The sequence below is a fragment of the Nocardioides sp. genome (assembly GCF_035503875.1).
In the GTDB taxonomy this organism is placed as follows: domain Bacteria; phylum Actinomycetota; class Actinomycetes; order Propionibacteriales; family Nocardioidaceae; genus Nocardioides.
This window is the reverse complement of the sequence record NZ_DATJTA010000022.1, coordinates 1-114,964: the sequence shown is the minus strand read 5'-3', so window position 1 is coordinate 114,964 and position 114,964 is coordinate 1. Positions and strand designations below refer to the sequence as shown.

Sequence of the window (114,964 nt, the reverse complement as noted above, 5' to 3'; positions counted from 1 at the left end):
CCGGTGAGGTCACCGCGTCGTACGCCGGGGACGCCGACCGCGCCGCCTCGACCGGCTCGGTACGCCGTACCCTGCCGACCATCGAGGCGTCGGTCCGGGCGGCCCGCCCCGCAGTCCGCGGCTGGTACGACGGCCCGGTCGTCGTCGAGTTCTCCTGCGAGCCCGGGAGCGCCGCGCCGGTCACCTGCCCCGCGCCCGTCGCGGTGGGTGAGGGCCGGGCCCAGTCCGTCACCCGTGAGGTCACCGCGGCCGACGGCGGTCGCGCCACGGTCACCGTCGGCGACCTGTCGGTCGACGCCTCCCGGCCCGAGGTCGCGGTGCGCGGCGTGCGCGCCGGCGCCGTGGTCAAGGGCCGCCCCCGCGCGACCTGCCGGGCCGCCGACGCCGGGTCGGGGCTGGCCTCCTGCCGGGTGGTCCACCGCCGCGATGGTCGCGCCTGGGTCGCCGTCGCCACGGCGACCGACCGGGTCGGGCACACCGCGGTGACGCGGGTGCGCTACCGCCAGGCGCGGGTCTGGGTCCCCTTCCGTCCCGCGGGCGAGGTCGGCACCGTGACGCGCGGGGACCGGGTCTGGCTCGTCGTGCTGACCGGCGGTGCCCGCCCCGTGGTCACCGGTCCGCTCGGCCGGTCCGCCGACGTCGTCCGGGTCCGACGGGTCCGGGGGCTGACCCGCTGGCACGTCGCGGTCCGCTTCCCCGCGGACGCGGAGCGCGGGGCGTCGTACCGGGTCCGGGTGCGCGGCGGCGGCACCAGCGAGGTGGTGCGCTTCCGGGTCCGGTGACCGGGCGCGAGCCGTAGCGTCCGCTTCCGGCGATCCGTCGAGACGGCGGCGCCCCGGACGGCCGCACCACCGATAAACTCCGGCCGTCGGGGCGACCGGCCGGAGTTCCCGTGCGCCCCGGTGGGACCGTGCGTGCGGAGTGTCGAAAAGGGCCGTCGATCGTTGGTCCTGGAGGACGCCGCACGGGTCCGTCCGATGAGTGCCGAGAACCGGTTCGCGCCACTGCGACCGTGACTAAGGTGGGAACATGCTTGCGCCGAAGGCCCTCGTGGTGGAGGACGCCGAGGAGTTCGTGCGGCTGAACCGACGGATCCTGGAGCAGGAGGGGTTCGAGGTCCACGTCGCGACGTCCGGCGAGCGCGGGCTGCGGGTGGCCCGGGAGCAGGACTTCGAGCTGGTCCTCGTCGACGTGGCGCTGCCCGGCATGGACGGCTTCGACTTCTGTCGCGAGCTGCGCACCTTCAGCGACGCGTACGTCCTGATGGTCACCGGGCGCAGCGCCGAGGTCGAGAAGATCGTCGGGTTCCGCGTCGGCGCCGACGACTACGTCACCAAGCCCTACTCGCCGGTGGAGCTGTCCGCACGGATCGCCGCGATGCGACGCCGGCCCCGGCAGCCGAAGGCCGCCAACGGTGCCAATTTCGGTCGCCTCGAGCTCAACGCCGATGCTCGTGAGGTCACCGTCGACGGCGACCCGGTCGCGATGACCCGCATCGAGTTCGACCTGCTGCACGTCCTCAGCGGGGCGCCGAGACGGGTGTTCTCCCGCGTCCAGCTCCTGGAGACGGTCTGGGGCCACGCCCAGGGCGACGCCCACGTGGTCGACGTCCACATCGGGAACCTGCGGCGCAAGCTGCGCCAGGCGCTCGCGCAGGAGGACCCGATCCGGACGGTGCGCGGTGTCGGCTACAAGTTCGACCCCGGCACCTGAGGCCAGCTCTGCGAGGGTGATCGCCCCCTAGGGGGTGCGCGGGTCGCGGGCCAGCGCGCTGGCCAGCCAGCGACGCCACTCGCGGGCGGCCGAACGCGCCTCCCGGCGGACGTCCTCCACGGATCCGCGGCCGTGCTCGACCTGCTCGGCCGCGGTCGCCAGCGCGCCGGCGCCGAGCAGCAGCGCCCCCGACTTCAGGGTGTGCGCCGCCAGCCGCTGAGGCCCGTCGTCCGCGCCGGGAGCGGTGTCCAGCTCCCCCAGCCGGCCCGGCAGCAGGTCGAGGTAGCCCCGGACGATCTCGACGACCGCCTCGTGGTCCCCCAGCTCGTCCGCCAGGCGCTCGAGCACCGCGCGGTCGACAGCTTCCATGCTCCGAGCCTAAGAGGTGGGACCGACGCCGAGGCACCAAAGCCCTCAGAACTTGTTGGAAAACTGATCTTTACTTGTCAGTCCCTTGGGATACCTCCCTGACCCTGGGCCGATGCCGATCTGCCGCCGGTTCTCCGCGACACGGCCCCCGGGCTTCGCGGACGCGCCGACCTCGGGCAGGGTGTTCCCCGTGGCCTGGGGTGGGACGACGATCGACGCCGCCGGTGCGCCGGTGCGCTGCTCCCACCCGTCGAGGAGCTCCGAGCTCGGATGATGCGACTGATCCGCGAGGAAGGTCCTCGCGCCGTGGCCCTGGGCGTGCTCGGCCTGCTGATGCTCGGGGTGAGCGTCGCGGTCGCCGTCGACATGGTCCGGAGCTCGCGCGACATGGGGCAGCGCATCGAGCAGACCGAGGCGCTGCTGGACGCCGATCCCCGGGTGCTGGGGCAGGTCCAGCGTCAGCTGCTCCGGCTGGAGCTCCTGCTCCGCGAGGACCGGCGCGGCGACGACGGTGAGAGCCAGGACGCCAAGGAGATCCGGGTGATCACCCGGTCGGTGACCGACCTGGCCCACGAGGTCGCCCTGCCCGAGCAGCGCCCCCTCCTCGGCTCGGAGGTCCAGCTCGAGCTCGCGCGCGAGAACGAGCAGTCGTGGCTCGACCAGATCCGGCCCCAGGTCCGGGAGGCGCTCGGGACCGGTGCCCGGGCCCGCGACGTCCGGCTGGCCGCGATCCAGGGGATCGGCCGTCTCGAGGACTCCTACAACCAGCTCAGCGCGACCAGCGAGGTCGCCCGCCGGGAGCGGGTGGACGCGACCGACGAGACGACGGCCGAGATGCTCTGGGACATCCGCCGGATGCTGGTGCTGCTGAGCATCCTGTTCGTCGCGGGGACGACGTTCTCGGTCGTGGGCGCCGTGCTGCTCGTCCGGACCAACCGGCACCGGCTCGCCGCGCTGCGACACCTGGAGGACCTCAACGAGGAGCTCACCTTCTACTCGCGCGTCGTCCAGGCGACCGACAGTGCCCTCATGGCGACCGACGAGTCCGGGCACCTCACCTGGGTCAACGAGGCGTTCGAGCGCACCACGGGCTACCGCCTGGACGAGATCCGTGGGCGGCGTACGGCGGACTTCCTCAGCGGTGAGACGACCAGCCAGGAGGTGCTGCGCCAGATCGAGGAGGCGGGCGCCAAGGGCCTGCCGATCCGGGCCGAGCTGGCCCAGTACACCGCCACCGGCAAGGAGTTCTGGGTCTCCCTCGACCTGGCGCCCCTGCACAGCGACACCGGGGAGCTGGAGGGCTTCTTCGGTGTCCTCACCGACATCACCGAGCGGCACGAGGCCGAGGAGCTGCTCGACCAGGCCCGCAAGGCCGCCGAGGCCTCGGCCCAGGAGAAGGCCGGCTTCCTGGCGACGATGAGCCACGAGATCCGCACGCCGCTGAACGCCGTGCTCGGCCTCACCGACCTGCTGCTGCTCACCGAGCTCGACGACGAGCAGCGCGACTACACCGAGACCGCCCACCAGAGCGGCAACCACCTGCTCGCCCTGGTCAACGACGTCCTCGACTACTCGGCGCTCGAGGCGGGCCGCCTGGAGTACGCCGACGTGCCGTTCTCGATGGCGCAGCTGCTCGACGAGACGCTCACGATGTTCGTCGCCAACGCCGAGGCCAAGGGCATCGAGCTGCGGCTGCGCCAGTCCCCGGACGTGCCGGCCGCCCTGCTCGGCGACTCGATGCGGATGCGCCAGGTGCTGGTCAACGTCGTCGGCAACGCGATGAAGTTCACCGAGCAGGGCTCGGTGAGCGTCGACTGCGACCTCGTCGGGTCGCCGTGGGGGCACCGGGTGGAGATCGTGCTGCGGGTCAGCGACACCGGGATCGGCATCCCGCGCTGGCGGATCCCCGACCTGTTCCGCTCGTTCGTGCGCGGCGACGCCTCCAGCACCCGGCAGTACGGCGGCACGGGCCTGGGCCTGGCGATCTCGCGCCGCCTGGTCGAGGCGATGGGCGGCACCATCGACCTGGAGTCCGAGGTCGGCGTCGGCACCACCGTCACCATCCGGATGGTCTACGACCGGGTCGCCGAGCAGCCGCCGCCGGTGCCCCGTCCGGCCCAGGCGATCCTCGACCACTCCGAGCGACGGGTGCTGGTCGCGGAGGACGACGTCGTCAACCAGAAGGTCGTCGTCCGGATGCTCGGCCGCCTCGGGATCGAGCCGACCGTGGTCGAGAACGGCCGGGAGGCGGTCGAGGCGGTGCGCACCGGCGCGTTCGACACCGTGCTGATGGACGTCGAGATGCCGGTCATGGACGGTCTGCGCGCCGTCCGGCTGATCCGCGACACCGACCTGCAGGTGCAGCCGTGGATCGTGGCGCTCACCGCGAACGCGCTCTCCGGTGACCGGGACCGCTTCCTGTCCGCGGGGATGGACGACTACGTCAGCAAGCCGGTCACCCTCGACGCCCTCACCGCCGCGCTCGACCGGTCCCGGTCGGGGCACGCTCCCGACTGAGACGGGCGGGGTGTGGAATGGGGCCATGCCGCTGATCGAGTTCGAGGGCCGCCGCCCCACGGTCCACCCCGACGCCTGGGTCGCCCCCACCGCCACGCTGATCGGCGACGTGACCGTCGAGCAGGGCGCCAGCGTCTGGTACGGCGTGGTCCTGCGCGCCGACGTCTGCACCATCGTGATCCGCGAGGGCAGCAACATCCAGGACAACTCGGTGCTGCACGCCGGCCCCGGCGAGACCCTCGTGGTCGGCCCGAACGCCACCGTCGCCCACTCCTGCGTCGTGCACTGCAGCTCGGTCGGGGAGCAGGCGCTGATCGGCAACGGGTCGGTCCTGCTCGACGGAGCGAGCGTCGGCGACCGCACGCTGGTGGCGGCCGGCTCGCTGGTCACCCCCGGAGCCCAGATCCCCGGGGGCGTCGTCGCCGCGGGCTCGCCGGCCTCGGTGCGCAAGCCGATCGACGGCACCTCCTCGCAGATGTGGGTCGAGACGAACGCGGCCTACTACCGCGAGCTCGCCGACCGGCACCGCACGGGTGCCCGCTCGGTGGGCCTGGAGCAGGCGGGCGACGCGGGGGTTGAGCAAGGATGAGTCCATGACGTCCTGGTTCGCCTCGCCCGCAGACGCCGTCGACCGCCTGGCGGCGGTCGGCTACCTCGCCGACAGCGCCACGGCCACGACCGCCTTCCTGTCCGGGGCGCTGGAGAAGCCGCTGCTGGTGGAGGGTCCTGCCGGGGTCGGCAAGACCGAGCTCGCCAAGGCGATCGCCCGCGCGAGCGGCGCCGACCTGGTCCGGCTGCAGTGCTACGAGGGGCTCGACGAGGCCCGCGCGCTGTACGAGTGGAACTACAAGAAGCAGCTGCTGCGGATCCAGGCCTCGCAGGGCAGCGACCAGTCGTGGGACGAGACCCACGACGACATCTTCACCGACGAGTTCCTGCTCACCCGGCCGCTGCTGACCGCGATCCGCCGCGAGGAGCCGACGGTGCTGCTCATCGACGAGGTCGACAAGACCGACGTCGAGGTCGAGGGCCTGCTGCTCGAGGTGCTCTCGGACTTCCAGGTCACCATCCCCGAGCTCGGCACGGTCAGCGCCGTACGCCGCCCGTTCGTCCTGCTGACCTCCAACGCCACCCGCGAGCTGTCCGAGGCGGTCAAGCGCCGGTGCCTCTTCCTGCACCTGGACTACCCCGACGCCGAGCGCGAGCGCGAGATCGTCTCCTCCCAGGTGCCCGGCCTGGAGGACCGGCTCGCCGAGCAGCTCGTCGCCACGGTCGGGCGGCTGCGTGGACTGGAACTGAAGAAGGCGCCGTCGATCGCCGAGTCGGTCGACTGGGCGCGCACGCTGGTGGCGCTGGAGATCCGCGAGCTCGACGACAAGGCCGTCGACGACACGCTCGGGGTGGTGCTCAAGCACGCCTCCGACACCGAGCGCGCGATCCGCGAGCTGCGGCTGCGCAAGTGACCGGCTCCGGGCTCCTCGAGCGCCACATCGCCTTCCTCGAGGCGCTGCGGGCGGCCGGGCTGCCCGTCTCGCTCGCCGAGGACCTCGACGCGATCGCCGCGCTGCAGGCGCTCCCCTGGGACCAGCGCGCCACGCTCCGGGAGGGGTACGCCGCCACGCTGGTCAAGAAGCCGTCCTTCCGGCCGACCTTCGACACCCTCTTCGACGTCTACTTCCCCCGGATGATCGGCGACGGCGTCGCGCGGCTGGCGGATGCCGAGGACGGGCCGGACGCCGGGCCGGTGCTCGACAACGCCGGGGCGCTGGCCGCCTTCCGCGACGACCTCGTGGACGGGCTGGTCGAGGGCGACCAGCAGGCGCTGCTGGACCTCGCTGCGGAGATGGTCGCGCGGTTCGGCGCGATGCCGGGCCGGGGGCCGGGCCTGTCCTCGTGGTCGGCGTACACCGCGCTGCAGCGGGTCTCGCCGCAGGAGCTCGTCGACCGGATCGCCCAGGCGCTGGTCGGCGAGGGGCGGCTGGAGGACGCCCGGGTCGAGGCGCGCCGGCGCGTCGGCGCGCTCACCGGCCTCGTCGAGGCCGACGCGCGTCGCCGGATCGCGGAGGAGAAGGGTCCCGACCACGTCGCGAACGTCGCCGTCCGCCCGACCATCGACCGGCTCGACTTCCTGCAGGCGCGGCGTACCGACCTGGAGGAGATGCGTCGCGAGATCTACCCGCTCGCCCGCCGGCTGGCGACCCGGCTGACCCAGGAGCACCACGCGCGGCGCCGCGGACCGCTCGACTTCCGCCGGACCGTCCGTGCCTCCGTCTCCACCGGCGGCGTCCCGCTCACCACCCACCACAAGCCGAAGCGCCCGCACCGCACCGAGCTGGTGGTGCTCTGCGACGTCAGCGGCTCGGTCGCCAACTTCGCGCAGTTCACGCTGCTGCTGGTCTTCGCGCTGCGCGACCAGTTCCAGAAGGTGCGCGCCTTCACGTTCATCGACCACGTCCACGAGGTCACCCACCACTTCCGGCCGGGCGCCGACGTGGCCGAGGTGATGGCCGACCTGGCCGCGAGCACCTCGCACGCCGCGCTCTGGGGGCGCACCAACTACGGCCGCGCGTTCACCAAGTTCGCCGAGGAGCACGCCGACGCGCTCGGCCCGAAGTCGTCCCTGCTCGTGCTCGGCGACGCGCGCTCCAACTACAGCGACCTCCAGCTCGCGACGCTGAAGGAGCTGGTGGCCACGACCCGCCACGCCTGGTGGCTCAACCCCGAGCACCGCCGGCACTGGGACACCGGCGACTCCGCCGCCCGCGCCTACGGCCAGATCGTGCCGATGGCCGAGTGCCGCAACCTGACCCAGCTCGGGGAGTTCGTGCACGACATCCTGTGAGCGCCCGGGACGTCATTCGTCTCGGCTGCCGGGGCGACCACGTCGGATGACGTCGCGCCGGGCGTCAGGTCCGCGGGCCGCCGAACACCGGAGCGATCCGGTCCAGGGCCTCCTCGATGTCCGCACGCGGGCCGGCGAAGCTCATCCGCACGAAGCGGCTCCCGTCGCGGGTGTCGAAGTCGATGCCCGGGGCCATCGCGACGCCGGTCCGGGCGAGCAGGTCGCGGCTGAAGACCATCGAGTCGTCGGTCAGGTGGCCGATGTCGGCGTACACGTAGAACGCGCCGTCGGCCGGCGCGAGCCGGCTCACCCCGAGCCGGGCCAGGCCGTCGAGGAGCAGGCGGCGGTTGCCGGCGTACCGCTGCACGTGCCCGTCGAGCTCGGCGTACGACTCGTCGGCGAAGGCGGCGAGGCAGGCCCGCTGGGCGATCACCGGCGGGCAGATCGTGAAGTTGCCGGTGAGCACGTCGACCGCGCGCCGCAGCCGGTCGGGCACGAGCATCCAGCCGATCCGCCAGCCGGTCATCGAGAAGTACTTCGAGAACGACGAGAAGACGACCGCCTCGCGGCTGGTCTCCCACGCGCTGCGCGCCAGTGCCTCGTGGCCGTCGAGCGGGGCGTACTCGATGCCGTGGTAGATCTCGTCGCTGATCAGCTGGATCCCGTGCTCCTCGCAGTACGACGCCAGCGCGGCCAGCTCGCTCGGCAGCAGCATGGTGCCGGTGGGGTTGGCCGGGCTCGCGACGACGAGTCCGCGGATGTCCGGGCCGAGCGCCGCGACCTGCTCGACCGTCGGCTGGAAGCGGGTCTCCGGACCGGTCGCGATCTCGACCACCTCGCAGCCCAGCGCGGTCAGCACGTTGCGGTAGCAGGGGTAGCCGGGCCGGGCCATCGCGACCTTGTCGCCGACCTCGAAGGCGGCCAGGAAGGCCAGCAGGAAGCCGCCGCTGCTCCCGGTCGTCACGACCACCTGATCGGGGTCGACGGCGACGCCGTGCGTCCGCGCGTGGTGCCCCGCGATCGCCTCGCGCAGCTCCAGGATCCCCGCGGCGGGCGTGTAGCCCAGCGGGTCGCCGCTGCCCAGCAGCCGCACCGCCTCGGCGTTCACCGGCGCCGGTGCGCCGGTGCTGGGCTGGCCGGCCAGCAGGTTGAGCAGGTCGCCGTGGGTCCGCTGCCGCTCCGCGCTGGCCGCCAGCAGGTCCATGACGTGGAACGGCGGGACGTTGGCGCGGCTGGCGACGGCGAGACGGTCGGTCACCCGACCGACTGTAGGGGGACGGCCGTCGACGCTCGTCGGGGAGAACGTGAGGAGAACGCCGTGGCCGGATCCGGACAACTTTCGACACACCAACGAAACGTTTCATATGGTGGCCGTCACAGTGTGGTCAGCGTCGCTCGGGCGACGTGTGAAACGAAGGAAATGTGCCCGGGTGAAATCCCTCCGCAGATCGCTAGCCGCCGCTCTCTCGGCGACCCTCCTGACCGCCGGGCTGGCGGTCGCCGCCGCACCGGCGGCCCTCGCCGAACCAGGGGGCCAGGCCGCTGCGGCGGTCGGGTCGGAGCCACGCGGGCTCCGGGTCAACGGGCTGGCCGAGCCGGCCGACCTCGGCGACCTGACCCACCCGGACTTCTCCTGGCAGGTCGGTGCGGGTCTGCAGTCGGCGTACCAGATCGTGCTGGCCAGCAGTCCCGAGCTGGCCGAGGCCGGCACCGGGGACGTCTGGGACTCCGGGCAGGTCACCTCGGCCGAGCAGCTCAACATCGCGTACGGCGGCGCCGCGCCTCTCGACGCGAGCAAGCGGTACTTCTGGAAGGTCCGCACCTGGGACGGCGAGGTCGCGTCACCCTGGTCGGAGACCGCCTGGTTCGGCACGGCGCCCGGCGCCGACTGGGAGAACAGCAAGCCGATCTGGACCAGCGCCGCGATCCCCGGCGTGGACGCCACGCCGTGGCGCGACTACACGCTGAGCGCGCGGATCCTGATCACGCAGACCGCCCTCGGCCTCCGCTTCCGCGCCGACGGCAACAACTCCTACATGTGGCAGTTCCGGGGCGCTGACAACCGCCTGGTGCCCCACACCCAGCTCAACGGCCAGTTCGCCACGCTGGGCACCGCGGTGAACCTCCCCGCCGGGACCCTCGCGCTGAACACCTGGGCGAACATCCGCATCACGGTCGCCGGGTCGACGATCACCACCTTCATCAACGACCAGCAGGTCGACCAGCGCACCCACACCAACGCGGCGCTCACGGCCGGCACCGTCGGCGTCCGCACCGGCAACAGCGAGGCCGGCCAGGTCGACGACCTGAGCGTCGTCGAGGCCGGCACCGGCCGGGTGCTGGCCCAGAGCGACTTCTCCGGCGCCAACCCGTTCCCGTGCGGCACCGTCACCGGCGGTGCGCTGAACGTGCCGAACGCCGCGCTCTGCGCGATCCCGAACCCCGCCACGGCGTCTGCCCCCTGGGCCTTCCTGCGCACCGAGGTCGACCTCGAGGACAAGGAGATCGCCTGGGCGACCTTGTCGGCCACCGGCTCGGAGTTCCGCACCCACAGCCAGTACGTCTACAAGGCCTACCTCAACGGCGAGTTCGTCGGCCTCGGCCCGACCAACCGGATCCGCAACGAGGCCCGGTACGACGGCTTCGACGTCACACACCTGCTGCGTCGCGGCGAGACGAACTCGGTCGCCGCCCTGGCCTACGCGAACGCGTCCAGCCAGCGGTTCCAGGCGCAGCTGCACGTCGCCTACACCGACGGCAGCAAGCAGGTCGTCGGCACGGATGAGACCTGGAAGGCGATGAACGGCGCGCGGGCCTTCCCCGACGCCGGGTCGATCGGCACGAGCTTCTACAACGCCCCGCGCGAGAACCTCGACGCGCGCCAGTTCCCGTTCGGCTTCGAGAGCCCCGGCTTCGACGACGCCGCCTGGGCGGCGGCGGTCCCCAAGGCGGCGATCGCCGACCTGCAGCCCACCCCGACCGACAAGGTCGAGCAGCAGCTGCACGACCCGGTCAAGATCGTCGACAAGGGCAACGGCAACTACTTCGTCGACTTCGGCCGCACCTGGGTCGGCGGTGTCCAGTGGGACATCGGCCAGGGCGTCGAGGGCCAGCCGGTCGAGCTCCGATTCGGGGAGATCACCTCGGCCCCCGAGACCGTCCGCTACGCCCTCCACACCACCAACAACTTCCGCGACATCGTCACGCTGAAGGCCGGTCAGCAGCGGCTCGAGACCTGGGGCATGCGGGTCTTCCGCTACCTGGAGATCGTGGGCGCTCCCGAGCCGGTGACGACGGAGAACCTGAAGGCCCTGGCCCTGGTCTACCCGTTCGACCGGGAGACCGCGTCGTTCTCCTCCTCGGACGAGAACCTCAACCAGGTCTACCAGCTCTCGAAGAACACGATCGAGTCGCTGAACGTCAACTTCTACACCGACTCCTGGACCCGCGAGCGGATCAACTACGAGGCCGACGGCTACCTCCAGCAGCTCTCCACCCTCTACCTCATGGAGGACCTGTCGCTGGGTCGCTACTCCATGAACTACTTCGAGAACAACCGCACCTGGCCGACCGAGTGGCCGATCTACGTCGTGCTGTCGGTCTACGACGCCTGGCGCCAGACCGGCAACACCGAGCAGGTCGCGAGCTACTACGACAACCTGAAGGTGAAGCTGCGTCCGGACTGGCTCGAGGCCTCGACGGGTCTGGTCCGCAAGACCACCCGCGCCGACGGCTGCAACTCGCAGACCGACTGCGACATCGTCGACTGGCCGACCAGCCAGCGTGACGGCTACCAGTTCCGGCAGTACAACACCGTCGTCAACTCCCTGTACTACCGCGCCGCCCGCGACATGGCGGCGATGGCCGAGATCCTCGGCCGGGACGCCGACGCGACGGCGTACACCGAGCAGGCCGACCGCCTGCGGGAGCAGATCAACGCGCGCCTCTACGACGCGGAGAACGGTCGCTACGACGACGGCATGGGTCCGGACGGCGTGAAGACCGGGCACTACTCGGTCCACGCGAGCGCCTTCGCGCTCGCCTTCGGCGTCCCCGAGGACGACCAGGTCGCCCGGGTCGCCGAGTTCGTCGAGTCCCGCGGGATGGCCTGCAGCGTCTACTGCGCCGCCTTCCTGGTGAAGGGCCTGTACGACGGCGGCAACGGCCAGGCCGCGCTCGACGCGATGACCGACGAGGGCACCAGCAGCTGGATGAACATGATCCGGCTCGGCGCCGGCTCCACGATGGAGGCCTGGGACCCGTCCCAGAAGAGCAACCTGACGTTCTCGCACCCCTGGGCCGCGTCCCCGGCGTTCAACGTGCCGTCCGGTCTGTTCGGCATCCAGCCGCTCACCAACGGGTACGGCACGTTCCAGGTCAAGCCGCAGGCCGGTGACCTGGCCGAGGCCGAGATCAAGGTGCCGACCGTCCGTGGCCAGATCGCCGCGGCGTTCCAGCACGACGCCCGCGGTCGCATGGAGCTCGCGGTGACCGTGCCGGGCAACACCACCGCCACGGTGCAGGTGCCGCTGCCGGGCTCGGTGCGCCCGGAGTACGTCCCGAGCCACCCCGAGTCCGCCGAGTACGTCGGCCGCTCGGAGCTGCCGGGCGGCACCTACGCCACCTTCGAGGTCGGTCCCGGCGAGTGGACCTTCGGTCCCCGGGCCGCGGACGACCTGGGCGCCTTCCAGGACGTCCTCGACGAGCTGCTGAACCTGGGTGACCGGGTGGACGCACACCTCCTCGCGGGTGACCTCGAGGCCGGCGAGGCGACTGAGCTGGACGAGCGGATCGACGCGATCGAGACCCTGATCCGGTCGGCGTCGGCGGCGCACACCGCCGCCGACGGCGCCACCGCCCGCGCGGACCTCGGCGACGCGCTCGACGGGCTGCGCGACCTGCGCGGCTCGCTCGACGAGCTGGTCGGGTCCACCGCGGTCGTCGAGGACCTCGCGCCGCGTGCGGCCGAGATCGAGACGGCCATGGTCGACCTCGCCTACGAGATCCGCGGGCTCACCGTGGCCCTGACCGCGATCGAGGGCTCGGCGTCCCGGGGGCAGCAGCTCACCGGAACGGTGCGCCTGGCCAACGGCGGCGACGCCGCGGTCGGCCCGTTCACCGCGGGCTTCTCGGTCGCCGACTGGGCCGTCGACAGCGACGACACCACGCCGGCCGCGCTGGCGGCCGGGGCGACGTCCGACCTGACGTTCACCACCCGCGTGCCCGAGGGGCAGGGTTCCGGCCCGGTCCCGGCCGAGGTGACGCTGAGCTTCACCGAGGGCGGCACGACGTACCCGGTGGTGCTGACGCGGCCGTGGGTCACGGTCGACTCCGAGGTGAGCCTCAGCGACGTCGGCGCCACCCACCCGGTGGACGGCTCGCTCGAGGTCGCCGAGATCGTGGCGACGGTCGAGAACGACGGCGACGTCCCGGCGACCGGTCGGCTGCAGGCCGAGCTCCCGGACGGGTGGCGCCAGGCGGCGCCCGCCGTACGGACCGTCCCCGCGGGCGGCGAGCTCACCCAGCGGCTCCGGGTCTTCGTCCCGGTCGGCTATGTCGGTGGCGACGTCCACGACCTCCGGGTCGCGTTCGTCGCGGGCGACCAGAGGCTGGCCGGTGCGACCACCCCGCTGACGCTGTCCCTGGGCGTGCCCGAGGCGGCCTCGGTGGTCGACCACGTCGACTTCGGTGACAACGCCTCGGAGACCGCGCACGGGATCGAGGCCGCTCCCAACAGCGGCATCAGCGTCGAGGCGGGTCTGACCCGTCGCTACGCGCACTCGCACCACCCTGGTTCCTGGTTCTCCGCCGAGGTGGCGGCGACCCCGGGCGAGCCGCTCGTGCTGCAGGTCCGCGAGACCTTCAACACCGCGGTGACCAAGAAGTACAACGTGTACGTCGACGACGTGCTGGTCGACCACCGGATCCTGTCCGGCGGCGGTGCGGCGAAGATGTACCGCTTCCTGGTCGACGACCCGGAGGTCCTGGACCACGACGGCACGGTGCGGGTGAAGTTCGAGTACCCGCTCACCGACGTCACCGGGTTCTTCGACCCGTCGGTCGCCGACCTGTGGGTCACCTCGGGCGCCGACAAGACCGCTCCCGCGGTCACGGTCGGCCTGGAGCCGGTCACGCCGGGCGAGAACGGCTGGAGCCGGGGACCGGTCACCGCGACGGTCACGGCCGCCGACGACCGGGACGACGCCCCGGCCGTCGAGGTCGACAGCGGCGAGGGCTGGGCGGCGTACGACGCCCCGGTGGTCTTCACCGAGGACGGCGTGCACACGCTGCGGCACCGGGCCACGGACGCGGCGGGCAACGCCTCGGACGAGGGCTCGACCACGGTCCGCATCGACACGATCGCCCCGGTGACGACGCTGGCCGCGACCGCAGCCGGCCACGAGACCCGGCAGCTGACGATCGCGGCGTCCGACGCGGGCAGCGGGGTCGCGACGACCCGCTACCGCGTCGACGAGGGCGAGTGGCAGCAACTCGGCGAGACCGCTCCGGTGATCACCGGAGCCGGCGACCACGTCGTCGAGCTCGAGAGCACCGACGTCGCCGGCAACGTCGAGGAGGTCCGGTCCCAGACCGTCTCCATCGACGCCGAGTACGCCGGGGGCGAGCTCACGGCGAGCGTCTCCAACGCCGGCGACGACGACTGGCACGGCCGGGGCGCTGCCCTGGCGCTGTCGGCGACGGGTGAGCCGGACGCGATCGAGTACCGGCTGAACGGCGACGAGTGGAAGGTCTGGACCGAGGCGGTCGAGCTCCCGGCCGGCACGGTCGTGATCGACTACCGGGCCGTCGACCGCGGCGCCTACTCCGACGTCGAGTCCGTGACGGTGTACGTCGACCTCGGAGCGCCGACCAGCGCGCTGACCTGGCAGGGACGCACGTTCACCCTGACCGGCGACGACGAGGGCGGCTCGGAGCTGCGGGGCCTGGAGTACCGCGTCGACGAGGGCGAGTGGACGACGTACGTCGCCCCGGTCACCCTCGACGGCGCCGCGCACACCGTGACCCACCGGGCCACGGACCGCGCCGGGAACGTCGGCGAGGAGACCACGGCCACCCTCGACGCCGTCCCGACCGGCCCGGCCGCGGCACCGCAGTCGACGACCGCACCGGTGATCACCGGGACGACGCGGATCGGCCAGCGCCTGCGGACGACCACGGGTGCGTGGGACGTCGCCGGGGTGCGCACCTCGGTGCAGTGGACGCGCAACGGCGCACCGATCCGCGGCGCGACGGCCACGACGTACGTGCTGCCCCGGGCCGACCTCGGCGCCCGGATCGGCGTGCTCGTCACCGCCACCAAGGCGGGCCACGCCACCGGCACCGCCCAGGTGGTCCGGCCGCAGCGCGTCGCCAAGGCGACCTCGCGGCTCCGGGTCACCCGCCCGGCGCGGGTCCGTCGCGGCGCGGTCGTGCGCCTCACCGTCCGGGTGGCCGTCAGCGGCCTCACCGCCGACGGTCAGGTGCGGGTCCTGGACGGTCGGAAGCGGGTCGGCACCGCGCGCGTGAGCAAGGGCCGGGCCGTCGTCCGGTTCCGCGCCACCCGCCCGGGCACCCGGACCCTCCGCGTCCAGTACCTCGGCAACGGCTCGATCAAGGGCGCGACGGTGCGGACCAAGGTCCGCGTCCGCTGACCTCGCCACGCGCGTAGGAAGGACCAGCAGGGGTCCCCGGTCTCACGGACCGGGGACCCCTGCCCCGTCTCCCCGCCGAGCAGGCAGAACTTCCCCGCCGAGCAGGCAGAACTTCCCCGCCGAGTCGGCAGAAGTTGCGCGCCGAGTCGGCGCTCAGTGCCGGTTCGCGGCGTGCCGTCCGGCCCTTCGTCCGAAGAACGACCCCTCGCCGAGCTGGGTGCCGGAGCAGTAGCCCTTGCCGTCCTGGGCGAGGTTCGAGGCGCAGGCGCCCGCGGCGTACAGGCCGGGTACGACGGAGCCGTCGGGGCGCTGGACCTCGCCGTCGACGGTGACGCGCATGCCGCCGAGGGTGAAGCCGGCGTAGATCGCCTGACCCAGCCGCAGGTCGAAGACCGCCCACGGGCCGGTGGTCTGCGGGGAGAGCCACTCCGCGCCCTTGTGGAAGTCGGGGTCCTCGCCGCGGGCGGCGTACTCGTTGTAGCGCTCCATCGTCTTGGCGACCGAGCCCGCGGGCAGCGACAGCGCGTCCTCGAGCTCCTCGATCGTCTCGTAGCCGTCGATCAGCGGCACCAGCGGGAACTTGGGGTACTCGACGTGCTCGCTGTCGACGATGAGGTACGCCGTCGAGTCGGTCTGCTCCATGACGAACTGCGACGTGCGCGAGTGGTAGCTGTCCTCGGCCACGAACCGTTCGCCCTCGGCGTTCACCAGGATCCCGGTGATCAGCGCGGACGGCGGGTAGATCGGGGCGGTGATGAACGGCTCGTCCATGTGCTTGAGCTGCGCGCCGACCGACGCACCGAGCCGGATGCCCAGGCCGTCGTCGTACGTCGAGCCCAGCGTGAAGGGCTTCTCGGCCAGCCGCGGGGTGTGCTCGGCGACCATGTCGGGGTTCATCACGAAGCCGCCGGCGGCGATGATCACCGACGGGGTTCGGACGACGCCGTGCTCCTCGAAGGACCGCCACGCGACGCCGACCACGGCGCCCTCGTCGACGACGAGGTTGCTGGCGCCGGTCTCGTAGCGGACCTCGACACCCGCTTCCTCGATCCGGTCGCGGAGCAGGTCCATCACCATCCTGGTGCCCTCGGTGTCACCCGGCACCGGCACCTTGTGACCGCGCGGCGCGGGCCGGGCGGCGTCCTTGAACGGCCAGACCTTCTCGTTGCCGGTGTACATCAGCCCCTCGGTGCCGGGTTGGATCACCGCCTTCTCGGGGTAGTACGACCGCTCGAACTCGAAGCCGAGCGCCTCCAGCCAGTCGCAGTGCTCGACGGACCCCTCGCAGTACGCGCGGATCTTGTCGTGCTCGGGCTCCTTGGAGACCGCGACGAGGTACTTGTACATCTCCTCGACCGAGTCCTCCTGGCCGGTCGCGCGCTGCACGACCGTCCCGCCGCCGAGGTAGAAGTGCCCGCCGGACATGCTCGACGTGCCGCCGTGGACCGCGGCGCGCTCCAGGAGCAGCACCCGGGCGCCGGCCCGGGCGGCCTCCAGGGCGGCGCAGCCGCCGGCGATGCCGAAGCCCACCACGACCACGTCGTACGACGGCGAGTCGTCGGCCAGGGCCGAGGCGGGGAGGACGTCGGGAAGCGCGGTGCCCTTGCTCATGCGGCCAAAGGTAGAACAAGTTTCAGTTTCGTGCGATCCTCCCGGGATGGCGAGCCTCGCACTCATCGACGTCGACGGCACCGAGCACGACCTCCGCGCCGAGGGGCGGTACGTCGACGCGGCCGACCTGGCCGCCGCCACGGGCTGGGTCCACAAGCCGGTCGGCCTGTGCCGCGGCGACGTCTGCGTCCCGCTCCTCGGCCGGGTCGTGACCGGTCCCGGCGACGACTCCCGCATCGACCTGCGCGCCTGGGCGGAGGCGCTCGGGCTGCTCCTCGCGCACGACCCGGACGAGGGCGTCGCCGCGCTCGCGCCGTCGGCGGCCGCGCGGCACCAGCAGCTCGGCGACGGCCGGGCGCCGAGCCTCGCGCTGCGCGACGTCGACGGGAACCCGGTCTCGTTCGACGACCAGTCCGGCCACAAGCGGGTGCTGGTGACGTGGGCGAGCTGGTGCGGCTGCCGCCACGAGCTCGTCGCCTGGCAGCAGCTGCAGGACGAGCTGGCCGACACCGGCCTGCGGATCTTCTCCGTCGCGCTCGACGCCGATCCCGAGGACAGCCGCCCGTGGATCGAGGCGGCGTCCCCGTCGTACCCCGTCGCGGTGGACACGGCCCATGTGACCGCGGAGCGGTACGGCATCACCAACGTCCCGTCGGTCGTCTGGGTGGACGAGCAGGACCGGATCGTGAAGCCGCCGACGATCGCGCCCGGCGACGACCAGTTCGTGGACTACACCCAGATCCGCTCGGACCAGCACCACGAGCTGCTGCGGGCCTGGGCGCGCGACGGCGCCCTGCCGGCCAGTGCAGCGGGTGACCTGCCCGAGCGCACCGACGACGAGCAGCTGGCCCTCGCCGAGCGGCGGGTGGCGGCGTACCTCCAGCGACGGGGGCGTGTCGACGCCGCGAAGGCACATCTGGCGACCGCCCAGGAGCTCGCGCCCTGGGACTGGACCGTGCGACGGGGCGGGATCAAGATGACCGGCGGTGACCCCTTCCTCGGGGAGGAGTTCACCTCGTTCTGGGAGACCTGGGACGCGTCCGGGAGGCCCGGCTACACCCCGACGACCTGAGGGGCGGTCGGGGGCCTCGGCACCGATAGACTCAACCCTCACGTGCCGCCGACCCCCGAGGTGAGATGACGTTCGACGCCCACCAGCTGGACGTGTTCCTCCTGGTCGGTTCGGCCGTCACCCTCCTGGCCATCCTCGCCGTGCGCGCGTCGACGCGCGCCGGCCTCCCGAGCCTCCTGGTCTACCTGCTCATGGGCGTGCTGCTCGGCGAGTCCGGGCTCGGCATCCACTTCGAGGACGCCGAGCTCGCGCACGCGCTGGGCTTCGGCGCGCTGGTGCTCATCCTGGCCGAAGGCGGCATCACCACGAACTGGCGCGAGATCCGGCCGTCGATGCGGCTCGGGGTGGTGCTCGCGACCGTCGGGATCGCCATCTCGGTGGGCATCGTCGCGCTGGGCGCGCACTACCTGCTCGGCATGAGCTGGCAGCTCGCGATCCTGCTCGGCGCCGCCACCTCGGCGACGGACGCCGCCGCGGTGTTCTCGGTGCTGCGCGCGGTCCCGCTCCCGCGTCGGCTGACCGGCGTACTGGAAGCCGAGTCCGGCCTCAACGACGCGCCGGTCGTGGTGCTGGTCGTGCTGGTCTCCTCGGGCGCCGCCGTCGAGGACGGGCCGCTGCTGATGCTGGCGCTCATCCTCTTCGAGCTCGTGGTCGGCGTGCTGATCGGTCTGGCCGTCGGCGCGGGCGGCGCCTGGCTGATGCGGCACGCCGCGCTGCCGTCATCCGGCCTCTACCCGATCGCCGTGCTCTGCCTGACCGTCCTCGCGTACGGCGCCGGCGCCGCCGTGCACGCCTCCGGGTTCGCCGCCGTGTACGTCGCCGCGCTGGTCCTCGGCAACTCCGACCTGCCGCACCGGGCCGCGACCCGCTCGTTCTCGGAGGGCGTCGCGTGGATCGCGCAGATCGGGCTGTTCGTGATGCTCGGCCTGCTGCTCAGCCCGTCCCGGCTGACCTGGGAGATCGTCGGGATCGCGCTCGTGGCGGGGCTGATCCTCACGTTCGTGGCCCGGCCGATCTCGGTGTTCGTGAGCGCGATCGCCCAGCCGATGCCCTGGCGCGAGCTGGGCTTCATCTCCTGGGCCGGCCTGCGCGGCGCGGTGCCGATCGTCTTCACGATCATCCCGCTCGCCGACGGCGTGGACGGCGCCGAGCGTCTCTTCGACATCGTCTTCGTGATGGTCGTGGTCTACACCCTGGTGACCGGCCCGACCCTGCCGCTCGTGGCGCGGGTGCTCCGGGTCGCCCGTCGCTCCGAGCCGCGGGAGCTGGAGCTGGAGGCCGCGCCGCTGGAACGGGTGGCCGCGGACCTGCTCCAGGTGACGATCAGTCCGGCGTCGCAGCTGCACGGCGTCGAGGTGGGCGAGCTGCGGCTCCCGGCCGGTGCCTCGGTGTCGATGATCGTCCGCGACGACCAGACGCTGGTGCCGGAGCGGCGTACCGTCCTGCGGCGCGGCGACGACCTGCTCGTCGTCACGCCCCGCAAGCTGCGGTGGCAGACCGAGGAGCGGCTGCGCCAGGTCAGTCTCGGCGGCCGGCTCGCCCAGTGGCTCCCCGACGAGGGCAAGCCGTAGGTACTACCCCGCGAGCTCGGGCGGCGGCGGGCTGCAGATGGTGGCGTCGGTCTTGACCGCGAGCTTGGACCGGCCCTCCGCCAGGGACTTGAACCGGTCGCCGACCACCACGACGACGCCCGTGGCGGTGGTCGCCGCGGGCGCGTCCTTCACGGTGACGCCCCGGCCGAGCCAGGACCGCACGAGCCGGACGGCAGGGCTCTCCGGGTCGTCGGTCCAGATCTCGGCCTTCTCGACGCCCGAGCGTCGCGGCGCGTTGCCGCGGTCGCCGGCGACGAAGCCCTGCTCGACCAGCTGCTTCATGGTGTTGCTCGCGAGCCCCTCGCGGTTGCCCGCGTTCAGGACGCTGACGAGGACCTGGTCCGGGTAGAGCACGTCGCCCTCCGCCAGCTCGAGGTCGGTGCAGGAGGAGTCGAGCTCGACGGTCCCGGGCAGCGGTGCGGTCGTGGCCGACCAGCCCCAGGCCAGGCCGGCGACGAGCAGCGCCGCGAGGACCCCGAGGGTCGTCGCGGTACGGGCGGTGGGGGAGAGGGGCGGCATGCGTCAGGCTCCGACCGGGTGGACGCGCGCGTGCAGGACGTTGCGCTGCTGGAGGGCGGCGCGCAGCGCACGGTGCAGGCCGTCCTCGAGGTAGTACTCCCCGCGCCACTCGACGACGTGGGCGAACAGGTCGCCGTAGAAGGTGGAGTCCTCGTCGAGCAGGGCGGCCAGCTGGAGGGTGTCCTTGGTGGTGACCAGCTCGTCGAGCCGCACCTGTCGTGGCGGCACCGCGGCCCAGGCCCGGGACGACAGCCCGTGGTCGGGATACGGGCGCCCGTCACCGATGCGCTTGAAGATCACGCGCCCGAGTCTAACGAGGGCCGTGCAGCCCGGCCCTCCGGCTGCGGGACCGGTCCGGTGCCAGGCTCAGGCCGACCAGCGCAACGAGTCGGAGACCAGGTCGGCGAGCGCGTTGACGCCGTACAGGTCGTCGCGCTCGTCCATCAGCTTGGCCAGGGCCTGCGAGTGCCGGGTGCGCAGGTCGTTGCGGTGGGCGCTGACGCGGGCGAGCTCGACGTCGACGCCGGCGTCGGTCGCGGTGGGGTTCTCCATCTCGGCCTCCAGGTGCGGTTGGGTGTGGATCGTTCCCAGGGGTGCCCTCAGCGTGCCGGTGGAAGGTGAGCGGGGTGTTGATGGCCGGTTACGGGCGTGTTCCGGGAAACGTGATCGTGGACACATCGACCAGAACGTGTTCTAGTTCGCTCCGTGGACGACATCACCGCGATCTGCCAGCTGAAGTACCGCTACCTCCGGGCGCTCGACACCAAGCAGTGGGACGACTTCGAGTCCTGCTTCCAGCCCGACGCGACGGGCGACTACAACGGCCTGGTCTTCGAGGACCGGGCGGCGCTGGTGACCTACATGCGCGAGAACCTCGGCGAGGGCATGCTGACCCTGCACCAGGCGCACCACCCGGAGATCGCCGTCGACGGTGACGTCGCCACGGGCCGCTGGTACCTCCAGGACAAGGTCATCGTCGAGGCGTTCAAGTTCATGCTCGAGGGCGCGGCGTTCTACGAGGACCGGTACGTCCGCACCGGTGACGGTTGGCGGATCGCGCACACCGGCTACCAGCGCACCTACGAGATGACGTACGACCTCAGTGACCTCCCGGGCGTGAAGATCAGCGGGCCCGGCGTGCACACGCACGTCTGAGACGCGGCCCGGCGGGTCACGGCGCGGGCTCGGTCCAGGCGGTCTGCACGACCTCCACGCCGCGTTCGCGGGTGACCAGCCGGCCGCGGCCCGGTGGCGCCGGGACCGGGCGCAGGCCGCCGAGCAACGGACCCTCGTCGGGCGAGCCGGAGAGCAGCAGGCCGGGCGAGGCGAGGTCGCGCAGCGTCTGGACGGCCGGCTCGTGGAGCGCGCGCGCCGCGCCGCCGGTCCGCCGGGCGAGCACGAGGTGCAGACCGACGTCGCGGGCCTGCGCGAGCAGCGGCTGCAGCACGTGCAGCGGTGAGGTGTGCGAGGTGGCGACGAGGTCGTGGTCGTCGACGACGACGTACACCTCCGCCCCGGACCACCACGAGCGGCGCCGCAACTGCTCGGTCGTCACGCCGGGTCCGGGCAGCCGGCCCTGGAGGTACGCCGCGAGGTCCTGCAGCGCCGGGCCGGCCTGGGCGGCCGAGGACAGGTGGTCGAGCAGGTACGCGTCCGGCACCTCGCCCAGCAGCGAGCGCCGGTAGTCGACCAGGACGAGCTGGGCCTCCTGGGGCGTGCGGGTGCGCATCACCTCCCGCACGTAGGCGCGCAGCACGGAGCTCTTCCCCGACGTCCCCTCGCCGAGGACCAGCAGGTGCGGCGAGGTGTCGGGGTCGAGCCCCACCGGAGCCAGGTCCCGCTCGTCGAGACCGAGCAGCAGCCGACCGGTCGCCTCCGCCGTGCCCGCCAGCTCCCGCACCCGGTCCAGGCCGATCCGGTCCGGCAGGAGCCGCAGCTTCGGCCCGGGCGGTCCCGGCCAGGCGTCCCGCACCCGCGCCACGAGGTCGTCGACGCCGGCGCGGAGCGATCCGGCCTCGCCGACGCCGTCGATGCGCGGCAGCGCCGCGAGGACGTGGAGGGGCCCGGCCACGAGGCCGCGCCCGGGCCGGTCGGCGGGGACCAGGGCCGCCGCCCGGCGATCCACCTCCGAGTCGAGCGCCTCGCCCAGGCGCAGCTCGATCCGGGTCCCGAAGACGTCGCGCACGGTGGCCCGGAAGTCCGACCAGCGGGACGCACCGGCGACCACGTGCACCCCGAAGGTCAGGCCGCGCGTGGCCAGCTGCTGGATCTGCGCCTCGAGGTCCTCGAGGTCGGCCCGCAGGGTGCTCCAGCCGTCGACGACGAGGAACACGTCGCCCCAGCCGTCGTCCCAGTCCTGGTCCCGGCCGCGCGAGGTCCGGTAGGTCTCGATGGAGTCGATCCCGTGCTCGCGGAAGTACGACTCACGACGGTCGAGGATGCCGAGCACCTCGGCCAGGACGCGGCGTACGACGTCCGGCTCGGCGCGGGTGCCGACGCCGGCGACGTGCGGGAGTCCGGACAGCGGCGCGAAGGCGCCGCCGCCGAAGTCGAGGACGAAGAACTGCACCTCCAGCGGCGTCCGGGTCAGCGCCGTACTCGTGACGAGCGTGCGCAGCAGGGTGCTCTTCCCGCTGCGCGGGCCTCCGACGACCGCGACGTGACCGGCCGCCCCGCCGAGGTCGACGTCGAGGACGTCGCGGCGCTGCTCGCGTGGCCGGTCGACGACCCCGAGCGGTACCCGGAGTCCGGGTCGGCGGCGCCAGCGGTGCGACACCAGCCCGAGGACGGGGTCCGGGGCGAGGTCGCCCAGCAGCCGGTCGAGCGGTTCGGGGGCGTCGAGCGGCGGCAGCCAGACCCGGTGGGCGGCGGGACCTCGGCCCGCCATTGCCGCCACCGCGACGTCGAGGAGCGAGGCGTGCTCGACGGGTGTGGGCACGACCGGTTCGGGAGCGGGTGGCCCGGGCACCTCGGCGATCGTGAACGGCAGGATGCCGGGAGCGGGTACGACGTCGCCGGGTCCGGTACGACGGCCGCCGGAGACCGGTCCCGAGACGTAGGCGGACCGGAAGCGGACCAACGAGGTCGGGTCCGGCTTCAGGTAGCCGACTCCCGGGACGGACGGCAGCTCGTAGGCGTCCGGGACGCCGAGCACGGCGCGCGACTCCTGGGCGCTGAAGGTGCGCAGCCCGATCCGGTAGGACAGGTGGGACTCGAGGCCGCGCAGCCGGCCCTCCTCCAGTCGCTGCGAGGACAGCAGGAGGTGCAGCCCGAGCGAGCGCCCCAGCCGGCCGATCGCGACGAAGAGGTCGACCAGCTCGGGCTTCGCCGACAGCAGCTCCGAGAACTCGTCGACCACGACGAGCAGCGACGGGAGCGGGGCGAGGTCCGCGCCGTCGGACCGGGCGCGCGCGTGGTCGCGCACCGACGCGAGGTTGCCGGCCGCCCGGAGGAGCTCCTGCCGGCGCACCATCTCTCCGGAGAGCGCGTCCTGCATCCGGTCGACCAGGGTGAGCTCGTCGGCCAGGTTGGTGATCACGGCGGAGACGTGCGGCAGTCCCGCCATGCCGGCGAAGGTCGCACCGCCCTTGAAGTCGACCAGGACCAGGTTGAGCTGCTCGGGGGAGTGGGTCAGGGCCAGGCCCAGCACCAGGGTCCGGAGGAACTCGGACTTGCCCGACCCGGTCGCGCCGATCACCAGGCCGTGCGGACCCATGCCCTGCTGGGCCGACTCCTTCAGGTCGAGGTGGACCACCGACCCGTCCTCGCCGAGGCCGACGGGCACCCGGAGCCGGTCGCGGGCGGGTCGCGGCCGCCACCCGGCAGCCGGGTCGTCGAGCAGGTCGAGCAGGTCCACGGGGCCGTTCGTCGTCCCCGCGGGTCCTGCTGCGGAGGAGCTCGTCGATGCCAGCGGCGCCAGGCGGCGCGCGAACGCCTCCGCCGTCGCGAGGTCGCACTGGTCGGCTCGCCCCCGGAGCGGCTCCCCGTGCGGACCGGTCGCCACGACCAGAGGGTGCTCGCCGTCCTCGAGCAGCAGCCGCACCCGGCTCGGGTCCGTCGGCTGCTCGCCCGCGCCGGCGCGGGCGGCGAGGTCGAGGACCGTGACCCCCGCCAGGCCGCCGAGGGGTACGACGGGGTTGCCGGCCGGCAGCGGCAGGCCGTCGGTGACGAGCAGGACGTGCGGCCCCGGTGACCGCTCCGAGACTCCGAAGCGGGGCCGGTCCTCCAGGCAGGGCAGCAGGGCCGCGAGCTCGGCCAGCGATGTCGAGACCATCCGACGCGGGCCGACCGCGTCGTACGCCCGCGGGCTGGCCGCGTGCGGGAGCCACTTCACCCACTCCCAGTGCTCGATGCGCTCCGCGGAGGCGAGCACGGCGACGACGAGATGGTCGGGGGAATGGAGCGCGCTCGCCGAGCACAGCAGGCCTCGGGCGAGGGAACGGGCGGTCCGCTCCGGACCGTGCACCTCCACGGCGGCAAAGGCGCGCAGGTCGACCAGCGCGGGCAGGTCCCGCTGGACGCGGTGGACGGCGAGCAGACGGTGCAGGGCCGCCGCGGCGGCGGGGTCCGGTGCCCGGGAGGCATCCTCGGGCGGCACCAGCTCCAGCGCGAGCGGCTGATGCGACAGCCCGAAGCGGATCCGGAGGAAGTGCTCGTCGCCGGGCCGCAGTCGCCACAGGCGCGACCGGTCCCGCGCGAGCGCGGGCAGCGAGGTGGGCTCGGGATGCTGCCAGAGCTGCGCGCGACGCTGCTGGTCGGCGGCCTCCCGTGCCCGCTGCCGGACCCTCGCCAGGTGCTGGAGGTACTCCAGGCGGGCCGCGGTCACCGTGCGGGTGCGCTGCCTGCGCTGGCGGTCGATCTGCACGACGACGAAGCCGAGCGTCGCGAACAGGAAGAGGCCGGCCGCGAGGTAGCCGCGGCCACCCGCGGCGCCGCCCATCGTCGTGATCAGCAGGACCGAGCCGAGCCCGCCGAGCATGGGGATCGCGTTCATCAGCACCCCGGACGCACCCTCGTGCGGCTCCAGATCGGGAGGCGCACGCAGCACCAACCGACCCGACGGCGGCTCGGGGCGGCCGGCCGCGGCGCGCGTCAGCGTGGTCTCCATGACGACACGCTTCCTCGCGCGGGCCGGGCGAAACGGGCGCTGCGACGGCCTGTGGAGAGACGTTTCCGGTTGTCCCCGGGCCGCGTGAGGATGCCGATATCTCGGAGCGCGGCGATCCCCGCCGCCACGGGGGAAGGAGCAGACGACATGTCCGACGCAACCCCGGAGTTCGGTCAGGGCGAGCGATCCCTGTCCCGGGCCGCCACGCTGGTGGCCGATGCCAAGCGCGACCTCGACGGCTACGCCCGTCAGCTGGACGACCAGATCGGCGCCCTCCGGGGTCGCTGGGTCGGGCAGGGCGGCACGGCGTTCTTCGCCCTGCACCAGGCCTGGACGGAGAAGCAGCGCGTGATCGTGTCCGCCCTCGACGAGTTCGAGGCGTCCCTGGTCTCGACCGAGCACGACAACGTCGCGACCGACGAGACCCAGTCCGCCCACTACGTCCGCACGGCCGGCCGCCTCGACGGCGTCTGAGCGCCGGCACCCACACCCAGGAGGATCAGATGGACCTCGACGGCATCCGCGTCAACCACGCCGGCCTCGACCAGGCCGCCCAGGACCTGCGCACGAAGGTCATGGACATCGACCACCGGCTGGACCGGCTCGAGAGCGAGCTCGGTCCACTCCGTCACGAGTGGGCCGGCCACGCCCGCGCGGCGTACGACTCGGCGAAGGCACGCTGGGACGGGGCGATCCAGGAGCTGAAGGACCTCCTCGACGAGACCGGCCGCACCGTCGCGCAGTCGAACGCCGACTACGCCGCCGCCGACCGGCGGGGTGCGGAGGCGTTCCGGATCCGGGCCTGAGGAGCAGTGATGACGCAGGCACCCGCCGCTCGGCCGGTCGTCCTGCTGCGGGTCACGGTGACTTCTGGATCCCGCCGGGTCGACCTGCTGCTGCCCGGGTCGGTGCCGGTCGCCGAGCTGCTGCCCGAGCTCGCCCGCAGCGTGGGGCTGCTCGACGCCGGCCGCGCCCACGGCGGGTTCCGCCTGGTCACCGCCGCGGGCCGGGTCCTGTCCCCTGCCGACGCCTTGGAGCGTCAGGGCGTCGAGGACGGCGCCTTCCTCGCGGTCTGCGCGACGGCCGACGAGGCGCCGTCCCGCGTCCACGACGACGTCGCCGAGGCGCTGGCCGAGGCCGTCGGGACCGACCTGCGGCCGTGGCCACCGGAGGCAGGGCGGAGGGCCGGCCTCGGGGCGGCGACGTTGTCGATGGTGCTGGGGGCGATCGCCCTGCTGACGCTGGGCGACGTCCTGGCCGCGGGCGCCGTCTGTCTGGCCGGGGGCCTGCTCGCAGCGGCCGTGCTGCTCTCCCGGATCCGTCACGAGCGGGAGGCGGCGGTGGCGCTGGCCTGGACGAGCACGGCGTACGCCGCGGTCGCCGGCGTGCTGCTCGTGCCGGGTGCCTTCGTCGGGCCGCCGCTCGCCGGCGCCGGGGCCGGCGCGGTGACGGTCGGCCTGCTGGCGATCGCGGGGCTGGAGTCCGGACGCGCCCTGATGGTGCCGCCCGTGACGGTCGGGGTGGTCGCGCTCGGGACGGGGCTCCTGGTCGAGGTCACGGGCGTCGAGGAGGCGGTGGTGCTGAGCACCACCCTGGTCGTGGTGGTGCTCGCCGGCACCGTGCTCCCGTGGCTCGCCCTCGGCGCGACGGGCGTGGGCGTCGAGGGTGAACCCCGGCATGCGGCCGAGGTCGACGTGCAGCGGGTCCGAGCGGACGCGCGGGCGGCCTCCGAGCTGCTGGTCGCGACCTCCGCGGCGCTCGGTCTGCTGATGGTCCTGGTCCTGCCGTCCGCGGTCCGCCTCGGTGTCGCCGGCACCGCCCTGGCGCTGGTCTCGTGCGGCCTGGTGCTGCTCCGGACGCGGCAGCACCGCACGGGTGCGGAGGTGCGGGTCGGCCTGGGCTCCGGCCTGGCCGGCCTCGCCGTGGTGGCGGTCTCCGTCCTCGTCCGGTGGCCCGCCTGGCGACCCACGACGGCAGGGATCCTGGTGGTCGCCGGTGCGGTGCTGTTCGCCGCGACCCTGCTGAGTGTCCGGTGGCGGGTGCGCCGCCGCCGGCTCGGCGACCTCGCGGAGACGGTGGGGCTCGTGGCGCTGCTTCCCCTGCTCGTGCTGGCCTCGGGCCTGCCCTCCTCGCTCGGACGCTGAGCCGGTGCCGACCTCGCGCGACCTGGCCGAAGCCCAGGCCTTCGAGCGCCGGCGGCTCGTGACGGCGTTCGTCTCGGGTGCGCCCGGCGGCCCGGAGATCGAGCGGACCCGGCCCGTCCGCCCCGTCGTGGGCGGGGTCGCGCTCGCGGTGCTCCTGGTCGCCGGAGCGCTGGTCGCGCGGCTGCTGTCCGGGGGAGACCCGGCGGGCTGGGACCAGCCGGGCCTGGTGGTCTCCGAGGACACCGGCGAGCTCTTCGTCATCCTCGAGCAGCGGGAGGACCCGGTGCTCCACCCGGTGCCCGACGTGACCTCCGCGCGGTTGCTCCTCGGCCCCGACGCGGAGCCCCGGCCGGTGTCCGGGCGCACCATCGCCGCCCGGGAGCCGGGTCCGGAGCTCGGCGTTCCCGGCGCGCCACTGGTCCCCGACCCCGACCGTCTCGTCCGCAGTGGCTGGTCGGCGTGTGCGTCCGTGGATGCTGGGCTCGCGGTCGCGCTTGCCTCCGCGCCCGGCGTCCGTCCGGTCGCCGATCGCGGGTTCACGGTGGTCAGCGAGGGTCGGGTCTTCGTCGTGGCGCCCGGCCGCGCGGAGCCCGGCCGCCCCCAGGTCGCCTACCGCTACGCCCTGCCGCCCGACGTCGAGGCGGATCCGCTCCTCGCCGCGCTCGGCCTGCCGATCACCGCGGCGGCGCGGGTGGTCCCGGAGCGGTGGCTCCGGCTGTTCCCGTCCGGCGGCGACCTCGGCTTCGCCTCCCTGGGCCTCGACGGTTACGGCGACCCGGCTCCGGGTCAGGGGCCGGGCGGACTTCCCGTCGGTTCGCGGATCGGTCAGGTCGTCACCACGGACGGGGAGCACCTCCAGGTGCTCACGGCCTCCGGCCCCGCTGCGCTCGACCCGTTTGCGCGCGCCGTCTACGAGTACGCCGACCGGCCACCGCTCGCCGTACCACTGAGCCTCGAGCCGGTGATCCTGCCGGCCACGCCCCGCGTCCGGGGCGCGCTGCCGCCCTACGCCGGCGCGCACTGGCCGGCGGGTCCGCTCGGTGAGGAGCCGGGCGAGCCGTGCGCCCTCCTCGTCGCCGATGCCGACGAGCCGCCCGCCGTCCTGCTGGCCGCCGACCCGAGCGGGCCGGCGTCCGCCGCAGGCCTGGTCACCCCGACCGAGCGCATCCGGGTCGACCCGGGGCACGGGAGTCTCGCGCGACTCGACGACGGGTCGTCGTACCTCGTCGATGCGCGGGGCGCCGCCCACCCGCTGGTCGGGTCGGACACGGCGGACCGGCTGGGTCTGGGCGAGGTCCGCGCGTCCCGGGTGCCCGAGACGTGGATCGACCTCTTCGAGCATGGGGTCCCACTCTCGCGGGCGGCCGCCCTGTGCCCACCGGCCCGGACGGAGGAGCCGGAGTGCCGCTGACCAGGATGATCGAGGTCGGGACATACGAAAGGAGAGGCGTCCCCGCCTCTCCACTCTCAACTTATAGCCCACCCGGGGGCTTGCGGCAAGACCCCCGTGGACCCCCAGAATCGCCCGCCGTGACCACTGTCTTCGCCCTGCCCGAGCACCTGTCCGCCAAGGCCGACCCGGCGCTGATCGCCGCCGACGAGGAGCGCTTCGCCGCCATCGCCGAGAGCCTGGAGCGGTCGATCGCCGACCTGTCGCAGCGCCTCGACGCGGCGCGCCGCGAGCCGGGCGGCAGCGGCCAGGCGGCGCTGGAGCGTGACCAGGAGATCCACCGCCTGAGCGCCCGGCTGCGGACGCTGCGCCGCTTCGGGCTCGACCTGTGCCTCGGGCACCTGGTCCCCGCCGACGGCGACGAGCCCGTGTACGTCGGGCGCCTCGGTCTCACCGACAGCGCCGGACGCCGGCTGCTGCTCGACTGGCGCTCGCCCGCGGCGGAGCCGTTCTTCGGGGCGACGCACGCCGACCCGATGGGGCTGGCGAGCCGGCGCCGCTACCGCTGGACCCTCGGCCGCATCACGGACTACTGGGACGAGGTCTTCGCCGCCGACGAGTACGACGGGCACGCCGCCGCGCTCGACGACCAGTCGGCGTTCATCGCCAGCCTCGGCGCGGACCGGTCCGACCGGATGCGTGACGTGCTCGGCACCATCCAGGCCGACCAGGACGCGATCATCCGGGCGGGATCGCGCGGCGCGCTGGTCGTGGACGGTGGTCCCGGGACCGGCAAGACGGTCGTCGCGCTGCACCGCACAGCGTACCTCCTCTACGCGGACCCGCGCCTGGGTCACCGGCGGGGTGGCGTGCTGTTCGTGGGGCCGCACCAGCCGTACCTGAGCTACGTCGGCGACGTGCTGCCGAGCCTGGGGGAGGAGGGCGTGCAGACCGCGACCCTGCGCGACCTGGTCCCGGAGGGGGCCACGGCGGTGCCCGAGACCGACCCGGAGGTGGCCCGGCTGAAGTCGTCGGCGGAGCTGGTCCGGGCCATCGAACCGGCGGTCGCGCTCTACGAGGAGCCGCCGACCGAGGGGATGGTGGTGGAGACGCACTGGTCGGAGGTCTGGCTCGGCGCCGACGACTGGGCCGAGGCGTTCGGCTCGCCGGCGCCGGGGACGCCCCACAACGAGGCGCGCGACCAGGTCTGGGAGGAGCTGCTCACGATCCTGCTCGACAAGCACGAGACCGACGAGGAGGTCTCGGAGGAGCTGGTCCGCCGGTCCCTGGTGCGCAACGAGGAGCTGGTCGACGCGTTCGCCCGGGCCTGGCCGCTGCTCGAGCACACCGACCTCGTCGGCGACTTGTGGACGGTGCCGGCGTACCTGCGTCGGTGCGCGCCGGGCCTGGCCCCCGACGACGTACGACGCCTTCAGCGGCGCGACGCCCACGCGTGGACCGTGTCCGACCTGCCGCTCCTGGACGCGGCCCGCCAGCGGCTCGGCGACCCGGAGGCGTCCCGGCGACGTCGCCGGCAGCAGGCACGGGTCGCCGCCGAGCGCGCGGAGATGGACCGGGTGGTCGACCACCTGATCGCCACCGACGACTCGGAGATGAAGGTGATGTCGATGCTGCGCGTCTCGGACGCGCAGAGCGTCGTCGTCGACGAAGAGGTCCACGAGACCGGCGACCCGGACCTGCTCGCCGGTCCGTTCGCGCACGTGGTCGTCGACGAGGCGCAGGAGCTGACCGACGCCGAGTGGCAGATGGTGCTGTCGCGCTGCCCCTCGCGCAGCCTCACCATCGTCGGCGACCGGGCACAGGCCCGGCACGGCTTCGCCGAGACCTGGACCGAGCGCCTCGAGCGGATCGGCCTGGACCGCGTCGAGCTGGCCTCGCTGAGCATCAACTACCGGACGCCGGAGGAGGTGATGGTCGAGGCCGAGCCGGTCATCCGGGCAGCCCTGCCGGACGCCAACGTCCCCACCTCGGTGCGCAGCACCGGCGTACCCGTCCGGCACGGGTCGACGACGGACCTCGCCGGCGTGCTCCGCGACTGGCTCGCCGAGCACGCCGAGGGCACCGCCTGCGTGATCGGTGACCCGTCGTTCCAGCCGACCCCGCGGGTCCGCTCACTGACCCCCGAGCTCGCCAAGGGGCTGGAGTTCGACCTGGTCGTCCTCGTCGAGCCGGAGTCGTTCGGGACGGGCATCGAGGGCGCCGTCGACCGGTACGTCGCCATGACTCGCGCCACCCAGCGCCTCGTCGTCCTCAGCGGGGCCTGACTCCGGCGAACGGCGACTCCTGCGCGTCCCGGCCCCGGGTCCTGAGCGACGGCAGGATCCGGGTGCACGAGGTGGACGAGACGGTGCAGCGCACGTAGCGATGACCCGTCCGGAACGCGTGGTCCGGATCCTCCCTGTCGACGCCGGTCCAGGCGCTGGTCAGGAAGGAGTCGGATCCCGGCTCCCACGTCGGCGCGCGCGAGCCCAGCGCATCGCTGAAGAGGTCACCTCGGTAGCGCGCGACCACCCTGCCGGTGCTCGCCCGTCGTACCCGGATGTCCGAGGTGGCCGACATCTCCAGGTACACCTCCTGGGGAGGCGGCGCGGTCGTCACGAAGCGGCCGTCGGGCGACCACGTCAGGACCGCCTCGTCGCGGTCGGTGTACCAGCTGCGCCTCCGGGCCCCCGGGATCGGACGGACCAGCTGACGCCGTCCCGCGGGGACGACGACCTGCCGCGTCCGCAGGTTCGCCAGTGCCAGGTGCCAGTTCATGCCGGCGTACCCGGGCATGAAGCGTGCGGGAGGGGTGGTGGCGGAGCGGGTGATCCGGCCGGAGTCGACGGCCCACCACAGCAGTCGCCCCGTCCCCCGGCCGTCGTAGTACGTCGGAGGCTGCCAGAGCAGCGCTCGACGTCCCTGGATGGCGAGCACCTTCCCCGGCAGCGGGTCGGCCGCGCTCCTCGTTCGGACGACCCGGCCGTCCGGGACACGGGCGACCAGCACCGACTGCGCGGAGGAGAAGGTGGTGAAGGCCACCAGTCGGCCGTTCTCCGACGCCACCGCCTGCTCCGTGGACCACCGTCGGGCGGACGGCCGGTCGCTGCCGCGCAGGAACAGACGGCGCCGCCCGGAGTCGGAGACGAAGTAGATGTCCCCGCGGCCCGGCCTCCGTGCCTGGGACCGGGCGACCGAGACGAGGTGACCGCCCGCGACGCGCAGCGGATGCTCGATCGGCCGCCGGAAGCGGACGCGCGAGCCGTCCGGGCGCACCAGAGCGGTGCCGTCGACGTACGCGACCCGGGGGCGGCGGCCGACCGGGAGGTGGTCGGCCACGACGACCGCGGGAGCGGTGCCGCGACGGTGGTCGTCCCTCGCCTGGGCCGGAGCGGCCGGGAGGCTCAGCAGGAGGCCGCCGACAGCTGCGGCGACGGTGACGGTTCGGATGCTCATGTCCGTTCCGATGCACGCGCGGGCCGATCGGTTCGCGCCGCGAACGCGGAACGGCGCCGACACGAGGTGTCGGCGCCGTTCCGGTGGCGGAGGATAGGGGATTCGAACCCCTGAGGGCTATTAACCCAACCCGCTTTCCAAGCGAGCGCCATAGGCCACTAGGCGAATCCTCCGCCGAGGAGCGTACCGGTCGCTGTGGACGGGGGCGAAATCCCCTCCGCCTCGGGCGTCCCGGGCGGTGCCACCCTCGCTTTGGTCGCCCCCGGAGGGCTCCCCTACACTCGTGCCCAACCCCCCGTGTGGCGGCATCTCGCCCAACTCCCCCAGGGCCGGAAGGCAGCAAGGGTAAGTGAGCTCTGTCGGGTGCACGGGGGGCCTTTTCATGCCCGGTCCCGCCGTCGTACGCCGCCCGCTACCGACTGTCGGAGCCGGTCGTTAGGGTTCCTACGTGGAGTCCCCCCTCGCGCTGTACCGCCGCTACCGGCCGGAGACGTTCGCCGAGGTCATCGGCCAGGATCACGTGACCGAGCCGCTGCGGTCCGCCCTGGCCAACAACCGGGTCAACCACGCCTACCTGTTCTCCGGCCCGCGTGGCTGCGGCAAGACCACCTCGGCGCGGATCCTGGCCCGCGCGCTCAACTGCGAGAAGGCGCCGGTCGCGGACCCGTGCGGGGAGTGCGAGAGCTGCCGCGACCTGGCCCGGGGTGGTCCGGGGTCCATCGACGTCATCGAGATCGACGCGGCCTCGCACGGCGGCGTGGACGACGCCCGCGACCTGCGCGAGAAGGCGTTCTTCTCGCCGGTGCGCAGCCGCTACAAGGTCTACATCATCGACGAGGCGCACATGGTGACGACGCAGGGCTTCAACGCCCTGCTGAAGCTGGTCGAGGAGCCGCCGCCGCACCTGCGCTTCATCTTCGCCACGACCGAGCCGGAGAAGGTGCTGCCGACCATCCGGTCGCGCACCCACCACTACCCGTTCCGGCTGATCCCGCCGCGGCTGCTCTCGTCGTACCTCTCCGAGCTGTGCGCGAAGGAGCAGGTCGCCATCGAGCCGGCCGCGCTGCCGCTGGTGGTTCGGGCCGGTGCCGGGTCGGCGCGCGACACGCTCTCCGTGCTCGACCAGCTGCTCGGCGGCTCCGGCCCCGCTGGCGTCACCCACGAGCTCGCGACCGGCCTGCTGGGCTACACCCCCGACACGCTGCTCGACGAGGTGGTCGACGCGTTCGCTGCCGCCGACGGCGCCGCGGTCTTCGGCGTGATCGACAAGGTCATCGAGACCGGCCAGGACCCGCGCCGCTTCACCGAGGACCTGCTGCGCCGTCTGCGCGACCTGGTGATCGTCGCCGCCGTCCCGGAGGCGACCGCGTCCGGGCTCATCGACGTCTCCGAGGACCAGGGAGACCGGCTGGTCGCCCAGGCGGCGCGCTTCGGCGCGGCCGAGCTGAGCCGTGCTGCCGACCTCGTCGCGATCGGGCTGACCGAGATGCGCGGCGCCACCGCGCCGCGGCTGCTGCTCGAGCTGATCTGCGCCCGGGTGCTGCTGCCGGGCGCCGACCACTCGACCGCCGGCCTGATGGCCCGCATCGACCGGCTCGAGAAGCGGCTCACCATCACCGGGGTGCCGTCCGCCGCCGCGACGCCCCAGGCCGTGCCCGCGCCGCCCGCCCAGGACCGGCCTGCCGACGTGAGCGTCGCCTCCGACCGCGCGAGCGAGGCCGCCCCGCCGCCCACGCCGCCGGTCGAGAGTCGGCGTCCCGTCGACCCGCCCGCGGCGCCCGAGCGCGAGCCCGAGCAGGCACCGCAGGCGCGGCCCGAGCCGCCGGCCCCGGTCGCGCCGACACCCGAGCCCGTCGCGGCCCCGGTCGCCCCGCCGACGGCACCGGCCCCGGCGGCAGCAGCTCCCGCCGCTGACCCGGCCGCGGGCGGCGGGCTCTCCCTGGTCGACGTACGCCGCCTGTGGCCCGACATCGTCGAGGCCACCAAGCTGCGCCGCCGGGTCGCCTGGATGATCCTCACCCAGAACTGCCAGGTGGTCTCGATCGAGGGCCGGGTGCTGACGATCGGGTTCTCGAACGCCGGCGCCCGCGACTCCTTCGTCGCCGGCGGCTGCGACGAGGTCTTCCGCCAGGCGGCCATCGACGTCGTCGGGGCCGACTGGAAGATCGACACCATCGTCGATCCCGGCACCCAGCCCGGCTCGGGCGGCGCCCCGGCGACGCCGCACCCGCCTGCCGGTCAGCCGGAGCCCGCCGCGCCCGCGGCCCCGGTCGACCACGCCGCCGCGCCACCCGCCGACGCGGCCCCGCCCGCCCCCGACGCGCCGCCGGACTGGGCGGCTCCCGAGCCTGCGCCGGAGCGTCCCGGTCCCGACGCCATCGCCCTGGCCCGCGAGGCCGTCCAGCAGACCCGTCCGGCGGGCGTGGAGACGCCGCGCCCGGAGGACACCACCGGGGCCGACGCCGACGCCCACGCCCATCGCGACGACCTCGACGCCGACGACGGCGAGCTCGGCGGGGCCGAGCTGCTGGCCCGCGAGCTCGGCGCGCGGATCGTCGAGGAGATCCCCCACCAGTGACGTTCGTCCGACCACTCCAGCCCCACGAGGTGACCCCATGACCCAGAACCCCTTCGACGCCCTCGGCGGCGGTGGCTTCGACATGAACGCCCTGCTCCAGCAGGCCCAGCAGATGCAGAGCCAGCTGCAGGAGGCGCAGCAGCGACTCGCCGAGACCACGGTCGACGGCACGGTCGCGGGCGGCGCGGTGACCGTGCGGGTCAGCGGGGTGGGCGAGCTGGTCGGCGTCGAGATCAAGGCCGGCCAGTTCGACGGCTCCGACGCCGACGACCTCTCCGACCTCGGCGACATGGTCGTGGCCGCCTACCGCGACGCGAAGGCCCAGGCCGACGCGCTCGCCGGCGAGGCGCTCGGCCCGCTGGCCGGCGGACTGCCCGGCGGCGACCAGCCCGGTGGCCCGGGCGGCGGACTCCCGGGCCTCGGCCAGCTGGGGTTCTGAGTTGTACGAAGGCGTCGTCCAGGACCTGATCGACGAGCTCGGCCGGCTGCCGGGCGTCGGTCCCAAGAGCGCGCAGCGGATCGCGTTCCACCTGCTCCAGGCCGACCCGGTCGACGTGCGTCGGCTGGCCGACGTACTCATCGAGGTCAAGGCCAAGGTGAAGTTCTGCAACGTCTGCTTCAACGTGTCCGAGGACGAGCAGTGCCGGATCTGTCGCGACCCGCGTCGCGACCCCACGGTGCTGTGCGTCGTCGAGGAGTACAAGGACGTCGTCGCCATCGAGCGGACCCGCGAGTACCGCGGCCGCTACCACGTGCTGGGCGGCGCCATCTCGCCGATCGACGGCATCGGGCCCGAGCAGCTGCGCATCCGCGAGCTGATGACCCGGCTCGCCGACGGCACCATCACCGAGACCATCCTCGCCACCGACCCGAACCTCGAGGGCGAGGCCACCGCGACGTACCTCACCCGCATGCTCAAGCCCCTCGGGTTGCGCGTCACCCGTTTGGCGAGTGGACTGCCGGTGGGTGGTGACCTGGAGTACGCCGACGAGGTCACCCTGGGACGAGCCTTCGCAGGGAGACGATCCGCAGATGACTGACACCACCGAGAGCCACGAGTTCGCCCAGCAGATCGCCGACCAGGTCGAGAGCTTCCTGGTCGCCCTGCAGGCCATCTCGCGCGACGAGGAAGGCGGGGCCGCGATCTCGCTGCTGCTGCTCGAGGTCAGCCAGCTGCTGCTGGCCGGGGCCCGCCTCGGCGCGCAGGCCGACTTCGAGCCGGCCCAGGAGTACCAGCCCGACGTCGGCCCGGACCCCGACCTCGACGCGATGCGGCTCCGGTTGGCCCGCCTCCTCGACCCGGTCGACACCTACACCTACGTCTTCGACCCCTACGACCCCGAGCTGGTCACCGCCAACCTCTCCGACGAGCTGACCAGCATCGCCACCGACGTGGCCAACGGCCTGCGCCACTTCCGCAACGGCGACGTCGCCGAGGCGCTGTGGTGGTGGCAGTTCTCCTACGTCTCCTCGTGGGGCACCAGCGCCGGCACCGCCCTGCGGGCGCTGCACTCGATCGTCACCCACGCCCGCCTCGACACCGACGACGAGGTCGACGCCGAGCAGGTGGCGGCCGCCGATGAGATGCTGGCGGGCGAGCACCTCACGGGCCGGTAAACTCGAGCGCGGCCGTCACCCCGTCTGGCGCAGGCTGAGTCCTGTCGGCGGCCCGCCGTACACACCGACCTCGAGGAAGCACCGTGGGCATTGTCGTGCAGAAGTACGGCGGCTCGTCCGTCGCTGATGCGAACGGCATCAAGCGCGTCGCGCAACGGATCGTCAACACCCGCAAGGCCGGCCACGACGTCGTCGTGGTGGTCTCCGCGATGGGCGACACGACCGACGAGCTCCGGGACCTGGCCGAGCAGGTGACGCCGCTGCCGCCGCCGCGCGAGCTGGACATGCTGCTCACCGCGGGTGAGCGGATGTCGATGGCGCTGGTCGCGATGGCGATCGCCCAGCTGGGCCACAAGGCGCAGTCCTTCACCGGCTCCCAGGCGGGCGTGATCACCGACTCCGCCCACGGCCGGGCGAAGATCATCGACATCACGCCGGGCCGCATCGAGGCCGCGATCAAGGACGGCGCGATCGCGATCGTCGCCGGCTTCCAGGGCGTCTCCCAGGACACCAAGGACGTCACGACCCTGGGTCGCGGTGCCTCCGACACGACCGCGGTCGCGCTGGCCGCCGCGCTCGGCGCCGACGTCTGCGAGATCTACAGCGACGTCGACGGCGTGTTCACCGCCGACCCGCGGATCGTGCCCGCCGCCCGCAAGCTCGACCGCCTCTCCACCGAGGAGATGCTCGAGATGGCGGCCTCCGGCGCCAAGATCCTCCACCTGCGGTGCGTCGAGTACGCCCGTCGCTACAACATGCCCGTCCACGTGCGCTCGTCCTTCTCACAGAAGGAAGGCACCTGGATCATCCCCGACGCACAGGGAGCTCAGATGGAACAGGCGATCATCGCGGGCGTCGCCCACGACCGCAGCGAGGCCAAGATCACCGTGGTCGGCGTGCCCGACAAGGTCGGCGAGGCCGCCCGCATCTTCGAGGCGCTCGCCACCACCGAGGCCAACCTCGACATGATCGTCCAGAACGTCTCCGCCGCCGCCACCGGCCGCACCGACATCTCCTTCACGCTGCCGCGGGCCGACGGCCAGACCGCGATGACCGCGCTGGCGCGGATCCAGGACGAGGTCGGCTACGAGCAGCTGCTCTACAACGACCAGGTCGGCAAGGTGTCGCTGATCGGCGCCGGCATGCGCTCGCACCCGGGCATCACCGCGAAGTTCTTCGCCTCGCTCGCCGCCGCCGGCGTCAACATCGAGATGATCTCCACCTCCGAGATCCGGATCTCGGTGATCGTCGCCGACGCCCAGGTCGACGAGGCCGTCCGCGCCACCCACTCCGCCTTCGACCTGGACGCCGAAGAGGTCGAGGCCGTGGTCTACGGGGGCACCGGACGATGAGCAGGCTCAACATCGGCGTCGTCGGCGCGACCGGACAGGTCGGCGTCGCCATGCGCCAGATCCTGGAGGAGCGGGACTTCCCGGTCGACCAGATCCGGTTCTTCGCCTCGGCCCGCTCCGCCGGCAAGGTGCTCCAGTACGCCGGCCGCGAGATCGTCGTCGAGGACTCCGAGACCGCCGACCCGGCCGGTCTCGACGTCGCGCTGTTCTCGGCCGGCGCCACCGCCTCGCGCGCCTTGGCCCCGAAGTTCGCCGACGCCGGCGTGATCGTCGTCGACAACTCCAGCGCCTTCCGCAAGGACCCGGCCATCCCGCTGGTCGTCTCCGAGGTCAACCCCGACGCCGCCGCGTCGGTGATCGCGGCCGGCCGCGGCATCATCGCCAACCCCAACTGCACCACCATGGCCGCGATGCCCGCGCTCAAGGTGCTGCACGAGGAGGCCGGGCTGGTCCGGCTGGTCGTGTCGACCTACCAGGCCGTCTCCGGCTCCGGCATCGCCGGCGTCGAGGAGCTGGCCACCCAGGTCGCCTCGGCGGGCGACAAGGCCCGCGAGCTGGCGTACGACGGATCGGCCGTGACCTTCCCCGAGCCGGTGAAGTACGCCCGCACCATCGCCTACAACGTGCTGCCGCTGGCCGGCTCGATCGTCGACGACGGCCTGAACGAGACCGACGAGGAGCAGAAGCTCCGCAACGAGTCCCGCAAGATCCTCGGCATCCCCGAGCTGAAGGTGTCGGGCATCTGCGTGCGCGTCCCGGTCTTCACCGGGCACTCGCTGTCGGTCAACGCCGAGTTCGCGAACCCGCTGTCGGTCGAGCGTGCCACCGAGCTGCTGGCGAGCGCACCGGGCGTCGAGCTGTCCGACATCCCGAACCCGCTCCAGGCGGCCGGCCAGGACCCGTCGTACGTCGGGCGCCTCCGGCAGGACGAGGGCGTCGACGGGGGTCGCGGGCTGGCGATGTTCATCAGCAACGACAACCTGCGCAAGGGTGCGGCGCTCAACACCGTGCAGATCGCGGAGCTGGTCGCGGCCGCGCGCTGATCACTCCCGCGCGGGCTCGATGACCGCGGTGGTGACCCAGTGGCTGGCGGCGTACGTCGCCATCGAGACCACGGGGATCACCGCGACCATCCACCAGGAGTCGAGCGACTCCACGAGGAAGACCAGCGCGATCACGGCGAGCAGCCCGACGGCCAGGAAGCTGGTGCTGCCCGGGTCCGGCACGCCGGCCCGGCGCAGCAGCGCGCCTCCGGCCAGGACGGCGACGACCAGGATCGCGAGGATCAGCGGGTAGCCCGCTCCGCCGCACGACGACGTGCCCTGGACCGCTTCGCACGTCTGCTGCCCGCCGGCGGTCAGCAGCACCAGCAGCAGGCCGACCAGGAGCCCGGTGACGAGGGCTGCGGCCAGGCCGGTGAGGACGGGGGCGTGGACCGTCCGGGGAGCCGGGGCCGTCAGGGTCCGGGTGGAGCCCGGCTCGACCTCGTCGGCGAAGAGCGGCGCGGGCTCGACCGGCTGCGGCTGGGGGACCGGATCCGGGACGGGATCGGGGATCGGCACCGGGGTGGGGGAGGGCTCCGGCGTCGGGACCGGCCGGGGGACCGGGTCGGGCGCGGGCTCCGACGCCAGCACGTCCGTGGGCTGCTCGTCGGCGGTCGGCTCCGGCGCAGGCTCGGCCTTCGTCCGGCGTCGGCGCCGGAACAACGAGGGCGGCTCCAGGGACGGCGCGCCCGGGTCGCGGTCGTCGGCTGACATACGGCCAGTGTGTCAGACGGCACATCGAGCGCGGGTCGCTCGCACGACCACCGGGACCACGGTCAGCAGCGGCAGGGCGAGCACACCGGCGCTGAGCAGGAGGTACGACGGCACGTCGACCGGCGGGACCGCGGGGCCGAGCATCCCGAACCCGACGCCGAGCACCGCGGGCATCACGGCCACGCTGCCGATCAGCCAGGCCAGGCCGCCGGTCAGCAGCGCCTCGACGGCGGCCATCCGGACCAGCTGCGCGCGGGTGGCGCCGGTGCGTCCGTAGAGCCCGAGCTCGGTACGCCGCCGGGCGGTCACCATGACCAGCGTGTTGGCGGCGGCGAGGAACACGAAGGCCAGCAGGGCGAGCAGCAGCACGGTGGAGAGCCGGCGTTCGGCGCTGCTCGCCGAGGTGGCGCTCTCGGCGTACGACGCCGGGCTCGTCGCGGTCAGCCCGAGCCCGGAGAGCCGCTCCCGGACCTCGTCGGCGGCTCCGGGCGCGGCGTCGACCAGCAGCGCCTCGGACGTCCTGTCCGAACGGTGCCCGGCGGGCGCGTCGGGTCCGACCAGGTAGTCCCCGAAGCCGAGTCCGCGCTCGTACACGGCGACGACCCGGAGCCGGTCGGTGCTCCCGTCGGGCCAGCGCAGCGGGACGGTCCCCCCGAGACGGAAGCCGGTGTCGAACGTCGCGTCGCCGCTGATCGCGACGGTCCCCGGCTCGGCCAGGTCGGCGAGCGATCCCGAGCTCACCTCGGGATCGACGAGGAGACCGGTCGCGCCGGGCACGAGCGACCGCACGACCGCGGGCTCCCAGGCCAGGGCGTCGAGCACGCCGTCCAGGTCGGCGTCGGTCCGCACCCGGGCGGGCGCGCCGGCGATGAGCGTCGTGTCGGCGACGCCGGGGAGGTCCGCGACCTCGCTCACCCGGGAGGGTGCGGCGACGACCAGGTCGGCGGCCAGGCCGTCGGTCAGCTGTGCGCGGGTGGCCTCGGCGACCGTGCGGTCGACGGTGGTCTGGGCGGTACCGGCGGTGAGTGCGAGGGCCAGCGGGACGACGACGATCGTGAGCCGCTGCGAGAACCCGCGGAGGTTGGCGGTCGCGAGCCGCCCGGCGGGTCCGAGGAGGTGGTCCCAGCGGGCAGCTCCGGAGAACGCCCGGCTGAGGAGCAGCGGACCGGCGAGTGCGGCGGCGCCCACGAGGAGGAAGGCCGAGGTCGCGGCGCTCGCGCTGCCGATCGTGCCGGGTACGACGAGCGGGCTGAACGCCGCCACGAGGCCGAGCAGACCGACCGCGAGCGCCGCGAGGCGTCGTACGGCGCCGACCGTGCGGGCCTCGACGGCGCTGGCCCGGACGGCCTGGCCCGGCGCGGCCCGCAGCGTCTCCCGGGCGGCGACCCGGGCGGAGAGCCAGGCGACCGGGAGCACCACCGCGACGGCGCCGAGGACGGGCAACGGGCTGAGGGCGAGCGTGCCCCCCGCCGAGATCGCGCCCGCGTCCCGAAGGATCGGGGTCAGGAACCGGGACAGCACGACGCCCGCGACCGCCCCGAGTGGCGCCGCGACCACGCCGACCAGGAGCACCTCGGCCCCGATCAGCGCGCGCAGCTGGGCGCGGGTGGCGCCGACGGTGCGCAGGAGGGCGAGCTCCCGGCGTCGGCCGCGCAGCGCGAGGGAGACCGTGGCGGCCACGACCAGCACGACGACCATGCTGACGGTGCCGGAGAACGAGCTCGCCAGCACCAGGAGGAATCCGCCGTCGGCGCCCCGGAGCCCGGACTCGGCGAGCACCCCGGCGACGGCCAGCAGCACCCCGGCGAGACCGAGCACCAGGCCGGTGCCCGTCAGGCCGCCGCGGTGCGCCCACGCGCTGCGGCGGGCGAGGGGCCAGAGGTCGCTCATCGTGCTCACCGCCCCAGCCCGAGCATCCGCGCGGCGACCTGCTCCGCATCGGGCCGCTCGAGCTCGTCGACCAGCAGGCCGTCGGCGAGGAACAGCACCCGGTCGGCCGCTGCCGCGACCTGGGGATCGTGGGTGACGACCACGACGGTCTGGCCGAGCGCGCGGGCGGTGGAGCGGAGGACGTCGAGGACCACGGCGGCCGAGCGGGAGTCCAGGGCGCCCGTGGGCTCGTCGGCGAAGACGACGTCGGGGCGGGTGTAGAGCGCGCGGGCGATGGCCACCCGTTGGGCCTGGCCGCCGGACAGCTCGCCCGGCAGGCGCTGCTCCAGGCCGGCCAGCCCGACGGTCCCGAGCAGCCGGGCGAGCCACTCGACGTCCGGCGTACGGCCGGCGAGGACCACCGGGAGGGTGATGTTGTCGATGACCGTGAGGTGGTCGACGAGGTTGTAGGCCTGGAAGACGAAGCCCACGTGGTCGCGCCGGAAGCGGGTGAGCGCGTCGGGGGAGAGGGTGCTGATGTCGCGCTCACCGACGACCACCCGGCCGCTGGTGGGTAGGTCGAGCCCGGCCGCGCATGCGAGCAGGGTGGACTTGCCCGAGCCCGACGGACCCATGACGGCGGTGAACGAGCCGTTGGTCAGGCTCAGCGAGACACCGCGCAGCGCGGGCACCGGGTCCGTGCGGTGCGGGTAGGACTTGTGCAGGTCGACGAGGCGTACGACGGTGCGCGTCGCGACGCCGAGCGCCGGGTCGGAGTGCTGGATCGTCATGCCGCCACGCTAGGAATCCGAGGCCACCGTCCACGAGCCGCGTGAGGAGGAGATCCGGGGTTCCATCCTTCGATGCAACGACCCCGGCGCGACCCTCAGCCGGGGACCTCGACGATCCGGTTCTGGTACGCCCAGACCGCGGCCTGGAGCCGCGAGCGGACACCGAGCTTGGGCATCATCCGGGCCAGGTGGGACTTCACCGTCGACACCTCGAGGGTGAGCTCGGCGGCGATCTCCTCGTTCGCCATCCCCTGCGCGAGCAGCAGCAGGATGTCCAGCTCGCGTGCGGTGAGCAGGTCGGTGGCGCGGCCGTTCTCCGGGCTCGCCACGACCGGCCGGGTGCCCCGACGGGTGACCACCTCGCGCAGCACCCGCTTCGTGAGCGAGGTGTCGATGGTGCCGTTGCCGGCGGCGACCGAGCGGACCGCGGCGACGAGCTCCTCCGGCTCGGCGTCCTTCAGCAGGAAGCCGGACGCGCCGGCCTCCAGCGCGCCGAAGAGGTACTCGTCGAGGTCGAAGGTCGTCAGCACCAGGACCGCGACCGGCTCCTCGACGTCGGGACCGCTCAGCTCCCGGGTCGCGGAGATGCCGTCGAAGCCGGGCATCCGGATGTCGGTGCACACCACGTCGACGCGGTGCTCCCGGGCAGCGTCGACGGCTGCGCGGCCGTCCGCCACCGCGGCGACGACCTCGATGTCGGGTGCCGCGTCGAGCAGGGCGGTCAGGCCGGCGCGCACCATCGGCTGGTCGTCGGCGACCACGACCCGGATCACGACGTCCCCACCGGCTCGGCCCGCGGGATGCTCAGCCGGACCAGCCAGCCGCCGTCGGGTGTCATGCCCGCCTCGAGCCTGCTACCGGTCAGCTCGGCCCGTTCCCGCATCCCCACGAGCCCGAGTCCACCACGCCCGCCGGGGTCGGGCGGGTGCGGGGCCGGACCGTTGCGCACCGTGACCTCCAGGGCCGCGGGATCGCGGTCGTCGACCTCGACCTCGCAGCGGGCTCCGGGGGCGTGCCGGGCCGCGTTGGCGAGCGCCTCCTGGACCATCCGGTACGCCGCCAGCTGGGCCAGCGGGCCGATCCCCGCGTCCGGCGACCGACCGTCGGCCGGTCCGAGCACGGTCAGCCCCACGTCCTGCCCGGAGGTCGTGACCCCGGCGACCAGCTCGGGCAGGCCCGCCAGCGTCTCGACGCGGACCCCGGTGGTCGTGCCCGCGGACTCGTCCTGGTCGCGCAGCAGGCCGACCAGGCTGCGCAGGTCGCGCAGGACGGCCGTGCTCTGGCGTCGTACCTCCCCGACGGAGGCCTTCGCGGCCGCGGGGTCGGTGTCGATCTGGCCGGCGATGGCCGCGCTCATCACCGCGATCCCGGTCAGGTGGTGCGCGGCGATGTCGTGGAGCTCGCGGGCCATCGCGGTCCGCTCCCGGGCGACCGCCGCCTGGATCAGCGCCTCCTGCTCGCGTGCGAGCGCTCGCAGCCGGTCGGCGCTCGCCGTCCGGGCCTCGCGCCGGGCCACCACGAGCGCGGCGACGAGCAGCGGAGCGCCGATCAGGCTGACGACCTGCAGCAGCGCGGTCCCGACCGCCTGGCCGGCCGACAGGTCCGTGCGGAGAGCGGCGGCGAGATGCCCGCTGGCGATCAGCACGCCGATCAGCACCAGCAGGGGCCGATGGCGGGTCGGGGCGCGGAGCGTCGCCAGCGTGTAGACCGCGACGAGCAGCGCCACCGACGTCAGGCCGAGGGCCGGACCCATCCCGACCGCCGCCCCGACCGGCACCGCGGCCGCGGACAGCGCGGCGACGGCCTCGGGGTGCGTGCGACGCCACACCAGCGCCGATGACTGCACGAGGAGGACGACGACCGACGCCCACCACGCGGCGCCACCCGGGGCGGGCGCGCCGTCGACGGCGGCCGGGTCGGCCTGCTCCAGGAGGGGGATCAGGACCAGCATCGCCAGGCTCAGGACCGCGCAGGCCGAGGCCACCAGGAGGTCGCCCCGGGTCGCTCGTGCCAGGTGCCCCGCCATGGGCGCAGCGTACGGGCACTGCGTCGCTCAGGGCCTCGCGAGCAGGTCCCAGGCGACCCCGGCGTCGAATCCCGCGCAGAGTGCCGGGTACCAGTCGGGGAGCCGCGAGTCCCGGCCGGGATCGTGGACGAGGTCGAAGGCGGCATGCGCGAGCCAGCCGTACGCCGTGACGCGGGTGGACCGGTCGCTCCGGGCGGCCAGCGCCGTCGCGGCCGCCATCGCCGCCACCCCGCCGACCTCCCTCAGCACGGCCCGCCGGTCGTCGACCGCCGTCCGGGCGAGGGGGTAGACCAGCGCGACCGGGACCAGCGAGGCCGACAGGACCCTCGATCGCGAGGCGGGCACGACGGCTCGCAGCGCGATCGCGGTCAGCCGCCCACCACCGACGCCTGCGAGCACCGCGAGCGGAACGGACAGCGTCCTGGCCCTCATGCCCCGAACCCTAGGGCCGGGACGCCGGACCTGCCGGAAATGCAGGACACCCGGACCTACGTCTCCGTAGGTCCGGGTGTCCGCGATGTCGGAGGACATCATCTGGTCGGGCTGACAGGATTTGAACCTGCGGCCTCTTCGTCCCGAACGAAGCGCGCTACCAAGCTGCGCCACAGCCCGATCCATGAGCATCGGCCAAGGCCGGGCTCACAAGCACGGGAGCATACCGGAGCGGGTGGGGCTCCTCGAAATCGCGGGTGCCGGTCGGTCAGCTCGCCGGGACGAAGGTGAGCAGCGTGGCCTCCGGGCGGCACGCGACCCGGATCCGGGCGTAGGGGCTGGTGCCGAGGCCGGCCGAGACGTGCAGCCATGCGGAGCCGGGATCGCCGGGGCGGGAGTCGGCCGGGTGGCGGTGCAGGCCGCTGGCGCGCGCGGGGTCCAGGTCGCAGTTGGTGGTCAGCGCGCGACCGCCCGGCAGGCACACCTGGCCGCCGTGCGTGTGGCCGGCGAGGACGGCGTCGTACCCGTCGGCGGCGTACTGGTCCAGCACCCGCAGGTACGGCGCGTGCGCGACCCCGAGCCGCAGGTCGGCCGTGGGATCGGCCGGTCCGGCGACGTCCTCGAGCCGGTCGTAGCGCAGGTGCGGGTCGTCGACCCCGGCGAAGGCAATCGTCGTCTCGCCGACCTGCAGCCGGGCTCGGGTGTTGGTCAGGTCGACCCACCCGCGCTCGGTGAAGCCGTCGCGCAGCTCGCGCCATGGCAGCTGGGGTACGTCGGTGTGCCGCTTCCCGGAGTCGGGCAGCAGGTAGCGGAACGGGTTGCGGAAGGACGGCTCGAAGTAGTCGTTGCTGCCCATCACGAACACGCCCGGCACGTCGAGCAGCGGCCCGAGCGCCTCGCGGACGGCGGGCACCGCCTCGCGGTGGGCCAGGTTGTCGCCGGTGTCGACGACCAGGTCGGGACGGAGCACGGACAGCCCGGCGAGCCATTCCAGCTTGCGCGTCTGCCCCGGCGTGACGTGCAGGTCGGACAGGTGCAGGACGCGCAGCGGGCGCTGCCCCGCCGGCAGGATCGGCACCTCGACGTGCCGCAGCGTGTAGCGCCGGGCCTCGCCCAGGGCGTACGCCGTGAGCCCGGCCCCGGCGAGCGCGCCCGCTCCCAGGAGCCGAGGGAGAACACGGGTGAGGGGCACGTGGCAAGGCTGCCACAATGGCCCGCATGAGCTCCCTGAAGGACCGACTCCGCGCCGATCTCACCACCGCCATCAAGGCCCGGGACGAGGTGCGCTCCTCCACGCTGCGGATGGTGCTGACGGCCCTCACCAACGCCGAGGTCGCCGGCAAGGAGGCCCGCGAGCTCAGCGACGACGACGTCATCGGCGTGCTGTCCACGGAGGCGAAGAAGCGCCGCGAGGCCGCCGTCGCCTTCGACGACGGCAACCGCCCCGAGATGGCCGCCAAGGAGCGCGCCGAGGCCGAGGTGCTCGCCGACTACCTGCCGCAGCAGCTCAGCGTCGAGGAGATCTCGGCCATCGTCACGGCCGCCGTCGAGCAGGTCGGTGCCGCCGGCGAGGGCATGAAGGCCATGGGCAAGGTCATGGGTGTCGTCCAGCCCCAGGTCAAGGGCCGGGCGGACGGCGCGGCCGTCGCCGCGGAGGTACGCCGCCAGCTCGGCTGACGGCGACCCCGCGGCACGCGGGGGTCAGCGCCCGCCGCGGCCGCCGCCGTTGCCGCCGCCACGGCCGCCACGACCACCGCGGTCGTTGTCGTCGTCGCGACCGCCGCCACCGCTCGACCGCGGCGGCGGGGCGGGTGCGGTCACGCCGGCGCCCTGGACGCCCGAGGGGTAGACGAAGTCGGCGTTGTCGATGTGCGGGAGCGCCGTACGCATCGCGGCGCCCCAGATCGGCGCGGCCAGGCGCGTACCGGACGCGCTGTAGACGGTGGACGACCCGATGTTGACGCCGATCAGGCTGGACGGCGAGCCCTCCTGGTTGGCGCCGGCGATCATCGCCGCCGTCGCCATCGTCGGCGTGTAGCCGACGAACCACACCGAGTTGCCGTTGTTGGTCGTCCCGGTCTTGCCGCCCGCGTCGCGGCCGAGGTTCTGGGCCGAGGCGAATCCGCCCTCGATGACGCCGCGCAGGATGTCGTTGACGGCGTCGGCCGTGCTCTCCTGCAGCACCTGGGTGCAGGTCGGCTTGTACTTCTTGAGCACGTTGCCCTTGCTGTCCTCGATCGCCGTCACCGGTCGGGCGTCGCAGTGCTTGCCGCGGGCGGCGAAGGTGGCGTACGCCTCGGCCATCTCCAGCGGGCTCACGTCGGCGGTGCCGAGGGTGAAGTTGGGGATCCGCTCGGCGCCGTTGCCCCGCTCGTCACCGGTGGGGTTGTCGAGGTCCAGGCCCATCTTCTTGGCCAGGTTGAACGGCTCGCAGATGCCGGTCTCCTTCTCCAGGCCGAGGAAGAAGGTGTTCACCGACAGCCGGGTGCCGTTGTACATGTTGGCGTTGATGCTGCCGGTCGTGGAGTTGGGGACCGTGAACTGGCCGTAGCCGTAGGGCTCGCCGTCGCAGTCCTCGTAGTCCTCCTCCTGGAAGGTGCCGGGGTTGGGCGAGAAGATCGACTTCGAGAGCGGGATGCCGTCCTCGATCGCCTGGGCGAGCACGAACGCCTTGAACGTCGAGCCGCCCTGGAAGCCCTTGGCGGCGCCGTACTTCTGGTTGACGGCGTAGTTGATGAACGTCTGGCCGGCCTTCTTGTCGCGCCCCATCGGGCGGGACTGGGCGACCGCGCGGACCTCGCCGGTGCCGGGCTCGACCATCGCCAGGCCGCCGATCGCCTGCGCCTGAGGCGAGACGGTGTCCTGGACCGCGGCGTCGGCGCCGTCCTGGAACCGCTGGTCCAGGGTGGTCTTGATCGTCAGGCCGCCGGACTTGAGAAGCTGCTCCCGCTCGGCGACGGTCTTGCCGAGCGACTTGTCGCGCATGAGGTACTTCAGGACGTAGTCGCAGAAGAACGGCGCGGAGGCGGAGGTGCAGCCGTTGTTGGCGGGCTGCACGTTCAGCCCGAGGGAGCGCTGCTTGACCCGGTCGGCCCGTTCCTGGGGGATGACGTTGAGCTGGGCCATCCGATCCAGGACGACGTTGCGGCGCGCCAGCGCCCGGTCGGGGTTGTCGGTCGGGTCGAGCGCGTCCGGGCTCTGCACGAGACCGGCGAGCATCGCGGACTGGCGCAGGTCGAGCTTGCGCGCGTTGACGTTGAAGTAGTGCTTGGCCGCCGCCTGGATGCCGTACGCGCCGTCGCCGAAGTAGGCGATGTTGAGGTAGCGCTCGAGGATCCAGTCCTTGCTGTGCTCCTCCTCCATGGCGATGGCGTAGCGCAGCTCACGCAGCTTGCGGGCGTAGTCGGTGGCGGTCGCCTCGCGGCGCTCCTCGTCGGTGGTCGCCTGGGTCACCAGCGTCTGCTTGACCAGCTGCTGGGTGATCGAGGAGCCGCCCTGCACGGTCGCGCCGTCGTTGGCCGCGTTGGTCAGGAAGGCGCGCAGGGTGCCCTTGAGGTCGAGGGCGCCGTGCTCGTAGAAGCGGTAGTCCTCGATGGCGACGATCGCCTTCACCATCGTGCGCGAGATCTGGGAGAGCGAGACCTCGACCCGGTTCTGGTCGTAGATCGTCGCCATCACCTGGCCCTGGCGGTCCAGGATCTGCGTGCGCTGGGGGAGGACGCCGGTGTCGAGCTCCTCGGGCAGGTCGGAGATCGCCTCGGAGGCGTTGCGCGCGCCGATGCCCACCACGCCCGCGAAGGGGATCGCCAGGCCGGCGACGATGACGCCCAGCACGGCCGAGACGGCGAGCATCACGGCGACGTGCGAGAGCACCGTGCTCGTGGTCAGGCGCTCGCCGCGGGGGTCGGGCGGCGGCGAGGCGGGCGGCTGTGAGGACGACGGCATGGCTCCCAGGGTACGGGAGCACGGGGACGGTCCGGCCTTCCGCGAGTGTGGGCTACGGTACGCCGCGTCCGCGGCCCCGAGGGAGCCCCGAGGTCTGCCCCAAGGTCTGCCCCAAGGTCCGCATAGTCCGAAATGACTAGTTAGTTCGGACTAGTGAATCTGAGCCCTTTGTGTCTGTCTGCCGTTCTCAGCGTTCCTTAACTTAAGCCGCGAGGGAACTCCGGGAACAGCGCGTCATGGGGACGCGACCTGTCTCGGACGATGTGGGGACATCAAACATGTGGGTTGAGGACTGGACGCCGCGTGCCGCGTGCCGGACGGCGTCGCCGGACCAGCTGTTCGTGCGAGGCGCCGAGCAGAACAAGGCCAAGCAGCTGTGCTCGGGTTGCCCCGTGCGCACCGAGTGTCTCGCGGAGGCGCTCGACAACCAGATCGAGTGGGGCGTCTGGGGCGGCATGACGGAGCGGGAGCGCCGCGCGCTGCTGCGCCGACGGCCGAACGCCTCGTGGCGCACGATGCTGGAGACGGCGCGCGAGCAGGGCGGGCAGTCCGCCACCACGCCGGTCATCCACGCCTGACGCCACCGGTCGTACGTACGCCGGGCTCGGCCCGAATGCTGCTCAGCCCTTGGCGAGCAGCGCGCCGACGCGGCGCAGGCCCTTGAGGTCGTGCACGTCGGTCGGCAGCGCCGGCACGACGGCGGTCGCGACGTGCGGGTGCGCGGCGGCGAAGCGGTCCCGCAGGGTCGCCTCGCGCTCGGTCGTGCGGACGCGGTCCGCGTGCAGGCGCAGCAGCCCGGCGGTCAGCGAGGTCGGGTTGCGCTTGCGCAACCGGGCCGCGGCCGCCATCGCCTCGTCGGCGGAGAGCCGACCGCGGGGTGCCGGGCTCGCCCGGTTGACCACGAGTCCGGCCAGCGGCATCCGGTCCTCCCCGAGCCGCTCGACGAAGTACGCCGCCTCGCGCAGCGCGTCGGGCTCGGGCGCGGCGACGACGAGGAACGCCGTACCGTCGGCCTGGAGCAGCGCGTAGGTCTTCTGCGCCCGGGCGCGGAAGCCGCCGAAGACGGTGTCGAGCGCGGCGACGAAGGTCTGCACGTCGCGCAGCACCTGGCCGCCGAGGACCTTGGTCAGCGCGTTGGTGACGATCCCGAAGCCGGCGCTCATCAGCCGGGCGGGTCCCTTCGCCGGCGTCAGCATCAGCCGGATGAACCGGCCGTCGAGGAAGCTGGAGAGCCGCTCGGGCGCGTCCAGGAAGTCCAGGGCCGAGCGCGACGGAGGGGTGTCGACGACGATCAGGTCGTAGCTGCCGTCGCGCTGGGCATCCGCGTGGATCTGCCCGAGCTTCTCCATCGCCATGTACTCCTGGGTGCCGGCGAACGAGCTCGACAGGGCGATGTAGAAGGGGTTCTCCAGGATCTGCTGCGCCTTCTCCGGGCTGGCCTGGCTCTCGACCACCTCGTCGAAGGTGCGCTTCATGTCGAGCATCATCGCGTCGAGGCTGCCGCCCGCCGCCGCGTCGACGCCGGTCACCGGCCGGGGGGTGTTGTCGAGCTGCTGGATGCCCATCGCCTGGGCCAGACGCCGCGCCGGATCGATGGTCAGCACCACGACCTTGCGGCCGCGCTCGGCGGCCCGGAGCGCCAGTGCCGCGGACGTCGTGGTCTTGCCGACGCCGCCGGAGCCGCAGCACACGATGATCCCGGTCGTCCGGTCGTCCAGGAGCGCGTCGACGTCGAGCGAGGGCGCCGCGCCGGGACGGGCGGCCAGGGGACCGACGCGGGGCCGGGCGGGGCGGGCGGCGGCCATCAGGCCATCCCCTGCTCGCGGAGCCGGGCGGCGAGGTCGTAGAGGCCGCCCAGGTCGATGCCGCCCGCCAGCAGCGGCAGCTCGTACGACGGCGCCTCGATCTGCGCCACCACGGCGCGTTGGGCGTCTTCAAGAGCTCGGCGCTCGGCGTGGTCGCGCGCCTCGGCGGCCAGCCCGTCGACGAGGGTCTTGGTCGCGTCGACGCCGGCGGCCTCCAGGTCCTCGCGGAGTGCCTCCTTGTCGAGTCCGGCGGACCGGGTCGCCACCAGGTCGGCGTCGGCGATGTCGCGCGGGCGCACCCGGTTGACGACGACCCCGCCGACCGGCAGCCCGTTCGCGTGCAGCTCCGCGATGCCGTCGACGGTCTCCTGGACCGGCATCTCCTCCAGGACCGTGACGAGGTGCACGGCGGTCCGGGGCGAGCGGAACAGCGTCATCATCGTGTCGGACTGGCTCTTGATCGGCCCGACCTTGGCGAGCCCGGCCAGCTCGCCGCTGACGTTGAGGAACTGCGCGATCCGACCCGTCGGCGGGGCATCGAGCACGACGGCGTCGTACCGCTGGGCGCCGCGGTTGCGGCTGTTGCGCTGGACCGCCTCGAAGACCTTGCCGGTGAGCAGCACGTCGCGTACGCCGGGCGCGATCGTGGTGGCGAACTCGATCACCCCGAACCGGTCGAGCGCGCGGCCGGCGCGGCCGAGCTTGTAGTACATGGCGAGGTACTCCAGCAGCGCCGACTCCGGGTCGATGTGCAGGGCGTGGACGACGCCCGCGTGCTGGTCGCCGTCATCGCTGGGCAGGCCGGTGGCGATCCGGCGCTCGGCGTACGGGAGCGGGTCGACGTCGAACATCCGGGCGATGCCCTGACGGCCCTCGACCTCGCAGAGCAGCACGTTGCGCCCGTGCGAGGCGAGTGCGAGCGCGAGCGCCGCCGCGACCGTCGACTTGCCGGTGCCGCCCTTGCCGGTGACCACGTGCAGGCGCACCTGTGACCACGCCGCCTCCGTCATGGCCAGAAGGTTAGCCAGATCGGCGCCGGAACTAACGGTGGATCAGGGCGCGGCCGAGCTCGTGGGCCTCGCGGAGCAGCAGCGCGCCGAGCTCGGGGCGGCGCTCGTCGGAGAACCGGTGGGCGACGCCGGTGAGGCTGAGCGCCCACCGCGGCAGGCCGTCCCCGTCGAAGACCGCCGCGCCCATGCCCCAGCTGCCCTCGACGACCAGGCCGGGGTTGACGGCGTATCCGTGCTCGCGGGTGCGGGCCACCTGCGCCCGCACCTCCGCGGGCGCGTGCCGGGGGCCGAACTCCGGCACGAGGTCGGTGTGCGCGAGGTAGGCGTCGACCTCGCGGTCGGAGAGGTGGCCGAGCACGACCATGCCTGCCGAGGCGACGCCGAGCGGGAACCGGACGCCCGCGGACAGCACGTGGCTGCGGATCGGGAAACTGCCGTCCTCGCGGAGCAGGCAGATCGTCTCGTCGCCGCGGCGTGCGGAGAAGAAGGCGCTCTCGCCGGTGACCTGCGCGAGCCGGCGGACGAAGGGCTGGGCGAGCGCGGTGACGTCGTACCGGGGCGCGGCGGTGGTGCCGAGGAAGAACAGCTCGGGGCCGAGCAGCCAGCGACCGGTGGCGGGGTCGCGCTCGACCAGGCCCTGCGCGTGCAGCGAGGTCAGCAGCCGGTGTCCCGTCGGCCGCGGCAGGCCCGCCGAGCGGGCGACGGTCGAGGTCGTCGCACCGTCCGGCTCGTGGGCGGAGACCGCCCGCAGGACGGCGCCGACCCGGCCGACGACGTCCGAGGGGGTGTTCACCCAGTGAACGCTAGCGCGGACCGTTTCTCACGTGCCGACTGATCGCCGTCTGCTGGGTGGCCGGTCGTTGACGCGCGCGGGGCCGCTGGCTGTGATGGGAGACATGGACAAGGTGGTGGGTACGGCGGCCGAGGCCGTCGCGGACATCCCCGACGGGGCGACGATCTCCGTCGGTGGCTTCGGGCTGTGCGGCATCCCGTCGGTGCTGATCGCGGCGCTGCTGGAGGCCGGCACGAAGGATCTCCAGGCGGTCTCGAACAACGCCGGCGTGGACGGCTGGGGGCTCGGGCTGCTGCTGGAGGCCGGTCGGCTGCGGCGCATGGTGGCGTCGTACGTCGGGGAGAACAAGGAGTTCGCGCGGCAGTACCTCGCCGGCGAGCTCGAGGTCGAGCTGACTCCGCAGGGCACGCTCGCGGAGCGGATGCGGGCCGGCGGCTCGGGCATCCCGGCGTTCTTCACCGCGACCGGCGTCGGCACCCAGGTGGCCGAGGGCGGACTGCCCTGGCGGTACGACGACGCCGGCAACGTGGTCGTCTCCTCGCCGGCCAAGCAGACCCAGGTCTTCGAGACCCCCGAAGGGCCGAAGGAGTTCGTGCTCGAGCACGCGATCGTCGCCGACTTCGGGCTGGTCCGGGCCTGGAAGGGCGACCGCCACGGCAACCTGGTCTTCCGCGACTCCGCCCGCAACTTCAACCCGCTGGCCGCGATGTGCGGCCGGGTCACGGTCGCGGAGGTCGAGGAGCTGGTCGAGCCCGGCGAGATCGACCCCAACCAGGTGCACACGCCGGGCGTGTTCGTGCACCGCGTGGTCGAGCTGACCCCAGAGCAGGCAGCCGACAAGCGGATCGAGAAGAGGACGGTGCGACCCCGATGAGCTGGACGCGTGAGGAGATGGCCGCGCGGGCGGCCTCGGAGCTGACGGACGGGTCGTACGTCAACCTCGGCATCGGGTTGCCGACGCTGGTCCCCAACTACGTCGCCGACGGCGTCGAGCTGGTGCTGCAGTCGGAGAACGGCGTGCTCGGCACGGGCGCGTACCCCCTCGACGGCGACGAGGACCCGGACCTGATCAACGCCGGCAAGGAGACCGTCACGCTGCGCCCCGGCGCCTCGATCTTCGACTCCGCGACGTCGTTCGGGATGATCCGCGGCGGCAAGATCGACGCCGCCATCCTGGGCGCCATGCAGGTCTCGGCCACCGGCGACATCGCGAACTGGATGATCCCCGGGAAGATGGTCAAGGGCATGGGCGGCGCCATGGACCTGGTCCACGGCGCCAAGCGGGTGATCGTGCTGATGGAGCACGTCGCCAAGGACGGCTCGTACAAGATCGTGAACGAGTGCTCGCTGCCCTACACCGGCCGCGGCGTCGTCCAGCGGATCATCACCGACCTCTGCGTCATCGACGTCACCCCCGCGTCCGAGGGTGGCGGCCTGCAGCTCGTCGAGCTCGCCCCGGGCGTCACCGAGGACGAGGTCCGCGACAAGACCGAACCCACCCTCGCCCCGAGTCGGCAGTAGTTACCTGTCGAGTCGGCAGAAGTTGCGCGTCGAGTCGGCAGAACCTACTGCCGGCTCGGCGCTCAGCGGGCCAGGCCCTCGGCGGTCGCGGTCCCACGCTCGACCCACGCCTCGAGCCGGCCCGGCCCGAGGTCGCCCGGGGCGACCCGGACCCAGGTGCGCGAGATGCGCGCGCCCATCTCCATCGGTACGACGTGCTCGCCGAGCAGCGCCTCCTGGTCGGCGGCGTCGACGCGGACGAGCAGCCCGCCGTCGTGGCTCGCGCAGACCGCGAGGCTGCCGCCGACCAGGAAGCCCCGGCCGCCGAACATCGCCTTCTCCTCGACCGGGCCGTGCCCCTGGAGCGTCTCGCGGACCCGGGCGGCCAGCTGCTCGTCGTACGCCATGAGGGCAGTGTGGCGCGGAACACCTTCTCCGGGTAGGCCCTCGTGTCACAGTCGTCGGGGCTGTCTCGTCCTCCGGGTATGAGCGCATTCACCATTCCAGCCGCCGTGGTCGTCGCTGCTTCATCACGGGATGCAGCCGGACCCGCGGTTCCCATGCCGGGTACGCCGTGGGAGGTGCAGACTCGCCTGCATACCGTGATGAAGCAGCACACCCCCACCCACCCGGAGGTCGTCCGATGAGGATCGCCGTCGCCGGAGCCACCGGAGTGGTGGGGAAGTACGTCGTCGAGGTGGCGCGAGCCCGCGGGCACGAGGTCGTCGGGCTGGCCCGCTCGGTGGGGGTCGACCTGACCACCGGTGCCGGGCTGGCGGAGCGCCTGGACGGGGTCGACGCCGTCGTCGACGTCACCAGCGTGCCGACCCAGAAGCAGGAGGAGGCCGAGGCGTTCTTCGGGTCTGTCACCCGCACCCTGGTCGCGGCCGAGCAGCAGGCCGGCGTACGGCACCACATCGCGCTGTCGATCGTGGGGATCGACGACGTGCCGACCGGCTATTACCGCGGCAAGCAGCTCCAGGAGCGCCTGGTCCGCGAGGCCCCGGTCGGGTGGAGCATCCTGCGGGCGACGCAGTTCCACGAGTTCGCCGAGCAAGCGCTGGGCTTCGTCCGCGTCGGCCCGTTCTCCGTCGTGCCGCGGATGCTCAGCCAGCCGGTGGCCGCCGTCGAGGTCGCGGAGGCGCTGGTCGACCTCGCGGAGGCGGGACCGTCGGGTCGGGTGCCGGACCTCGCCGGCCCGGAGCGGCTCGCGATGGTCGACCTCGCGCGACGGGTCTCGAAGGCGCGCGGCCTGGGCCGCCGCGTCGTCGGGCTGCCCCTCCCCGGTGCCGCCGGCCGCGGGATGCGCGACGGCTCGCTGTGCCCCAGCACCGACGGCCCGCGCGGCCGGATCACCTTCGACGCCTGGCTGGCCGGGTGAGCGACCGCCTCGCCGAGGAGTACGACGCCGCGCGCCCGCGGCTGGTCCGGGTCGCGTACGCGATCCTCGGCAGCCACGCCGAGGCCGAGGACGTGGTCGCGGACTGCTGGTTGCGTCTGGTGGAGGCGGACCGACGGGACCCCGTCCGCGACGTCCTCGGCTGGTCGACGGTCGCGGTCTCGCGCGCCGCGCTGGACGTGCTGCGCTCGGCCCGCGTCCGCCGGGAGGAGTACGTCGGCCCCTGGCTGCCCGAGCCGATCGTGACCGCACCGGCGGCGCAGGCCGACCCCGCCGAACGGGTCACCCTCGACGAGTCGGTGCGCTACGCGCTGCTCGTCGTCCTCGAGCAGCTCAGCCCGGCGGAGCGGACCGCGTGGGTGCTGCACGACCTGTTCGGGATGCCCTTCCCGGAGGTCGCGACTGCGGTGGGGCGCACCCCCGACGCGGTCCGCCAGCTCGCCAGCCGGGCCCGCCGCCACGTCGCGGACCGGACGCCGCGCGTGGACGTCGACCGGCCCGCTCACGACCGGGTCGTCGCCGCGTTCGCGGCTGCGGCCGCCGGGGGCGACCTGGACGCCCTGATGCGGACGCTGGATCCCGAGATCGTGCTCACCGGCGACGGCGGCGGGGTGGTCAACTCGGCCCGGCGCCCCGTGTACGGGCCGGACCGGGTCGGCCGCTTCGTGCTCGGCGTCCTGCGCCGTACCGCCGCCGGGACGGGGCGGTCGGTGGTCGTCGAGGTCAACGGCGCGACCGGCTTCGCGGTCGTGGAGGACGACGGGCGGGTCTCGGCCGTGCTCTCGCTGACCGTCGACGACGACCGGGTCACCCGGGTCGACATCGTGCGCGCGCCCGACAAGCTGGCCGGCATCGCGCTTGAAGAGTCCTCCTAGCGGGCAGGGAGGACGCGTGACGATCCTCCGCGCCCCCGCGCTCGCCCTGTCCGCCGTCGCCCTGGTGGCCGTCTCCCTGACCGCGACCCCGGTGCCCGCCTCGGCCGCCGTCGTCCTCGACTGCTCCTCCGGGCCGGTCACGCTCAGCGGCACCGGGGAGAACTACACCCTGACCGGGGCCTGCTCGAAGGTCACGGTCAAGGGCAGCAGCCTCAAGGTGAACCTCTCCTCGGCCGAGCGACTGACCGTGCGCGCGAGCGGCACGACCGTCCGGGTCTCCGGCAACGCGGGTGCGGTCCGGATGATCGGCTCCAGCGCCAAGCTGCGCTTCACCCGCGCGTCGTCCCTGTCGATCCGCGGCGCGGGCAACGTGGCGCGGCTGGCCCGGGTCCCCGCCGTCGCGGTCCGCGGCGCGAGCAACAAGGTCGTCGTCGCCAAGGGCCGTACCAAGGTCAGGGTCTCCGGCGCCGGCAACGTCATCCGGGTGCCGAAGCGGCGGTAGGCGCCACCGACGAGCGGGTCGCCGCGACGACGCCGAGCACCGCGAACGCGGCGGCGAGCACGAAGACGGGGACGAACGGTCCGACCCCGGCGTGCTCCGCCGTCGCGTAGACGATGCCCGACGCCGAGAGCGCGAAGGCGCCGCCGAGCGAGTCGGCGATCGAGAGGCCCGAGGAGTTGAACCCGCGGTCGGCGTCGGAGGACGCGGCGAGCATCGCGACACCGGTCCGTGGGTAGCCGAAGCCCATCCCCGCCCCGGCGACGACGTACGACGCCACGGCGAGCGCCGGGTGCACGTCGGCGGCCACCACCAGGGCGAGCAGGGCGGTGCCCCCGAGGACCAGTCCGGTGCCCCAGACCATCGCGGCCCGGTCCGAGACGCGCGACCCGAGCCGGGACTGCACCTGGCTCGCCGCGGCCCACACGACCCCGACGATCGTCAGCGCGAGGCCGGCCCGTCCGGCGCTCTGTCCCCACTGCTCCTGCAGGACGAAGACGATGTAGGCCTCCGCGCAGAAGAACGAGGCGCTGAGCATGCCGCGGGTGGCCACGACCGCCGGCAACCCCCGTGCCGCCCGCAGGGCACCCGCCGGCAGCAGCCGACGCAGCGCGGTGGCGATCACCACGAGGGCGATCACGGCCAGCGCCAGCAGGGCTCCGCGCCGGGACCCGAGCAGCTCGAAGGCGAGTACGGCGGCCGCCGCCGCGAGCGCCCACAGCAGTCGGCCCATCGGGAACGTGTTGTCGGCAGCCGCGAACTCGACCCGGCGCAGGGCCGGAGCGATCAGTCCGGCGGCGACCGCCACGAGCACGACCACGCCGAGGAACACCCAGCGCCAGCCGACGGTGTGGGCCACGAAGGCGGCCAGCGCCGGACCGAACAACGACGGCAGCACCCAGGCGGCGGCGAAGCTGGCGAAGATCGCGGGCTGCAACGTGGCCGGGAACACCAGCCCGACCACGACGTACAGGCAGACGGTGAGGGCGCCGCCGCCCAGGCCCTGCAGCACCCGGCCGGCGACCAGCACCTCCATGGTGGGGGCGGTCCCGCAGACGATCAGCCCGAGCGAGAAGACCACCAGGGCGATCCCCAGCGGCACCGCCGGGCCGCGACGGTCGCTCCAGCCGCCCGCCGCCACCATGCCGACGACTCCGCTGGCCAGGGGAGCGGCGAAGGACAGCGCGTAGAGCCCGACGCCGTCCAGCCGGTCGGCGACCGTCGGCATCACCGTCGTCACCGCCGTCGCCTCGAACGCCACGAACGCGCACAGCGCGAACATGCCGATCGTCGTGGCGGCGTACGTCGGGGAGAGCAGCCGCTCGCGCGGCCGAGCAGGGGCGGTCAGGGTCACCCGGCGACGGTAGGACTTCGACCGCACTTGAGGTCAATGCGGTTTTCCGCGGTGCGCCCTCGGGTAGCCGGGAGCCATGCCCGCCCTCGCGACGTACCAGGACCTCTGCGTCGACGCCGTCGACCCGCTGCTGGCCGGCCGGTTCTGGGCCGGCGTCCTCGGTCGAGAGGTGCGCGAGCGGGGAGACGGGCTCGTGCAGCTCACCGGCCGCACGCCCCGGCACACGGTCTGGGTGAACCCGGTGCCGGAGCCGGTGACGGTCAAGCAGCGCGTGCACCTCGACCTGCACGCCGCGAGCGTGGACGACGTGCTCGCGCTGGGGGCCACGGCGCTCGACCTCGACTCGCGCCGCTGGCAGGTGCTGCGTGACCCCGAGGGCGGTGAGCTGTGCGTCTTCGAGCGCGAGCAGGTGCCCGACGAGCGGCTCTACGAGATCGTCGTCGACAGCGTCGACCCCGAGCGGACCGCCCGGTGGTGGGGCGGTGTCCTCGGCGCTCGAGTGGACGGGGAGGAGGGCGGTGCCTGGTCGGTCGAGGACATCGACGGCGCGCCGTTCGCGTACCTCGTCTTCGCGCCCGTCCCCGAGCCCAAGACGGTGAAGAACCGGATCCACTGGGACGTCGCGACGTCCGACCTCGACGCGCTCGTCGCGGCCGGCGCGTCCGTCGTACGGCGGCGCGACCCGGAGATCCGCTGGACCGTGCTCGCCGATCCGGAGGGGAACGAGTTCTGCGTGTTCACCGACTGAGGTCGCTCGGCGCGCGATGAGTTCGCCGTACGGCGGCGGTCGGTAGCGGCATGGGCAAGGTCATCGCGAGCATCACGGTCTCGGTCGACGGCTACGTGACGGGACCGGACGACCGGCCCGGTCAGGGTCTCGGGCGGGGCGGGGAGCGGCTGCACCACTGGGTCTTCGGCGGGCCGTGGACCTACGACTCGGAGCGCGACCTCGGGGGCATGTCGCCCGAGGACCGCGCCTTCTACGAGCCGCTGGTGGCCGAGATCGGTGCCGGCGTCTGCGGCCGGGGCATGTACGACGCCGCGGGGGCTTGGGGCGGCACGAACCCGTTCCCCGGCCGGATGTTCGTCGTCACCCACGGCCTCGACGACGCGCCCCCGGTGGAGAGCGGCTTCACCTTCGTGGGCGATCTCGCGACCGCGCTGGCCTGGGCGGGCGAGGAGGCCGGAAGCAGGGCCGTGTCGCTCGCCGGCGGCGCCGACGTCATCCGGCAGGCGCTGGCGGCCAGCCTCGCCGACGAGCTCGTCCTGTCCACCGCGCCGGTCGTGCTGGGCGGTGGCAAGCGGCTCTTCGACGGCTTCGAGCACGACGTGGAGCTGGAGATCCTGAGCGTGCACCCGGCTCCGTACGCCACCCACGTGCGGTACGCCGTCGGCACTGTCGGTCCTGCCCACTAGGTTCGGCCCATGGCCGATCTGGAGGAGCTGCTCGTCCCCGACGCCGCCGCGTGGCGGGCCTGGCTCGAGGAGCACCACGCGGACTCGCCGGGGGTCTGGCTGGTGCTGACCAAGAAGGGCGGCGACGTCACCGCGCTGAACCGCGCGGCGGCGCTCGACGAGGCGCTGTGCTTCGGCTGGATCGACGGCCAGGCGCGCCGCCGGGACGCCGCGACGTCGTACCAGCGGATGACCCCGCGCACCGCCCGCAGCCGCTGGTCGCAGGTCAACGTCGGCCTGGTCGCCCGGCTGGAGTCGGAGGGCCGGATGGCGCCCGCCGGGCGGGCCGCGGTCGAGGCCGCGCAGGCCGACGGCCGGTGGGACGAGGCGTACGCCCCGCCCTCGCGGGCCGAGGTGCCCGCCGACCTGCTCGCTGCGATCGCGGCCGACCCGGCGGCCCAGGCGATGTTCGACGTGCTGACCAAGGCCAACCGGTTCGCGATGATCCACCGGCTGGGAGCGGTCAAGCGGGCCGAGACCCGCGAGCGCAAGATCGGTGAGTTCGTCGCGATGCTCGCCCGGGGAGAGACCTTCTACCCCCAGAAGGCCCGCCCGTCCTGAGGTCGTGTCCCTGAGCGCGCGCCGGAGCGCACGCTCGGGGACACGACTCAGTCGAGGGACAACCCGGCTGCTGGCGCTACTCTCGCTGCCCGCCTGGACGGAAGCACCCCGGCCAGCAGGCCGGCGACGCCGGCGACCAGGACGACGATCGCGAGCTGGCCCCACGGCAGCACCACCGCCGCGTCGTCGACCGCCGCGCCGACCAGGGTCCGTACGGCGACCCAGGCGAACACCACGCCGATCAGCGTGCCGAGCACCGTGGCGACCACCGAGAGCAGCACGGCCTCGGCGGCCAGCATCCGGCGCAGCTGGCGGCGGGTCAGGCCGAGCGCCCGGAGCAGGGCGTTCTCCCGGGCCCGTTCGAGCACCGACAGGCCGAGGGTGTTGGCGATGCCGACCAGGGCGATCACCACAGCGATCCCGAGCAGGGCCACCACCGCGCCGGCGAGCACGTCGAGCTGCAGCTCGACCCACGCGCGAGCCGCCAGCCCGTCCGCGAGGTCGGCGTCGGCGTTGGTGGCGAGTGCACCCAGGTCACCGGCGAGGTCCTCGGCGTCGGCCGCGTCGTCGGCGCGCACCCACACCGCGTGCGGCAGCGGCTGGGCGACCAGCCGGGCGAGCGTCTCGGACGCGACCAGTCCGGCCTCGCCCCAGCCCTCGCCGGTCGAGACGCGCAACCGCTCGGTGCGGCCGTCGACCGAGACCGCGACCCGCGCGGGGATCTCGCCGTCCGGCAGCACGTCGTACGGCAGCGAGATCACCCCGGGCTCGGGCAGGGCGACGGTGTCGTCGCGGACGACGTCCGTCGCCGGGCGGGAGGCCACGACCGGGAGCTTCCCGATGCCGGCGATCTCGGCGACCGCGCCGTCGAGCGCGACCGCGGCGTGCACGCCCGAGGTCGCCCTGACGTCCGCGAGCAGGGTGTCGGGCAGCGGTGCCGACGCCGAGGTCAGTGCCATGTCGACCGGGTGCGAGACGTTCATGTCGTCGTCGACCGAGCTGCGCGAGCTCGCGAGCCCGGTCAGCACGGCGGTGGTGAGGGTGACGCCGACGAGCAGGGACGCCGTGGTCGCGGCCGTACGACGCGGGTTGCGCACCGCGTTGCCGGTGGCGAGCCGTGCGGTGGTGCCGCGGCCGAGCGACCCGGCCGCGCGGACCAGCGCGGGCACGACCAGCGGGCCGAGGACCAGGACCCCGGTGAACGCGAGCGTCCCGCCGGCCAGCATCGCCACCACCTCGTGGGCGGAGACCGCCACGCCGAGGAGCGCGGCACCGCCGAGGATCAGCAGTACGCCGGCGGCGGTGCGGACCCGGCCCGAGGCGCTGCGGACGTCGACCCCGGTGTCGGGGCGCAGGGCGGCCAGCGGGCTGACCTGCACCACCTTGCGAGTTGGCAGCCAGGCGGCAACCACGGTGACGAGCAGGCCGACCGCGAACGCGCCGGCGTACCAGCTGGGCGAGACGGCGGCGTCGCCCATGGTGCCGGTCGGCAGCTGGCCGCGGGCGATCGCCACCAGCGCGTAGCCGAGCGCCGTCCCGACGACCAGGCCCAGCCCGGCCGAGGCCGCGCCGAGCGCGAGCGCCTCGACCCGGATCGAGCGGAGCAGCTGACGCCGGGTCGCGCCGACGCAGCGCAGCAGGGCGAGGTCGCGCTGCCGCTGGGCGAACAGGATCGAGAAGGTGTTGGCGATGACCAGCACCGACACGAACAGGGCGATCACGGCGAAGACCAGCAGCAGGATGGCGATCACGTCGACCTCGCGGGTGAGCTCGGCCTGCCGGTCCTGGACGAACTCGTCGGCCGGCTGGACGAGGGCACCGGTGCCGCGCGCGGCGGACTCGGCCCCGTCGCCGGCGTACGCGACGCTGTCCACGTAGATGCTCGACGTCCAGCGCGCCACGTCGGACCAGGGCAGGTACAGCGACGCCCCGGCAGTGGCAGCCGGGCTGTCGACCAAGCCCACGACCTCGGCCTCGACGGCGCGACTCCCGGCGCCGACCCGCACCCGGTCCCCGATCTCCAGACCGTTGGACTTGGCGTCGTTGAGGTCCGCGACCGCCTCGCCCGGCCCGGACGGCCAGTCGCCGTCGCGCAGCTCCTGCCAGCGCAGGGCCGTGTCGTCGGCGACGGCCGCGACGTCGGCGTCCTGGTCGACGACGGCGCCGTCGGAGGTGACCGGCAGCGTGACGTAGCCGAGCACGGCGGCGCTGTCGCCGACGTCCGCGGCCCGCCGTACGACCTCCGCGGCGTCGTCGCCACCGATCTCGGAGACCACCGAGTCGGCGCCCCGGTACGGCAGACCGACCCCGGCGACCAGGCCGTCCTTGGTGGCCGACGAGAGTGCGCTGGTCACCACGACGAACGAGACGCCGATGACGATCGCGACCGCAGCGGCGACGTACCGCCGGGCGTGGACGCGCATCGATGCGAGCAGCACGGTCCTCATCGCTCGCCCCGCAGCGTCGCGACCAGCTCGTCGGCGGTCGGGTCGACGAGGTGCGCGCGCACGGCGCCGTCGGCGATCACCACGACGTCGTCGGCGTACGCCGCCGCGTCCAGCTCGTGGGTCACCATCACGACGGTCTGGCCGAGCTCGCGCACCGACTGACGCAGGACGCCGAGCACCTCGGCCGACGACTCGCTGTCGAGGTTGCCGGTCGGCTCGTCGGCGAAGACGATCGCCGGGCTGGTGATCAGCGCGCGGGCGATCGCGACCCGCTGCTGCTGACCGCCCGACAGCTCGCTGGGCCGGTGCCCGAGCCGGTCGCCGAGCCCGAGGGTGGCCGCGAGCAGGTCGTAGCGCTCTCGGTCGACCGGGCGGCCGGCGAGCTCCAGGGGCAGCAGGATGTTCTGCCCTGCGGTCAGCATCGGCAGCAGGTTGAAGGACTGGAAGACGAAGCCGAGGTGCTCGCGCCGGAAGATCGTCAGCCGGTCGTCGTTCATCGACTCCAGGTCCTGCCCGGCGACCGTCACCGTCCCGGACGTGGGCTGGTCGAGACCGGCGAGGCAGTGCATCAGCGTCGACTTGCCCGAGCCGGACGGACCCATGATCGCCGTGAACCGCCCGGCCGGGACGTCCAGGTCGACGCCGCGCAGCGCGTGCACCTGCGCGTCACCCCGGCCGTAGGTGCGGGTCAGGCCGCGCGCACTCGCCGCGGTCGTGGAGGTGGAGGGAAGGGCTGTCTGCGTCATGCCGACGAGTCTTCGGATCTCGGCCCCTCGGATCGTCAGGCCGGAGACTGGTCCGTCGTACGACCCAGGGATGACAGCGGTCGAGGTCGTCGGTCGGCAAGACGGGTTTCGAGGCTCGGGCCTGGCGGCCCTCGCACCTCAACCAGAGTCCTCGGCGTCCACGCTGGTTGAGGTGTGAGGAGCGCCAGCGACGAGGAGATCCACGCTGGTTGAGGTGTGAGGAGCGCTAGCGACGAGCCTCGAAACCCGGTGGGTGGAGAGTCTGCGTCGATCGGGGCCGTCGGTCGGCAAGACGGGTTTCGAGGCTCGGGCCTGGCGGCCCTCGCACCTCAACCAGCGTCCTCGGCGTCCACGCTGGTTGAGGTGTGAGGAGCGCCAGCGACGAGGAGATCCACGCTGGTTGAGGTGTGAGGAGCGCCAGCGACGAGCCTCGAAACCCGGTGGGCCGAGAGTCGGCGTCGGTCGTGGTCGTCGGTCGGCAAGACGGGTTTCGAGGCTCGGGCCTGGAGGCCCTCGCACCTCAACCAGCGTCGTCGGCGTCCACGCTGGTTGAGGTGTGAGGAGCGCTAGCGACGAGCCTCGAAACCCGGTGGGCCGAGAGTCGGCGTCGATCGGGCCGGACTCGCTACCCGACCAGCCCCGACTCGTACGCCAGGACGACGAGCTGCACCCGGTCGCGCGAGCCGGTCTTGGCGAGCAGCCGGCTGACGTGCGTCTTCACGGTCGCCTCGGCGACGACCAGGTGGGCGGCGAGCTCGGTGTTGGAGAGGCCGCGGCCGATCAGGACCAGCACCTCGCGCTCGCGCTCGGTGAGTCCGGCCAGGCGCTGGTCCTCGGTGGCGGCGGAAGTCGGGTCGGGGAGGGTGGCGGCGAAGTGCTCCAGCAGCCGCCGGGTGGTGCTGGGCGCGACGACGGCGTCGCCGGCGTACACGGAGCGGATCGCGTTGAGCAGGTCGGGCGGAGCGGCGTCCTTGAGCAGGAACGCCGCGGCGCCGGCCTTGATCGCGGCGAAGGCGTACTCGTCGAGGTCGAAGGTCGTCAGCACGATCACCCGCGGCGCGTCCGGCCGGGCGGCCAGCTGACGGGTCGCCTCGACGCCGTCCATCCGGGGCATCCGCACGTCCATGAGTACGACGTCCGCGCGGGTGACGGCCAGGCGCTCGAGCGCCTCCGCGCCGTCGCCCGCCTCGCCGACCACCAGCAGGTCGGGCTGGCTGTCGACGAGCATCGTGAACCCGGCACGGACCATCTGCTGGTCGTCGACGAGGAAGACGCGGATCGGCTCGCTCACGGTTCCAGTCACAGGGGCAGCCTCGCCGACACCCGGAAGCCGCCCCCGGGCCGGGGTCCGGCCGTCAAGGTCCCGTCGTGGACGGCGACCCGTTCGCGCATGCCGACCAGCCCGAGCCCGCGGCCGTCGTCGGCGCTCGCGGCGCCGCGGCCGTCGTCCTCGACCAGCACCTCGATGGCCGGCCCGACGCTGACCACGACCCGGGTCCGCGCACCGGGCCCGGCGTGCTTGCGGACGTTGGTGAGCGCTTCCTGGACCACGCGGTACGCCGTCAGCGCGACGCCCGCGGGCACCGTCGCGGCCGCGTCGGGCGGCGGCAGCGTCGCCTCGACGTCCTCGCCGGCGGTCTGCGCCTCCGCGACCAGCACGGCCACGTCGTCGAGCCGCGGCTGTGGCCGGGTGCCGGTGTCGCCGGCGCGGAGCAGCCCCAGCATCCGCCGCATCTCGGTCAGCGCCTCGCGTCCGGTCGCGGCGACCGTCTCGAGGGTGCGTGCCGCGATGTCGGGGTCCCGGGCGGCGGCGTACCGCGCGCCGTCGGCCTGGACGACGATCACCGACAGCCCGTGCGCGACCACGTCGTGCATCTCGCGGGCGATCCGGGACCGCTCCTCCCCGGCGGCGAGCTCGACCTGCTGGGCGGCCTCGCGCCGGATCTGCTCGCCGCGCTCGACCAGTGCGGCGACGTACGCCGCCCGGGTGCGCCCGAGCGTGCCCAGCGCCCACGCGGTGGCGACGATCGCGGAGATGAACAGCACGTAGGAGACGTACGCCGACGGCGTGAGCTGGTCGAACTCCTGCAGCCAGTCGTACGACGCCACCAGCGCCCCGCAGATGCCGACCGCCAGGGCGACGGCCGCGGGGAGCGCGCGCGAGAACCGGGCCACCGAGTAGACCGCGACCGGGAACGCGACCTGGCCCCACACGGGCTCGTCGACGACGACCGCCTGGAGCAGGCTGGCGACGGCCACCGCGGCGAAGACCGCGACCGGCCAGCGCCGGCGTACGACCAGGGGCGCGATCTGGAGCAGGGAGAGGCCGGCGCTCACGAGCCCGACGGAGACGCCGAGCGGCGGCACCGGCAGCAGCAGGACGCCGACCAGGCCCAGGTCGAACCAGCGCCGGCGGCGCTCGTCCAGCCGCCACGGCTGCCGCTCCGGATCCACGAGGACCACGGTAGAGGGGCGGGTCCGGCCGGCGCGTCAGACCGGGGGATGACGTGCGGGGAGGGCGGCATCGGCCCGGAGTAGGGTCGGCGCCATGACCAAGTGGGAGTACCTCACCGCGCCGATCCTCACGCACGCGGCCAAGCAGATCCTCGACAACTTCGGCTCCGACGGGTGGGAGCTGGTGCAGATCGCGCCCGGCATGAGCCCGGAGAACCTCGTGGGCTACTTCAAGCGCCCGCTGGAGGGCTGAGATGCCCACCCCGGAGGAGCGCCTGGCCGAGCTGGGCCTGAGCATCCCCGAGGTGCCGGCCCCGGTGGCGGCGTACGTCCCGGCGGTCCGCTCGGGCAACCAGGTCTTCACCTCGGGCCAGCTGCCGATGCGCTCGGGCGAGCTGATGACGGTCGGCAAGGTCGGCGGCGAGGTCTCCGCGGAGGAGGCCTACGCGTGCGCCCAGCAGTGCGCGCTCAACGCGATCGCGGCCGTGCGCAGCGTCCTCGGCGACCTGTCGCAGGTGAAGCGCGTGGTGAAGGTGGTCGCGTTCGTGGCCTCCACGCCCGACTTCACCGGCCAGCCCGGCGTCGCCAACGGCGCCTCCGAGCTGCTCGGCAAGGTCTTCGGCGACGCGGGCGTCCACGCCCGCTCCGCGGTCGGAGTCCCGGCGCTCCCACTCGACGCCCCCGTCGAGGTGGAGATCCTGGTAGAAGTCTGAGGGTGCGCATCCCGCTGCCCCCCGTCCCGCTGCCCGAGAAGATCGTCGCCGTCGCGCAGGAGTACGACGACGGCCGCCGTACGCCGGTCGAGCCGCGCGACGCCGCGACCGTCGTCCTCATGCGTCCCTCGGAGCAGGGACCCGAGGTCTACTACATGCGTCGCCACGTGACGATGGACTTCGCCGGGGGCATGTGCGTCTACCCGGGCGGCGGCGTGGACCCGCGCGACTTCGACGCCACCGTCGGCTGGGCGGGACCATCGCCCGCCGAGTGGGCCGCGCGCCTGCACTGCGACGAGGAGACCGCCCGCGCCCTGGTCGCCGCAGCGGTGCGGGAGACCTTCGAGGAGTCCGGGGTGCTGCTCGCCGGCACCTCCGCGACGACCGTCGTGGCCGACACCACCGGCCCCGACTGGGAGGCCGACCGGGTCGCCCTGGAGTCGCGCGAGCTGGCGATGACCGACTTCCTGAACCGTCGCGGGCTGGTGCTGCGCACCGACCTGCTCGGCGTCTGGGACGCCTGGCTGACGCCGATCTTCGAGCCGAAGCGGTTCCGCACCTGGTTCTTCGTCGCCCTGCTGCCCGAGGGCCAGCGCACCCGCGACGTGTCGACGGAGTCGTCCTCGGTGACCTGGCTCCCGGCCCGGGTCGCCGCCGACCAGGCCGAGGCGGGCGAGCTCGCGCTGATGCCGCCGACGTACCTCACCAGCCTCGAGATCGGCACCCACGCCTCCCCGGCGGAGGTGCTCGACGTGGCGGCCGGGCGGAGCGTGGAGATGTTCACGCCGAGCGTCGAGCCGCTCGGCGACGGTTGGACCCTCTCCATGCCCGACCGGCTCCGGCCGCTGCTGAAGGAACGCCGCGGGTGACCCCCTGGTCGGGCGGCGAATTCCCGCCGCGCGCGGAGTGCCTGCTCGCGCCCAACCCCGGCGTGATGACGCTCGACGGCACCAACACCTGGGTGCTGCGCGAGCCCTCCTCCGACGGCGCCGCCCGCGCCATCGTGATCGACCCCGGTCCGGTCGAGGACGGACACCTCGACCGGCTGGTCGAGGAGACCGGCGAGGTCGGCCTGGTGCTGCTCACCCACCACCACTTCGACCACTCCGAGGTGGCGGTCGCGTTCGCCGAGGCCAAGGGCTGCGCGGTCCGCGCGTTCGACCCGGCGTACTGCTTCCGCGCGGACCCGGTCGCCGACGGCGAGCTCCTCGACGTCGACGGACTGGCGCTGCGGGTCGTCACGACGCCCGGCCACACCGCCGACTCCATCTCGCTCGTGCTGCCGGCGCAGAAGGCGCTGCTCTCCGGCGACATGGTCCTCGGCCGCGGTACGACGGTCGTCGCCCACCCCGACGGCCAGCTCGGTCCCTACTTCGACTCGATCGAGAAGATGCGCGCGCTGGTCGCCGCCGGCGAGGTCGAGGCGATCTGGCCCGCGCACGGTCCCGTGCTCGACGACGCCGGCGCCGTGCTCGACCACTACCTGGTGCACCGCCGCGAGCGGCTCGGCCAGGTCGAGTCCGCGCTCCGCGAGCTCGCCGTACCCCTCACCCCCGAGCTCGCCGAGGACGACACCCTGCCCCGCCGCGTCGTCGAGGTCGTGTACGCCGACGTCGACCAGTCGGTGTGGTTCGCCGCCGAGATGTCCGTCCGCGCCCAGTTGGCGTATCTCGCCGGCTCACCGGGTTTCGAGGCTCGTCGCTAGCGCTCCTCGCACCTCAACCAGCGTCGAGGGACGCTGGTTGAGGTGCGAGCGGAGCGAGCCTCGAAACCCGTCTTGCCGGTTGGAGCGGGTTTCGAGGCTCAGGACTTCGTCCTTCGCGCCTCAACCAGCGGTCATCGACGCTGGTTGAGGTGTGAGCGGAGCGAGCCTCGAAACCGGTCTTGCCGAGAGGTGGCGCTGATCGAGGCTGTCGGTTGACTCGCCGGGTTTCGAGGCTCAGGACTTCGTCCTTCGCACCTCAACCGGCGGGGGACGGTCAGACGCGGGTGCCGACCCCGGTGGGGAGGCGGTACGTCGCGTCCAGGACCCGGCTCGCGTGGGAGAGCCAGTGGACGTCCTCGCCCGGGTGCAGGGTGTGCACGAGGACGAGGTCCCAGGCGCGGCGCCACGGGTGGTCGGTGCCCGCCAGCAGGCCGTCCTCGAGGGCGACGTGGTCGACGTACGGGTCGACGTACGACACCTCGGCGCCGCCGCGCCGGAACCGCTCGATGATCTCCAGCGCGGGGGACTCGCGGACGTCGGCGACGCCCGGCTTGTACGAGACGCCGACGACCAGCACCTGCGCGCCGGCCAGCGGGATGCCCGCCTCGGCCAGCACCTCGCGGCCGCGCTGCACGACCCGGCCGGGACGGGCGGCGATGGCGCGCATGGTGGCGTCCACGACCGGTGCCTCGGCCCGGTCCGCGCGCAGCTGCCACAGCAGGTAGTGCGGGTCGCAGGGGATGCAGTGCCCGCCGACGCCGGGGCCGGGGTTGAACGGCATGAAGCCGTACGGCTTGGTCGCCGCCGCCCCGATCACCTCGGTGACGTCGAGGCCGAGGCGCTGGCACACGTCGGCCATCTCGTTGACGTAGGCGATGTTGACCGCGCGGAAGGTGTTCTCGTGCAGCTTGGTCATCTCCGCGACCTCGGGCGAGCTGACCTCGTGCACGACCGGCGCCGTACGACGCAGCACGTCCGCCGCGCTCCGGGTGCAGGCCGGAGTGAGCCCGCCGACGACCCGCGGCGTGGCCTCGACCGGGAAGTCGACGTTGGCGGGGTCGATGCGCTCGGGCGAGAACGCCACGTGCACGTCCACGCCGGGCACCAGACCGCGCTCGCGCAGCGGGCCGTCGAGCAGGTCGCGGGTGGTGCCGACGTACGTCGTCGACGTCAGGACCAGCAGCTGACCGGGACGGGCGCGCTCGACGACGACCCGGCAGGCGGCACGCAGCGCGGTCAGGTCGGGGGTCAGGTGGTGGTCGACCGGGGTCGGCACGCAGACGATGATCGCGTCGGCCTCGGCGAGCCGCTCGGCGTCGCCCGTCACGACCAGCCGGTCGTCGCCCTGCAGCGCGGCCAGCCGGTCGAGGTCGCGGGGGAGCAGGTCGACCTCGCCGTGCGCGATCGCGGTACGCCGCGGCTCGCTGACGTCGTACCCGATGACCCGCCCGCCGCCCGCGACGTACGCGAGGGCGGTCGGCAGGCCGACGTACCCCAGGCCGACGACGCCGAGCGTGGCGCTGTCGGTCCGAGGGCCGGCCGCCACGGGTGCGGCGGCAGCGGTGGGACGCTCCTGGGTCTGCGACATGGCTACGGCATCGGTCCTGCCGGACCGGTCCTGAGCGAATCCGCCGATCTCCTCAGGCGCACGCCGCTCGGGCCGACAACACCGGGGAACCCCCATTCCCAGGAGAGAACTCCCATGACTTCAGTCTCGGCTCGTCGCATCGGACTCGGCACCACCGCCGTGACCGTGCTCGGTCTGCTCGCCGCGGGTACCCCCGCCCTGGCGGCCAGCCCGTCGTACTCGATCATCTGCTCGTCCGCCCAGTTCGAGGCCTCCCGCACCCAGGAGACCACCCACCAGCTGCACTGCGAGGACTCGAACGGCGACGCCGTCGACGAGTACGTCGTGGTCTCCGCACCGACGAAGGCCGAGACCTTCGACCTCGACGCCGCCACGGGCGAGGTGACCTACCAGCCGAAGGCGAACGCCGTCGGCACCGACACGTTCACCTTCAAGGCGGTCGTCGAGGACCTCGCCGAGAGCCCGGTCACCACCGCCGTCGTCACCATCGAGAACGACCGGCCGGTCTGCGCGACCGTGGCCCCGCAGTCGGTCCGGCACAACGCCACCCTGACCGTCCCGCTCGTGTGCTCCGACCCCGACGGCGACACCCTGCAGATCCAGACGGGTACGACGGGCGCCGCGCACGGCAACGTCGCGATCGTCGCCGGCAAGGCCGTCTACACCCCCGCCCCGGGCTACACCGGCGCGGACGCCTTCACCCTGGTCGCCACCGACGGCGACCTGCTGTCCGAGCCGGCCGCCGTCGCGGTCACCGTGACCAACGCCGCGCCGACGTGCGCTCCCGGCGCCGTCCGGACCACCCACGGCCGCGCCGTGTCCTTCCCGGTCTCCTGCGTCGACGTCGACGGCGACACGCTGACCCGGTCGGTCGTGGCGAAGGCCCAGCACGGCACCGTCACCGTCGCCGGCACCACGGCCACCTACCGCCCGGCCGCGGGCTACGTCGGCAAGGACGTGTTCTCCCTCGGCGCGACCGACGGCCTCGTCGCCTCCGCGCCGGCCGCCTTCGCCGTCCAGGTCACCAACGCCATCCCGTCCTGCAAGGCCAAGGTCAAGCTGAGCGCCCGCTCCGCCGGCCGCTCCAAGGCGACCAAGGTCCCCTTCAAGCTCACCTGCACCGACGGCGACCGTGACGCCGTCAAGGTGGTCGTGGCCGCCAAGCCCAAGAAGGGCAAGCTCGTCTCCAAGGGCGGCAAGTGGACCTACGTCGCCAAGAAGGGCTTCTCCGGCAAGGACACCTTCACCCTGCGGCCGACCGACGGTGTCTCGACCGGCAAGCCGGTCAAGTTCACCGTCAACGTGAAGAAGCCGGCGCGCAAGCGCTGAGCGACCCACTCGTCCGTCCCGGCTGCCCCGGGGGTGCGAACCCCCGGGGCAGACCCACTCCCAGGAGCTCGCTCGTGCCCTCCTTCGCCGTCACCGGGGTCGCCTCCGTGGTCGCCGCCCTCGTCGTCAGCCTGCTGCCGGGCCTGACCGCTCCGGCCGAGGCCGCGCGGTCCGCACGGCCCGCCCGACCGGGTCCGCTCACCGTTGCGACCGTGACGCAGTCCGGCGCCGTGGTCGACTTCGGCCGCTCGAAGGGCTCCGGCCGGGTCAGCTATCGGATCAAGGCGGGCGGCAAGACGGTCGCGCGCAGCCGCCGTACCTCTCGGGTGCCGGTGTCGCTCGCCTGCGGCCGCACCTACGTCCTGAGCGCCGTGGCCGTCGACCGCCGCGGCCGCCGCTCCACCCCGTCGCCGAGCGCCCGGCTGCGTACCCGCGCCTGCCTCGACAAGACCCCGCCGACCGCGCCCACCGGGCTGGTCGCCACCTCCCGCACCGGCAGCGAGGTCGGGCTCGCCTGGAAGCCCGCGCGCGACAAGGTCGGCGTCACCGGCTACCTCGTCTACCGCGACGGCGTCGTGCTCGGCGGCGCGACCGGCAGGGCGTACGTCGCCCGCAACCTGCGCGCCAGCACGACGTACACGTTCTCCGTCCGGGCCCGCGACCGCGCGGGCAACCTGTCGGCGCCGGTCACCCTCCGCGTCGCCACGACCCTGCCCCCGCAGTCGACCGGCGACAACCGCTCGTTCGTGCTCACCACCGACGACGCGTCCTTCGCCGACGCGCAGCGCCACTACCGGCAGCTGGACCGCGTCTTCCCGACCTTCTTCGAGCTGACCCGTCACGGCGACGTCTCCGGGACCGGCCGGCCCGCGCTCACGACCTGGTTCCAGGACCGCGGGGTGCGCGTCATGCCGCGCTTCCACTCCGAGGACCCGGGCGTCATCGAGGCGCTGCTGACCGACCCCGTGCGTCGCAACCGGGGCGCCGAGCAGGTCGCCGCCATCGTCCGCGAGGGCGGGTACGACGGCGCCAGCCTCGACCTCGAGATGAGCATGCCGACCGTCGGCACCGGCACGCTGACCAAGCAGGAGCGCTGGGACGCGATCCGCGACGGCTACAGCGCCTACGTCGAGCGGATCTCCGAGCTCGTGCACGCCGACGGCGGCCTGGTCTCCGTCGCGGTCTCCGCGAACTGGTGCACCGCGACCGACCCGCTCACCCGAGCGACGGTCTACTGCTCCGACTCGGGCTCGCGGAGCACGGTCCGGCCGCGGGCGTACCTCTTCGACTACCCGCGGCTGCTGGCCGCCGCCGACGAGCTCTGGGTGATGGCCTGGGGCCTGCACTGGTCGACCAGCGAGTCCGGCCCGGTGGCCGACCTGCGCTGGCTCTCCGCGGTCGTCGACTACTACCACGACCTGCTGGCGGACCGCCCCGAGCTCGTCGAGAAGCTGACGCTCGGCACCAACCTGTACGCGATGGACTGGTCGGAGACCGTGGTCCGCACCGACCGGATCGCCTGGCCGGGATCGGCGTACCCGACCGCGCCGGTCTGCCCGGTGCCCTCGCGCACCGCCCGCGCGCGGACGTCGTACGAGGGGGTTCCCGGATCGGGCACCCTCGTCGTGGACTGGGTCTGCCTGAACCGCGCTGCTACCACGCGTGAGCACCAGCAGGTTGTCTCCGCCTTCGGCGAGTTCACCTCGAACGTCTTCGACGAGGAGTCGGCCGAGAACGTCCTGACCGTCGACGACCCGGTCGCGCCGGGCGCCCAGCGGGTGCTCTGGTACGTCGACCGGCGCACCATCCAGCAGCGTGCCGCGCTCGCCGCGTCGGCCGGCTGGAGTCTCGGGTTCTGGCGGCTGGGCCGCGAGGACCAGAGCATCTGGAGTCTCGCCGAGCTGCAGGGGAGTGCCTCGTGACCGCCATCCTCGAGCCCGAGGTCGCCTCGGCCGTCCCGGCGCCGGCCGCGCCGTCGTCGCCGCCGTCGTCCGGGCGGGTCCGTGGGGCGCACGTGCTGTGGCGGCTGACCGTCGTCGGGTACGCCGCCGCGCTGCTCGTCTTCGTGCTGTCGCTGAAGGTCGGCGACGCGCTGGCGACGAGCATGGTGCTGCGGGTCTACGCCTACGTGCTGGCGGCGTACCTGCTCACCCGGGTGGGGCTCGCCGCGCTCTACCGCCCGGACCGCACGACGGTGCCCGACGCCGACCTCCCGACGCTGGTGATCGCCGTGCCCGCGTTCAACGAGGAGGCACACGTCGAGGACACCATCGACGCGCTGTTCCGGGTCGACTACCCGGCCGAGAAGCTGCGGGTGGTCGTCGTGGACGACGGCTCCACCGACCAGACCTGGGCGCGGATCCGCGCCAGCGCGGTCCGGCACCCGCTCCTGGACGGCATCCGGTTCTCCCGCAACCGGGGCAAGCGCGCGGCGATGGCCGCCGCCGTACGCGCCGCCGACGGCGCCGACCTGGTCGTCTTCGTCGACTCCGACTCCGTCCTGGAGCCGCAGGCGCTGCGCGAGCTGGTCAAGCCGTTCCTCGGCGACGCGGCCGGCCGGGTCGGCGCGGTGACCGGGCAGGCCGACGTCCAGAACCCCGGCACCAACCTGCTCACCCGGCTGCAGCAGGTCCGCTACTTCGCGGCGTTCCGCGTCATCAAGGCGGCCGAGTCGCGGTACGGCGCGGTCACCTGCGCGTCGGGCTGCTTCTCGGCGTACCGCCGCTCCGACCTGCTCGACGTCCTCCCCGAGTGGGAGAACCAGCGCTTCCTCGGCCAGGAGGCGACCTTCGGCGACGACCGCGCGCTCACCAACGCGCTGCTGCGCCGCGGGCTCGAGGTGCGCTACCAGTCGACCGCGGTCAGCGCGACGCTCGTGCCCGACCGGTGGCGGGCCTTCCTGCGCCAGCAGCTGCGCTGGAAGAAGTCCTGGCTGCGCGAGACCCTCTACGTCGTCCGCTTCGCCTGGCGGTGGCCGCTGCTCGCGTCGTTCGCCGTGTACGCCAGCGTCGCCTTCCAGCTCCTCGGTCCGCTCGTCGCGCTGCACCTGCTGGTGATCCGGCCGGTGTTCCTCGGTGGCTCGCCCTGGCTGTACCTGATCGGCCTGCAGGTCGTCGCCGTCCTCTACGGGCTGCTGTACGCCGGCGTGAAGCGCAGCCCGCACTGGTGGGGCGGCATCGCCTTCGCGTTCGCCTACTCGGCGGTGATCAGCTGGCAGATCTACTGGGCGATGCTGACCCAGCGCAACACCTCGTGGGGCACCCGCGCGTCGTCCATCACCGGCGAGGGCGAGCCGCTCGCGGTCGCCGAGGTCGTCGGCGAGCCCGGCGACTGCGGCCTGCCGCTGCTCTGCGAGCCCGGCACGCGGACCCAGCCGGTTGCGTCAGCGGGCGACGTGGCTGTCGCCGAGCGCGAGCCCGTCCCCGACTGGGACGCCGCCACCCGCCGCGACTGGGTCATCGGCGTACTCGCGGTCCCGGCCTCGGCGCTGCCGGTGCTGTGGTGGGTGTTCTGGCGCTAGGTCGCGCCGGCCCGTGGGTCGCCGTACGGCTGCGGCGTGTCCCAGGGCCGCAACTGCGGCCGTCGGACAGGTTCGCCCGCGCGAGCCTCAGCGAGCCCGGCGCGCCAACCGCTCGACGTCCATGATCACGACCGAGCGCGGCTCCAGCCGCAGCCAACCCCGCGAGGCGAAGTCGGCGAGCGCCTTGTTGACCGTCTCACGGGAGGCGCCGACCAGCTGGGCCAGCTCCTCCTGAGTCAGGTCGTGGTGCACGTGCACGCCGTCGTCGGCGGTGCGGCCGAAGCGGTCGGCGAGGTCGAGCAGCGCCTTGGCGACGCGGCCGGGGACGTCGGAGAAGACCAGGTCGGCGACGACGTCGTTGGCCTTGCGGAGCCGGCCGGCGAGCTGGGCGAGGAGACCGCGGGCCACGACGGGCCGGCCCTCGAGCCAGCGCAGCAGGTCCTCGTGGGAGAGCGAGGCGAAGGCGGCGTCGGTGACGGCGGTGACGGTCGCGGAGCGCGGACCCGGGTCGAAGAGCGACAGCTCGCCGAACATCTGGCCGGGGCCGAGGATCGCGAGCAGGTTCTCGCGGCCGTCGGACGAGGTGCGGCCGAGCTTCACCTTGCCGTCGAGGACGATGTAGAGCTTGTCGCCCGAGTCGCCCTCGTGGAACAGCACGTCGCCGCGCCGCAGCCGGTTCTCGGCCATCGACGCACGCAGCGCGGTGGCGGCCTCGTCGTCGAGGGCGCTGAACAGCGGCGCCTGACGCAGTACGTCGTTGTCCACGGGTCCTCCTGGTTGACGGGTACGGCGGCCCTCACCTGCGCAAAGGCGTTCCAGCGGTAGATCCTAGCCAGTGGTTTATCTCACAGGCGACACCGGGGCCGCGAGTCGGCGGTGCGCGGGGACGACGGCACCGTCGGTGGGTCGCCGTACCCTGAACCCGTGCCCGCGACCCCCCTGCCCGTGAAGCCCGACACGAGCCTGGTCCGCCGGGCGCGCAAGATCGACCGGGTGCTCGCGGAGACCTATCCCGACGCCCGCTGCGAGCTCGACTTCGACGACCCGTTCCAGCTGCTGGTCGTGACCGTCCTCTCGGCGCAGACGACCGACAAGCGGGTCAACGCGGTGCGGCCGACCCTGTTCGCCGCGTACCCCGACGCGAAGGCGATGGCGGCCGCCGACCGCACGACGCTGGAGGGCATCGTCGGGCCGCTCGGGTTCTTCCGCGCCAAGACCGAGTCGCTGCTCAAGCTGAGCGCCGCGCTGGTCGAGGACCACGACGGCCAGGTACCGCCGCGCCTCGCCGACCTGGTCAAGCTGCCCGGCGTCGGCCGCAAGACCGCCAACGTCGTGCTCGGCAACGCCTTCGACGTCCCCGGCATCACCGTCGACACCCACTTCGGCCGCCTGGCCCGACGCTTCGGCTGGACCGAGGAGACCGACCCGGTCAAGGTCGAGCACGCCGTCGGCGCGCTGTTCCCCAAGCGCGACTGGACGATGCTCAGCCACCACCTGATCTGGCACGGCCGGCGCCGCTGCCACAGCCAGAAGCCGGCCTGTGGGGCGTGCCCGGTCGCGCGCTGGTGCCCGGCGTACGGCGCCGGCCCCACCGATCCGGAGGTCGCGGCCAAGCTCGTCAAGACCGAGGGCCGTGCATGAGGCGGCTGCTGGCCGGGGCGGCGGTGCTGCTGCTCCTGGCGACCGGGTGCACGGACGACGACTCCGGCCCGGCGGGCTCCGCGGGGCCGTCGCGCGTCGATGTCGACACCCCCGAGCTGCGCGCGCTGAAGCAGGAGATCGGCGTCGAGACCTGCGTGCCGGGCGAGGGCACCGACGGCGCACTGCCGGAGCTCACCCTGGCCTGCCTGGGTGGCGGACCCGACGTCGACCTGGCCTCGCTGCAGGGGCCGCTGATCGTCAACTTCTGGTACGCCGCGTGCGGGCCGTGCCGCGAGGAGATGCCGGCCATCCAGGAGTTCCACGAGCGGTACGGCGACCAGGTGCCGGTCGTCGGCGTCACGAAGGACATCTACCCCGAGTTCGCCCTCGAGCTGGCTCGGACGACCGGAGCCACGTACCCGCAGCTGGCCGACCCCGGTGACGACATCAGCGGCACCGAGATCCGCCCCCGTGGCTATCCCGCCTTCGCCTTCCTCACCGCCGACGGCGAGGTGGAGATGACGGCGGGCGGCATCGACTCGGTCGAGGAGCTGGTCGAGCTGGTCGACGCGAAGCTGGGGATCAAGCTGTGACCCTTCCCGACTGGCTGGTCCCCGTGCGGGAGGCGGCTGAGACGATCGAGGCGAGCCACCTGACCCGGTTCGTGCCGCCCGAGGGATCCGACGCCCGGCGCGGCGCCGTACTCATGCTGTTCAGCGAGGGCCCGACGGGAGCCGAGCTGCTGCTGACCGAGCGCGCCCACGACATGCGTTCCCATCCGGGCCAGGTGTCCTTCCCGGGCGGTTCCCTCGACCCGGGCGAGGGGGTCGTCGAGGCCGCGCTGCGCGAGGCCGAGGAGGAGGTCGGTGTCGCGCCGTCGTCGGTCGAGGTCTTCGGCCTGCTGCCCGAGCTGTGGCTGCCGCCGAGCAACTTCGCCGTCACGCCGGTCCTCGGCTGGTGGCGCGAGCCCGGCGGTGCCGAGGTGGTCAGCCGCGCCGAGGTGCACGCGATCCACCATGCCCCGATCAGCGAGCTCCTCGACCCCGAGCACCGGGTCTCCGTGCGCCACCCCAGCGGCTACGTCAGCCCCGGCTTCATGATCGGTCCAGACAAGGACGTCATCCTCTGGGGTTTCACGGGCGGGATCATCACGCGTCTGTTCGACTACCTCGGGTGGTCGCGCCCGTGGGACGATGCGCGCGTCCGCGACCTCCCGGCGTACATGCTGGCCGGTGACTCGCGCGCCCAGCGCAACGCCCGCGCCGGGATGCTGGACATCGAGCACGACGAGGACGACGGCGAGGAGCCGGCATGAACCTGCTGGACTGGCTGCTGGTGGCCCTGGTCGTCGCCTACGCCCTCTCCGGCTACTGGCAGGGCTTCATCACAGGCGCCTTCGCGACTGCGGGGCTGCTGCTCGGAGGCCTGTTCGGGGTCTGGCTCGCGCCGGTCGCGCTGGGGGAGGCCTCTCCCTCGACGTGGGTCTCGCTGGGCGCGCTGTTCATCGTGATCCTCGCGGCGTCGCTCGGCCAGGCGCTGTTCCAGTTCGTCGGCGCGAGGATCCGCAACCGGATCACCTGGCAGCCGATCCGGGCCATCGACGCCGTCGGCGGTGCGTTGCTCAGCGCGGCCGCCGTGCTGCTCGTCGCGTGGGCGCTCGGCGTCGCCGTCTCCGGCAGCCGGATCGGCCAGGTCACCCCGATGGTCCGCGAGTCGACGGTGCTCGCCAAGGTCAACAGCGTGCTGCCGCAGTCGGCGCCCGGCGTGCTGAGCACCTTCAACGACGTCGTCGGCACCAGCTTCTTCCCGCGCTACCTCGAGCCGTTCGCCCCCGAGCGGATCGTCGAGGTCGCGCCGGGCGACAGCAAGCTGCTGGAGAAGCGCCGCGTGCGCGTCGCCCAGGAGAGCGTGCTGAAGGTCCGGGCCACGAACCGCTGCGGCCGCGGCGTCGAGGGCACCGGCTTCCTGTACGCCGAGGACCGGCTGATCACCAACGCCCACGTGGTCGCCGGCGTCGACGATCCCGAGGTGCTGCTCGGCGAGGAGTCGGTCCCCGCCACGGTCGTGCTCTACGACCCGCAGCTCGACCTCGCCGTGCTGCAGCTCGACGCGCAGGGCCGGGCCACGCTCCGCTTCGACCAGGGTGCCCAGGCGGGCGACCCGGTCGTGATCCTGGGCTACCCCCAGGACGGCCCGTACGACGCGCAGGCCGCCCGGATCCGGGCCGAGCAGCGGCTGCGGTCCCCCGACATCTACGGCCGCGGCTCGGTCATCCGCGAGGTCTTCTCCCTGCGCGGGCTCGTCCGTCCCGGCAACTCCGGCGGTCCGATCGTCGAGCGCGACGGCGACGTCGTCGGCGTGGTGTTCGCCGCCTCGGTCACCGACAAGGACACCGGCTACGCCCTCACCGCTGCGCAGGTCGCCGACACCGCGGCCGAGGGCCGCGCCCGCAGCAGCGAGGTCTCGACCGGCGAGTGCGCCGGCTGACGCTGGTTGAGGTGCGAAGCCGCGCTAGCGGGTGGCCCCACGCTGGTTGAGGTGCGAAGCCGCGCTAGCGGGTGAGCCTCGAAACCCCGTGAGCCGACAAGCAGCCCCCACCGGGTCCGTCGTACGTCAGGCCATGCCCTTGAACGCCTTGGGGATCTCGCGGCCCTGTTCGATCGCCTTCTCGGGCGGCCCGACCTGCTTGACCTTCTTCACGCCGATGAAGACCAGCAGCGCGGCGATCCCGAGGTAGAGGGCGAAGACGATCAGGAACGCCCAGTGCAGGCTGAGCCCCTGGCCGTTCCAGTTGATGAAGTAGGCGAGCGCCACCGAGAACATGATGATGGCGAGCACGGCGACGAAGGCGGCCGCGGCGAACATCGCGACGCCCAGGCCGCCGGCCTTGACGCTGACCTTCAGCTCGGACTTCGCGAGCTCGATCTCCTTGGAGATCAGCGTCGAGATGTCGCGGCTCGCGTCGGCGACGAGGCGACCGATGGTGGGGTCGTCCTTGCTGGGTGCCTGGACGGGTTCGGTGGCCATGCGGGCAGTCCCCCTGCTGGTGCGGTTGCGCTGGTCGTGCAGACCCTACAAGCCGGGCTGCTCCCGGCGTTCGTCGCGCTGGTAGACGTCGGGTACCCCGTCCGCGTCCAGATCCAGCATCTCCTCCTCGTGCAGTCGACGGTAGACCCGGTTGCGGCTGCGCAGCACCACGGTCGCGAGCAGCGTCGCGACCAGCGACCCGACGAGTACGCCGACCTTCGCGTGCTCGTCCTGCGGCGTACCGCTCCCGAACGCGAGCTCGCCGATGAGCAGGGAGACGGTGAACCCGATGCCGGCGAGCATCGCCATGCCGATGACGTCGACCCAGGACAGGTCCTCGTCGAGGTCCGCGCGGGTGAAGGTCGCGAGCAGCCAGGTCGAGCCGGCGATGCCGAGGGTCTTGCCCACGACCAGCCCGGTCACGATGCCGAGGGCGATCGGGTCGGTGAGCGCACTTCTCAGCCCGTCGAGCCCGCCCACGTCGACGCCGGCGGCGAAGAACGCGAAGACGGGTACGGCGACCCCCGCCGAGATCGGCCTGACCAGGTGCTCGAAGTGCTCGGCCAGGCCGGGACCCGCCTCCGGCCCGCCGGCCGACTCGCTGCGCAGCACCGGCACGGTGAAGCCCAGCAGCACCCCGGCGACCGTGGCGTGCACGCCCGACTCGTGCACCAGCACCCAGGCCAGGACGGCCAGCGGGATCAGCAGCCACCCGGAGCGGATCCGCCGCTGCACCAGGACGGCGAAGAGCGCGATCGGCACCAGCGCGAGGAGGAGGTACGACGGCCGCAGGTGGTCGGTGTAGAAGATCGCGATGATGGTGATGGCCAGCAGGTCGTCGACGACGGCGAGGGTCAGCAGGAACGTCCGCAGCCCGCTCGGGAGGTGCGTGCTGATCACGGCCAGGATCGCGACGGCGAACGCGATGTCGGTGGCGGTCGGGATCGCCCAGCCGGCGAGGTCGCCGCTGGAGCCGAGGTTCCACAGGACGTAGACCACGGCAGGCATCGCCATCCCGCCGACCGCCGCGACTACGGGCAGTGCGGCGCGGCGGGGATCGCGCAGGTCACCCGCGACGAACTCGCGCTTCAGCTCCAGTCCGGCGACGAAGAAGAAGATGGCCAGCAGCCCGTCGGCCGCCCAGGTGCCGAGGGTGAGGTTCAGATGGAGGGCCTCCGGGCCGATCCGCAGGTCGCGGAGGTTCTCGTACGCCTCGGAGAAGGCGGTGTTCGACCAGACGATCGCGATCAGCGCGCCGACGATCAGCAGCAGGCCGCCGGTGGTCTCGGCGCGCAGGATCTCGGTGATGCGCGAGGCTTCGGGGAACGAGCCGCGGCTGAACAGGCGACGGGTGGGGGACACGGTGCTCCTGAGGGGTCGGCGACAGAGAAGCCGACCAGACTTCCCGGCACACCACCCCTGACCCTACCGCCGAGCCGGCGTGAGTTCGGTGCCGAGCCGGCGCGAACTCGCGCCGGCTCGGCACCAAACTCACGCCGGCTCGGCGTGGGGATGGGGATGGGGGTGGGGTGTCAGTCCTCGGGCTTGGTGGCCAGGCCGTCGGAGATGAGGTTCATGACGGAGCTGTCGGCGAGGGTGGTGACGTCGCCGATCTCGCGGTGCTCGGCGACGTCGCGGAGCAGGCGGCGCATGATCTTGCCGGAGCGGGTCTTGGGGAGCTCGGGGACGATCATGATCTGTCGGGGCTTGGCGATCGCGCCGATCTCCTTGCGGACGTGGTTGCGCAGTTCCTCGACGATGTCGGCGCCGCCGTCACCGGCCTCGTCGCGCAGGATGACGAAGGCGCAGACGGCCTGGCCGGTGTCTTCGTCCTTGGCGCCGACGACGGCGGCTTCGGCGACCTTGGGGTGGGAGACGAGGGCGGACTCGATCTCGGTGGTGGAGAGGCGGTGGCCGGAGACGTTCATGACGTCGTCGACGCGGCCGAGGACCCACAGGTCGCCGTCGTCGTCCTTCTTGGCGCCGTCGCCGGCGAAGTACCACCCCTGCTTGGCGTAGCGGGACCAGTAGGTGTCCTTGAAGCGGTCGTCGTCGCCCCAGATGGTGCGCAGCATGGAGGGCCAGGGTTCGGTGAGGACGAGGTAGCCGCCGGAGCCGTTGGGCACCGACTCGCCCTCCTCGGTGACGACGTCGGCGGCGACACCGGGGATGGGGATCATCGCGGAGCCGGGCTTGCCGTGGGTGACGCCGGGCAGGGGGCTGATCATGATCGCGCCGGTCTCGGTCTGCCACCAGGTGTCGACCACGGGGGTGCGGCCTCCGCCGATCACCTCGCGGTACCAGACGTAGGCCTCGGGGTTGATGGGCTCGCCGACCGAGCCCAGGAGCCGCAGTGAGGACATGTCGCGCTGGTCGGGGATCTCGCGGCCCTGCTTCATGAACGAGCGGATCGCGGTCGGGGCGGTGTAGAAGATCGTGACGCCGTACTCCTCGATGATCTGCCACCACCGGCCCCGTTCGGGGGAGTCCGGAGTGCCCTCGTAGAGCACCTGGGTGGTGCCGTTGGCGAGGGGGCCGTAGACGATGTAGGAGTGGCCGGTGACCCAGCCGATGTCGGCGGTGCACCAGTAGACGTCGGTCTCGGGCTTGAGGTCGAAGACGGCCCAGTGCGTGTAGGCGCTGCCGGCGAGGTAGCCGCCGGTGGTGTGCAGGATGCCCTTGGGCTTGCCGGTGGTGCCGGAGGTGTACATGACGTAGAGCGGGTGCTCGGCGTCGAAGAACTCCAGCTCGTGCTCGGTCGAGGCCTGCTCCACCGACTCGTGCCACCACACGTCGACGGAGTCGTCCCACTCGACGTCCTGGCCGGTGCGTCGTACGACGAGGACCCTCTCCACTACGTCGGTCTTGGTCCGCGCCTCGTCGACGGCGGGCTTGAGCGCGGAGGGGGCGCCGCGGCGGTAGCCGCCGTCGGCGGTGATGACGACCTTGGCGTGGCAGTCGGTGAGCCGGGAGGCGAGCGCGTCGGAGGAGAACCCGCCGAAGACCACGGTGTGGGGGGCGCCGATGCGGGCGCAGGCCAGCATCGCGACGACGGTCTCGGGGATCATCGGCAGGTAGATCGCGACCCGGTCCCCGGCACGCACGCCCAACGAGGTGAGCGCGTTCGCGGCCTGGCTGACCTCGTCCTTGAGCTGGGCGTAGGTGATGGTGCGCTTGTCGTCGACCGGCTCGCCGACCCAGTGGAAGGCGACCTTGTCGCCGTTGCCGGCCTCGACGTGGCGGTCGACGCAGTTGTACGCCGCGTTCAGTCGGCCGCCGACGAACCACTTCGCGAACGGGGGGTTGGTCCAGTCCAGGACGGTGTCCCACTTCCGGTCCCAGGACAGCCGCTCGGCCTGCTCGGCCCAGAACCCCTCACGGTCCGCGGCCGCCCGCGCGTAGGCCTCCTCGGTGAGGTTGGCGTTGGCTGCCAGCTCGGCCGGCGGCTCGAACCGCCGGTCCTCCTTCAGCAGGTTCGACAGGGTCTCGTCGCTCACGTTCGCTCCTGGATCGTCACGGGATCGGCAGAAATGGGGTGGCCCCCGCCACACTAGTGGCGGGGGCCAGGGTCGGTCAGTGGGTGATGGCTTGCTCGGCGCCCGCCCCGGACAGGGCGCGGACCTCGAGCTCGGTGTAGCGCTCCTCGGCCGTCGGCTCGCGGCTCGAGATGGTGCCGAGGTAGCCGGCGAGGAAGCCCAGCGGGATCGAGATGATGCCGGGGTTCTCCAGCGGGAACCACGAGATGTCGATGCTGGTGGGCAGCAGCGACAGGTTCTTGCCCGCGGCGTCCTCGCCCTTGCCGGAGACGACCGGAGAGAAGAACACCAGGATCAGCGCCGAGCCCAGGCCGCCGTAGATGCTCCACGTGGCGCCGCGGGTGTTGAAGCGCCGCCAGAACATGTTGTAGACGATCGCCGGCAGGTTGGCCGACGCCGCGATGGCGAAGGCCAGGGCCACCAGGAACGCGATGTTCAGGTTCTGCGCCGGGATGGCCAGCAGGATCGCCACCAGGCCGATGCCGGCGGCGGCGAACCGCGTCATCCGGATCTCCTCCTGCTCGGTGGCCTTCCCCTTCTTGATGACGTTGTTGTAGATGTCGTGCGCCACCGAGGCCGACGACGTCAGCACGAGTCCGGCGACCACCGCGAGGATGGTCGCGAACGCCACGGCCGCGATCAGCGCCAGCAGGATGGCCCCTCCGGTCGAGCCGGCGCCTCCGCCGACCTCCTCGGCGAGCTTCGGCGAGGCCAGGTTGCCGGCCGCGTCCAGCGTGGAGGTGTCGAGCAGGGCGGCCGCACCGAAGCCGAGCACCAGCGTGAACAGGTAGAACACGCCGATCAGGCCGATCGCCCAGAGCACCGACTTCCGCGCGTCACGCGAGGTCGGGACGGTGTAGAAGCGGATCAGGATGTGCGGGAGGCCCGCCGTACCGAGGACCAGGGCGATGCCGAGGCTGAGGAAGTCGATCTTGCTGGTCAGCGTGGCGCCGTACTTCAGTCCGGGCTCGAGGAACGCCTGACCGGCACCGGAGTTGTCGGCCGCCGTGCCGAGTAGCTCGGAGAGGTTGAAGTCGAACTTCGCGAGCACCAGGACGACGATCAGCGCCGAGCCGGTCATCAGCAGCACGGCCTTGACGATCTGCACCCACGTCGTGCCCTTCATGCCGCCGACGGTCACGTAGAAGACCATCAGGGCGCCGACGGCGACGATCACGAGGTTCTTGGTGGCCTGGCTGTCGACGTCGAGCAGCAGGGTGACCAGCGCACCCGCGCCGACCATCTGCGCCAGCAGGTAGAAGATCGAGACGACCACGGTCGAGGTCGCCGCCGCCATCCGGACCGGGCGCTGCCTCATCCGGTACGCCAGCTGGTCGGCCATCGTGTAGCGACCCGAGTTGCGCAGCATCTCCGCGACGAGCAGCAGGGCCACCAGCCAGGCGACCAGGAAGCCGATCGAGTAGAGGAAGCCGTCGTACCCGGAGAGCGCGATGGCGCCGGAGATGCCGAGGAACGACGCCGCCGACATGTAGTCGCCGCCGATCGCCAGGCCGTTCTGGATCCCGGAGAAGGAGCGGCCGCCGGCGTAGAAGTCGGCGGTGCCGGATGTCTGCCGGCTGGCCCAGAAGGTGATGCCGACGGTCAGCGCGACGACGGCGAGGAACAGGACGGTGGTGAGCACCTGGTGGTCCATGTCAGTGCCCCTTCGCCTTCGTCGCGCGGTACTCGTCGTCGATCACCTTGGCGAGCGGGTCGAGCTTGGAGGTGGAGTAGCGGGAGTAGAGCCAGGCCAGCAGGAACGTGGTCACGAACTGCAGCAGCCCGAAGATCAGGGCGACGTTGATGTTGCCGAAGACCTGCTTGCTCATGAAGTCGCCCGCCCAGTTCGACATGACGACGTACAGCAGGTACCAGGACAGGAAGGCCACCGTCGCGGGGAACACGAAGCCGCGGTAGAGACGCCGCAGCTCGGTGAACTCCGGACGCGCGTGCAGCTCGTCGTACACCGGATCGTGGCGCGCGGCCTGGTCCGGGTCGTGGTCGTGGGTCGTCACGAGGTTCCCCTCTCCGAGAAGCGATGTGATCGCCGTCACGGTAGGAGCGGGCGCATCCGCGTCGTGAGAGGTGTGCGCGCGCACGTCGCCCAGCGGACGGCGTACGTCGCCCAGCGGTCGATCTCGTACGACGAGCGGTCGCGGCCCCGAACGCTGGTCGAGGTGCGAAGGACGAAGTCCTGAGCCTCGAAACCCGGTGAGCAGAGAAGCAGCCCGAGCCGAGGCCGACGTGTGTCTCACCGGGTTTCGAGGCTCGCTCCGCTCGCACCTCAACCAGCGTGGGGTGTGAGGCCGTGAGGAGAAGTTGACGACATCGGTACGGCGACAGGCCGCCGGTGTTACGCCCGGCTCCGAGGCTGAGGACACCTCGACCTCTCAGGGAGCCTCGACATGACCGTGACCGACAGCCGCCCCGTGACGTCCGCGACGTCGGCGGCGCCCGCCCGCCGTACCGGACGTTGGATCGACGACTGGCGCCCCGAGGAGCCGGAGTTCTGGGAGACGACCGGGCGGAGGGTGGCCCGGCGCAACCTGGTCTGGTCGATCTTCGCCGAGCATCTCGGGTTCTCGGTGTGGCTGATCTGGAGCGTGAGCTCGGCGTTCCTGGTGTCGATGGGCTTCAGCTACAGCCCGCAGCAGCTGTTCCTGCTCATCGCGCTGCCCAACCTGGTGGGGTCGCTGCTGCGGCTGCCGTACACCTTCGCCGTGCCGAAGTTCGGCGGGCGCAACTGGACGATGGCCAGCGCCGCGCTGCTGCTGATCCCGACGCTCGGCTTCGCGGTCGCGGTGCAGAACCCGGACACGCCGTTCTGGCTGTTCTGCCTGATCGCCGCGACGGCCGGCCTCGGCGGGGGCAACTTCGCCAGCTCGATGGCCAACATCAACTTCTTCTACCCCGCCGCGAAGAAGGGCGCCGCCCTCGGCCTCAACGCCGCCGGCGGCAACCTGGGCGTCGCGCTGATCCAGCTCTTCCTGCCGGTCATCGTCGGCGGCGCGGGCATCTTCGGCATGGTCCAGGCCAGCGACGGCGGGATCCACCTGGAGCGGGCCGCCTACGTGTACGCCGCCCTCGCGGTGGTGGCGACGCTCGCGGCGTACCTCTGCATGGACAACCTCACCTCCGCGCAGTCGAAGCCGCGCGAGCAGCTGGCGGTCGTCCGCGAGAGGCAGACCTGGGTGATGGCGTTCCTCTACATCGGCACGTTCGGCTCGTTCATCGGCTACTCGGCCGCGATGCCGCTGCTGATCAAGCTCAACTTCTGGGTGCCCGAGCCGGCGCCGCTCGGTACCGGCATCTACTTCGCGTACTTCGCCTTCCTCGGCGCGCTCGTCGGCTCCGCGACCCGACCGTTCGGCGGCTGGTTGGCCGACAAGTACGGCGGCGCGCGGGTCACCCTCGGCGCGTTCGCCGGGATGATCGTCGCCACCCTGGCGGTCCTGTGGACGCTCACCCAGCTGACCCCGAACCCCACGCAGAGCCCCGCGATCGCCGACGACAATCAGTCCTGGTTCCCGTGGTTCCTGGCCTTCTTCCTGTGCATCTTCGCCGCGACCGGCATCGGCAACGGGTCGACGTACAAGATGATCCCGGCGATCTTCCGCACCCAGGCCGAGCGCGCCACGACGGCCGGCACCCCGGAGCGGGCGGCCGCCCTGCACGCCGGCACCAAGAAGTCCTCGGCCGCGATCGGCGTCATCGGCGCCGTCGGTGCGGTCGGCGGCTTCCTGATCCCGATCGCCTTCAGCTCCCCGTGGGTGGAGCAGCCGATGGAGGCGACCAAGGGCGCGTTCGTGATCTTCACCGGCTTCTACGTCGTCTGCGCGGTCGTGACCTGGGCGGTCTTCCTCCGCAAGCCGGCGCCCGCCAAGGCGGCGACCAGCCTTGCCAACGCCGGGATCTGAGCGACGTTGACCGACACCCACTGCCCCTACTGCTCCCTGCAGTGCGGCATGACCCTCGCCCGTGAGGGCCGCGCGCTCGAGGTGCGGGCGCGCGACTTCCCGGTCAACGAGGGCGCGCTGTGTCGCAAGGGCTGGACGGCGACCGGCCTGCGCGGCAGCCGGGAACGACTGACCACGCCGCTGCTGCGCGACCAGGCGACGGGCGAGCTGCGGGCCGCGTCGTGGGACGAGGCGCTCGACGTCGTCGCCGACGGCGTACGACGGCTGCAGGCCGAGCGCGGTCGGGACACGGTCGCGATCTTCGGCGGTGGCGGGCTGACCAACGAGAAGGCCTACCTGCTCGGCAAGCTCGCCCGCGCCGCGCTGGGCACCAGCCGGATCGACTACAACGGCCGCTGGTGCATGTCGTCGGCCGCGACGGCCGGCAACCAGGCGTTCGGGATCGACCGGGGGCTGCCGTTCCCGCTGGCCGACATCGAGGGCACCGACGTACTGGTGCTGGTCGGCTCCAACCTCGCCGAGACCATGCCGCCGGCCGCGCGGCACCTGGACCGGCTGCGCGAGCGCGGCGGACACGTCGTGGTGATCGACCCGCGTCGTACGCCGACCGCGGACCGAGCCGACACCTTCCTGCAGCCGGTGCCCGGCACCGACCTCGCGCTCGCCCTCGGTGTCCTGCACCTGCTCGACGCGGCGGGCGCCGTCGACGAGGAGTACCTCGCCTCGCGCACGACCGGCTTCGACGACGTACGGCGGACCGCCGCGGCGTGGTGGCCGGAGCGGGTCGAGCGGGTGACCGGTGTCGAAGCGCCGCAATTGCGGCGATTGGGCGAGCTGCTCGCCGGCGCGGGGACGGTCACCGTCCTGACCGCCCGGGGCGCCGAGCAGCACCGCCAGGGCACCGCGACCGTGCTGGGCTGGCTGAACGTGGCGCTCGCGCTGGGCATGCCGGGACGCCCGCACGCGGGCTACGGCTGCCTGACCGGCCAGGGCAACGGGCAGGGCGGACGCGAGCACGGCCAGAAGTCCGACCAGCTCCCCGGCTACCGGATGATCGACGACCCGGCCGCCCGCGAGCACGTCGCCCGGGTCTGGGGCGTCGAGCCGGAGACGCTGCCGGGCAAGGGGCTCTCGGCGTACGAGCTCCTCGACTCGCTGGGCCGCGAGGACGGGTCGTCCGCGTTGCTCGTCTTCGGCAGCAACATCGTCGTCTCCGCGCCGAACGCCACCCACGTCACGGAGCGGCTGGCCGCGCTCGAGCTGCTCGTCGTGGCCGACATCGTGCTGAGCGAGACGGCCGCGCTGGCGGACGTCGTACTCCCGGTCACGCAGTGGGCCGAGGAGTCCGGCACCATGACCAACCTCGAGGGACGGGTGATCCTGCGCGAGCGGGCCGTCGCGCCACCCGAGGGGGTGCGCAGCGACCTCGACGTGATGGCCGGCCTGGCCGAGCGGCTCGGCTCGACCGCCGCGTTCCCGACCGACCCCGAGGAGGTCTTCGCCGAGCTGCGGCGGGCGTCCGCGGGCGGGCGAGCCGACTACGCCGGCATCAGCTACGAGCGGATCCGCGCCGAGGACGGCGTCTTCTGGCCGTGCCCGACGCCGGAGCACCCGGGTACGCCGCGGCTCTTCGCCGACCGCTTCGCCACCCCCGACGGTCGGGCGCGCTTCGTCGACGTCGACCACCTCGGCGCCGCCGAGCAGCCGGACGCGTCGTACCCGGTGCACCTGACGACGGGCCGGGTGCTCGCGCAGTACCAGTCCGGCGCGCAGACCCGCCGCGTCCGCGACCTCCCCGACGACGGCACGTTCGTCGAGCTGCACCCCATGTTGGCCGACCGGATCGGCGCCCGCGACGGCGACCCGATCGTCGTCGCCACCCGCCGCGGCGAGCTGAAGGCGCCCGCCCGGGTCGTCACCACGATCCGCCCCGACACGGTCTTCGTGCCCTTCCACTGGGTCGGCGCGAACCGGCTCACCAACGACGCCCTCGACCCCGCCAGCCGGATGCCGGAGTTCAAGGTCTGCGCCGCCGCGGTTTCCGCGGTGGTCGAACGTCGAGACTCCCGCAGCGTGCAGGTGAGGGTGGTCTAGGTCGGCGTACGGCGGGACTTCGTCCGTTCGCTGCTCGGCCCCCGGGGCTGGTGGTCGAGCAGTGAGGAGCGCCAGCGACGAATGTCCGTCGAGACCCCCGCAGCGTGCAGGTGACGGTGGTCTGGGTGGGTGGTCGGCGAGACGGGTCTCGACGGTCGCTCAGGACTTCGTCCGTTCGCTGCTCGACCTCCGGTGCCCGGTGGTCGAGCAGTGAGGAGCGCTAGCGACGAGTGCCCGTCGAGACCCCCGCAGCGTGCAGGTGAGGGTGGTCGGGGTGGGTGGTTGGCAAGACGGGTCTCGACGGGCGTTCAGGACTTCGTCCTTCTCTGCTCGACCACCGGGGGCGTCGCGACCTCCGGTGTGAGGCCGTGAGGAAGAGTTGACGACGGCGGTACGGCGACATGTCGTCGCTGTTACGCCGGTTGCCGAGGCTGGGGACATGTCAGCCACCCAGACCTCCGAGCGCGTCGTCGTGGTGGGCGCGGGGATGGCGGCGGCCCGGCTGGCCGACGAGGTGGCGGGCCGCGGCGGTCGCGTCGCGCTGATCGGCGACGAGCCGCACGCGCCGTACAACCGGATCCTGCTCTCGGCCGTCCTGGAGGGCACCCACGACCCCGCGGCGCTTGAGCTCGGGCTGCGCGACGACGTCGACCTGCGGCTCGGCAATCGGGTCGTCGAGATCCACCGCGCGGAGCGCGAGATCGAGCTCGCCGACCGCAGCCGGATGCCGTACGACACGCTCGTCCTGGCCACCGGCGCCATCCCGACGCTGCCGCCGATCCGTGGGCTCGTGCAGGTCGACGGGAGGCTGCACCAGAAGGTGCACGCGTTCCGGTCGCTGGCCGACTGCCGTCGACTCGACGCCGCGGTGCCGGACGCGCGAACGGCCGTCGTCGTCGGCGGCGGCCTGCTGGGCCTGCAGGTCGCCCGCGCGCTGAGCGTGCGCGGCCTCGAGGTCGAGGTCGTCGAGGGAGGCGAGCACCTGCTGCGCAGCCAGGTGGACGAGAAGGCCGGGCGGATCATCGCGCGGGACCTGAAGCGGCTGGGCGCGACCGTCTACACCGGCGCCCGCGCCGTACGCCTCACCGACGCGGGGCTGGTCCTCGACAACGGGTTCACGCTCGACACCGACCTGGTGGTGCTCACCGCCGGCGGCCGGCCCAGCACGGCGCTCGCCCGCCGCGCCGGCCTCGACGTACGCCGGGGCGTGGTGGTCGACGACCAGCTCCGCACCAGCGACGAGCGCATCCTCGCGATCGGCGACTGCGCCCAGCACCGCGGGCGGACGACCGGCTTCGTCCCGCCGGCGTGGGAGCAGGCAGGCCTCGCGGCCGCGCACCTCGCCGGCGAGCAGGTCGCGTACGCCGGGACCCGCAGCGTCGCCCGCCTGCGCGCGACCGGGCTGGACGTGGCCGTGCTCGGCGACCCCACCACCGCCGAGGGCGAGGTCGTCGAGGTGACCAACCCGGTGGTCGGGTCGCACCGGCGGCTGGTGGTCCACGGCGGCCGGATCGTCGCGGGGACCCTGGTCGGCGACCTCTCGCGCGTCGGCCTGATCACCCAGCACTTCGACCGCGGCACCGTGCTCGGCACCGGCGAGCCCGGTCGCCTGCTGATGCCCGAGCGGACCGCGGCCCCCGCCGTGCTCGCCGACGACGCCGAGGTCTGCGCCTGCGCGGGCGTCAGCGCCGGCCGGATCCGCGCCTGCGCGTCGTACGACGACGCCCGCACCACCACCCGCGCCACCACCGGCTGCGGCGGCTGTGCCGCCGTGGTCGCCTCACTCGTCACGGAAGGAGCACTGGCATGAGCCCGCACCTGAGGAAGAAGCTCGTCGTCGTCGGCCACGGGATGGTCGGCCACCGGTTCGTGCAGGCCGCGATCGAGCGCGGCCTGACCGAGACGCACGACGTCGTCGTCGTGGGCGAGGAGCCGCGGCCGGCGTACGACCGGGTCGCGCTGACCTCGTTCTTCGAGCGCGGGGCCGACGAGCTGTCGTTCCTCCCCGAGGGCGCGTACGACGACCCGCGGGTCCGGCTCGTGCTCGGCACCGCCGTCGAGGGCATCGACCCCGAGACCCGGACCGTGCTGCTCGCCGGGGGCGAGGTGCTGGTCTACGACGAGCTGGTGCTGGCGACCGGCGCCGCGCCCTTCGTGCCGCCGATCCCCGGCCACGACCTGCCGGGCTGCTTCGTCTACCGCACGATCGAGGACCTCGAAGCGATCCGGGTGGCTGCGGCCACCGCCAAAGTCGGTGCGGTCGTCGGCGGCGGGCTGCTCGGTCTCGAGGCGGCCAACGCGCTGCGCCAGCTCGGCCTGGAGACCCATGTGGTCGAGATGGCGCCGCGGCCGATGGCGGTCCAGGTCGACGACGCCGGCGGGGCCACGCTGACCCGGCACCTGGAGCGGCTGGGCCTGACCATCCATGCCGGCGCGATGACGTCGGCGGTCGTCGAGCGCGACGGCCGGGCGGCCGGGATCGCGCTGAAGGGCGTGGCCGACCCGGTCGAGGCCGAGGTCCTCGTCTTCTCCGCCGGCATCCGCCCGCGCGATGCGCTCGCGCGGGCCGCCGGGCTCGACCTCGCCGAGCGTGGCGGCGTGCTCGTCGACGAGCAGTGCCGGACCTCCGACCCGCACGTGTGGGCGATCGGCGAGTGCGCGGCGCCGGGCGGGCGGATGTACGGCCTGGTCGCGCCGGGCTACACGATGGCCGAGGTCGTCGTGGACGCGCTGCTCGGCGGCCCGGGGTCGTTCACCGGCGCCGACATGTCCACCAAGCTGAAGCTGATGGGCGTCGACGTCGCGAGCTTCGGCGACGCGTTCGCGACCACGCCCGACTGCCTCGAGCTCGTCTACTCCGACGCCGTCGCCGGCGTCTACAAGAAGCTGGTCGTCTCCGAGGACGGCAAGCAGCTGCTGGGCGGGATCCTGGTCGGCGACGCGTCGGCGTACGGCGTGCTGCGGCCGATGGTCGCCTCCGGCATCGAGCTGCCGGCCAACCCGGAGGAGCTGATCCTGCCGGTCTCCTCCGGCACTGCGGTGACCCTCCCGGACGAGGCCCAGGTCTGCTCCTGCAACGACGTGACCAAGGGCGACATCGTCGCGGCTGCGGCGGCGGGGGAGACCACCCGCGCCGGCACGACCTGCGGCTCCTGCAAGGTGCAGACGAAGAAGATCATCGAGGACTACTTCGAGTCGGTGGGCAAGGTCGTCGACCGGAGCCTGTGCGAGCACTTCCCGCTCACCCGCCAGGAGCTCTTCGACGTCGTCGCGGTGCACGGGTACACCCGCTTCGACCAGGTCGTCGAGGCGCACGGCACCGGCCGCGGCTGCGACGTCTGCAAGCCCACGGTGGCCTCGATCCTGGCCAGCCAGCTGAACGACCACGTGCTTGCGAGCGATCGCCGTACGCTCCAGGACACCAACGACGCCTACCTCGCCAACATCCAGCGCAACGGCACCTACTCCGTCGTCCCGCGGATCCCCGGCGGCGAGATCACGCCCGAGAAGCTGATCGTGATCGGCGAGGTGGCCCGCGACTTCGGGCTCTACACCAAGATCACCGGCGGGCAGCGGATCGACCTGTTCGGCGCCCGGATGGAGCAGCTGCCGGCCATCTGGACCCGGCTGGTCGACGCCGGCTTCGAGTCCGGCCACGCCTACGGCAAGTCCCTGCGGACGGTGAAGTCGTGCGTCGGCTCGACCTGGTGCCGCTACGGCGTGCAGGACTCCGTGCAGCTGGCCATCGACCTGGAGCTGCGCTACCGCGGGCTGCGCTCGCCGCACAAGCTCAAGGGCGGGGTCAGCGGCTGCGCGCGCGAGTGCGCCGAGGCCCGCGGCAAGGACTTCGGCGTGATCGCGACCGAGAAGGGCTGGAACCTGTACGTCGGCGGCAACGGCGGCGCCACCCCCGCCCACGCCCGGCTGCTGGCCGGCGACCTCGACACCGACACCCTGGTCCGCTACCTCGACCGCTTCCTCATGTACTACATCCGCACCGCCGACCGCCTGCAGCGCACGGCGCCCTGGGTGGACTCCCTCGACGGCGGCCTGGACCGGGTGAAGGAGGTCGTCGTCGACGACGTGCTCGGGCTCGGCTCGGAGCTGGAGGCGGCCATGGCGCGCCACGTCGACTCCTACGTCGACGAGTGGCGGGCGACCATCGAGGACCCCGACAAGCTGGCCCGGTTCGTCTCCTTCGTCAACGCCCCGGAAACGCCGGACCCGCACATCTCGTTCCGCGCCGAGCGCGAGCAGATCGCGCCCGCCGACTCCGACGGTCCGGTCTCGCTCGGGAGCACGATCCCGGTGGGGGCGCCCCGATGACCCCTGTGTGCCGCCTCGATCAGATCGAGGTGGAGGGCGGGGTGACGGCGCTCGTCGACGGCGAGGCCGTGGCCGTGTTCCGGACGTACGACGACGAGGTCCTCGCGATCTCCAACTACGATCCCTTCTCACGGGCCTCGGTGCTGGCCCGCGGCATCGTCGGGACGCGGGGAGACATCCCGTTCGTGGCGTCGCCCATGCACAAGCAGGCGTTCGACCTGCGCACCGGGCAGTGCCTCGACGACGCGGCGGTCCGGGTCGCGTCGTACGTGGTCGAGGTGTCCGAGGGCATGGTGCTCGTCGGTCGCAGGAGGGAGAGCCCCGCGTGAGCGACCAGCCCCTCGCCGGCTTCCGCGTCGGCGTGACCGCCGCGCGCAAGGTGGAGGAGCAGATCGCCCTGCTCGAAAGACGCGGCGCGACCGTCGAGTGGGCGCCCGCGCTCTCGCAGGACCCCAACCAGGTCGACGACGCGTCACTGCGCGCGGCGACCGAGGAGGTGCTCGCCCGGCCGGTCGACATGTTCCTCGCGACGACCGGGATCGGCATGCGGACCTGGTTCTCCGCCGCCGACGACTGGGGGCTCGCCGATCCGCTGGTCGCCGTCCTGTCGTCGGCCGAGATCCTCGCGCGCGGACCCAAGTCGGTGGGCGCGCTGCGCCGGCGCGGGCTGCGCGAGATGTGGGCGCCCGAGTCGGAGTGCTTCGAGGACGTGCTGGAGCACCTGCGCGGCCGCGACCTGGCGGGCCTGCGGATCGTCGTCCAGGAGCATGGGCAGTCGCTCTCGATGGTCGCCCACGCCCTGCGCCGCCGGGGTGCCGACGTCACGGTCGTGACCGTCTATCGCGTCGCGGGTGCCGAGGACCCCGAGCCGATGTTCCGGATGATCGACCTGATCGCCGACCGCGAGCTCGACGCGGTCACCTTCACCTCCGCCCCCGCGGTCGCGGCGCTGATGGAGGCCGCGGGCGTGACCGGGCGCCGCGAGGACGTCGTCACCGCCTTCCAGGCCGACGTCGTGGCCTCGTGCGTCGGCCCGGTCACCGCGGCCGCGTTCGAGATGTGGGGCGTGCCGACGATCTGGCCCGAGCGCTCGCGGCTCGCGGCGATGATCAAGCAGCTGGAGGTCGAGCTGCCCTCGCGGCGTGAGGGCCTCTCGATCGAGCTCGACAGCGGCGCGCTGCTGCTCCTGCACGGCGACGACGTGCTGCTCGACGGCGTCGAGGTGAAGCTGTCGCCGGCCCCGACTGCCGTCCTGCACGCGCTGGTCGCCAACCCCGGCAACGTCGTCTCCCGCCGCGCCCTGCTCGCCATGCTGCCCTCGGGCACCGCCGGCTCCGAGCACGCCGTCGAGATGGCCGTTGCCCGGCTGCGCGCCGCGCTCGGCACCAAGGCGGTGCAGACGGTCGTCAAGCGCGGCTACCGGCTGGCGGTGACCCCCTCGTGAGGCTCGTGACGGTCGCCCACGGCACCCGGCACGCGACCGGCAACGAGGTCGCGCGGGCCCTGACGGCCGCCGCCGGCTCCCGGCTCGGCCTCCCCGCGGTCGCGTCGTACGTCGAGCTCTGCTCGCCCCTCTACGCGTCGCTCCCGGCCGAGCCGTCGGTCGTCGTACCGCTGCTGCTGTCGACCGGCTACCACGTGCGCGAGGACCTCGGCGGCGCCCGCCCGCTCGGCCCCGACCCGCTGCTCGCCTCCGCCCAGGTCGACCGGCTGCTGGCCGGCGGCGCGCGGCCCGGCCAGCCGGTGACGATGGTGGCCGCCGGGTCGAACGACCCGCTCGCCCTGCGCGACCTGCACCGCGCCCGCGACCTGCTCGCCGGCGCCTGGGGCGGCCCCGTCTCGCTCGCCACCCTCGCCGGACTGGGACTCCGCCCGGCCGCCGTGGTCCGCCCCGGCGACGCGGTCTCGCCGTACCTGCTCGCCGAGGGGTACTTCGCCGACCGCACCCGCCGCGAGTCGGTCGGAGCCTCCGTCGTCGCCGACGTGCTCGGACCGCACCCGCTCGTCGTGGATCTGGTCGTGCAGCGGGCGACGGCGTTGTTGGGCGCCCTGACGCACGCTGGTTGAGGTGCGAGCGGAGCGAGCCGGCACGCTGGTTGAGGTGCGAGCGGGGCCGGCGGCACGCTGGTTGAGGTGCGAGCGGGGCCGGCGGCACGCTGGTTGAGGTGCGAGCGGGGCCAGCGGCACGCTGGTTGAGGTGCGAGCGGAGCGAGCCTCGAAACCTGGTGAGCCGACGATCGGCCCTCACCTCAGCCTGCTGGTCGGGCTGCGGGGGTTTCGAGGCCCCTTCGCTCCTGCGTCGCTTCGGGGCACCTCAACCAGCGTCGTGTCAGCGCCTGCCTGACGTTGGTTGAGGTGCGAGCGGAGCGAGCCTCGAAACCTGGTGAGCCGGCCGTCGGCCCTCACCCCAGCCTGCTGGTCGGGCTGCGGGGGTTTCGAGGCCCCTGCGCTCCTGCGTCGCTTCGGGGCACCTCAATCAGCGTCGTGTCAGCGCCTGCCTGGACGCTGGTTGAGGTGCGAGCGGAGCGAGCCTCGAAACCTGGTGAGCCGACGGTCGGCCCTCACCCCAGCCTGCTGGTCGGGCTCCGGAGGTTCGGGGCACCTCAATCAGCGTCGCGTCACCCCCGATCCAGCTCCACCGCCTCTGGCGTGTGCAGCCGCACCATCACCCGGCGCGTGTGGGCGGGGACCCGCCCGGGCGTCAGCAGGCTGACGCCGACCATCGTCGCGACGGCCAGCGGGACCGACCAGGCGGCCGGCTGCTCCAGCAGTACGCCGGCCCAGCCGGAGGCGGAGTACGGCGCCAGCGTCCACGCGACCGCCGTACCGGAGCCGAGCCCGCCTACGACGAGGCCGGCGATCGCGCCGACGTCGGTGAGCCGGCTCCACCAGATCCCGAGCAGCAGCAGCGGGCAGAACGTCGAGGCCGCCACCGCGAAGGCGAGTCCGACCGCGCGGGCGACGCCGACGTTCGGGATCGCGAGCGCCACGAGCACGGGCACCAGGACGGCCACGACAGCCGCCAGCCGGAAGGCGGTCACGCCGCCGAGCCGCCGCTCGCCGTACACCCGACCGGTGACGTCCTGGGTCAGCACCCCGGACACCGCGATTGCCAGTCCCGAGGACGTGGAAAGGAACGCGGCGAACGCACCGGCCGTCACCAGTCCTGTCAGCACCTCGCCGAGTGGCCCCGGCACGATCAGCCTCGGCAGCTCCAGCACGAGCACGTCCGAGCGCCCCGACTCGGCCAGCTCGGGGGCGTACACCCGCCCGAGCGCGCCGTACGCCGTGGGCAGCAGGTAGAAGGCGCCGAGGAGCGCCAGCACCACCAGCGTCGTACGACGGGCCGCGCGGCCGTCGGGGTTGGTGTAGAAGCGGACCACCACGTGCGGCAGCCCCATGGTGCCGAGGAAGGTCGCGACGATCAGCGAGTAGGTCAGGTAGAGCCCCTGCCCGCCCCCGTCGGCGAGCGGGACCGACCACCCGGATGCGGCCTCGCCGACCACCCGGCTGCCCGGCGCGCCGTCGCCGGCCCACGCGACGAGCAGCACCATCAGCGGGAGCAGCAGCGCGGTGAGCTTCAACCAGTACTGGAACGCCTGGACGAACGTGATGCTCCGCATCCCGCCCGCCGTCACGTTCATCAGGACGACGAGCCCGACGATCAGCGGGCCGAGCCACACCGGCGCCCCGACCGCCGAGCGCAGGGTCAGCCCGGCACCCTGGAACTGTGGCAGCAGGTAGAGCCACCCGATCCCCACGACCAGCACCGAGCAGACCGCCCGGACCGCGCGCGAGCCGAGCCGGGCCTCGGCGAAGTCGGGCAGGGTGTACGCCCCCGAACGGCGCAGCGGCGCGGCCACCAGGACGAGCAGCACCAGGTAGCCCGCGGTCCAGCCGATCGGGTACCAGAGCATGTCCGCGCCGAAGGTCAGCACCAGGCCGGCGACGCCGAGGAAGGACGCGGCCGAGAGGTACTCGCCGCCGATCGCGGTCGCGTTCAGCCGCGGGTTGACCGAGCGGGACGCGACGAAGAAGTCGCTGGTCGTGCGGGAGAAGCGCAGCCCCCAGGCGCCGATCGCCAGCGTGGTCAGGGTGACCAGCACGATGGCGATGATCCCCGGGGCCGAGCTCACTCGCCGACCTCGTCGAGCAGCTCCGCGAAGTCGTGCTCGACCCGCTCGGCCCGGCGGACGTACCACCAGCCCAGGCCCAGCAGCAGCGGGTAGACCAGCACGCCGAGCAGCACCCACGCCACCGGTACGCCGGCCACGTCGACGTCGGCCAGCCCCGGCCAGAGGTGGAACAGCAGCGGCCACGACCCCACCGCGACGACGAGTACGGCGAGCACGCGCGCCGCCAGCCGCAGCTGCTCGCGCAGCAGGGAGCGCAGGTAGATCCCGCCCAGACGGGTGTCCGCGTCGATGTCGCGCGCCCGCGACCGGACGGTGGTACGCCGCCGCGGCGGCCCGGTCACCCGGACACGCTCGGTCACGGCTCCGTCCTCACGAGCCGGCCCGCTTCAGCAGCAGATCGCGCAGCTGCCGGGTGTGCCGCCGGCTGACGCCGAGCTCGACGCTCGCCCCGGACCGCCCGACGACGACCGTGCAGCGGCCCGCGTCCATCCGCACCTCGGCGACGTGGGCGAGCGAGACCAGCAGCGAGCGGTGGATCCGCACGAACCCGGCCGGCCCCCACTCGTCCTCCAGCTGGGACAGCGGCGTCCGCACCAGGTGCGAGCCGTCGTCGGTGTGCAACCGGGCGTAGTCGCCCTGCGCCTCGACGTACGAGATCGCGGAGCGGGCCACGAAGCGGGTCACTCCGCCCAGCTCGACCGGCACCTGCAGGTCACCGGCCGGCCCGCGGTCGGCGACGCCCTCGACCACACCCACCACCCGTCGTACCGCCTCGGCGAGCCGGTCGTCCCGCACCGGCTTGAGCACGTAGTCGACGGCCTGCAGCTCGAAGGCCTTCACCGCGTGCTGGTCGTGGGCGGTGACGAACACGATCGGCGGCGGCTCCCGGAAGCGGGCCAGCACCTGCGCGAGCTCGAGACCGGTCAGGCCGGGCATCTGGACGTCGAGGAACACCGCGTCGACCTCGATCTCCCGCAGCATCCGCAGGGTCTCGGTCGCGCTGTCGCAGGTCAGCACCTCGGCGACCCGCGGGTCCCGGCCGAGCAGGTAGGAGAGCTCGTCGAGCGTGGGCCGCTCGTCGTCGACCACCAGCACGGTCAGCGGGACCTTCACACCTGCACCCCCGGTGCGAATTTGGGTACCCGCACGATCACCCGCGTACCCGCTCCCGGCGCCGTCTCGACGACGAGCCCGTGCTCGTCGCCGTACGCGTTGCGCAGCCGGGCGTCCACGTTCCCCAGCCCGACGGAGTCGAGCGCCGTGTCGCCGGCGAGCGCGCGCCGTACCTTCTCCGGGTCCTCGCCGATCCCGTCGTCCTCCACCTCGATGACCGCCTCCTGGCCCTGGTCGCGCGCGATGATCCGGATGTGCCCGCCCTCGCCGCGGCCCTCGAGCCCGTGGCGTACGGCGTTCTCGACGAGCGGCTGGATGCACAGGAACGGCACCGCGACGGGAAGCACCTCGGGGGCGACGTTGAGCGTCACCCGCAGCCGGTCGCCGAACCGCGCCTCCTCGAGCAGCAGGTAGCGCTCGATGGAGCGCAGCTCCTCGGCGAGCGTGGTGAAGTCGCCGTGCCGGCGGAAGGAGTAGCGGGTGAAGTCGGCGAACTCCAGCAGCAGCTGCGCGCTCGGTCCGGGTCGGTGCGGACGAAGCTGGCGATCGCGCCGAGGGAGTTGTAGATGAAGTGCGGACTGATCTGGGCGCGCAGCGCCCGCACCTCCGCCTCCATCAGCCGGGTCCGTGACGCGTCCAGCTCCGCCAGCTCCAGCTGCCCCGAGACCCACTGGGCGACCTCGTCGGTGGCGCGGGCGAGCCCGGCGGTGGGGTACGGCGCGAACGCCTGCAGCGTCCCGACCACCCGCTCGTCCACGACCAGCGGGCTGGCGATGGCGGTCCGCACCGGGCAGCCCGCCTCGTCGCAGCGCAGGTCGGCGCGGTCGAAGCTGCGGGTGCCGCTGGCCTCCAGGGTGGCGGCCGTGAGATCGACCGCCTGCCGCTCGTGGTGCTGGCCGGTGCCGTCCCAGGCCAGCGGTCCCGCGGTGTCGGTCAGGGCGAGCGCGGGCGTGCCGAGCAGCGCGCGCAGGTGCTTGATGGAGCGCTCGGCGCTGGTGGCCGTCAGTCCCTCGCGCAACGCCGGGCTGGCCAGCGACGCGGTGTGCAGGGTCCGGAAGGTCGCGCGGTCGGCCTCGGTCCCGAGGTGCGTACGACGCCAGGCCCGACCCATGGCGTCATCATGCCGCCAACCTCACCGTCGGGTGGCGCGGCTCACTTGAAGTCGATCAGCAGCAGGTCGGTGGCGGTGCCGTCGGAGGTGGTCTCCATCGGCGTCGGCTCGTCGAGCCGGTCCTCGGCGGTCCGCTGCTCCTCGGCGGTCGCCGGGGCGTGCCGCACGATCTTGTCGGCGACGACCGAGCGGAAGCAGCGGACGACGTACGGCAGCTGCATGCCGTCCATGCCGCGGCCGTAGTCGTCGTAGAAGGCGCGCACCTCGGCGAGCTTGGCCGAGCGCTCCTCCTCGTCGAGGACGGCCACGTTGGACCGCGAGCGCACCAGGTCGAGGATCGACTCGCGGTCCACGCCCTGCCAGTGCTTGAAGACGGCGTCGTCGACGAACCCGAAGTGGCCGCAGGTCGACACCGGCTCCGTCGGGTCGACGTCCTGCTCCTGGGTGCCGATGATCCGGCCCAGCTTGCGCACCCACGGGATCCGCTCGTCGCGCTCGTTCCACACCAGGGCCAGCCGCCCGCCCGGCTTCAGCACCCGCGCCATCTCGGGCAGCGCCCGGTCCAGGTCGAACCAGTGGAAGGCCTGCGCGCTCACCACCACGTCGTACGACGCGTCCGGTGCGGCGATCTCCTCGGCCCCGCCGACGGCCGTGCGTACGTCGGGCAGGTCGCGCTGCAGGATGGCCAGCATCGCCTCGTCGGGGTCGGTGGCGTGCACGTCGTGGCCCAGCTCGACCAGCTGCCGGGTGAGCTTCCCGGTCCCGGCGCCCAGCTCCAGGACGGTCGCCGGTCGCTCCCCGGTCAGCCACCGCGCCGCCTCGAGCGGGTAGCTCGGCCGGCCGCGGTCGTAGGCGTCGGCCACGGAGCCGAAGGAGCGGGCGTGGAGGTCACTCATCTGTCCCAGGCTAACGCCCGAGTAGCCTCGCGTCCGTGACCGCGGACCCCCTTGCCTGGTTGGTTTCCCTCGAAGGGGTGCCCAGCGCGTTCGCGGCGGCACGCGACGGGATCGACGCGGTGCTGCGCGACCGCGGCCTGCGCCGTACCTCTCCCGAGACGACGGCGGAGTCACTGCTGCGCGGCGCGCACGCGAGCGCGGTCCTGGAGGGCTCGGCTTCCTCGCTCACCGAGGTCCGCGAGGGCCGGGGCGACGACGTCGCGTGCGACGCGGTCCGGCTCTCGACCGAGCTGCTGGGCCTGGTCCCGACCCTGCGGACCGCGCCGCTGCAGGCGCTGGCCCGGCTGCACGCCGTGGCCGCGTCCGGCTCGGTGGAGCCCGAGCGACTCGGCCGCCCGCGCGACGCCGAGTCGGCGGACCGGCTGCGCGACCTGGCGGGGCTGCTGACCGCCCGCACCGAGGTGCCTGCGCTGGTGGTGGCCGCCGTCGTGCACGCGGGCCTTGTCACGACGGCGCCGTTCGCCTCCCACAACGGCATCATCGCCCGCGCCGCCGAGCGGCTGGTGCTCGCCGCCCGCGGCGTCGACGAGAAGTCGCTGGTGGTACCGGAGGCCGCCCACCTCGCCCTGCGCGCCGAGTACGAGTCCAACCTGCGCGGGTACGCCGCCGGCACCCAGCCCGGCGTCCACGCGTGGCTGCTGTACGCCGCCGAGGCGTACGCCGCCGCCGCCGAGGCGAGCCCGCTGCGCCGGGCCGCCGAGTAGGAGTTCTCGGGGAGAGCCCGACGTTCTGGGTGGAAGTTTCGGCGCAGAACGTCCAGATTCCCCGGTGGACCGGTGAATCCGCGCGCCCGGCTCCACATGCAGGTGGCGCCCCAGTCTCGAAGGACTCGGGCGCCACCGCTGACACGTGGGCCTCGGGCTACCAGGCGTGCAGATTCGAATCGCTGCCACCGGCAGATCCGGTTGGGTCAGCACCCTGTAGGAAGGGTCGGTCGCCGCGTGGGTACCCGGCTCACGTGTACGTCTGTGGAGTTGTTGAGTCCCTGTCTACGCCGCTTCCCCCGGGGGTTCAACCCTTGACTTTCTCCCCTATTGAGGGGAGGCACCGACCCCGCTGGGTCAGGCGTCGGGGCGGCGCTTGCGGGCGCTGGCCCACAGCACACCGCCGACCGCGACGGCGCCGCCGACGGCCAGGGCGGCCAGCGTGGGACCGGCGGGAGGCAGTGCTCGGCCGCGCAGGGTGACCGGTCTGGTGAAGACCAGGACCGGCCAGTCGTGGGTCGCCGCGACCTTGCGCAGCTCCCGGTCGGGGTTGACGGCGAAGGCGTGGCCGACCGCCTCGAGCATGGGCGTGTCCGTCACCGAGTCGCTGTAGGCGTAGCACTCGGCCAGGTCGTAGTCCCGCTGCTCGGCGAGCTCGCGGACCGCTCGCGCCTTCTCCTCGGCGTAGGCGTAGTACGCGATCTCGCCGGTGTACTTGCCGTCCGCGATCTCCATGCGCGTCGCGATGACCAGGTCAGCACCGAGCATCTCCGCGATCGGCTCGACGACCTCGGCCCCGCTCGCGGAGACGACGACCACGTCGCGACCGGCGGCCCGGTGCGCCTCGATCAGGGAGACGGCCTCGTCGTACACCAGCGGGTCGACGATGTTGTGCAAGGTGTCCGCGACGATCTCGCGGACCGTGGCGACGTCCCACCCGGCGCACAGCTGCGACATGAACTGCCGCATCTTCTCCATCTGGTCGTGGTCCGCCCCGCCGACGAGGTAGACGAACTGCGCGTACGCCGAGCGCAGCACCGCGCGCCGCGAGATCAGGCCGCCCGCCTGGAACGGCTTGCTGAACGCCAGCGTGCTCGACTTGGCGATGATCGTCTTGTCGAGGTCGAAGAAGGCGGCGGTGGGACGTAGCGCCGGAGCCGTCATGTCCTCATCGTAGGGACCCCTGCCGAGGACCGCGCCGGGAACCGTCCACAGGTGCACCCGCGTCGCGGCTCGTCCCCAGGCGCCACCGCGCCAGGCATCGTCGGTCGGTGCGGCAGGGGAGCGTCCGGGTCATGAACCCACCCCTCTTCGTCACCCGCGACGAGACCCTGCTCGACGAGCTGCTCCGGCTGGCCGCCGCGGCCGGGATCACCCCCGAGGTGGCGGCCGACGTCGGAGCCGCGCTGCGGTCGTGGACCGCCGCCCCGCTCGTCCTGCTCGGGTCGGACCTCGCCGCGGAGATGGCGCGACTGTGCCCACCGCGACGTGCCGGCGTCCACCTGATGAGCTGGGGCGCCTCGCCCGACGGGCTGTTCCGGGTGGCGCTCGACCTCCGCGCGGAGAGCGTCACCGATCTCCCGCGGTCCGACGCGTGGCTCGTCGAGACGCTGACCGACCTCGGCGACGAACGACCCACCCGAGGGCTGGTCGTGGGCGTCGTCGGTGGGTCCGGCGGCGTCGGGGCGACGACGTTCGCGTGCGCCCTGGGACAGGTGGCCGGCCGGACCGGCCCCGCCGTCGTCGTCGACACCGACCCGCTCGGTCCCGGCGTCGACCGGATGCTCGGCGTCGAGACCCGGGACGGCATCCGGTGGGACGCGCTCTGCCAGACCACCGGACGACTCAGCGCACGGTCGCTGCGCGAGGCACTGCCTCGCCGGGACGGCGTCGGCGCGCTGACCTGGGATCCAGGCGCCCGTGGCGCCCTGCAGGCGTTCGCGGTGCGCGAGGCGCTCTCGGCAGCCCAGCGCGGACACGACACGGTGGTGGTCGACCTGCCGCGCGGTGCCGACCCGGTCGTCGAGGAGATTGTGGCCAGGTGCGACCTCGTCCTCGTGCTCGTCGCGCCCACGGTGACCGGGGTCGCCTCGGCCGGCCGGGTGTGCGGTCGGCTGCCGGACCCGGACGGCGCCCGCCTCGTGGTGCGGGGGAGCGGGCTCGACGCCGACGAGGTCGCGCGCGTGACCGGGTTGCCCGTGCTGGCCCAGGTGGGTCACCAGCGAGGGCTCGACGAGGCCATCGACCTGGGGCTCGGTCCGGTCCGGTCGTGGCGCGGGCCGCTCGGTCGCGGCGCCGGCGCCGTCCTCGACCGTCTGGCGCTCAGCCGGGCCGCGGCGTGAGTGCCGAGCTGCCCGCGGGAGTGGTCGAGGCGGTCCGCGACGACCTCGTCACCAGACCGGGCGACCTCACCCCGCACCGGGTCGCGGAGGCGCTGCGCCGGGCGGGCCGGCCGGTCGGCGACGCGACGGTCCTGGCCGTGCACGACGTGCTGCGGCGCGACGTCCTCGGCGCGGGTCCGCTCGAGCCGCTGCTCCGGCTGCCCGGCGTGACCGACGTGCTCGTCAACGGCCCGGACGCCGTCCACCTGGATCGTGGTGACGGGCTCGAGCTGACCGATGTCCGGTTCCCGGACGACGAGGCGGTTCGCCGGCTGGCCCAGCGGCTCGCCGCCACCGCCGGTCGTCGTCTCGACGACGCCACTCCGTACGCCGACCTCCGCCTCGCCGACGGCACCCGGTTCCACGCCGTGCTCGCCCCGGTGGCGAGACCGGGCACGGTCGTCTCGCTCCGCGTCCCGAGCGCGCGGCAGTTCTCGATCACCGGTCTGGTCGGTGCGGGGATGATCGGTGCGGGCGCGGCCCGGCTGCTCGCCGCCGTGGTGGCCGCCCGTCTGGCGTTCCTGATCAGCGGCGGCACCGGCAGCGGCAAGACCACGCTGCTGGCGGCACTGCTCGCCACCGTCCCTCCCGAGGAGCGTCTGGTCCTGGTCGAGGACGCCTCCGAGCTCCGGCCCGACCATCCGCACGTCGTCGGCCTGGAGGGTCGGCCGCCCAACATCGAGGGCGCCGGAGCGATCGACGTCCGCACGCTGGTCCGTCAGGCGCTGCGGATGCGCCCCGACCGGCTGGTGGTCGGGGAGGTCAGGGGCGCGGAGGTCGTCGACCTGCTCGCCGCCCTCAACACCGGCCACGAGGGAGGCTGCGGCACGCTGCACGCCAACTCGGCCGCCGACGTCCCCGCCCGGGTCGAGTCGCTGGCCCTGGCCGCCGGGCTCGGCCGGCACGCCGCCCACAGCCAGCTGGCCTCCGGCGTCGACCTGGTGCTCCACCTGACCCGCGATCGCGACGGGACCCGGCGGTTGCGCGAGGTCGCGGTGCCGATCCGCGACGACACCGGCCTGGTGCGCATGGAGACGGCCGTGCGATTCACTCCGGACGGCGGGGAGGTCACCGGGCCTGCGGCCGCCCGGCTCGAGCGCGCGCTGGACGCGTCATGACGGCGCTCGCCGTCCTCGCGGCCGCGCTGGCCGCCGGGCTGGCGCTCGGTCGACCGCCACGTCTGCGGGGCTCGCCCGTGCGGCGACGTCCGGGCCGGCACCTGCTGCCGCTCGGACTCGTCCCGCCGGCGCTCCTGGTGGCGGGCACGTCACCCCGGGTGCTGGTGGTCGTCGGGCTGGCGGCCGCCGGTTGGCTGGCCGGCTCCGCCCTGTGGCGACAACGCCGGGCGCGACTGGAGGCCGAGCGGACGACGGTCCGCGTCCTGGAGACCTGCGAGCAGCTGGCCGGTGACCTCGCGGTCGGACAACCGCCCGGTCCCGCCCTCGCCCGCGCCGCGGCGGCCTGGTCCGACCTCGATCCCGTGGCGCGGGCCTTCACGGTCGGCGCGGACGTCCCCGCCGCCTGGCGGGAGGTCGCGACCCGGCCCGGCGCCGCGGACCTGCGCCACCTGGCGGCCGCCTGGCAGGTCTCCCACCGCACGGGGCAGGGGCTCGCCGAGGCGGTCGACCGCGTCTCCGCGCGCCTCCGCGCCGGGCAGGCCACCCGCCGGGTGGTGCGCGGCGAGCTGGCGTCGGCCCGCGCCACCGCACGGCTCGTCGCCGGGCTCCCGGTCGTCGCGCTGCTCATGGGGTCCGGCGCCGGCGGTGACCCGATCGGGTTCCTGCTCGGTCATCCGGTCGGCCTCGCCTGCCTCACCGGCGGGCTCGGTTTCGCGATGGCGGGTCTCGCCTGGATCGAGGCGCTGGCCCGCGACGTCGACCGGGCCGGGTGAAAATGGTGACCTGGCCGGCCGTCCTCGCCGCCGTCGCCGCGGCTCTCGTCGTGCTCCTCCTGGTGCCCGGGCGTCCGCGCCTTCGCGACGGCCCGGTCAGACCGATGCCCGACCCGGCTGAGGGTGGGACCGGCTGGATGATGCGGTTCCGACCGTTGTGGTGCCTGCTCGCCGGCATGGCCGGAGCAGTCTTCGTCGGCGGGACCGCCGGGCCGGTGGCCGGAGTCGCCGCCGCGGGAGCCCTGTGGCTCGTGATCGGCCGTGCCGAACCCCCGTCCGTACGCCGGCGGCGCGAGCAGACCCGGGCCGACCTCCCCCACGTGGTGGGGCTGCTGGCGTCCGCGCTGCGGGCGGGCGCGGCCACGGGGGAAGCCGTCGGGGTCGTGTGCGAGGCCTTGCCGGGCGCGGCCGGCGACCGGCTGGCTCCGGTCGCCGCCAGGCTCGCTCTTGGTGTGGATCCGATCCGGGTCTGGGAGCAGCTCGCGGCCGACGACGCACTCGGTCCGCTCGGCCGAGCCCTGGCCCGGGCGCAGGCCACCGGCGCTCCGGTCGTCCGCTCCGTCGAGCGGCTCGCCGAGGACCTGGCGGCCGGTGCGCGCGCCGAGGTCGAGGACCGGGCGCGTGCGGTCGGTGTCAAGGCCGCGCTGCCGCTCGGGCTCTGCCTGCTCCCGGCGTTCGTGCTGATCGGCATCGTCCCGCTGGTCGCCGGGATGCTCGGGACGGTCGGGCTGTGAGGCCGGGTCTCGGACGCGCCACGAGCCGTCCACCGATCGGTGCCCGTCATCGCCTTCCACAGGGCGGGGATCGGGACCGGCGGCCGGACCGCAGGACGCCGCAGGCTCGATGCACCAGGCCGCACCCGTGGCCCTGACGAGGAGGAGACCTCATGCACGACCACCGGCAGGACCCGACCCCCGAGCAGCTCCAGCAGCCCGCGCGCGAGCGCCGCGAGGAACGGGGCATCACCACCGCCGAGTACGCCGTCGGCACGGCCGCGGGCGCGGGGCTCGCGGGTCTGCTCTACAAGATGCTCACCGGCGGCTTCGGCAACGAGCTGCTCTCGACGCTGTTCGACCACGTGCTCGGCCTGCTGGGCATCGGATGACCCGCCGCCCCCGACGCACCCGTGCTGTCCGCGGAGATCGCGGAGGTCGCGGAGGAGCTCGCCCCGAGAGCGGCGCGGCCACGGCCGAGCTGGCGATGGCGCTGCCGATCCTGGTCGCGGTGACCATCGGACTGGTCTGGCTGCTGGCGGTCGGGGCCGCTCAGATCCGGGTCGTCGACGCGGCGCGCGAGTCAGCCCGGGCCGCTGCCCGGGGCGACGACGACGCCGCGGCGGTGGCGCGGGGGGAACAGGTGGCCCCGGCGGGAGCCGCGGTCGTCCTGAGCCGCTCGGGCGACCAGGTCCGCGTGGTCGCGTCGGGGGAGGTGGGTGGTCCCGGCGGTCTCTTCCGCTTCCTGCCGGGGGTCACCGTCCGAGCGGAGGCCGTCGCCGCCGCCGAGGGAGAGGGCGGGGCTGGGGGAGTGACGCCGTGAGCGCCGACGACCGGGGTTCGGCGACCGTTCCGGCGGTGGCGTTCCTCGGCGTGCTGCTGCTCCTGGGAGTCGCGCTGGGCGCCGTGGCGGCTGTGGTCGTCGCTCACCGCTCGGCGCAGTCCGCGGCCGACCTCGCCGCCCTCGCCGCGGCGACGGCGCTGGCCGAGGGTGGCGACGGCTGCGGGGCAGCGGCATCGGTGGCCGGCGCCAACGACGCGGAGGTCACCCGGTGTGTGCTCTCCGGGCGGGAGGCGCGGATCAGTGTGCGGGTCGCGGGGCCGCGGTGGCGGATGCTGGACGTCGACCCGGAGGCCGAGGCGCGCGCCGGGCCGGCCTGAGGTCGACCGTCGGCGATCCGCTCAGCGCCGGTCCTGGTCCGCGTCGTCGTTGTCTCGGCGCCGCTCGCGGTCGGCGACCTCCAGCTTCTCGGAGAGCTCCTCGAGTCTCTTGGACTCGCGTCGCTGGCGCAGGGTGCGCTTGGTGCCGTACTTCAGGATCCCGAAGCCCCACAGGATCGCCAGCCCGGCGCCGACGCCGAGCAGGAAGAGCCCGAGCGGGCTGACGCCGAGGCCGACCACCTCGAGCGTCGTCCCGTTCATCTCGGCGGTGAACACGGCCGACACGATGACGAGCGCGCCGGCACCGATGAGGACGAAGCCCAGAAGCACCATGGGGCCGAGGCTACTGCTCCGCAGGGTCCGTCGGGGCGCCCGCGAGCAGGACGTCGAGGAGGGCCTGCGCGCCGGCCTTGTCGAGCGGGTTGTTCTGGTTGCCGCACTTCGGCGACTGGATGCACGAGGGACACCCGTCCAGGCAGGTGCACGCGGCGATCGCCTCGCGGGTGGCGGACAGCCAGGCACGGGCCGCGCGGAAGCCGCGCTCGGCGAATCCGGCGCCCCCGGGATGGCCGTCGTAGACGAAGACGGTGAGCACGCCGGTGTCGGGATGCACCGCGGTCGAGACGCCGCCGATGTCCCACCGGTCGCAGGTGGCGAAGAGGGGGAGCAGGCCGATCGAGCAGTGCTCGGCCGCGTGGGCGGAGCCGGGCAGGTCCGCCGCGGCCAGGCCGCTCTCGGCGAGGACGTGGTCGGGCACGGTCCACCACACCGAGGCGGTCCGCAGCGTCCGCACCGGCAGGTCCAGGGGCTCCTCGGCGATCACCTCTCCGCTGGGCTGGCGGCGCTTGAGGAAGGAGACCACCTGGTGACTCACGTCGACGTCGCCGAACGAGAGGCGGCAGCCGCCCCAGTCACGGTGCTCGCGCTCGCCGACGATGGTGATCTCGGTGACCTCGCGGGCGGAGGTCGAGTAGTCCGGGTCGGCGCGACGGATCTCGGCCACGTGCTCGTCGAGGTCGAGCGAGTCGACCAGCCACGTCTCGCCGCGGTGGACGTAGACCGCGCCGGCGTGGGCCGTGGAGTGGGCACTGGAGGCGTCGACCGTGCCGATCACCCGGCCGGTGCCCGCCTCGACCAGCTGCACGGGCGCGCCACCCGCAGAGCGGATGTCCGCGAGGTCGGCGGCGCGGCGTCGGTCGGTCCAGAACCAGCCGCGGGGGCGGCGTCGCAGCAGGCCGGCCTCGGTCAGGGCGTCGAGCACGTCGCGGGCGCCGGGACCGAAGAGCGGGAGGTCGGCCTCGGTGAGCGGTGCCTCCTGGGCGGCGGCGCACAGGTGCGGGCCGAGGACGTAGGGGTTGCCCGGGTCGAAGACGGTCGCCTCGACCGGGCGGCCGAGCAGGGCCTCCGGGTGGTGGACGAGGTAGGTGTCGAGCGGGTCGTCCCGGGCGACGAGCACGCCCAGCGCGTCCTGGCCGTCCCGGCCGGCGCGGCCGAGCTGCTGCCACATCGCAGCGCGCGTGCCGGGGAAGCCCGCCATCAACACGGCGTCCAGGCCGGCGACGTCGATGCCGAGCTCGAGCGCGTTCGTCGCGGCGAGGCCGAGCAGGTCGCCCCGCCGCAGCGCGGCCTCGATCGCGCGCCGCTCCTCGGGGAGGTAGCCACCGCGGTAGGCCGCCACTCGCCCCGGCAGGGACGGGTCGACCTCGGCGAGCAGTCCGGCCGCCGTCGACGCGACGTGCTCCACCCCGCGCCGGGAGCGGACGAAGGCGAGGGTGCGCACCCCCTCCAGCACCAGGTCGGTCAGCAGGTCGGCGGTCTCCGAGGACGCGGCCCGGCGCACCGGCGCGCCGTTCTCGCCGGTGTGGGGGGTGAACGGGGGCTCCCAGAGCGCCAGCGACACCTGGCCGCGCGGCGAGTCGTCGCCGGTGACGGCGAGGACGTCGAGACCGGTGAGCCGGTGGGCGGCGACCTCCGCCTCGGCCACGGTGGCCGAGGCGAGCACGAACGTCGGACGGGCGCCGTACGACGCGCACACCCGGCGCAGCCGCCGCAGCACGTGGGAGACGTGGGCGCCGAAGACGCCGCGGTAGTGGTGACACTCGTCCACCACGACGTAGCTCAGCGAGCCGAGGAACGCCGCCCAGCGGGCGTGACCGGGCAGCAGGGAGCGGTGCAGCATGTCGGGGTTGGTCAGGACGTACTCGGCGTGGTCGCGGGACCAGTCGCGCTGGTCGCGGGAGCTGTCGCCGTCGTGGGTGGTGACCCGGACGTCGAGGCCGAGACCCGACAGGGAGGTCAGCTGGTCCTGGGCGAGCGCCTTCGTCGGGGCGACGTAGAGCACGGTGGCGCCGCGCTGGCCCCGGGGGCGGCGGCTGTCACGGATCCGGGAGAGCGCGGGCAGCTGGTAGGCCAGGGACTTGCCCGACGCGGTGCCGGTGGCGAGCACGACGTGCTGACCCTCGTGCGCGGCGTCGGCGGCGACCGCCTGGTGCCGCCACGGGGTCGAGACGCCGCGTCGGCGGAACGCATCGACGACGTCGGGGGCGGCCCAGGCCGGCCAGTCGGCGCGGACTCCGGCGCGGGCGGGAAGCACCTCGACGTGGGTGAGCCGGTCCTCGCGCTCGGGCCGGGCGGCGAGACGCTCGATCGGCCCCGGGAGCGCGGGTTCGCTGCGCGGGATGGTCGTCGTCGTCACGCTCCCGATCCTGACAAACGGCACCGACAGCGTCGGGTCGTGGTGGCCGTCCGTGGTGTGGCCCTGTTTACTTCTTTGTGCGCACGGGCGTCCGGCATGGTTTCATTGTCCAGGCCGGGTATCGGGCGCGTGTCGTTCCGGACTCGGGAACCGGTCAGAAAAATCCTCCAGGGGAGTACACGTGGACCTCACTCTTGCAACGCGCGACGTCGATGGGAAGACCATCGTTGCCGTCGGTGGCGAGATCGACGTCTACACCGCGCCGAAGCTGCGCGACAAGATCACCGAGCTCGTCGCAGCCGGGGTCTACGACATCGTGATCGACATGGAAGCCGTCGAGTTCCTCGACTCCACCGGGCTCGGCGTGCTGGTCGGCGGGCTGAAGAAGGTGCGCGCCCACGACGGCTCGCTGCACCTCGTGTGCACCCAGGACCGGCTCCTCAAGATCTTCCGCATCACCGGCTTGGCGAAGGTGTTCGTGATCCACGACTCCGCCGACGCCGCTCTCGCCGGCAGCTGATTCCGCCTGCGCGGCCCTCCGCGCATCTGTACGCCCCGGTCGTCCCTCAGGGACACCGGGGCGTCGTCGTTCCCGCTCACCGGTCGTTCCGCGACGCTCGGAGAGCACGAATCGCCGGTCAAGATGTGACGCGCATCACTCAAACGCGCGTGACGTAGATCTCGTCTGCGTAGACTCCGGCTCGTTCTCAGACCTGAGTCACTCCCAGCTATCGCAGGAGGAAACGCATGACGGGAATCGCGCCCGCTGTGGTGGAAGTCTCCGGCGGCAATCTCGTCCTGGTCATCGTCGTCGCCCTGATCGCGCTCGGCGCGCTCGCCATGGCAGCGATGTTCCGCCAGGAGGTCCTAGCCGCCGGCGAAGGCACCGACAACATGAAGGCCATCGCCCAGGCGGTGCAGGAGGGCGCCAACGCCTACCTGACCCGCCAGTTCCGGACGCTCGCGATCTTCGCCGGGATCGCGTTCTTCGCGCTCCTGGTGCTTCCGGCCGACGACGCCATGGTGCGGATCTTCCGGTCGGTGTTCTTCATCGTCGGCGCGGGCTTCTCCGCGACCGTCGGCTACCTGGGCATGAACCTCGCCGTCCGCGCGAACCTCCGGGTCGCGGCGGCAGCCGAGAGCACGGGCCGCGAGCCCGCCATGCGGATCGGTCTGCGGACCGGGGCGATGGTCGGCATGCTCACCGTCGGTCTGGGACTGCTCGGGGCCAGCCTCGTGGTCCTGTTCTTCCAGGACGAGGCCCCGCACGTGCTGGAGGGCTTCGGCTTCGGTGCCGCCCTACTCGCGATGTTCATGCGGGTCGGCGGAGGCATCTTCACCAAAGCCGCCGACGTCGGGGCCGACCTGGTCGGCAAGGTCGAGAACAACATCCCCGAGGACGACCCGCGCAACGCCGCCACCATCGCCGACAACGTCGGCGACAACGTCGGTGACTGCGCCGGCATGGCCGCCGACCTCTTCGAGTCGTACGCCGTCACCCTGGTCGCCGCGCTGATCCTCGGCTCGCAGGCCTTCGGCGACGCCGGCCTGGTCTTCCCGCTGCTGATCCCCGCGATCGGTGCGCTGACCGCCGTCGCCGGCGTCTACCTGACCCGGCCCAAGGCCGGCGAGAACGGCCTGACGACCATCAACCGGTCCTTCTACCTCTCCTCGGCCATCGCGGCGGTGGCCAGCGTGGTGCTGGCCTACGTCTACCTCCCGGGCAGCTTCTCGGAGTTCGACAACATCGACGCCGGCCTCGTGGGCGCCGACGGCGACCCGCGCTTCATCGCCGCCGCCGCGGTCGTGATCGGCATCGTCATGTCGGCGGGCATCCTGGCGCTGACGGGCTACTACACCGGCACCGAGCACCGCCCGGTCAAGGACGTCGGCAAGACGTCGCTGACCGGCGCCGCGACGGTGATCCTCTCCGGCCTCTCGGTCGGGTTCGAGTCGGCCGTCTACACGACCCTCGTGATCGGGGCCGCCGTGTTCGGGGCGTACCTCCTCGGTGGCGCGGCCCTGACCGTCTCGCTGTTCGCGGTCGCCCTGGCGGGCTGCGGACTGCTCACCACCGTCGGCGTGATCGTCGCCATGGACACCTTCGGGCCGGTCTCCGACAACGCCCAGGGCATCGCCGAGATGTCGGGCGACGTCAGCCCCGGCGGCGCGCAGATCCTCACCGAGCTGGACGCGGTCGGGAACACCACCAAGGCGATCACCAAGGGCATCGCGATCGCGACGGCCGTGCTGGCGGCCACCGCCCTGTTCGGGTCGTACGCCACCTCGGTCTTCGAGGAGCTCGCCGACGCCAACGTGAGGCCGGACGAGGCGTACCTGCTCGACTTCAGCGTCTTCAACCCGGCGGTCATCGTCGGCGTCCTGCTCGGTGCGGCCGTGGTGTTCCTCTTCTCGGGCCTGGCGATCAACGCCGTGGCCCGGGCGGCAGGCGCGGTGGTCTACGAGGTACGTCGTCAGTTCCGCGAGATCGCCGGGATCATGGAGGGCACCGGCCGACCGGAGTACGGCAAGGTCGTCGACATCGTCACCAAGGACTCGCTGCGCGAGCTGATCACGCCGGGCATCCTGGCGGTGCTGGCTCCGATCGCGGTCGGCTTCGGGCTCGGCGTGACGGCGCTGGCGGGCTTCCTCGCCGGTGCGATCGGCACCGGCACGCTGATGGCGGTCTTCCTCGCCAACGCCGGCGGCGCGTGGGACAACGCCAAGAAGCTGGTCGAGGACGGCCACCACGGCGGCAAGGGCTCCGACGCGCACGCGGCGACCGTCATCGGCGACACCGTCGGCGACCCGTTCAAGGACACCGCCGGCCCGGCCATCAACCCGCTGATCAAGGTGATGAACCTGGTCTCGCTGCTGATCGCGGGCGCGGTCGTCTCGCTGAGCGTGGGCGACGACCAGAACAACATCCTCCGCGGCGTGATCTCGGTCGTGGCGGTGGCGATCATCGCCGCGGCCGTCTACGTCTCGAAGCAGCGGGAGGTCACGCTCGGCGACGACGTACCGCCCGCCCCGCCCGCGGCGCCGCCGACGACCCAGGTCGACCCGACGCCGACGGTGCAGAGGTAGCGCCCGACGTACGACGTAACGCGGCCCGCCCGGATCTCCGGGCGGGCCGTGCTGCGATCCAGCGCCGACTGTCCGCGGGTCCGCCTCCTAGGCTGTGCCGGTGACCACCAGCGACCTGCCGCAGCGGCTCCGCGAGGCCCTGACGACCGCGAACTTCACCTACGACGCGGTCGCCGACCTGCTGGGTCCGCTGGCCCACGGCGCGCTGGCCCGCAACGAGACCCGGCCGGGGGTACGCCGCACCACCGGGGGGTCGCCGCTCGAGACGCTGGTGCGACTGTTCCTGCTGCAGCAGCCGGTGCCGGCGGATCGCGCCGAGGCGGCGCTCCCGGGTCTGGTCGACCGGCTGGCCAACGAGGGGATCCTCGAGCAGTCGATCGGTGAGGTCGCCGCGCGGCTGGACGTGCGGCCCTACGCGACGGACGCCGGCGAGGACCTGTGGGTGGTCAGCGACCTGACCCCCGGCCTCGACGGCGGACCGCAGCGGGTCGGACCGCAGCACGTGCTGGGGATCAGCTCGGCCTCGACGTCCCTGGCCCAGCTCACGCTGCGCGACCCCGTCGCCCGTGCCCTCGACCTCGGCACCGGCTGTGGGGTGCAGGCGCTGCACCTGGCCGCGCACAGCACCTCCGTGGTGGCGACCGACGTCAACCCGCGCGCGCTGTGGATCACCCGGTTCAACACCGCGCTCAACGGCGTCGCCGACCGGGTCGAGGTGCGGGACGGGTCGTTCTTCGAGCCGGTCCGGGGAGAGCGCTACGACCTGATCGCCACCAACCCGCCGTTCGTCATCTCGCCGGCCACGGGGGAGCGGCTGGTCTACCGCGACTCCGGTCTGCCGGGCGATCGGGTGGTCGAGGACATCGTGCGCGCGGCGCCGGACCACCTGAACCCCGGCGGCTGGTGCCAGGTGCTCGCCAACTGGGTGATCGAGCGGGACCGTCCGTGGGACGAGCGGCTGGCCGGCTGGCTGGCCGACGACTGCGACGCGTTCGTCGTGCAGCGCGAGGTCGTCGACCCCGCGCAGTACGTCGAGCTCTGGCTCAAGGACGCCGGTCACCACGGCGCGCCGGACTACGCGCACCGCTACGACACCTGGCTCTCGTGGTTCGACGAGCAGGGCATCGAGGCGGTCGGGTTCGGCTGGGTCAACCTGCGCAAGCGTCCCGACTCCGGTACGCCGGCCCGGGAGCTGCTCGAGTGGCCCTACGACGTCGAGCAGCCGATCGCTCCGGCGATCGGCGCCTGGGGCGACGCGGTCGAGGCGCTCGCCGACGGGGTCGGACTCGACTCCCGGCTGAGCGTCCGGACCGACGTGCGCCAGGAGACCGTCGGCGCGCCTGGAGCCGAGGACCCGGAGGTCGTCGTGCTGCGCCAGCAGCGGGGGCTGCGCCGGGCGCGGCAGGTCGACACCGTGGAGGCGGGGCTGGTCGGGGCCTGCGACGGTGAGCTCGCCGTCGGCCAGATCCTGGACGCGCTGGCCCAGCTCCTGGACCGGGACGCGGCCGAGACCCGGACGGCGTACCTCCTCGTGGTCCGCGAGCTGGTCGCGGAGGGCTTCCTCGAGCCGGCCTGATCGTGCGCGCGCCGGGGTCACTCGGCAGCTCGGGCGCGGTCGCGCAGCGACACCAGCTGCTCGCGCGTGGCGCCGAGCAGGACGTCGGACCGGTACAGCGGGAGCAGGTCGGGCACGCCGTCCGGCCGGCGCTGCAACGGGTGACCGCGGAAGCCGTGGAGCGCGCCGGACACCTCGCGACCCGACGACGACAGCGAGCCCGGCAGGCCGAGGGTGTCCTGCACGGTGCCGACCCGGCGGGGGCCGGCCGGGTGGAACAGCCCGTTGGCCTTGCCGACCGCCCAGCAGATGCCGCCGGCCAGGTGGGCAGCGGATCTCGGCCGGGTGATCCGCACCCGGTCCTCGACCCACAGGGCGAGCAGGGCGTGCCGGAAGGCATGGGCGGTCTCGTCGTCGAACCACCGCTCGGCCACGATGTCGAGCAGCGTCGCGGCGGCCTGGAGACGCTCCCGGGAGTCCTCGTCGGGACAGTCCGTGGGGAGGTCGGTCGCGTCGTCGGTCAGCGGCTCCGCGTCGAGCGCGTCCACCGCCGCCCGCCCGCCGCAGACCTCCGTGAGCCAGTCGAGCACCTGCACGTGGTGAGGCGGCGGCGGAGCCGGGGGAGGAGGCGCCGGGCGTTCGACGTACGCCGCCCACTCGGTGCCGGCGGCGCGCTCGTGCCACGTGTCGACGAGCCGGCCGCCGACGAAGACGAGGTGGGTGACGCGCTCGTCGAGGGCGACGCCGGCGCGGGGATAGGGGTCGGGATCGAACCAGTCGTGCACGGGGACCTCCACGGGTCGGGGGCGGTGGATG

At 73.3% G+C, this 114,964-nt stretch carries 101 protein-coding genes, 2 tRNA genes, 1 other RNA gene and 1 pseudogene (1 of these 105 cut by a window edge); 61 read left to right on the top strand and 44 right to left on the bottom strand.

Going from position 1 to position 114,964, the window contains the following annotated elements; translation table 11 throughout:
* Positions 1-782 carry the 3' portion of a hypothetical protein gene (locus tag VMF51_RS06110; protein WP_325473520.1) on the top strand. The gene continues 4,942 nt to the left of window position 1, outside the view, so the window shows 782 of its 5,724 coding nt (coding positions 4,943-5,724); the start codon falls outside the window, past its left edge; its stop codon occupies positions 780-782.
* A gap of 247 nt (positions 783-1,029) precedes the next feature.
* Positions 1,030-1,713, top strand: coding sequence for a response regulator transcription factor (locus tag VMF51_RS06105; protein ID WP_325473519.1), 684 nt, complete (start codon positions 1,030-1,032; stop codon positions 1,711-1,713).
* A gap of 27 nt (positions 1,714-1,740) precedes the next feature.
* Here VMF51_RS06105 and VMF51_RS06100 read toward each other — a convergent pair whose 3' ends face one another.
* Positions 1,741-2,082, bottom strand: coding sequence for an Hpt domain-containing protein (locus VMF51_RS06100; RefSeq protein ID WP_325473518.1), 342 nt, complete (start codon positions 2,080-2,082; stop codon positions 1,741-1,743).
* A gap of 270 nt (positions 2,083-2,352) precedes the next feature.
* On the opposite strand from VMF51_RS06100, the gene VMF51_RS06095 reads away from it, so the two are divergent.
* Genes VMF51_RS06095 through VMF51_RS06080 form a run of 4 tightly spaced genes read left to right on the top strand, consistent with a single transcriptional unit; the run spans position 2,353 to position 7,441 of the window.
* Complete coding sequence (locus tag VMF51_RS06095) at positions 2,353-4,599, top strand: hybrid sensor histidine kinase/response regulator (protein ID WP_325473517.1); 2,247 nt, start codon at positions 2,353-2,355, stop codon at positions 4,597-4,599.
* Between the two features lie 25 nt (positions 4,600-4,624).
* The gene (locus VMF51_RS06090; protein WP_325473516.1) at positions 4,625-5,188 is read left to right on the top strand and encodes a gamma carbonic anhydrase family protein; all 564 of its coding nucleotides are present in this window, start codon (positions 4,625-4,627) and stop codon (positions 5,186-5,188) included.
* Positions 5,189-5,192: 4 nt separating this feature from the next.
* A complete protein-coding gene (locus VMF51_RS06085) occupies positions 5,193-6,062 on the top strand; it encodes a MoxR family ATPase (protein WP_325473515.1) in 870 nt (289 codons plus the stop codon).
* Positions 6,059-7,441, top strand: coding sequence for a vWA domain-containing protein (locus VMF51_RS06080; RefSeq protein ID WP_325473514.1), 1,383 nt, complete (start codon positions 6,059-6,061; stop codon positions 7,439-7,441). Before VMF51_RS06085 ends, VMF51_RS06080 begins: the two co-directional genes overlap by 4 nt.
* A 64-nt stretch (positions 7,442-7,505) precedes the next feature.
* Here VMF51_RS06080 and VMF51_RS06075 read toward each other — a convergent pair whose 3' ends face one another.
* Entirely contained in the window at positions 7,506-8,699 is a 1,194-nt protein-coding gene (locus VMF51_RS06075; protein WP_325473513.1) for a pyridoxal phosphate-dependent aminotransferase, read from the bottom strand.
* A gap of 172 nt (positions 8,700-8,871) precedes the next feature.
* Between VMF51_RS06075 and VMF51_RS06070 the strand changes: the two genes are divergently transcribed.
* Positions 8,872-15,093, top strand: coding sequence for a family 78 glycoside hydrolase catalytic domain (locus VMF51_RS06070; protein WP_325473512.1), 6,222 nt, complete (start codon positions 8,872-8,874; stop codon positions 15,091-15,093).
* A 153-nt stretch (positions 15,094-15,246) separates the two neighbouring features.
* Here the strand turns inward: VMF51_RS06070 and VMF51_RS06065 are convergent, their stop codons facing one another.
* The gene (locus VMF51_RS06065) at positions 15,247-16,704 is read right to left on the bottom strand and encodes an FAD-binding protein (protein WP_325473511.1); all 1,458 of its coding nucleotides are present in this window, start codon (positions 16,702-16,704) and stop codon (positions 15,247-15,249) included.
* Positions 16,705-16,750: 46 nt separating this feature from the next.
* Here VMF51_RS06065 and VMF51_RS06060 point away from each other — a divergent pair, with 46 nt between their 5' ends.
* Both VMF51_RS06060 and VMF51_RS06055 read left to right on the top strand, forming a co-directional pair.
* Positions 16,751-17,776, top strand: coding sequence for a TlpA disulfide reductase family protein (locus VMF51_RS06060; protein ID WP_325473510.1), 1,026 nt, complete (start codon positions 16,751-16,753; stop codon positions 17,774-17,776).
* A gap of 65 nt (positions 17,777-17,841) precedes the next feature.
* A complete protein-coding gene (locus tag VMF51_RS06055) occupies positions 17,842-19,347 on the top strand; it encodes a potassium/proton antiporter (protein WP_325473509.1) in 1,506 nt (501 codons plus the stop codon).
* Positions 19,348-19,350: 3 nt separating this feature from the next.
* Here VMF51_RS06055 and VMF51_RS06050 read toward each other — a convergent pair whose 3' ends face one another.
* The 3 genes from VMF51_RS06050 to VMF51_RS06040 form a co-directional block, all read right to left on the bottom strand.
* Positions 19,351-19,887 carry a LytR C-terminal domain-containing protein gene (locus VMF51_RS06050; protein WP_325473508.1) on the bottom strand — a complete coding sequence of 179 codons (537 nt, stop codon included), beginning with the start codon at positions 19,885-19,887 and terminating at the stop codon, positions 19,351-19,353.
* 3 nt (positions 19,888-19,890) lie between these two features.
* On the bottom strand, positions 19,891-20,187 hold the full coding sequence (locus tag VMF51_RS06045; RefSeq protein ID WP_325473507.1) for a type II toxin-antitoxin system VapB family antitoxin: 297 nt from the start codon (positions 20,185-20,187) through the stop codon (positions 19,891-19,893).
* 66 nt (positions 20,188-20,253) lie between these two features.
* Positions 20,254-20,439, bottom strand: a complete 186-nt coding sequence (locus VMF51_RS06040; RefSeq protein ID WP_325473506.1) for a hypothetical protein — start codon at positions 20,437-20,439, stop codon at positions 20,254-20,256.
* Between the two features lie 153 nt (positions 20,440-20,592).
* Between VMF51_RS06040 and VMF51_RS06035 the strand changes: the two genes are divergently transcribed.
* Positions 20,593-21,042: a nuclear transport factor 2 family protein gene (locus VMF51_RS06035; RefSeq protein WP_325473505.1), complete on the top strand. Its 450-nt coding sequence runs from the start codon at positions 20,593-20,595 to the stop codon at positions 21,040-21,042.
* 16 nt (positions 21,043-21,058) lie between these two features.
* Here VMF51_RS06035 and eccCa read toward each other — a convergent pair whose 3' ends face one another.
* Positions 21,059-24,994 (bottom strand): type VII secretion protein EccCa, encoded by a 3,936-nt coding sequence (gene eccCa, locus VMF51_RS06030; RefSeq protein WP_325473504.1) that lies wholly within the window; start codon positions 24,992-24,994, stop codon positions 21,059-21,061.
* A gap of 147 nt (positions 24,995-25,141) precedes the next feature.
* Here eccCa and VMF51_RS06025 point away from each other — a divergent pair, with 147 nt between their 5' ends.
* From VMF51_RS06025 to helR, 5 genes are all read left to right on the top strand, one after another.
* A complete protein-coding gene (locus VMF51_RS06025; RefSeq protein ID WP_325473503.1) occupies positions 25,142-25,468 on the top strand; it encodes a WXG100 family type VII secretion target in 327 nt (108 codons plus the stop codon).
* A gap of 29 nt (positions 25,469-25,497) precedes the next feature.
* Positions 25,498-25,800 (top strand): WXG100 family type VII secretion target, encoded by a 303-nt coding sequence (locus VMF51_RS06020; protein ID WP_325473502.1) that lies wholly within the window; start codon positions 25,498-25,500, stop codon positions 25,798-25,800.
* Positions 25,801-25,809: 9 nt separating this feature from the next.
* Positions 25,810-27,138 carry a type VII secretion integral membrane protein EccD gene (gene eccD / locus VMF51_RS06015; RefSeq protein WP_325473501.1) on the top strand — a complete coding sequence of 443 codons (1,329 nt, stop codon included), beginning with the start codon at positions 25,810-25,812 and terminating at the stop codon, positions 27,136-27,138.
* Positions 27,139-27,142: 4 nt separating this feature from the next.
* Positions 27,143-28,549: a type VII secretion protein EccB gene (locus VMF51_RS06010; protein ID WP_325473500.1), complete on the top strand. Its 1,407-nt coding sequence runs from the start codon at positions 27,143-27,145 to the stop codon at positions 28,547-28,549.
* A 119-nt stretch (positions 28,550-28,668) separates the two neighbouring features.
* A complete protein-coding gene (helR, locus tag VMF51_RS06005) occupies positions 28,669-30,813 on the top strand; it encodes an RNA polymerase recycling motor ATPase HelR (protein ID WP_325473499.1) in 2,145 nt (714 codons plus the stop codon).
* Here the strand turns inward: helR and VMF51_RS06000 are convergent.
* Positions 30,800-31,984, bottom strand: a complete 1,185-nt coding sequence (locus VMF51_RS06000) for a hypothetical protein (protein ID WP_325473498.1) — start codon at positions 31,982-31,984, stop codon at positions 30,800-30,802. The genes helR and VMF51_RS06000 overlap by 14 nt on opposite strands.
* Positions 31,985-32,068: 84 nt before the next feature.
* Positions 32,069-32,157 (bottom strand) — tRNA-Ser (locus VMF51_RS05995).
* A 116-nt stretch (positions 32,158-32,273) separates the two neighbouring features.
* Between VMF51_RS05995 and ffs the strand changes: the two genes are divergently transcribed.
* The 7 genes from ffs to VMF51_RS05960 all read left to right on the top strand — a co-directional run bounded on the left by ffs (position 32,274) and on the right by VMF51_RS05960 (position 38,574).
* Positions 32,274-32,364: signal recognition particle sRNA small type (ffs, locus tag VMF51_RS05990), an RNA gene on the top strand.
* A 68-nt stretch (positions 32,365-32,432) separates the two neighbouring features.
* Positions 32,433-34,562 carry a DNA polymerase III subunit gamma and tau gene (locus VMF51_RS05985; protein WP_325473497.1) on the top strand — a complete coding sequence of 710 codons (2,130 nt, stop codon included), beginning with the start codon at positions 32,433-32,435 and terminating at the stop codon, positions 34,560-34,562.
* A gap of 37 nt (positions 34,563-34,599) precedes the next feature.
* Positions 34,600-35,001 carry a YbaB/EbfC family nucleoid-associated protein gene (locus tag VMF51_RS05980; protein WP_325473496.1) on the top strand — a complete coding sequence of 134 codons (402 nt, stop codon included), beginning with the start codon at positions 34,600-34,602 and terminating at the stop codon, positions 34,999-35,001.
* Between the two features lies 1 nt (position 35,002).
* Complete coding sequence (gene recR / locus VMF51_RS05975) at positions 35,003-35,602, top strand: recombination mediator RecR (protein WP_325473495.1); 600 nt, start codon at positions 35,003-35,005, stop codon at positions 35,600-35,602.
* Positions 35,595-36,179 carry a DUF5063 domain-containing protein gene (locus VMF51_RS05970; protein ID WP_325473494.1) on the top strand — a complete coding sequence of 195 codons (585 nt, stop codon included), beginning with the start codon at positions 35,595-35,597 and terminating at the stop codon, positions 36,177-36,179. The genes recR and VMF51_RS05970 overlap by 8 nt, the downstream gene beginning before the upstream one ends.
* An 83-nt stretch (positions 36,180-36,262) precedes the next feature.
* Positions 36,263-37,531 carry an aspartate kinase gene (locus VMF51_RS05965; protein WP_325473493.1) on the top strand — a complete coding sequence of 423 codons (1,269 nt, stop codon included), beginning with the start codon at positions 36,263-36,265 and terminating at the stop codon, positions 37,529-37,531.
* Positions 37,528-38,574 (top strand): aspartate-semialdehyde dehydrogenase, encoded by a 1,047-nt coding sequence (locus tag VMF51_RS05960; protein WP_325473492.1) that lies wholly within the window; start codon positions 37,528-37,530, stop codon positions 38,572-38,574. Before VMF51_RS05965 ends, VMF51_RS05960 begins: the two co-directional genes overlap by 4 nt.
* Here the strand turns inward: VMF51_RS05960 and VMF51_RS05955 are convergent, their stop codons facing one another.
* The 8 genes from VMF51_RS05955 to VMF51_RS05920 all read right to left on the bottom strand — a co-directional run bounded on the left by VMF51_RS05955 (position 38,575) and on the right by VMF51_RS05920 (position 45,598).
* Positions 38,575-39,288 carry a hypothetical protein gene (locus tag VMF51_RS05955; RefSeq protein WP_325473491.1) on the bottom strand — a complete coding sequence of 238 codons (714 nt, stop codon included), beginning with the start codon at positions 39,286-39,288 and terminating at the stop codon, positions 38,575-38,577.
* Between the two features lie 12 nt (positions 39,289-39,300).
* Entirely contained in the window at positions 39,301-41,178 is a 1,878-nt protein-coding gene (locus VMF51_RS05950) for an ABC transporter permease (protein WP_325473490.1), read from the bottom strand.
* Between the two features lie 5 nt (positions 41,179-41,183).
* Complete coding sequence (locus tag VMF51_RS05945; protein ID WP_325473489.1) at positions 41,184-41,948, bottom strand: ABC transporter ATP-binding protein; 765 nt, start codon at positions 41,946-41,948, stop codon at positions 41,184-41,186.
* Positions 41,949-42,043: 95 nt separating this feature from the next.
* On the bottom strand, positions 42,044-42,721 hold the full coding sequence (locus VMF51_RS05940) for a response regulator transcription factor (protein WP_325473488.1): 678 nt from the start codon (positions 42,719-42,721) through the stop codon (positions 42,044-42,046).
* Positions 42,718-43,974 (bottom strand): sensor histidine kinase, encoded by a 1,257-nt coding sequence (locus VMF51_RS05935; RefSeq protein ID WP_325473487.1) that lies wholly within the window; start codon positions 43,972-43,974, stop codon positions 42,718-42,720. Before VMF51_RS05935 ends, VMF51_RS05940 begins: the two co-directional genes overlap by 4 nt.
* Before the next feature lie 27 nt (positions 43,975-44,001).
* Entirely contained in the window at positions 44,002-44,406 is a 405-nt protein-coding gene (locus tag VMF51_RS05930; protein WP_325473486.1) for a hypothetical protein, read from the bottom strand.
* Between the two features lie 103 nt (positions 44,407-44,509).
* Positions 44,510-44,586 (bottom strand) — tRNA-Pro (locus tag VMF51_RS05925).
* 88 nt (positions 44,587-44,674) lie between these two features.
* Positions 44,675-45,598, bottom strand: coding sequence for a metallophosphoesterase (locus tag VMF51_RS05920; protein ID WP_325473485.1), 924 nt, complete (start codon positions 45,596-45,598; stop codon positions 44,675-44,677).
* Positions 45,599-45,624: 26 nt separating this feature from the next.
* Here VMF51_RS05920 and VMF51_RS05915 point away from each other — a divergent pair, with 26 nt between their 5' ends.
* A complete protein-coding gene (locus tag VMF51_RS05915) occupies positions 45,625-46,083 on the top strand; it encodes a GatB/YqeY domain-containing protein (RefSeq protein ID WP_325473484.1) in 459 nt (152 codons plus the stop codon).
* 24 nt (positions 46,084-46,107) lie between these two features.
* Here the strand turns inward: VMF51_RS05915 and VMF51_RS05910 are convergent, their stop codons facing one another.
* Entirely contained in the window at positions 46,108-48,351 is a 2,244-nt protein-coding gene (locus VMF51_RS05910; RefSeq protein ID WP_325473483.1) for a transglycosylase domain-containing protein, read from the bottom strand.
* 278 nt (positions 48,352-48,629) lie between these two features.
* On the opposite strand from VMF51_RS05910, the gene VMF51_RS05905 reads away from it, so the two are divergent.
* A complete protein-coding gene (locus tag VMF51_RS05905) occupies positions 48,630-48,929 on the top strand; it encodes a WhiB family transcriptional regulator (RefSeq protein WP_325473482.1) in 300 nt (99 codons plus the stop codon).
* A gap of 42 nt (positions 48,930-48,971) precedes the next feature.
* Here VMF51_RS05905 and VMF51_RS05900 read toward each other — a convergent pair whose 3' ends face one another.
* The 3 genes from VMF51_RS05900 to VMF51_RS05890 are packed head-to-tail and all read right to left on the bottom strand — an operon-like array spanning position 48,972 to position 51,959.
* A complete protein-coding gene (locus tag VMF51_RS05900) occupies positions 48,972-50,156 on the bottom strand; it encodes an ArsA family ATPase (protein ID WP_325473481.1) in 1,185 nt (394 codons plus the stop codon).
* On the bottom strand, positions 50,156-51,166 hold the full coding sequence (locus VMF51_RS05895) for an ArsA-related P-loop ATPase (protein ID WP_325473480.1): 1,011 nt from the start codon (positions 51,164-51,166) through the stop codon (positions 50,156-50,158). Before VMF51_RS05895 ends, VMF51_RS05900 begins: the two co-directional genes overlap by 1 nt.
* Positions 51,167-51,197: 31 nt before the next feature.
* Positions 51,198-51,959, bottom strand: coding sequence for an IclR family transcriptional regulator (locus VMF51_RS05890; RefSeq protein WP_325473479.1), 762 nt, complete (start codon positions 51,957-51,959; stop codon positions 51,198-51,200).
* Positions 51,960-52,062: 103 nt separating this feature from the next.
* Here VMF51_RS05890 and VMF51_RS05885 point away from each other — a divergent pair, with 103 nt between their 5' ends.
* Complete coding sequence (locus tag VMF51_RS05885) at positions 52,063-52,833, top strand: CoA transferase subunit A (protein ID WP_325473478.1); 771 nt, start codon at positions 52,063-52,065, stop codon at positions 52,831-52,833.
* Positions 52,830-53,480, top strand: coding sequence for a 3-oxoacid CoA-transferase subunit B (locus VMF51_RS05880; protein ID WP_325473477.1), 651 nt, complete (start codon positions 52,830-52,832; stop codon positions 53,478-53,480). The genes VMF51_RS05885 and VMF51_RS05880 overlap by 4 nt, the downstream gene beginning before the upstream one ends.
* 62 nt (positions 53,481-53,542) lie before the next feature.
* Here VMF51_RS05880 and VMF51_RS05875 read toward each other — a convergent pair whose 3' ends face one another.
* Positions 53,543-53,866, bottom strand: coding sequence for a TfoX/Sxy family protein (locus tag VMF51_RS05875; RefSeq protein WP_325473476.1), 324 nt, complete (start codon positions 53,864-53,866; stop codon positions 53,543-53,545).
* 236 nt (positions 53,867-54,102) lie between these two features.
* Between VMF51_RS05875 and VMF51_RS05870 the strand changes: the two genes are divergently transcribed.
* From VMF51_RS05870 to VMF51_RS05860, 3 genes are read left to right on the top strand one after another with little or no spacing between them, the layout of a single operon-like run.
* The gene (locus tag VMF51_RS05870; RefSeq protein WP_325473475.1) at positions 54,103-54,840 is read left to right on the top strand and encodes an SDR family oxidoreductase; all 738 of its coding nucleotides are present in this window, start codon (positions 54,103-54,105) and stop codon (positions 54,838-54,840) included.
* Positions 54,837-55,733 (top strand): RNA polymerase sigma factor SigJ, encoded by an 897-nt coding sequence (gene sigJ / locus VMF51_RS05865; protein WP_325473474.1) that lies wholly within the window; start codon positions 54,837-54,839, stop codon positions 55,731-55,733. The genes VMF51_RS05870 and sigJ overlap by 4 nt, the downstream gene beginning before the upstream one ends.
* 16 nt (positions 55,734-55,749) lie before the next feature.
* Positions 55,750-56,235, top strand: coding sequence for a DUF3060 domain-containing protein (locus VMF51_RS05860; RefSeq protein WP_325473473.1), 486 nt, complete (start codon positions 55,750-55,752; stop codon positions 56,233-56,235).
* Here the strand turns inward: VMF51_RS05860 and VMF51_RS05855 are convergent.
* Positions 56,210-57,586, bottom strand: a complete 1,377-nt coding sequence (locus VMF51_RS05855; RefSeq protein WP_325473472.1) for an MFS transporter — start codon at positions 57,584-57,586, stop codon at positions 56,210-56,212. The genes VMF51_RS05860 and VMF51_RS05855 overlap by 26 nt on opposite strands.
* A 76-nt stretch (positions 57,587-57,662) precedes the next feature.
* On the opposite strand from VMF51_RS05855, the gene VMF51_RS05850 reads away from it, so the two are divergent.
* Genes VMF51_RS05850 through VMF51_RS05840 form a run of 3 tightly spaced genes read left to right on the top strand, consistent with a single transcriptional unit; the run spans position 57,663 to position 59,602 of the window.
* The gene (locus VMF51_RS05850; protein WP_325473471.1) at positions 57,663-58,334 is read left to right on the top strand and encodes a VOC family protein; all 672 of its coding nucleotides are present in this window, start codon (positions 57,663-57,665) and stop codon (positions 58,332-58,334) included.
* A gap of 50 nt (positions 58,335-58,384) precedes the next feature.
* Entirely contained in the window at positions 58,385-59,002 is a 618-nt protein-coding gene (locus VMF51_RS05845) for a dihydrofolate reductase family protein (RefSeq protein ID WP_325473470.1), read from the top strand.
* Between the two features lie 9 nt (positions 59,003-59,011).
* Entirely contained in the window at positions 59,012-59,602 is a 591-nt protein-coding gene (locus tag VMF51_RS05840; protein WP_325473469.1) for a YdeI/OmpD-associated family protein, read from the top strand.
* Positions 59,603-59,649: 47 nt separating this feature from the next.
* On the opposite strand, the gene VMF51_RS05835 is transcribed toward VMF51_RS05840, so the two are convergent.
* The 4 genes from VMF51_RS05835 to VMF51_RS05820 form a co-directional block, all read right to left on the bottom strand.
* Positions 59,650-62,049 carry an ABC transporter permease gene (locus VMF51_RS05835; protein WP_325473468.1) on the bottom strand — a complete coding sequence of 800 codons (2,400 nt, stop codon included), beginning with the start codon at positions 62,047-62,049 and terminating at the stop codon, positions 59,650-59,652.
* On the bottom strand, positions 62,046-62,795 hold the full coding sequence (locus VMF51_RS05830) for an ABC transporter ATP-binding protein (RefSeq protein ID WP_325473467.1): 750 nt from the start codon (positions 62,793-62,795) through the stop codon (positions 62,046-62,048). Before VMF51_RS05830 ends, VMF51_RS05835 begins: the two co-directional genes overlap by 4 nt.
* A gap of 625 nt (positions 62,796-63,420) precedes the next feature.
* Positions 63,421-64,086 (bottom strand): response regulator transcription factor, encoded by a 666-nt coding sequence (locus tag VMF51_RS05825; protein WP_325473466.1) that lies wholly within the window; start codon positions 64,084-64,086, stop codon positions 63,421-63,423.
* 8 nt (positions 64,087-64,094) lie between these two features.
* A complete protein-coding gene (locus VMF51_RS05820; RefSeq protein ID WP_325473465.1) occupies positions 64,095-65,249 on the bottom strand; it encodes a sensor histidine kinase in 1,155 nt (384 codons plus the stop codon).
* 94 nt (positions 65,250-65,343) lie between these two features.
* Between VMF51_RS05820 and VMF51_RS05815 the strand changes: the two genes are divergently transcribed.
* The 4 genes from VMF51_RS05815 to VMF51_RS05800 are packed head-to-tail and all read left to right on the top strand — an operon-like array spanning position 65,344 to position 67,667.
* On the top strand, positions 65,344-65,502 hold the full coding sequence (locus tag VMF51_RS05815; protein ID WP_325473464.1) for a DUF4177 domain-containing protein: 159 nt from the start codon (positions 65,344-65,346) through the stop codon (positions 65,500-65,502).
* Between the two features lies 1 nt (position 65,503).
* Positions 65,504-65,962 carry a RidA family protein gene (locus tag VMF51_RS05810; protein WP_325473463.1) on the top strand — a complete coding sequence of 153 codons (459 nt, stop codon included), beginning with the start codon at positions 65,504-65,506 and terminating at the stop codon, positions 65,960-65,962.
* A 2-nt stretch (positions 65,963-65,964) separates the two neighbouring features.
* Positions 65,965-66,831: an NUDIX hydrolase gene (locus tag VMF51_RS05805; RefSeq protein WP_325473462.1), complete on the top strand. Its 867-nt coding sequence runs from the start codon at positions 65,965-65,967 to the stop codon at positions 66,829-66,831.
* The gene (locus VMF51_RS05800; RefSeq protein ID WP_325473461.1) at positions 66,828-67,667 is read left to right on the top strand and encodes an MBL fold metallo-hydrolase; all 840 of its coding nucleotides are present in this window, start codon (positions 66,828-66,830) and stop codon (positions 67,665-67,667) included. Before VMF51_RS05805 ends, VMF51_RS05800 begins: the two co-directional genes overlap by 4 nt.
* Positions 67,668-67,941: 274 nt before the next feature.
* Here the strand turns inward: VMF51_RS05800 and VMF51_RS05795 are convergent, their stop codons facing one another.
* On the bottom strand, positions 67,942-69,255 hold the full coding sequence (locus VMF51_RS05795) for a nucleotide sugar dehydrogenase (RefSeq protein WP_325473460.1): 1,314 nt from the start codon (positions 69,253-69,255) through the stop codon (positions 67,942-67,944).
* Between the two features lie 114 nt (positions 69,256-69,369).
* On the opposite strand from VMF51_RS05795, the gene VMF51_RS05790 reads away from it, so the two are divergent.
* The 3 genes from VMF51_RS05790 to VMF51_RS05780 all read left to right on the top strand — a co-directional run bounded on the left by VMF51_RS05790 (position 69,370) and on the right by VMF51_RS05780 (position 74,104).
* Entirely contained in the window at positions 69,370-70,584 is a 1,215-nt protein-coding gene (locus VMF51_RS05790; protein ID WP_325473459.1) for an Ig-like domain-containing protein, read from the top strand.
* A 74-nt stretch (positions 70,585-70,658) separates the two neighbouring features.
* The gene (locus VMF51_RS05785; RefSeq protein WP_325473458.1) at positions 70,659-72,506 is read left to right on the top strand and encodes a fibronectin type III domain-containing protein; all 1,848 of its coding nucleotides are present in this window, start codon (positions 70,659-70,661) and stop codon (positions 72,504-72,506) included.
* Complete coding sequence (locus tag VMF51_RS05780; RefSeq protein WP_325473457.1) at positions 72,503-74,104, top strand: glycosyltransferase; 1,602 nt, start codon at positions 72,503-72,505, stop codon at positions 74,102-74,104. Before VMF51_RS05785 ends, VMF51_RS05780 begins: the two co-directional genes overlap by 4 nt.
* Before the next feature lie 87 nt (positions 74,105-74,191).
* On the opposite strand, the gene VMF51_RS05775 is transcribed toward VMF51_RS05780, so the two are convergent.
* Positions 74,192-74,869, bottom strand: a complete 678-nt coding sequence (locus VMF51_RS05775; protein ID WP_090854061.1) for a Crp/Fnr family transcriptional regulator — start codon at positions 74,867-74,869, stop codon at positions 74,192-74,194.
* 159 nt (positions 74,870-75,028) lie between these two features.
* Between VMF51_RS05775 and nth the strand changes: the two genes are divergently transcribed.
* The 4 genes from nth to VMF51_RS05755 are packed head-to-tail and all read left to right on the top strand — an operon-like array spanning position 75,029 to position 78,232.
* Entirely contained in the window at positions 75,029-75,745 is a 717-nt protein-coding gene (nth, locus tag VMF51_RS05770) for an endonuclease III (RefSeq protein WP_325473456.1), read from the top strand.
* Positions 75,742-76,338 carry a TlpA disulfide reductase family protein gene (locus VMF51_RS05765; protein WP_325473455.1) on the top strand — a complete coding sequence of 199 codons (597 nt, stop codon included), beginning with the start codon at positions 75,742-75,744 and terminating at the stop codon, positions 76,336-76,338. The genes nth and VMF51_RS05765 overlap by 4 nt, the downstream gene beginning before the upstream one ends.
* Positions 76,335-77,060 carry a CoA pyrophosphatase gene (locus tag VMF51_RS05760; RefSeq protein ID WP_325473454.1) on the top strand — a complete coding sequence of 242 codons (726 nt, stop codon included), beginning with the start codon at positions 76,335-76,337 and terminating at the stop codon, positions 77,058-77,060. The genes VMF51_RS05765 and VMF51_RS05760 overlap by 4 nt, the downstream gene beginning before the upstream one ends.
* Positions 77,057-78,232 (top strand): MarP family serine protease, encoded by a 1,176-nt coding sequence (locus tag VMF51_RS05755; protein WP_325473453.1) that lies wholly within the window; start codon positions 77,057-77,059, stop codon positions 78,230-78,232. The genes VMF51_RS05760 and VMF51_RS05755 overlap by 4 nt, the downstream gene beginning before the upstream one ends.
* Before the next feature lie 126 nt (positions 78,233-78,358).
* Here VMF51_RS05755 and VMF51_RS05750 read toward each other — a convergent pair whose 3' ends face one another.
* The 5 genes from VMF51_RS05750 to VMF51_RS05730 all read right to left on the bottom strand — a co-directional run bounded on the left by VMF51_RS05750 (position 78,359) and on the right by VMF51_RS05730 (position 84,323).
* A complete protein-coding gene (locus tag VMF51_RS05750) occupies positions 78,359-78,772 on the bottom strand; it encodes a phage holin family protein (protein WP_325473452.1) in 414 nt (137 codons plus the stop codon).
* 45 nt (positions 78,773-78,817) lie between these two features.
* Positions 78,818-80,134, bottom strand: coding sequence for a Na+/H+ antiporter NhaA (nhaA, locus tag VMF51_RS05745; protein WP_325473451.1), 1,317 nt, complete (start codon positions 80,132-80,134; stop codon positions 78,818-78,820).
* 170 nt (positions 80,135-80,304) lie between these two features.
* On the bottom strand, positions 80,305-82,269 hold the full coding sequence (acs, locus tag VMF51_RS05740; RefSeq protein WP_325473450.1) for an acetate--CoA ligase: 1,965 nt from the start codon (positions 82,267-82,269) through the stop codon (positions 80,305-80,307).
* Between the two features lie 76 nt (positions 82,270-82,345).
* Positions 82,346-83,962, bottom strand: a complete 1,617-nt coding sequence (locus VMF51_RS05735) for a cation acetate symporter (protein WP_325473449.1) — start codon at positions 83,960-83,962, stop codon at positions 82,346-82,348.
* A 1-nt stretch (position 83,963) separates the two neighbouring features.
* Complete coding sequence (locus VMF51_RS05730) at positions 83,964-84,323, bottom strand: DUF485 domain-containing protein (protein ID WP_325473448.1); 360 nt, start codon at positions 84,321-84,323, stop codon at positions 83,964-83,966.
* Between the two features lie 390 nt (positions 84,324-84,713).
* Between VMF51_RS05730 and VMF51_RS05725 the strand changes: the two genes are divergently transcribed.
* The 7 genes from VMF51_RS05725 (at position 84,714) to VMF51_RS05695 (ending at position 94,712) form a co-directional block, all read left to right on the top strand.
* On the top strand, positions 84,714-86,225 hold the full coding sequence (locus VMF51_RS05725; protein WP_325473447.1) for a nitrate/nitrite transporter: 1,512 nt from the start codon (positions 84,714-84,716) through the stop codon (positions 86,223-86,225).
* Positions 86,226-86,231: 6 nt separating this feature from the next.
* Positions 86,232-88,319: a molybdopterin oxidoreductase family protein gene (locus tag VMF51_RS05720; protein WP_325473446.1), complete on the top strand. Its 2,088-nt coding sequence runs from the start codon at positions 86,232-86,234 to the stop codon at positions 88,317-88,319.
* Positions 88,320-88,758: 439 nt separating this feature from the next.
* Positions 88,759-90,129, top strand: coding sequence for an FAD-dependent oxidoreductase (locus VMF51_RS05715; protein WP_325473445.1), 1,371 nt, complete (start codon positions 88,759-88,761; stop codon positions 90,127-90,129).
* Positions 90,126-92,645, top strand: a complete 2,520-nt coding sequence (gene nirB / locus VMF51_RS05710) for a nitrite reductase large subunit NirB (RefSeq protein WP_325473444.1) — start codon at positions 90,126-90,128, stop codon at positions 92,643-92,645. The genes VMF51_RS05715 and nirB overlap by 4 nt, the downstream gene beginning before the upstream one ends.
* A complete protein-coding gene (gene nirD / locus VMF51_RS05705; RefSeq protein WP_325473443.1) occupies positions 92,642-92,974 on the top strand; it encodes a nitrite reductase small subunit NirD in 333 nt (110 codons plus the stop codon). The genes nirB and nirD overlap by 4 nt, the downstream gene beginning before the upstream one ends.
* Positions 92,971-94,089 carry a uroporphyrinogen-III synthase gene (locus VMF51_RS05700; RefSeq protein WP_325473442.1) on the top strand — a complete coding sequence of 373 codons (1,119 nt, stop codon included), beginning with the start codon at positions 92,971-92,973 and terminating at the stop codon, positions 94,087-94,089. Before nirD ends, VMF51_RS05700 begins: the two co-directional genes overlap by 4 nt.
* Entirely contained in the window at positions 94,086-94,712 is a 627-nt protein-coding gene (locus tag VMF51_RS05695; protein ID WP_325473441.1) for a sirohydrochlorin chelatase, read from the top strand. Before VMF51_RS05700 ends, VMF51_RS05695 begins: the two co-directional genes overlap by 4 nt.
* A gap of 551 nt (positions 94,713-95,263) precedes the next feature.
* On the opposite strand, the gene VMF51_RS05690 is transcribed toward VMF51_RS05695, so the two are convergent.
* From VMF51_RS05690 to VMF51_RS05665, 6 genes and pseudogenes are all read right to left on the bottom strand, one after another.
* The gene (locus VMF51_RS05690; protein WP_325473440.1) at positions 95,264-96,781 is read right to left on the bottom strand and encodes a cation acetate symporter; all 1,518 of its coding nucleotides are present in this window, start codon (positions 96,779-96,781) and stop codon (positions 95,264-95,266) included.
* The gene (locus VMF51_RS05685; RefSeq protein WP_325473439.1) at positions 96,778-97,140 is read right to left on the bottom strand and encodes a hypothetical protein; all 363 of its coding nucleotides are present in this window, start codon (positions 97,138-97,140) and stop codon (positions 96,778-96,780) included. Before VMF51_RS05685 ends, VMF51_RS05690 begins: the two co-directional genes overlap by 4 nt.
* Positions 97,141-97,150: 10 nt before the next feature.
* Entirely contained in the window at positions 97,151-97,894 is a 744-nt protein-coding gene (locus tag VMF51_RS05680; protein WP_325473438.1) for a LytTR family DNA-binding domain-containing protein, read from the bottom strand.
* Positions 97,891-98,265: an ATP-binding protein gene (locus tag VMF51_RS05675; RefSeq protein ID WP_325473526.1), complete on the bottom strand. Its 375-nt coding sequence runs from the start codon at positions 98,263-98,265 to the stop codon at positions 97,891-97,893. Before VMF51_RS05675 ends, VMF51_RS05680 begins: the two co-directional genes overlap by 4 nt.
* A 63-nt stretch (positions 98,266-98,328) precedes the next feature.
* Positions 98,329-98,510, bottom strand: a pseudogene (locus VMF51_RS05670) (histidine kinase); the annotation flags it as partial.
* A 536-nt stretch (positions 98,511-99,046) separates the two neighbouring features.
* Positions 99,047-99,901 carry a class I SAM-dependent methyltransferase gene (locus VMF51_RS05665; protein WP_325473437.1) on the bottom strand — a complete coding sequence of 285 codons (855 nt, stop codon included), beginning with the start codon at positions 99,899-99,901 and terminating at the stop codon, positions 99,047-99,049.
* A 35-nt stretch (positions 99,902-99,936) separates the two neighbouring features.
* Between VMF51_RS05665 and VMF51_RS05660 the strand changes: the two genes are divergently transcribed.
* The gene (locus tag VMF51_RS05660; RefSeq protein ID WP_325473436.1) at positions 99,937-100,665 is read left to right on the top strand and encodes an oxidoreductase; all 729 of its coding nucleotides are present in this window, start codon (positions 99,937-99,939) and stop codon (positions 100,663-100,665) included.
* A gap of 357 nt (positions 100,666-101,022) precedes the next feature.
* On the opposite strand, the gene VMF51_RS05655 is transcribed toward VMF51_RS05660, so the two are convergent.
* Positions 101,023-101,829 carry an HAD-IB family hydrolase gene (locus VMF51_RS05655; protein WP_325473435.1) on the bottom strand — a complete coding sequence of 269 codons (807 nt, stop codon included), beginning with the start codon at positions 101,827-101,829 and terminating at the stop codon, positions 101,023-101,025.
* 131 nt (positions 101,830-101,960) lie between these two features.
* On the opposite strand from VMF51_RS05655, the gene ssd reads away from it, so the two are divergent.
* From ssd to VMF51_RS05620, 7 genes are all read left to right on the top strand, one after another.
* Entirely contained in the window at positions 101,961-103,007 is a 1,047-nt protein-coding gene (ssd, locus tag VMF51_RS05650) for a septum site-determining protein Ssd (RefSeq protein ID WP_325473434.1), read from the top strand.
* Entirely contained in the window at positions 103,004-104,164 is a 1,161-nt protein-coding gene (locus VMF51_RS05645) for a TadA family conjugal transfer-associated ATPase (protein ID WP_325473433.1), read from the top strand. The genes ssd and VMF51_RS05645 overlap by 4 nt, the downstream gene beginning before the upstream one ends.
* Positions 104,161-104,937: a type II secretion system protein gene (locus VMF51_RS05640; RefSeq protein WP_325473432.1), complete on the top strand. Its 777-nt coding sequence runs from the start codon at positions 104,161-104,163 to the stop codon at positions 104,935-104,937. The genes VMF51_RS05645 and VMF51_RS05640 overlap by 4 nt, the downstream gene beginning before the upstream one ends.
* 137 nt (positions 104,938-105,074) lie before the next feature.
* Complete coding sequence (locus tag VMF51_RS05635) at positions 105,075-105,671, top strand: type II secretion system F family protein (protein ID WP_325473431.1); 597 nt, start codon at positions 105,075-105,077, stop codon at positions 105,669-105,671.
* A 152-nt stretch (positions 105,672-105,823) separates the two neighbouring features.
* Complete coding sequence (locus tag VMF51_RS05630; RefSeq protein ID WP_325473430.1) at positions 105,824-106,042, top strand: DUF4244 domain-containing protein; 219 nt, start codon at positions 105,824-105,826, stop codon at positions 106,040-106,042.
* Positions 106,039-106,473, top strand: coding sequence for a TadE family type IV pilus minor pilin (locus tag VMF51_RS05625; protein WP_325473429.1), 435 nt, complete (start codon positions 106,039-106,041; stop codon positions 106,471-106,473). Before VMF51_RS05630 ends, VMF51_RS05625 begins: the two co-directional genes overlap by 4 nt.
* Positions 106,470-106,811 (top strand): Rv3654c family TadE-like protein, encoded by a 342-nt coding sequence (locus VMF51_RS05620; RefSeq protein WP_325473428.1) that lies wholly within the window; start codon positions 106,470-106,472, stop codon positions 106,809-106,811. Before VMF51_RS05625 ends, VMF51_RS05620 begins: the two co-directional genes overlap by 4 nt.
* 21 nt (positions 106,812-106,832) lie before the next feature.
* Here the strand turns inward: VMF51_RS05620 and VMF51_RS05615 are convergent, their stop codons facing one another.
* Together VMF51_RS05615 and VMF51_RS05610 are read right to left on the bottom strand one after the other, a co-directional pair.
* Entirely contained in the window at positions 106,833-107,144 is a 312-nt protein-coding gene (locus VMF51_RS05615) for a hypothetical protein (protein ID WP_325473427.1), read from the bottom strand.
* Positions 107,145-107,154: 10 nt separating this feature from the next.
* Complete coding sequence (locus VMF51_RS05610; protein WP_325473426.1) at positions 107,155-109,506, bottom strand: DEAD/DEAH box helicase; 2,352 nt, start codon at positions 109,504-109,506, stop codon at positions 107,155-107,157.
* 181 nt (positions 109,507-109,687) lie between these two features.
* Here VMF51_RS05610 and VMF51_RS05605 point away from each other — a divergent pair, with 181 nt between their 5' ends.
* From VMF51_RS05605 to VMF51_RS05595, 3 genes are all read left to right on the top strand, one after another.
* Entirely contained in the window at positions 109,688-110,026 is a 339-nt protein-coding gene (locus tag VMF51_RS05605; RefSeq protein ID WP_325473425.1) for an anti-sigma factor antagonist, read from the top strand.
* Positions 110,027-110,253: 227 nt separating this feature from the next.
* On the top strand, positions 110,254-112,593 hold the full coding sequence (locus VMF51_RS05600; RefSeq protein ID WP_325473424.1) for a sodium-translocating pyrophosphatase: 2,340 nt from the start codon (positions 110,254-110,256) through the stop codon (positions 112,591-112,593).
* A gap of 100 nt (positions 112,594-112,693) precedes the next feature.
* Positions 112,694-114,169, top strand: coding sequence for a class I SAM-dependent methyltransferase (locus VMF51_RS05595; RefSeq protein ID WP_325473423.1), 1,476 nt, complete (start codon positions 112,694-112,696; stop codon positions 114,167-114,169).
* 17 nt (positions 114,170-114,186) lie between these two features.
* Here the strand turns inward: VMF51_RS05595 and VMF51_RS05590 are convergent.
* The coding region (locus tag VMF51_RS05590; RefSeq protein ID WP_325473422.1) for a hypothetical protein at positions 114,187-114,964 on the bottom strand (778 nt) is incomplete at its 5' end.

Bases quoted from the DNA above. Each gene is read 5' to 3' on its own strand.
- VMF51_RS05615 (WP_325473427.1), bottom strand. From the start codon at position 107,144: ATGGTGCTTCTGGGCTTCGTCCTCATCGGTGCCGGCGCGCTCGTCATC.
- eccD (WP_325473501.1), top strand. From the start codon at position 25,810: ATGACGCAGGCACCCGCCGCTCGGCCGGTCGTCCTGCTGCGGGTCACG.
- VMF51_RS05635 (WP_325473431.1), top strand. From the start codon at position 105,075: ATGATGCGGTTCCGACCGTTGTGGTGCCTGCTCGCCGGCATGGCCGGA.
- VMF51_RS05815 (WP_325473464.1), top strand. From the start codon at position 65,344: ATGACCAAGTGGGAGTACCTCACCGCGCCGATCCTCACGCACGCGGCC.
- VMF51_RS05655 (WP_325473435.1), bottom strand. From the start codon at position 101,829: ATGACGGCTCCGGCGCTACGTCCCACCGCCGCCTTCTTCGACCTCGAC.
- VMF51_RS06060 (WP_325473510.1), top strand. From the start codon at position 16,751: ATGGCGAGCCTCGCACTCATCGACGTCGACGGCACCGAGCACGACCTC.
- eccCa (WP_325473504.1), bottom strand. From the start codon at position 24,994: ATGGAGACCACGCTGACGCGCGCCGCGGCCGGCCGCCCCGAGCCGCCG.
- VMF51_RS06040 (WP_325473506.1), bottom strand. From the start codon at position 20,439: ATGGAGAACCCCACCGCGACCGACGCCGGCGTCGACGTCGAGCTCGCC.
- VMF51_RS06065 (WP_325473511.1), bottom strand. From the start codon at position 16,704: ATGAGCAAGGGCACCGCGCTTCCCGACGTCCTCCCCGCCTCGGCCCTG.
- VMF51_RS05765 (WP_325473455.1), top strand. From the start codon at position 75,742: ATGAGGCGGCTGCTGGCCGGGGCGGCGGTGCTGCTGCTCCTGGCGACC.
- VMF51_RS05900 (WP_325473481.1), bottom strand. From the start codon at position 50,156: ATGGCCGCCGCCCGCCCCGCCCGGCCCCGCGTCGGTCCCCTGGCCGCC.
- VMF51_RS05905 (WP_325473482.1), top strand. From the start codon at position 48,630: ATGTGGGTTGAGGACTGGACGCCGCGTGCCGCGTGCCGGACGGCGTCG.
- VMF51_RS05625 (WP_325473429.1), top strand. From the start codon at position 106,039: ATGACCCGCCGCCCCCGACGCACCCGTGCTGTCCGCGGAGATCGCGGA.
- VMF51_RS05795 (WP_325473460.1), bottom strand. From the start codon at position 69,255: ATGTCGCAGACCCAGGAGCGTCCCACCGCTGCCGCCGCACCCGTGGCG.
- VMF51_RS05960 (WP_325473492.1), top strand. From the start codon at position 37,528: ATGAGCAGGCTCAACATCGGCGTCGTCGGCGCGACCGGACAGGTCGGC.
- VMF51_RS05850 (WP_325473471.1), top strand. From the start codon at position 57,663: ATGCCCGCCCTCGCGACGTACCAGGACCTCTGCGTCGACGCCGTCGAC.
- VMF51_RS06020 (WP_325473502.1), top strand. From the start codon at position 25,498: ATGGACCTCGACGGCATCCGCGTCAACCACGCCGGCCTCGACCAGGCC.
- VMF51_RS05790 (WP_325473459.1), top strand. From the start codon at position 69,370: ATGACTTCAGTCTCGGCTCGTCGCATCGGACTCGGCACCACCGCCGTG.
- VMF51_RS05930 (WP_325473486.1), bottom strand. From the start codon at position 44,406: ATGAGGGCCAGGACGCTGTCCGTTCCGCTCGCGGTGCTCGCAGGCGTC.
- VMF51_RS05910 (WP_325473483.1), bottom strand. From the start codon at position 48,351: ATGCCGTCGTCCTCACAGCCGCCCGCCTCGCCGCCGCCCGACCCCCGC.
- VMF51_RS05970 (WP_325473494.1), top strand. From the start codon at position 35,595: ATGACTGACACCACCGAGAGCCACGAGTTCGCCCAGCAGATCGCCGAC.
- VMF51_RS05895 (WP_325473480.1), bottom strand. From the start codon at position 51,166: ATGACGGAGGCGGCGTGGTCACAGGTGCGCCTGCACGTGGTCACCGGC.
- nirB (WP_325473444.1), top strand. From the start codon at position 90,126: ATGAGCCCGCACCTGAGGAAGAAGCTCGTCGTCGTCGGCCACGGGATG.
- ssd (WP_325473434.1), top strand. From the start codon at position 101,961: ATGAACCCACCCCTCTTCGTCACCCGCGACGAGACCCTGCTCGACGAG.
- VMF51_RS05835 (WP_325473468.1), bottom strand. From the start codon at position 62,049: ATGAGGACCGTGCTGCTCGCATCGATGCGCGTCCACGCCCGGCGGTAC.
- VMF51_RS05935 (WP_325473487.1), bottom strand. From the start codon at position 43,974: ATGGCGGGGCACCTGGCACGAGCGACCCGGGGCGACCTCCTGGTGGCC.
- VMF51_RS05845 (WP_325473470.1), top strand. From the start codon at position 58,385: ATGGGCAAGGTCATCGCGAGCATCACGGTCTCGGTCGACGGCTACGTG.
- VMF51_RS05950 (WP_325473490.1), bottom strand. From the start codon at position 41,178: ATGAGCGACCTCTGGCCCCTCGCCCGCCGCAGCGCGTGGGCGCACCGC.
- VMF51_RS06055 (WP_325473509.1), top strand. From the start codon at position 17,842: ATGACGTTCGACGCCCACCAGCTGGACGTGTTCCTCCTGGTCGGTTCG.
- VMF51_RS05810 (WP_325473463.1), top strand. From the start codon at position 65,504: ATGCCCACCCCGGAGGAGCGCCTGGCCGAGCTGGGCCTGAGCATCCCC.
- VMF51_RS06050 (WP_325473508.1), bottom strand. From the start codon at position 19,887: ATGCCGCCCCTCTCCCCCACCGCCCGTACCGCGACGACCCTCGGGGTC.
- VMF51_RS05955 (WP_325473491.1), bottom strand. From the start codon at position 39,288: ATGTCAGCCGACGACCGCGACCCGGGCGCGCCGTCCCTGGAGCCGCCC.
- VMF51_RS06000 (WP_325473498.1), bottom strand. From the start codon at position 31,984: ATGAGCATCCGAACCGTCACCGTCGCCGCAGCTGTCGGCGGCCTCCTG.
- VMF51_RS06095 (WP_325473517.1), top strand. From the start codon at position 2,353: ATGATGCGACTGATCCGCGAGGAAGGTCCTCGCGCCGTGGCCCTGGGC.
- VMF51_RS06090 (WP_325473516.1), top strand. From the start codon at position 4,625: ATGCCGCTGATCGAGTTCGAGGGCCGCCGCCCCACGGTCCACCCCGAC.
- VMF51_RS05630 (WP_325473430.1), top strand. From the start codon at position 105,824: ATGCACGACCACCGGCAGGACCCGACCCCCGAGCAGCTCCAGCAGCCC.
- VMF51_RS05725 (WP_325473447.1), top strand. From the start codon at position 84,714: ATGACCGTGACCGACAGCCGCCCCGTGACGTCCGCGACGTCGGCGGCG.
- VMF51_RS05600 (WP_325473424.1), top strand. From the start codon at position 110,254: ATGACGGGAATCGCGCCCGCTGTGGTGGAAGTCTCCGGCGGCAATCTC.
- VMF51_RS05870 (WP_325473475.1), top strand. From the start codon at position 54,103: ATGAGGATCGCCGTCGCCGGAGCCACCGGAGTGGTGGGGAAGTACGTC.
- VMF51_RS05885 (WP_325473478.1), top strand. From the start codon at position 52,063: ATGGACAAGGTGGTGGGTACGGCGGCCGAGGCCGTCGCGGACATCCCC.
- VMF51_RS05750 (WP_325473452.1), bottom strand. From the start codon at position 78,772: ATGGCCACCGAACCCGTCCAGGCACCCAGCAAGGACGACCCCACCATC.
- VMF51_RS05880 (WP_325473477.1), top strand. From the start codon at position 52,830: ATGAGCTGGACGCGTGAGGAGATGGCCGCGCGGGCGGCCTCGGAGCTG.
- VMF51_RS05755 (WP_325473453.1), top strand. From the start codon at position 77,057: ATGAACCTGCTGGACTGGCTGCTGGTGGCCCTGGTCGTCGCCTACGCC.
- VMF51_RS05875 (WP_325473476.1), bottom strand. From the start codon at position 53,866: ATGGCGTACGACGAGCAGCTGGCCGCCCGGGTCCGCGAGACGCTCCAG.
- VMF51_RS05640 (WP_325473432.1), top strand. From the start codon at position 104,161: ATGACGGCGCTCGCCGTCCTCGCGGCCGCGCTGGCCGCCGGGCTGGCG.
- VMF51_RS05915 (WP_325473484.1), top strand. From the start codon at position 45,625: ATGAGCTCCCTGAAGGACCGACTCCGCGCCGATCTCACCACCGCCATC.
- VMF51_RS05715 (WP_325473445.1), top strand. From the start codon at position 88,759: ATGTCAGCCACCCAGACCTCCGAGCGCGTCGTCGTGGTGGGCGCGGGG.
- VMF51_RS06100 (WP_325473518.1), bottom strand. From the start codon at position 2,082: ATGGAAGCTGTCGACCGCGCGGTGCTCGAGCGCCTGGCGGACGAGCTG.
- VMF51_RS05840 (WP_325473469.1), top strand. From the start codon at position 59,012: ATGGCCGATCTGGAGGAGCTGCTCGTCCCCGACGCCGCCGCGTGGCGG.
- VMF51_RS06105 (WP_325473519.1), top strand. From the start codon at position 1,030: ATGCTTGCGCCGAAGGCCCTCGTGGTGGAGGACGCCGAGGAGTTCGTG.
- nirD (WP_325473443.1), top strand. From the start codon at position 92,642: ATGACCCCTGTGTGCCGCCTCGATCAGATCGAGGTGGAGGGCGGGGTG.
- VMF51_RS05735 (WP_325473449.1), bottom strand. From the start codon at position 83,962: ATGGACCACCAGGTGCTCACCACCGTCCTGTTCCTCGCCGTCGTCGCG.
- VMF51_RS05830 (WP_325473467.1), bottom strand. From the start codon at position 62,795: ATGACGCAGACAGCCCTTCCCTCCACCTCCACGACCGCGGCGAGTGCG.
- VMF51_RS05980 (WP_325473496.1), top strand. From the start codon at position 34,600: ATGACCCAGAACCCCTTCGACGCCCTCGGCGGCGGTGGCTTCGACATG.
- VMF51_RS05665 (WP_325473437.1), bottom strand. From the start codon at position 99,901: ATGAGTGACCTCCACGCCCGCTCCTTCGGCTCCGTGGCCGACGCCTAC.
- VMF51_RS05945 (WP_325473489.1), bottom strand. From the start codon at position 41,948: ATGACGATCCAGCACTCCGACCCGGCGCTCGGCGTCGCGACGCGCACC.
- VMF51_RS06085 (WP_325473515.1), top strand. From the start codon at position 5,193: ATGACGTCCTGGTTCGCCTCGCCCGCAGACGCCGTCGACCGCCTGGCG.
- VMF51_RS06025 (WP_325473503.1), top strand. From the start codon at position 25,142: ATGTCCGACGCAACCCCGGAGTTCGGTCAGGGCGAGCGATCCCTGTCC.